Source organism: Streptomyces sp. NPDC059534 (assembly GCF_042743475.1).
Lineage (GTDB): Bacteria > Actinomycetota > Actinomycetes > Streptomycetales > Streptomycetaceae > Streptomyces.
The window spans coordinates 1-104,990 of sequence record NZ_JBHWAQ010000030.1; the positions used below are offsets into that span (position 1 = coordinate 1).

108 protein-coding genes, 1 tRNA gene, 1 rRNA gene and 2 pseudogenes are annotated in these 104,990 nt (G+C 71.7%); 57 read left to right on the top strand and 55 right to left on the bottom strand.

From position 1 onward, the window contains the following. Positions 1-237: pseudogene (locus ACFVZH_RS29570) on the bottom strand (heme-binding protein); the annotation flags it as partial. Positions 238-511: 274 nt separating this feature from the next. On the opposite strand from ACFVZH_RS29570, the gene ACFVZH_RS29575 reads away from it, so the two are divergent. The 4 genes from ACFVZH_RS29575 to ACFVZH_RS29590 all read left to right on the top strand — a co-directional run bounded on the left by ACFVZH_RS29575 (position 512) and on the right by ACFVZH_RS29590 (position 4,227). Beyond that, on the top strand, positions 512-1,624 hold the full coding sequence (locus ACFVZH_RS29575) for a sensor histidine kinase (protein WP_384902186.1): 1,113 nt from the start codon (positions 512-514) through the stop codon (positions 1,622-1,624). Next, positions 1,624-2,244 carry a response regulator transcription factor gene (locus tag ACFVZH_RS29580; RefSeq protein WP_015035223.1) on the top strand — a complete coding sequence of 207 codons (621 nt, stop codon included), beginning with the start codon at positions 1,624-1,626 and terminating at the stop codon, positions 2,242-2,244. The genes ACFVZH_RS29575 and ACFVZH_RS29580 overlap by 1 nt, the downstream gene beginning before the upstream one ends. 94 nt (positions 2,245-2,338) lie before the next feature. Further along, positions 2,339-3,544: an FAD-dependent monooxygenase gene (locus ACFVZH_RS29585; RefSeq protein WP_384902008.1), complete on the top strand. Its 1,206-nt coding sequence runs from the start codon at positions 2,339-2,341 to the stop codon at positions 3,542-3,544. A gap of 182 nt (positions 3,545-3,726) precedes the next feature. Beyond that, positions 3,727-4,227, top strand: a complete 501-nt coding sequence (locus ACFVZH_RS29590; protein WP_384902009.1) for a hypothetical protein — start codon at positions 3,727-3,729, stop codon at positions 4,225-4,227. Positions 4,228-4,333: 106 nt separating this feature from the next. Here the strand turns inward: ACFVZH_RS29590 and ACFVZH_RS29595 are convergent, their stop codons facing one another. After that, positions 4,334-5,002 (bottom strand): pentapeptide repeat-containing protein, encoded by a 669-nt coding sequence (locus tag ACFVZH_RS29595; protein WP_384902011.1) that lies wholly within the window; start codon positions 5,000-5,002, stop codon positions 4,334-4,336. A 98-nt stretch (positions 5,003-5,100) separates the two neighbouring features. On the opposite strand from ACFVZH_RS29595, the gene ACFVZH_RS29600 reads away from it, so the two are divergent. Both ACFVZH_RS29600 and ACFVZH_RS29605 read left to right on the top strand, forming a co-directional pair. Continuing rightward, positions 5,101-6,327 carry an NAD(P)-binding protein gene (locus tag ACFVZH_RS29600; RefSeq protein ID WP_384902012.1) on the top strand — a complete coding sequence of 409 codons (1,227 nt, stop codon included), beginning with the start codon at positions 5,101-5,103 and terminating at the stop codon, positions 6,325-6,327. A gap of 58 nt (positions 6,328-6,385) precedes the next feature. Continuing rightward, positions 6,386-7,390, top strand: a complete 1,005-nt coding sequence (locus tag ACFVZH_RS29605; protein ID WP_384902013.1) for a zinc-binding dehydrogenase — start codon at positions 6,386-6,388, stop codon at positions 7,388-7,390. A 132-nt stretch (positions 7,391-7,522) separates the two neighbouring features. Here the strand turns inward: ACFVZH_RS29605 and ACFVZH_RS29610 are convergent, their stop codons facing one another. From ACFVZH_RS29610 to ACFVZH_RS29620, 3 genes are read right to left on the bottom strand one after another with little or no spacing between them, the layout of a single operon-like run. Further along, entirely contained in the window at positions 7,523-7,858 is a 336-nt protein-coding gene (locus tag ACFVZH_RS29610) for a hypothetical protein (protein WP_384902015.1), read from the bottom strand. Between the two features lie 9 nt (positions 7,859-7,867). After that, a complete protein-coding gene (locus ACFVZH_RS29615) occupies positions 7,868-8,347 on the bottom strand; it encodes a GNAT family N-acetyltransferase (protein ID WP_384902016.1) in 480 nt (159 codons plus the stop codon). Between the two features lie 18 nt (positions 8,348-8,365). Next, entirely contained in the window at positions 8,366-9,265 is a 900-nt protein-coding gene (locus ACFVZH_RS29620; RefSeq protein ID WP_384902188.1) for an aminoglycoside phosphotransferase family protein, read from the bottom strand. 555 nt (positions 9,266-9,820) lie between these two features. On the opposite strand from ACFVZH_RS29620, the gene ACFVZH_RS29625 reads away from it, so the two are divergent. Continuing rightward, entirely contained in the window at positions 9,821-11,209 is a 1,389-nt protein-coding gene (locus ACFVZH_RS29625; RefSeq protein WP_384902018.1) for an NAD(P)/FAD-dependent oxidoreductase, read from the top strand. Positions 11,210-11,344: 135 nt separating this feature from the next. On the opposite strand, the gene ACFVZH_RS29630 is transcribed toward ACFVZH_RS29625, so the two are convergent. The 3 genes from ACFVZH_RS29630 to ACFVZH_RS29640 form a co-directional block, all read right to left on the bottom strand. After that, positions 11,345-11,797 carry a hypothetical protein gene (locus tag ACFVZH_RS29630; protein WP_384902020.1) on the bottom strand — a complete coding sequence of 151 codons (453 nt, stop codon included), beginning with the start codon at positions 11,795-11,797 and terminating at the stop codon, positions 11,345-11,347. A gap of 773 nt (positions 11,798-12,570) precedes the next feature. Further along, entirely contained in the window at positions 12,571-12,924 is a 354-nt protein-coding gene (locus ACFVZH_RS29635) for a hypothetical protein (RefSeq protein ID WP_384902022.1), read from the bottom strand. A gap of 596 nt (positions 12,925-13,520) precedes the next feature. Beyond that, entirely contained in the window at positions 13,521-13,754 is a 234-nt protein-coding gene (locus ACFVZH_RS29640; protein ID WP_384902023.1) for an HAD family hydrolase, read from the bottom strand. Positions 13,755-14,025: 271 nt separating this feature from the next. Here ACFVZH_RS29640 and ACFVZH_RS29645 point away from each other — a divergent pair. Further along, positions 14,026-14,474 (top strand): annotated as a pseudogene (locus ACFVZH_RS29645) (tyrosine-type recombinase/integrase); the annotation flags it as partial. Positions 14,475-14,550: 76 nt separating this feature from the next. Here ACFVZH_RS29645 and ACFVZH_RS29650 read toward each other — a convergent pair. After that, a tRNA-Thr gene (locus ACFVZH_RS29650) sits at positions 14,551-14,627 on the bottom strand. A 182-nt stretch (positions 14,628-14,809) separates the two neighbouring features. Between ACFVZH_RS29650 and ACFVZH_RS29655 the strand changes: the two genes are divergently transcribed. The 3 genes from ACFVZH_RS29655 (at position 14,810) to ACFVZH_RS29665 (ending at position 17,312) form a co-directional block, all read left to right on the top strand. Next, positions 14,810-15,907: an ABC transporter ATP-binding protein gene (locus tag ACFVZH_RS29655; protein WP_384902025.1), complete on the top strand. Its 1,098-nt coding sequence runs from the start codon at positions 14,810-14,812 to the stop codon at positions 15,905-15,907. 207 nt (positions 15,908-16,114) lie between these two features. Then, a complete protein-coding gene (locus tag ACFVZH_RS29660; RefSeq protein ID WP_384902027.1) occupies positions 16,115-16,525 on the top strand; it encodes a hypothetical protein in 411 nt (136 codons plus the stop codon). Positions 16,526-16,595: 70 nt separating this feature from the next. Then, positions 16,596-17,312 carry an NDP-sugar synthase gene (locus ACFVZH_RS29665; protein WP_384902029.1) on the top strand — a complete coding sequence of 239 codons (717 nt, stop codon included), beginning with the start codon at positions 16,596-16,598 and terminating at the stop codon, positions 17,310-17,312. 158 nt (positions 17,313-17,470) lie between these two features. Here the strand turns inward: ACFVZH_RS29665 and ACFVZH_RS29670 are convergent, their stop codons facing one another. From ACFVZH_RS29670 to ACFVZH_RS29695, 6 genes are all read right to left on the bottom strand, one after another. Then, a complete protein-coding gene (locus ACFVZH_RS29670; RefSeq protein WP_384902032.1) occupies positions 17,471-19,075 on the bottom strand; it encodes a DoxX family membrane protein in 1,605 nt (534 codons plus the stop codon). Between the two features lie 105 nt (positions 19,076-19,180). Then, complete coding sequence (rlmB, locus tag ACFVZH_RS29675) at positions 19,181-20,137, bottom strand: 23S rRNA (guanosine(2251)-2'-O)-methyltransferase RlmB (protein ID WP_384902034.1); 957 nt, start codon at positions 20,135-20,137, stop codon at positions 19,181-19,183. Positions 20,138-20,217: 80 nt separating this feature from the next. Continuing rightward, positions 20,218-21,618, bottom strand: a complete 1,401-nt coding sequence (gene cysS / locus ACFVZH_RS29680; protein ID WP_384902035.1) for a cysteine--tRNA ligase — start codon at positions 21,616-21,618, stop codon at positions 20,218-20,220. Between the two features lie 190 nt (positions 21,619-21,808). Next, a complete protein-coding gene (ispF, locus tag ACFVZH_RS29685) occupies positions 21,809-22,309 on the bottom strand; it encodes a 2-C-methyl-D-erythritol 2,4-cyclodiphosphate synthase (RefSeq protein ID WP_384902037.1) in 501 nt (166 codons plus the stop codon). Next, the gene (gene ispD / locus ACFVZH_RS29690) at positions 22,299-23,048 is read right to left on the bottom strand and encodes a 2-C-methyl-D-erythritol 4-phosphate cytidylyltransferase (RefSeq protein ID WP_384902040.1); all 750 of its coding nucleotides are present in this window, start codon (positions 23,046-23,048) and stop codon (positions 22,299-22,301) included. Before ispD ends, ispF begins: the two co-directional genes overlap by 11 nt. A 367-nt stretch (positions 23,049-23,415) precedes the next feature. Further along, complete coding sequence (locus tag ACFVZH_RS29695; protein WP_003953493.1) at positions 23,416-23,898, bottom strand: CarD family transcriptional regulator; 483 nt, start codon at positions 23,896-23,898, stop codon at positions 23,416-23,418. Positions 23,899-24,583: 685 nt separating this feature from the next. Here ACFVZH_RS29695 and ACFVZH_RS29700 point away from each other — a divergent pair. Continuing rightward, positions 24,584-25,228: a DUF461 domain-containing protein gene (locus tag ACFVZH_RS29700; RefSeq protein ID WP_384902042.1), complete on the top strand. Its 645-nt coding sequence runs from the start codon at positions 24,584-24,586 to the stop codon at positions 25,226-25,228. Positions 25,229-25,445: 217 nt separating this feature from the next. Here the strand turns inward: ACFVZH_RS29700 and ACFVZH_RS29705 are convergent, their stop codons facing one another. Together ACFVZH_RS29705 and ACFVZH_RS29710 are read right to left on the bottom strand one after the other, a co-directional pair. Next, complete coding sequence (locus ACFVZH_RS29705) at positions 25,446-26,126, bottom strand: response regulator transcription factor (protein ID WP_017242433.1); 681 nt, start codon at positions 26,124-26,126, stop codon at positions 25,446-25,448. Further along, on the bottom strand, positions 26,123-27,352 hold the full coding sequence (locus ACFVZH_RS29710; protein ID WP_384902044.1) for a sensor histidine kinase: 1,230 nt from the start codon (positions 27,350-27,352) through the stop codon (positions 26,123-26,125). The genes ACFVZH_RS29705 and ACFVZH_RS29710 overlap by 4 nt, the downstream gene beginning before the upstream one ends. Before the next feature lie 264 nt (positions 27,353-27,616). Between ACFVZH_RS29710 and phoU the strand changes: the two genes are divergently transcribed. Further along, positions 27,617-28,297: a phosphate signaling complex protein PhoU gene (gene phoU, locus ACFVZH_RS29715; RefSeq protein ID WP_367824702.1), complete on the top strand. Its 681-nt coding sequence runs from the start codon at positions 27,617-27,619 to the stop codon at positions 28,295-28,297. A gap of 204 nt (positions 28,298-28,501) precedes the next feature. After that, positions 28,502-28,654, top strand: a complete 153-nt coding sequence (locus ACFVZH_RS29720; RefSeq protein WP_366307891.1) for a hypothetical protein — start codon at positions 28,502-28,504, stop codon at positions 28,652-28,654. 45 nt (positions 28,655-28,699) lie between these two features. On the opposite strand, the gene ACFVZH_RS29725 is transcribed toward ACFVZH_RS29720, so the two are convergent. Both ACFVZH_RS29725 and ACFVZH_RS29730 read right to left on the bottom strand, forming a co-directional pair. After that, on the bottom strand, positions 28,700-29,275 hold the full coding sequence (locus ACFVZH_RS29725) for a GNAT family N-acetyltransferase (RefSeq protein WP_384902046.1): 576 nt from the start codon (positions 29,273-29,275) through the stop codon (positions 28,700-28,702). Between the two features lie 209 nt (positions 29,276-29,484). After that, positions 29,485-30,156: a hypothetical protein gene (locus tag ACFVZH_RS29730; RefSeq protein ID WP_384902048.1), complete on the bottom strand. Its 672-nt coding sequence runs from the start codon at positions 30,154-30,156 to the stop codon at positions 29,485-29,487. 289 nt (positions 30,157-30,445) lie between these two features. Here ACFVZH_RS29730 and ACFVZH_RS29735 point away from each other — a divergent pair, with 289 nt between their 5' ends. Then, positions 30,446-31,174 carry a hypothetical protein gene (locus tag ACFVZH_RS29735; protein WP_384902050.1) on the top strand — a complete coding sequence of 243 codons (729 nt, stop codon included), beginning with the start codon at positions 30,446-30,448 and terminating at the stop codon, positions 31,172-31,174. Positions 31,175-31,289: 115 nt separating this feature from the next. Here ACFVZH_RS29735 and ACFVZH_RS29740 read toward each other — a convergent pair whose 3' ends face one another. Then, positions 31,290-32,051 (bottom strand): phosphoglyceromutase, encoded by a 762-nt coding sequence (locus ACFVZH_RS29740; protein WP_384902051.1) that lies wholly within the window; start codon positions 32,049-32,051, stop codon positions 31,290-31,292. Positions 32,052-32,176: 125 nt separating this feature from the next. Here ACFVZH_RS29740 and ACFVZH_RS29745 point away from each other — a divergent pair, with 125 nt between their 5' ends. Next, positions 32,177-33,520 (top strand): MDR family MFS transporter, encoded by a 1,344-nt coding sequence (locus ACFVZH_RS29745; protein WP_384902053.1) that lies wholly within the window; start codon positions 32,177-32,179, stop codon positions 33,518-33,520. Between the two features lie 22 nt (positions 33,521-33,542). Here ACFVZH_RS29745 and ACFVZH_RS29750 read toward each other — a convergent pair whose 3' ends face one another. Further along, a complete protein-coding gene (locus ACFVZH_RS29750) occupies positions 33,543-34,457 on the bottom strand; it encodes an MBL fold metallo-hydrolase (RefSeq protein WP_384902055.1) in 915 nt (304 codons plus the stop codon). Between the two features lie 103 nt (positions 34,458-34,560). Between ACFVZH_RS29750 and ACFVZH_RS29755 the strand changes: the two genes are divergently transcribed. Continuing rightward, positions 34,561-35,490 (top strand): AraC family transcriptional regulator, encoded by a 930-nt coding sequence (locus ACFVZH_RS29755; protein WP_384902057.1) that lies wholly within the window; start codon positions 34,561-34,563, stop codon positions 35,488-35,490. 3 nt (positions 35,491-35,493) lie between these two features. Here the strand turns inward: ACFVZH_RS29755 and ACFVZH_RS29760 are convergent, their stop codons facing one another. The 3 genes from ACFVZH_RS29760 to mshA form a co-directional block, all read right to left on the bottom strand. Beyond that, a complete protein-coding gene (locus tag ACFVZH_RS29760) occupies positions 35,494-37,152 on the bottom strand; it encodes a glycosyl hydrolase family 28-related protein (RefSeq protein ID WP_384902059.1) in 1,659 nt (552 codons plus the stop codon). A gap of 100 nt (positions 37,153-37,252) precedes the next feature. Further along, positions 37,253-37,771, bottom strand: a complete 519-nt coding sequence (locus ACFVZH_RS29765; protein ID WP_384902061.1) for a YbjN domain-containing protein — start codon at positions 37,769-37,771, stop codon at positions 37,253-37,255. Beyond that, positions 37,764-39,131 (bottom strand): D-inositol-3-phosphate glycosyltransferase, encoded by a 1,368-nt coding sequence (mshA, locus tag ACFVZH_RS29770; RefSeq protein ID WP_384902063.1) that lies wholly within the window; start codon positions 39,129-39,131, stop codon positions 37,764-37,766. The genes ACFVZH_RS29765 and mshA overlap by 8 nt, the downstream gene beginning before the upstream one ends. Before the next feature lie 409 nt (positions 39,132-39,540). Here mshA and ACFVZH_RS29775 point away from each other — a divergent pair, with 409 nt between their 5' ends. The 3 genes from ACFVZH_RS29775 (at position 39,541) to ACFVZH_RS29785 (ending at position 43,488) form a co-directional block, all read left to right on the top strand. Next, on the top strand, positions 39,541-40,335 hold the full coding sequence (locus ACFVZH_RS29775; RefSeq protein ID WP_384902065.1) for a class I SAM-dependent methyltransferase: 795 nt from the start codon (positions 39,541-39,543) through the stop codon (positions 40,333-40,335). A gap of 334 nt (positions 40,336-40,669) precedes the next feature. Next, entirely contained in the window at positions 40,670-41,719 is a 1,050-nt protein-coding gene (locus tag ACFVZH_RS29780) for an NlpC/P60 family protein (RefSeq protein WP_384902067.1), read from the top strand. Positions 41,720-42,252: 533 nt separating this feature from the next. Continuing rightward, entirely contained in the window at positions 42,253-43,488 is a 1,236-nt protein-coding gene (locus tag ACFVZH_RS29785; RefSeq protein ID WP_384902069.1) for a PP2C family protein-serine/threonine phosphatase, read from the top strand. A 37-nt stretch (positions 43,489-43,525) separates the two neighbouring features. On the opposite strand, the gene ACFVZH_RS29790 is transcribed toward ACFVZH_RS29785, so the two are convergent. The 3 genes from ACFVZH_RS29790 to ACFVZH_RS29800 all read right to left on the bottom strand — a co-directional run bounded on the left by ACFVZH_RS29790 (position 43,526) and on the right by ACFVZH_RS29800 (position 45,045). Next, positions 43,526-43,870, bottom strand: coding sequence for a DUF2516 family protein (locus ACFVZH_RS29790; protein ID WP_026058798.1), 345 nt, complete (start codon positions 43,868-43,870; stop codon positions 43,526-43,528). Between the two features lie 92 nt (positions 43,871-43,962). Next, the gene (locus ACFVZH_RS29795) at positions 43,963-44,568 is read right to left on the bottom strand and encodes a hypothetical protein (protein ID WP_384902071.1); all 606 of its coding nucleotides are present in this window, start codon (positions 44,566-44,568) and stop codon (positions 43,963-43,965) included. A 27-nt stretch (positions 44,569-44,595) separates the two neighbouring features. Beyond that, the gene (locus ACFVZH_RS29800) at positions 44,596-45,045 is read right to left on the bottom strand and encodes a helix-turn-helix domain-containing protein (protein WP_384902073.1); all 450 of its coding nucleotides are present in this window, start codon (positions 45,043-45,045) and stop codon (positions 44,596-44,598) included. Positions 45,046-45,183: 138 nt separating this feature from the next. Between ACFVZH_RS29800 and ACFVZH_RS29805 the strand changes: the two genes are divergently transcribed. Then, on the top strand, positions 45,184-46,104 hold the full coding sequence (locus ACFVZH_RS29805; protein WP_384902074.1) for a hypothetical protein: 921 nt from the start codon (positions 45,184-45,186) through the stop codon (positions 46,102-46,104). On the opposite strand, the gene ACFVZH_RS29810 is transcribed toward ACFVZH_RS29805, so the two are convergent. Next, positions 46,091-48,253, bottom strand: coding sequence for a DNA methyltransferase (locus tag ACFVZH_RS29810; protein WP_384902076.1), 2,163 nt, complete (start codon positions 48,251-48,253; stop codon positions 46,091-46,093). The two genes, ACFVZH_RS29805 and ACFVZH_RS29810, sit on opposite strands and share 14 nt — an antisense overlap. A 150-nt stretch (positions 48,254-48,403) precedes the next feature. Here ACFVZH_RS29810 and ACFVZH_RS29815 point away from each other — a divergent pair, with 150 nt between their 5' ends. Together ACFVZH_RS29815 and ACFVZH_RS29820 are read left to right on the top strand one after the other, a co-directional pair. Next, positions 48,404-48,850 carry a helix-turn-helix transcriptional regulator gene (locus ACFVZH_RS29815; RefSeq protein WP_384902189.1) on the top strand — a complete coding sequence of 149 codons (447 nt, stop codon included), beginning with the start codon at positions 48,404-48,406 and terminating at the stop codon, positions 48,848-48,850. 10 nt (positions 48,851-48,860) lie between these two features. Then, positions 48,861-49,277, top strand: a complete 417-nt coding sequence (locus ACFVZH_RS29820) for a VOC family protein (protein WP_384902078.1) — start codon at positions 48,861-48,863, stop codon at positions 49,275-49,277. A 31-nt stretch (positions 49,278-49,308) separates the two neighbouring features. Here the strand turns inward: ACFVZH_RS29820 and ACFVZH_RS29825 are convergent, their stop codons facing one another. Beyond that, positions 49,309-49,881, bottom strand: a complete 573-nt coding sequence (locus ACFVZH_RS29825; RefSeq protein ID WP_384902080.1) for a hypothetical protein — start codon at positions 49,879-49,881, stop codon at positions 49,309-49,311. A gap of 83 nt (positions 49,882-49,964) precedes the next feature. Between ACFVZH_RS29825 and ACFVZH_RS29830 the strand changes: the two genes are divergently transcribed. From ACFVZH_RS29830 to ACFVZH_RS29840, 3 genes are all read left to right on the top strand, one after another. Next, positions 49,965-50,450 carry a MarR family winged helix-turn-helix transcriptional regulator gene (locus ACFVZH_RS29830; protein ID WP_384902082.1) on the top strand — a complete coding sequence of 162 codons (486 nt, stop codon included), beginning with the start codon at positions 49,965-49,967 and terminating at the stop codon, positions 50,448-50,450. Between the two features lie 179 nt (positions 50,451-50,629). Further along, the gene (locus ACFVZH_RS29835; RefSeq protein ID WP_384902084.1) at positions 50,630-52,114 is read left to right on the top strand and encodes an MFS transporter; all 1,485 of its coding nucleotides are present in this window, start codon (positions 50,630-50,632) and stop codon (positions 52,112-52,114) included. Beyond that, positions 52,111-53,064 (top strand): helix-turn-helix transcriptional regulator, encoded by a 954-nt coding sequence (locus ACFVZH_RS29840; RefSeq protein ID WP_384902086.1) that lies wholly within the window; start codon positions 52,111-52,113, stop codon positions 53,062-53,064. Before ACFVZH_RS29835 ends, ACFVZH_RS29840 begins: the two co-directional genes overlap by 4 nt. 7 nt (positions 53,065-53,071) lie before the next feature. On the opposite strand, the gene ACFVZH_RS29845 is transcribed toward ACFVZH_RS29840, so the two are convergent. Both ACFVZH_RS29845 and ACFVZH_RS29850 read right to left on the bottom strand, forming a co-directional pair. Next, positions 53,072-54,316 (bottom strand): GNAT family N-acetyltransferase, encoded by a 1,245-nt coding sequence (locus ACFVZH_RS29845; RefSeq protein ID WP_384902087.1) that lies wholly within the window; start codon positions 54,314-54,316, stop codon positions 53,072-53,074. 64 nt (positions 54,317-54,380) lie between these two features. After that, positions 54,381-55,001, bottom strand: a complete 621-nt coding sequence (locus ACFVZH_RS29850; protein WP_384902089.1) for an ABC transporter substrate-binding protein — start codon at positions 54,999-55,001, stop codon at positions 54,381-54,383. A gap of 139 nt (positions 55,002-55,140) precedes the next feature. On the opposite strand from ACFVZH_RS29850, the gene dtd reads away from it, so the two are divergent. Next, the gene (dtd, locus tag ACFVZH_RS29855; RefSeq protein WP_384902091.1) at positions 55,141-55,566 is read left to right on the top strand and encodes a D-aminoacyl-tRNA deacylase; all 426 of its coding nucleotides are present in this window, start codon (positions 55,141-55,143) and stop codon (positions 55,564-55,566) included. A 71-nt stretch (positions 55,567-55,637) separates the two neighbouring features. Here dtd and ACFVZH_RS29860 read toward each other — a convergent pair whose 3' ends face one another. From ACFVZH_RS29860 to ACFVZH_RS29885, 6 genes are all read right to left on the bottom strand, one after another. Next, the gene (locus ACFVZH_RS29860; protein ID WP_384902093.1) at positions 55,638-56,618 is read right to left on the bottom strand and encodes a YgfZ/GcvT domain-containing protein; all 981 of its coding nucleotides are present in this window, start codon (positions 56,616-56,618) and stop codon (positions 55,638-55,640) included. Positions 56,619-56,628: 10 nt separating this feature from the next. Continuing rightward, on the bottom strand, positions 56,629-57,066 hold the full coding sequence (locus ACFVZH_RS29865) for a Fur family transcriptional regulator (protein ID WP_384902094.1): 438 nt from the start codon (positions 57,064-57,066) through the stop codon (positions 56,629-56,631). Positions 57,067-57,105: 39 nt separating this feature from the next. Further along, positions 57,106-57,678 carry an FABP family protein gene (locus tag ACFVZH_RS29870; RefSeq protein ID WP_384902095.1) on the bottom strand — a complete coding sequence of 191 codons (573 nt, stop codon included), beginning with the start codon at positions 57,676-57,678 and terminating at the stop codon, positions 57,106-57,108. A 238-nt stretch (positions 57,679-57,916) separates the two neighbouring features. Continuing rightward, complete coding sequence (locus ACFVZH_RS29875) at positions 57,917-58,882, bottom strand: hypothetical protein (protein WP_384902096.1); 966 nt, start codon at positions 58,880-58,882, stop codon at positions 57,917-57,919. Continuing rightward, a complete protein-coding gene (locus ACFVZH_RS29880; protein ID WP_384902098.1) occupies positions 58,879-59,670 on the bottom strand; it encodes a hypothetical protein in 792 nt (263 codons plus the stop codon). The genes ACFVZH_RS29875 and ACFVZH_RS29880 overlap by 4 nt, the downstream gene beginning before the upstream one ends. Before the next feature lie 17 nt (positions 59,671-59,687). Continuing rightward, positions 59,688-60,515 (bottom strand): hypothetical protein, encoded by an 828-nt coding sequence (locus tag ACFVZH_RS29885; RefSeq protein WP_384902100.1) that lies wholly within the window; start codon positions 60,513-60,515, stop codon positions 59,688-59,690. 102 nt (positions 60,516-60,617) lie between these two features. Between ACFVZH_RS29885 and ACFVZH_RS29890 the strand changes: the two genes are divergently transcribed. Next, positions 60,618-60,980, top strand: coding sequence for a DsrE family protein (locus ACFVZH_RS29890; RefSeq protein ID WP_384902102.1), 363 nt, complete (start codon positions 60,618-60,620; stop codon positions 60,978-60,980). A 43-nt stretch (positions 60,981-61,023) separates the two neighbouring features. Here ACFVZH_RS29890 and ACFVZH_RS29895 read toward each other — a convergent pair whose 3' ends face one another. The 8 genes from ACFVZH_RS29895 to ACFVZH_RS29930 form a co-directional block, all read right to left on the bottom strand. After that, the gene (locus tag ACFVZH_RS29895) at positions 61,024-61,287 is read right to left on the bottom strand and encodes a DUF3099 domain-containing protein (RefSeq protein WP_384902103.1); all 264 of its coding nucleotides are present in this window, start codon (positions 61,285-61,287) and stop codon (positions 61,024-61,026) included. Between the two features lie 118 nt (positions 61,288-61,405). Continuing rightward, positions 61,406-61,693, bottom strand: coding sequence for a DUF1416 domain-containing protein (locus ACFVZH_RS29900; protein ID WP_017242395.1), 288 nt, complete (start codon positions 61,691-61,693; stop codon positions 61,406-61,408). 52 nt (positions 61,694-61,745) lie between these two features. Then, on the bottom strand, positions 61,746-62,591 hold the full coding sequence (locus ACFVZH_RS29905) for a sulfurtransferase (protein WP_384902105.1): 846 nt from the start codon (positions 62,589-62,591) through the stop codon (positions 61,746-61,748). Between the two features lie 167 nt (positions 62,592-62,758). Next, entirely contained in the window at positions 62,759-62,839 is an 81-nt protein-coding gene (locus ACFVZH_RS29910) for a putative leader peptide (RefSeq protein ID WP_350497993.1), read from the bottom strand. A 195-nt stretch (positions 62,840-63,034) separates the two neighbouring features. After that, a complete protein-coding gene (locus tag ACFVZH_RS29915) occupies positions 63,035-63,724 on the bottom strand; it encodes a DUF2993 domain-containing protein (RefSeq protein ID WP_384902107.1) in 690 nt (229 codons plus the stop codon). A 167-nt stretch (positions 63,725-63,891) separates the two neighbouring features. Then, positions 63,892-65,187 (bottom strand): hypothetical protein, encoded by a 1,296-nt coding sequence (locus ACFVZH_RS29920; protein ID WP_384902109.1) that lies wholly within the window; start codon positions 65,185-65,187, stop codon positions 63,892-63,894. Further along, positions 65,123-65,377 carry a MoaD/ThiS family protein gene (locus ACFVZH_RS29925; RefSeq protein ID WP_384902111.1) on the bottom strand — a complete coding sequence of 85 codons (255 nt, stop codon included), beginning with the start codon at positions 65,375-65,377 and terminating at the stop codon, positions 65,123-65,125. Before ACFVZH_RS29925 ends, ACFVZH_RS29920 begins: the two co-directional genes overlap by 65 nt. Positions 65,378-65,422: 45 nt before the next feature. After that, a complete protein-coding gene (locus ACFVZH_RS29930) occupies positions 65,423-66,256 on the bottom strand; it encodes an alpha/beta hydrolase (RefSeq protein ID WP_384902113.1) in 834 nt (277 codons plus the stop codon). 216 nt (positions 66,257-66,472) lie between these two features. On the opposite strand from ACFVZH_RS29930, the gene ACFVZH_RS29935 reads away from it, so the two are divergent. From ACFVZH_RS29935 to ACFVZH_RS29955, 5 genes are all read left to right on the top strand, one after another. Continuing rightward, positions 66,473-67,300 carry a response regulator transcription factor gene (locus ACFVZH_RS29935; RefSeq protein ID WP_384902115.1) on the top strand — a complete coding sequence of 276 codons (828 nt, stop codon included), beginning with the start codon at positions 66,473-66,475 and terminating at the stop codon, positions 67,298-67,300. Positions 67,301-67,324: 24 nt separating this feature from the next. Beyond that, positions 67,325-68,350, top strand: a complete 1,026-nt coding sequence (locus ACFVZH_RS29940) for a LacI family DNA-binding transcriptional regulator (RefSeq protein ID WP_384902117.1) — start codon at positions 67,325-67,327, stop codon at positions 68,348-68,350. Between the two features lie 137 nt (positions 68,351-68,487). After that, entirely contained in the window at positions 68,488-69,561 is a 1,074-nt protein-coding gene (locus ACFVZH_RS29945) for a S1C family serine protease (RefSeq protein ID WP_384902119.1), read from the top strand. A gap of 32 nt (positions 69,562-69,593) precedes the next feature. Then, positions 69,594-70,322 carry a response regulator transcription factor gene (locus tag ACFVZH_RS29950; RefSeq protein WP_384902121.1) on the top strand — a complete coding sequence of 243 codons (729 nt, stop codon included), beginning with the start codon at positions 69,594-69,596 and terminating at the stop codon, positions 70,320-70,322. Beyond that, positions 70,319-71,773 carry a sensor histidine kinase gene (locus ACFVZH_RS29955; protein WP_384902123.1) on the top strand — a complete coding sequence of 485 codons (1,455 nt, stop codon included), beginning with the start codon at positions 70,319-70,321 and terminating at the stop codon, positions 71,771-71,773. Before ACFVZH_RS29950 ends, ACFVZH_RS29955 begins: the two co-directional genes overlap by 4 nt. Here the strand turns inward: ACFVZH_RS29955 and ACFVZH_RS29960 are convergent. Beyond that, on the bottom strand, positions 71,738-72,592 hold the full coding sequence (locus tag ACFVZH_RS29960) for a phosphatidylinositol-specific phospholipase C (RefSeq protein ID WP_384902125.1): 855 nt from the start codon (positions 72,590-72,592) through the stop codon (positions 71,738-71,740). The two genes, ACFVZH_RS29955 and ACFVZH_RS29960, sit on opposite strands and share 36 nt — an antisense overlap. Positions 72,593-72,723: 131 nt before the next feature. Next, positions 72,724-74,547: a bifunctional metallophosphatase/5'-nucleotidase gene (locus ACFVZH_RS29965; protein WP_384902128.1), complete on the bottom strand. Its 1,824-nt coding sequence runs from the start codon at positions 74,545-74,547 to the stop codon at positions 72,724-72,726. A gap of 151 nt (positions 74,548-74,698) precedes the next feature. On the opposite strand from ACFVZH_RS29965, the gene mshD reads away from it, so the two are divergent. The 11 genes from mshD (at position 74,699) to pstB (ending at position 86,433) form a co-directional block, all read left to right on the top strand. After that, positions 74,699-75,625: a mycothiol synthase gene (mshD, locus tag ACFVZH_RS29970; protein ID WP_384902130.1), complete on the top strand. Its 927-nt coding sequence runs from the start codon at positions 74,699-74,701 to the stop codon at positions 75,623-75,625. 88 nt (positions 75,626-75,713) lie between these two features. Next, positions 75,714-76,106, top strand: coding sequence for a GntR family transcriptional regulator (locus ACFVZH_RS29975; RefSeq protein WP_384902133.1), 393 nt, complete (start codon positions 75,714-75,716; stop codon positions 76,104-76,106). Further along, positions 76,103-76,942 carry an ABC transporter ATP-binding protein gene (locus ACFVZH_RS29980; protein WP_384902135.1) on the top strand — a complete coding sequence of 280 codons (840 nt, stop codon included), beginning with the start codon at positions 76,103-76,105 and terminating at the stop codon, positions 76,940-76,942. Before ACFVZH_RS29975 ends, ACFVZH_RS29980 begins: the two co-directional genes overlap by 4 nt. Then, positions 76,939-77,922: an ABC transporter permease gene (locus ACFVZH_RS29985; protein ID WP_384902137.1), complete on the top strand. Its 984-nt coding sequence runs from the start codon at positions 76,939-76,941 to the stop codon at positions 77,920-77,922. Before ACFVZH_RS29980 ends, ACFVZH_RS29985 begins: the two co-directional genes overlap by 4 nt. A gap of 211 nt (positions 77,923-78,133) precedes the next feature. Then, positions 78,134-80,377: an RNA degradosome polyphosphate kinase gene (locus ACFVZH_RS29990; protein WP_384902139.1), complete on the top strand. Its 2,244-nt coding sequence runs from the start codon at positions 78,134-78,136 to the stop codon at positions 80,375-80,377. Beyond that, the gene (locus tag ACFVZH_RS29995) at positions 80,364-81,353 is read left to right on the top strand and encodes a CHAD domain-containing protein (protein ID WP_384902141.1); all 990 of its coding nucleotides are present in this window, start codon (positions 80,364-80,366) and stop codon (positions 81,351-81,353) included. The genes ACFVZH_RS29990 and ACFVZH_RS29995 overlap by 14 nt, the downstream gene beginning before the upstream one ends. Beyond that, complete coding sequence (locus ACFVZH_RS30000) at positions 81,350-81,772, top strand: NUDIX hydrolase (protein ID WP_384902142.1); 423 nt, start codon at positions 81,350-81,352, stop codon at positions 81,770-81,772. Before ACFVZH_RS29995 ends, ACFVZH_RS30000 begins: the two co-directional genes overlap by 4 nt. 564 nt (positions 81,773-82,336) lie before the next feature. Continuing rightward, entirely contained in the window at positions 82,337-83,479 is a 1,143-nt protein-coding gene (pstS, locus tag ACFVZH_RS30005) for a phosphate ABC transporter substrate-binding protein PstS (protein WP_384902144.1), read from the top strand. A gap of 108 nt (positions 83,480-83,587) precedes the next feature. Beyond that, positions 83,588-84,562: a phosphate ABC transporter permease subunit PstC gene (gene pstC, locus ACFVZH_RS30010; RefSeq protein WP_384902146.1), complete on the top strand. Its 975-nt coding sequence runs from the start codon at positions 83,588-83,590 to the stop codon at positions 84,560-84,562. Further along, positions 84,559-85,632: a phosphate ABC transporter permease PstA gene (pstA, locus tag ACFVZH_RS30015; RefSeq protein WP_384902148.1), complete on the top strand. Its 1,074-nt coding sequence runs from the start codon at positions 84,559-84,561 to the stop codon at positions 85,630-85,632. Before pstC ends, pstA begins: the two co-directional genes overlap by 4 nt. A gap of 24 nt (positions 85,633-85,656) precedes the next feature. After that, positions 85,657-86,433: a phosphate ABC transporter ATP-binding protein PstB gene (gene pstB / locus ACFVZH_RS30020; RefSeq protein ID WP_384902150.1), complete on the top strand. Its 777-nt coding sequence runs from the start codon at positions 85,657-85,659 to the stop codon at positions 86,431-86,433. A 151-nt stretch (positions 86,434-86,584) separates the two neighbouring features. On the opposite strand, the gene ACFVZH_RS30025 is transcribed toward pstB, so the two are convergent. Both ACFVZH_RS30025 and ACFVZH_RS30030 read right to left on the bottom strand, forming a co-directional pair. After that, positions 86,585-87,583 (bottom strand): anion permease, encoded by a 999-nt coding sequence (locus ACFVZH_RS30025; RefSeq protein WP_384902152.1) that lies wholly within the window; start codon positions 87,581-87,583, stop codon positions 86,585-86,587. 6 nt (positions 87,584-87,589) lie between these two features. Then, positions 87,590-88,210: a DUF47 domain-containing protein gene (locus ACFVZH_RS30030; protein ID WP_015035093.1), complete on the bottom strand. Its 621-nt coding sequence runs from the start codon at positions 88,208-88,210 to the stop codon at positions 87,590-87,592. 193 nt (positions 88,211-88,403) lie between these two features. Here ACFVZH_RS30030 and ACFVZH_RS30035 point away from each other — a divergent pair, with 193 nt between their 5' ends. Beyond that, entirely contained in the window at positions 88,404-88,760 is a 357-nt protein-coding gene (locus ACFVZH_RS30035) for a metal-sensitive transcriptional regulator (RefSeq protein ID WP_384902154.1), read from the top strand. A 25-nt stretch (positions 88,761-88,785) separates the two neighbouring features. Here the strand turns inward: ACFVZH_RS30035 and ACFVZH_RS30040 are convergent, their stop codons facing one another. Together ACFVZH_RS30040 and ACFVZH_RS30045 are read right to left on the bottom strand one after the other, a co-directional pair. Further along, positions 88,786-88,971: a hypothetical protein gene (locus ACFVZH_RS30040; protein ID WP_384902156.1), complete on the bottom strand. Its 186-nt coding sequence runs from the start codon at positions 88,969-88,971 to the stop codon at positions 88,786-88,788. Between the two features lie 107 nt (positions 88,972-89,078). Further along, positions 89,079-89,921, bottom strand: a complete 843-nt coding sequence (locus ACFVZH_RS30045; RefSeq protein ID WP_384902158.1) for a hypothetical protein — start codon at positions 89,919-89,921, stop codon at positions 89,079-89,081. 130 nt (positions 89,922-90,051) lie between these two features. Here ACFVZH_RS30045 and ACFVZH_RS30050 point away from each other — a divergent pair, with 130 nt between their 5' ends. Further along, a complete protein-coding gene (locus tag ACFVZH_RS30050) occupies positions 90,052-90,225 on the top strand; it encodes a hypothetical protein (RefSeq protein WP_384902160.1) in 174 nt (57 codons plus the stop codon). A gap of 125 nt (positions 90,226-90,350) precedes the next feature. Here the strand turns inward: ACFVZH_RS30050 and ACFVZH_RS30055 are convergent, their stop codons facing one another. Both ACFVZH_RS30055 and ACFVZH_RS30060 read right to left on the bottom strand, forming a co-directional pair. Continuing rightward, positions 90,351-91,076: a phosphatase PAP2 family protein gene (locus ACFVZH_RS30055; RefSeq protein WP_384902162.1), complete on the bottom strand. Its 726-nt coding sequence runs from the start codon at positions 91,074-91,076 to the stop codon at positions 90,351-90,353. A gap of 234 nt (positions 91,077-91,310) precedes the next feature. Beyond that, positions 91,311-92,339, bottom strand: a complete 1,029-nt coding sequence (locus tag ACFVZH_RS30060; protein ID WP_384902164.1) for an NlpC/P60 family protein — start codon at positions 92,337-92,339, stop codon at positions 91,311-91,313. A 229-nt stretch (positions 92,340-92,568) separates the two neighbouring features. Between ACFVZH_RS30060 and ACFVZH_RS30065 the strand changes: the two genes are divergently transcribed. From ACFVZH_RS30065 to ACFVZH_RS30095, 7 genes are all read left to right on the top strand, one after another. After that, on the top strand, positions 92,569-93,150 hold the full coding sequence (locus tag ACFVZH_RS30065) for a TetR/AcrR family transcriptional regulator (RefSeq protein WP_384902166.1): 582 nt from the start codon (positions 92,569-92,571) through the stop codon (positions 93,148-93,150). 258 nt (positions 93,151-93,408) lie between these two features. Then, positions 93,409-93,717 (top strand): hypothetical protein, encoded by a 309-nt coding sequence (locus ACFVZH_RS30070; RefSeq protein WP_024757447.1) that lies wholly within the window; start codon positions 93,409-93,411, stop codon positions 93,715-93,717. Positions 93,718-93,826: 109 nt separating this feature from the next. Further along, on the top strand, positions 93,827-94,666 hold the full coding sequence (locus ACFVZH_RS30075) for a hypothetical protein (RefSeq protein WP_384902168.1): 840 nt from the start codon (positions 93,827-93,829) through the stop codon (positions 94,664-94,666). Then, on the top strand, positions 94,656-95,972 hold the full coding sequence (locus ACFVZH_RS30080) for a hypothetical protein (protein WP_384902170.1): 1,317 nt from the start codon (positions 94,656-94,658) through the stop codon (positions 95,970-95,972). The genes ACFVZH_RS30075 and ACFVZH_RS30080 overlap by 11 nt, the downstream gene beginning before the upstream one ends. After that, positions 95,969-97,522, top strand: a complete 1,554-nt coding sequence (locus ACFVZH_RS30085) for an SCO6880 family protein (RefSeq protein ID WP_384902172.1) — start codon at positions 95,969-95,971, stop codon at positions 97,520-97,522. Before ACFVZH_RS30080 ends, ACFVZH_RS30085 begins: the two co-directional genes overlap by 4 nt. 20 nt (positions 97,523-97,542) lie before the next feature. Further along, positions 97,543-98,943: an ATP-binding protein gene (locus ACFVZH_RS30090; protein ID WP_384902174.1), complete on the top strand. Its 1,401-nt coding sequence runs from the start codon at positions 97,543-97,545 to the stop codon at positions 98,941-98,943. Beyond that, positions 98,944-100,494, top strand: coding sequence for a type VI secretion protein (locus tag ACFVZH_RS30095; protein WP_384902176.1), 1,551 nt, complete (start codon positions 98,944-98,946; stop codon positions 100,492-100,494). Between the two features lie 9 nt (positions 100,495-100,503). Here the strand turns inward: ACFVZH_RS30095 and ACFVZH_RS30100 are convergent, their stop codons facing one another. After that, positions 100,504-101,067: a GNAT family N-acetyltransferase gene (locus ACFVZH_RS30100; RefSeq protein ID WP_384902178.1), complete on the bottom strand. Its 564-nt coding sequence runs from the start codon at positions 101,065-101,067 to the stop codon at positions 100,504-100,506. A gap of 129 nt (positions 101,068-101,196) precedes the next feature. Here ACFVZH_RS30100 and ACFVZH_RS30105 point away from each other — a divergent pair, with 129 nt between their 5' ends. Genes ACFVZH_RS30105 through ACFVZH_RS30120 form a run of 4 tightly spaced genes read left to right on the top strand, consistent with a single transcriptional unit; the run spans position 101,197 to position 104,804 of the window. Further along, positions 101,197-102,099, top strand: coding sequence for an ATP-binding cassette domain-containing protein (locus ACFVZH_RS30105; protein WP_384902180.1), 903 nt, complete (start codon positions 101,197-101,199; stop codon positions 102,097-102,099). Continuing rightward, positions 102,096-102,875: an ABC transporter permease gene (locus tag ACFVZH_RS30110; RefSeq protein ID WP_384902181.1), complete on the top strand. Its 780-nt coding sequence runs from the start codon at positions 102,096-102,098 to the stop codon at positions 102,873-102,875. The genes ACFVZH_RS30105 and ACFVZH_RS30110 overlap by 4 nt, the downstream gene beginning before the upstream one ends. 13 nt (positions 102,876-102,888) lie before the next feature. Next, positions 102,889-104,136, top strand: a complete 1,248-nt coding sequence (locus ACFVZH_RS30115; RefSeq protein WP_384902183.1) for a sensor histidine kinase — start codon at positions 102,889-102,891, stop codon at positions 104,134-104,136. Continuing rightward, entirely contained in the window at positions 104,133-104,804 is a 672-nt protein-coding gene (locus ACFVZH_RS30120; RefSeq protein WP_384902184.1) for a response regulator, read from the top strand. The genes ACFVZH_RS30115 and ACFVZH_RS30120 overlap by 4 nt, the downstream gene beginning before the upstream one ends. 95 nt (positions 104,805-104,899) lie before the next feature. Here the strand turns inward: ACFVZH_RS30120 and rrf are convergent. Next, positions 104,900-104,990, bottom strand: a 5S ribosomal RNA gene (rrf, locus tag ACFVZH_RS30125); the annotation flags it as partial.

Consider the following 104,990-nt stretch of genomic DNA (forward strand, 5'->3'; position numbering starts at 1 on the left):
GACGGCGACGGAGACGCGCTGGTTCTCCTTCTCCGCGGCGTCCAGGGTCGCCTGCGCGGCCTTCGTCGCGGCCTCGATCGTCAGGTGCGTCGACTGCTGGAGGTTGCCGTTGCCGGCGTCGGCCGTGATCGCGGCGGGGACGGCCGCGGCCGGGGCGGAGGCGTTCGCGGAGACGGCGCCGAACGTACCGGCGGCGATGACGGCGGCGGCGGTGGCACCGAAGAGGATCTTCTTCATGAGGGACTCCGTGAGGTGAGGCGCTGCGGGGAAGGCGTTCGTTCGCTCTGTCATCCATCCTGTGGCCGCACCCCGGGCCCGCCGGTCCACGTACCGGCTGCCCTCCTCGCGCACACTGGAGGACGGCCGGGTCAGCCGATCGGCTGATGCCCCCGTGACCCCTACGGGCCACCATGGACAGAAACCCCCAGGTCAGGGGCGGTAGGGAGGTGCGAAGGTGACACGGCCGACGGAGCAGGACCAGGACCCCGACACCCGATGGCTGGCGCGGGTCATGCACATCGCCTTCTTCCTCCTGCTCGGCGCCTCGCTCGCCCGCTTCCTGCTGCGCCACCCCTGGGAGGACCGCAGCCCCTGGATCATCGCGCTCTCCGGCGCCCTCGCCTCCCTCTACCTCCTCGGCCCGGTCGTCGGCACCCGGGCGGCCCCCCGCCGGATCGCCTGGCTGGGCACCGTCGTCGCCGTCTGGATCGTCCTCGTCGTCCTCGCGCCCAGCTTCGCCTGGTGCGCGGTGCCGCTCTTCTACACGGGCCTGCGGACCCTCCCGGCGCGAGCCGCGCTCGGCCTGGTCACCCTGCTGACCGCCTTCGTGGTCTTCGCCCAGGTGCAGCTCGCGCACGGCGGCTGGGACCCGAACCTGATCGTCGCCCCGCCGGCCGTCGCCGCCATCGCGACCGGCGTGTTCGTGTACTCCGACCGGCAGGCGGCGCGGCAGCGGGCCCTCATCGCCGACCTGATCCGCACCCGGCGCGAACTGGCCGCCATCGAACGCCGGGAAGGGACGCTCGCGGAGCGGCAGCGGCTGTCGATGGAGATCCACGACACCCTGGCGCAGGGCCTGTCCAGCCAGCAGATGCTGCTCCAGGCCGCGGACCGCACCTGGGACAGCGACGCGGCGACGGCCCGCCGCCATGTCCGTACCGCCGAGGCGATCGCGGAACGGAACCTCGCCGAGGCACGGCGCTTCGTCCACGACCTGGCGCCCGCCGACCTCGCCGAGGGCGGCGGCCTCGAAGCGGCGCTGCGCGGCGTGGCCACCCGCGAGTCGGCGGCCTTCCGGGTCGACGGGATCGCGGTGCCGCTGCCCGAGCGGGTGCAGTCGGCGCTGCTGCGGATCGCCCAGGGCGCCCTCGCCAACATCCGCGAGCACGCCGGCGCCGAATCCGCCGCCCTGACCCTCACCTACCTCGACGACCAGGTCGTCCTCGACATCGCCGACGACGGCCACGGCTTCGACCCCGCCGACACCCCCGGCGGCGTCCGCGGCCACGGCCTGCCCGCCATGCGCGTCCGCGCCCAGCAGCTCGGCGGCACCCTCACCGTCGAATCCACCCCGGGCGAGGGCACGGTGCTCTCCGCCGCCATCCCCCTGACCCTGGAGCCCTGATGTCCGTCCGCATCCTGCTCTGCGACGACCACGTCGTCGTCCGTGCCGGGCTGCTCGCCCTGCTCGGCAGCACCCCCGACATCGAGGTCGTCGGCGAGGCCGGCAGCGGCGAGGAGGCCGTGGCGATGGCGGCCAAGCTGAAGCCGGACGTCGTCCTGATGGACCTCCAGCTCGGCGCGGGCATCGACGGCGTCGAGGCGACCCGCCGGATCGCGCCCACCGGCGTCCACGTCCTCGTCCTCACCACCTACGACACCGACGCCGACATCACCCGCGCGATCGAGGCCGGCGCGACCGGCTACCTCCTGAAGGCCGAGCGGCCCGAGGAGCTCTTCGCCGCCATCCACTCCGCCGCGCAGGGCCGCACCGCGCTGTCCCCGCCGGTCGCCAGCCGCGTCATGGACCGGATGCGGGGCGCCGCCGGGCCGAGCCTCACCGATCGGGAGCGCGACATCCTCGGGCAGCTCGGCCGGGGGCTCGGCAACCGCGAGATCGCCCGCGCCCTCTTCATCAGCGAGGCCACCGTCAAGACCCACCTGGGCCGCATCTACGCCAAGCTCGGCGTCGACACCCGCGCGGGCGCCGTGGCGGTCGCCAAGGAGCGCCGCCTGCTGCCGTAGAGGGCCCGCCCACTGCTACTGTGCGTTGCCATTCGACCGCACGGCGTCATGCCGCGGTCGACGGTACCCGGCACTCAGTCCCAGTGGAGCGCACGTGAAGCTCGCGATCGTCGGCGGCGGCCCCGCCGGCCTCTACCTCTCGATCCTGCTGAAGCGGCAGGACCCGTCCCACGAGATCGCCGTCCACGAACGGAACCCCGAGGGCTCCACGTACGGCTGGGGCGTCACCTACTGGGCCGGGCTCCTCGACAAGCTGCGGGCGGGCGACCCCGAGTCCGCCCAGGCCGTCGCCGAGGCGTCCGTGACCTGGACCGACGGGGTCGCGATCGTCCGCGACGAGCGGACGATCCACCGGGGCGACGCCGGCTTCGGCATCGGGCGGCGACGGATGCTCGGGCTCCTCGCCGACCGCGCCCGGGAGCTCGGCGTACGGGTCGGGTTCGAGCAGGACATCACCGGCCCGGACGCGCCCGAACTCGCCGGTGCCGACCTGGTCGTCGCCGCCGACGGCGTCAACAGCGTGCTCCGCGAGGCACACGCCGACCGCTTCGGCCCCACGGTCGTCAGCGGCCGCAACCACTACATCTGGCTCGGCACCACCAAGGTCTTCGACTCCTTCAGCTTCGCCTTCAAGGAGACCGAGCACGGCTGGATCTGGTGCTACGCCTACGGGTTCAGCGGCGAGCGCTCCACCTGCGTCGTCGAATGCTCCCCGGAGACCTGGAAGGGCCTCGGCCTCGACACGCGCGGCGAGGCCGACAGCCTCGGCCTCCTGGAGAAGCTCTTCCACGACCTCCTCGACGGTCACGAGCTGATCGGCCGCGACCGGGCCGACGCCGCCGCCCAGTGGCTCACCTTCCGCACCCTCACCAACCGCGTCTGGCACCACGGAAACCTCGTCCTCCTCGGCGACGCCGCCCACACCACCCACTACTCGATCGGCGCCGGCACCACGCTGGCCCTGGAGGACGCCCTCGCCCTCGCGGACGCCCTGCGCGGCCACACCGACCTGGACGCCGCCCTCACGACGTACGGCAAGCGGCGCCGCGCCGAACTCGTCTCCGCCCAGAGCGCCGCCCGCTACAGCGCCCAGTGGTACGAGAACCTCCCCCGCTACATGGCCCTGGAGCCGGCCCGGATGTTCGCCCTCCTCGGCCAGCGCCACTCGCCGCTCCTCCCCCACATCCCCCCGCAGCTCTACTACCGCATCGACCGCGCCGCCGAGCAGCTGGAGGCCCTCCGCCGCCTCAAGCGCTGGCTCGGCCCCCGCGTCGCCCGCGCGGTCCACGGCCGCCGCTGAACCACCCCGGGGCCCGCCCGGGTCCGGCCGGTGCGCGCGGACTGGTCCCGGCGGTCCTCGCGTACACGGCCGGGTGCGCGCGACTGGTCCCGGCGGTCCTCGCGAACGTGGTCGTTGCGCGGGGTGGGTCCCGGCGGTCCTCGCGTACGTGGCCGGTGCGGCGCCGTGACACCATCGGTCCCGTGCTCGACATCGGCTACTCCCTCTCGCGTCGCTTCCCCGACCCGCCGCAGACCGACTACCGCCGCGCGGACGTCCACTCCCTGCGCCACGACCTCTTCTGCGGGGACGTCTACCTCGCCGACACGGAGGCGGACCGCGAGGTGTCCACAGCCTGGGGATGGGTGCCGGTCCTCGACTTCGCCTGGGCGCTCTGCGACATCGTCGAGCAGCTCGACCAGGACCCGCGCGGCAGCCGCGCCGCCCAGCCGCAGTACGCGGAGCTCGACTTCACCGAGTCCTCGGACCGGATGCTGTTCGAGCGCCGCTTCGGCTGGGTGGACGTCGAGGCCGACTGGATGCCCGGCGACGAGCCGCCGGTCACCTTCAACCACGCCGAACTGCGCCGCGAGGCACGCGACTTCCTGCACGACCTGATCGCCGACCTCACCGACATGCACGAGGGCCTCGACGACAACCCGGCCGTCTGGTCCCTCCAGGCCCGCTTCCCCCGCGTGTCCTAGCCCGTGCCCACCCGCCGGGAAGGCGGGCGCACGGGACGGCGCCCTCGGCGGCGCCCGCACCGGAAACCCTGCCCTCCCCCTGTGGTGGGCCCCCGGCGGCGGGGTGTCAGTCCTCCACCCGCACCCCCAGCTGCGCCGCGAGCACCGGCGCCAGGTCGAGGAGCTGGGCCGTCGACACGACGGCCCCGGCCAGCGACTCCACCCCGCGCGCGATCTCCAGACGCTGCACCCCCCGCAGGTCCACTTCCTTCAGCCGCGCCCCGGAGAAGTCCACCCCCGTCAGCACGCAGTCCACGAACTCGACCCGCTCCAGGACCGCGCCCCCGAAGTCCGGCTCGCTCAGCACGCACCCCTCGAAGACGACGTCCTTCAGCTTCGCGGACCGCAGGTTCAGGTAGTCGCTCTTCCCGCCCCGCACCACCACCCGCTCCAGCACCGCCCCGTGCAGCTGCGCCCCGCCGAGCCGCGCGTCCACCACCTCCACGTCCCGCAGCTGCGCCCCGCCGAGGTCCGTGCCCACCCCCCGCACCCCGGTCAGCAGCGAGTCGAGGAACCGCGCCCCCGACAGCCTCGCCCCGTCGAGCCCGCACTCCCGCAGCGCGCAGTCCAGGAACCGCGCGCCCTCGCCCGACTGCCCGGTCAGGTCGAGCCCGGCCAGTTCGAGCCCGTCGTAGTCCCCGTCCGGCTCCAGACCGCCCCCGTACTGCTCCAGCGGAGGCAGCCGCACCTCCGGCCGCCGCGCCCCCGCCACCTTCTTCTTCCGAGTCGTCGCCATGACCCCATGGTGATGTACGCCACTGACAACGCCTCCGATGTCACGAACGCGGACCCGCCCCGCGTCCCCCGTACGAGACCGACACGAGGGAGACGGACATGCGGAAGCTCACGATCATCGGCGGCGGCTTCGCCGGACTGGCCGCGGCCATCACCGCCGCCGAGGCCGGCACCAAGGTGACGCTGCACGAGGCGCACCGGACGCTCGGCGGCCGGGCGCGTACCGCCGAAGGCCCGTACCGCACCAACGAGGGCCCGCACGCGATCTACAACGGCGGCCCCCACTGGACCTGGCTCAAGCAGCGCGGCCTCCTCGGCCCGCTCGCCCCGCTGCCGACCTCCGAGGCCCTCCGGTTCCGCTTCCACCGGGACGGCGCCCTGCGCCGCGTCCCGCCGCTCGACCTGCTGCGCCAGTCCCTCCGCGCCGCCGAACAGGCCCCCGTCGACGTCGACTTCCACACCTGGGCCACCGGCATCGCGGGCGAGCGGGCCGCCCGGGCCGCCGCCGCGTACAGCGCGGTCGCGCTCTACCACCACGACCCCGGCTCCCTCTCGGCCCGCTTCGTCCAGGAGCGGCTGCACCGGGCCGCCTCCCTGCCGCCCGAGGCGAACTTCATCCGCGGCGGCTGGGGCGAGCTGATCGACCGGATGGCCGCGCGCGCGTGGGAGATGGGCGTACGCGTCGAGACCTCGTCGCGCGTCGACACCCTGCCGCTCGGCGACGGCCCGGTGATCGTGGCCACCGCCCTGCCCGCCGCCGCCCGGCTCCTCGGCGATCCGTCGCTGACCTGGGAGAGCGGCCGTACGGTCCTCTTCGACCTGGCGCTGCGCACCCGCAAGGGCGACCCGTTCGTGGTCTCCGACCTGGACGCGCCGGGCTGGATCGAGCGGTTCACCGCTCAGGACCCCTCGCTCGCCCCCGCCGGGCAGCAGCTGATCCAGGCCCAGCTGCCCATCGGCCCCGGCGAGTCCAAGGCGGACGGCGTCGCGCACGCCGAGCGCCTGCTCGACCTCGGCTTCCCCGGCTGGCGCGAGCGCGTCGTATGGCGGCGCGAGGCCGTCTCCCAGGGGCGTACGGGAGCGGTGGACCGGCCCGGCACCACCTGGCGCGACCGGCCGGCCGTCGACCGGGGCGACGGCGTCTACCTGGTCGGCGACCAGGTGGCGGCGCCCGGCGTGCTCGCCGAGGTGTCGTTCACCAGCGCGGTCGAGGCCGTCTCGCTCGCCCTGCGCGCCGACCGCCTCGACCACGCGGGCCACTCCGGCCACTCCGAACGCCTTGACCGCCCTGACCGCCCTGACCGCCTTGACCTCAAGCGCGCTTGAGGTCGGAGGCTGTACCCGTCAAGCGCTCACGCGCTCGTACGACGACAGGGGAACCGTCATGCACGCCATCCGCCTCCACGCCTTCGGCCCCGCCGAGAACCTCACCTACGAGGAGACCCCCGACCCCGTGCCGGGCGCCGGCCAGGTCCGTATCCGGGTCACGGCGGCCGGCGTGCACCTCCTGGACGCCGCGCTCCGCGGGGGAGCGCGCGGCCCCTTCCCGACCCCCACCGAACTCCCCACCGTCCCCGGCCGTGAGGTCGCCGGCACCGTCGACGCCCTCGGCGAGGGCACCGACCCGTCCTGGCTCGGCAAGCGGGTCGTCGCCCACCTCGGCATGAACCCCGGCGGCTACGCCGAACTCGCCGTCACCGACGCCGCCCGCCTCCACGCCCTGCCCGACCACCTCGGCGACGCGGAGGCCGTCGCCATGGTCGGCACCGGCCGCACCACCCTCGGCATCCTGCAGTTCACCACGCTCGGCCCCGACTCGGTCGCCGTCGTCCCCGCCGCCGCGGGCGGCATCGGCACCCTGCTCGTCCAGTACGCCAAGAACGCCGGCGCCACCGTCATCGGCCTCGCCGGCGGCCCCGCGAAGGTCGCGCTCGTCCGGGAGAACGGCGCCGACCTGGCCGTCGACTACACGAAGCCCGAATGGCCGGAGGAGGTCCGCGCCTACCTCGACTCCCTGGGCCGGCAGGCCACCGTCGTCTTCGACTCGGTCGGCGGCGACACCGGCCGCACCGCCGTCGGCCTCCTCGGCAAGGGCGGACAGCATCTCGTCTTCGGCTGGTCCGGCACCGGCATCCACGACGCCGCGCCCCTCACCTTCACCCCGGAGGAACTCGCCGCCCGGGGCATCACCTCGGAGTCCGTCCTCGGTCCCGTCATGGTCCGCAAGGCGGGCGGCGACCTCCGCGTCCTCGAACTCGCCGCCCTCGAAGCCGCGACCACCGGCACCCTCCGCCCGGCCGTCCACCGCTTCCCCCTCGCGGACGCGGCGGGGGCCCACCGCGCCCTGGAGAACCGGGGCACGACGGGCAAGGTGGTCCTGGTCCCGTAAGGGACGACCGACCGGGCCCGGGTCAGGTCCGGGCCTCGGACGGGGAGGCGAGGCCCGGCGCGGACCGACGAGACCCGGCGAGGACCGACGAGGCCCGGGGGACGGGTCGGTCAGGACCAGGGGACGGGACGGTCAGACCCCGACGACATCCCAGGAGTGCGCCTTGAACTCCTTCAGGAAGTCCGGGTGGTCCTCCCACATCCGGGCCACCGACCGCAGCACGTCCCAGTTGTGCTCCAGGGCCTGGTCGACGATCTGCCGCAGCTCCGGCGCCGTCTCCCGCTTCTCCACGAGGCCGTTGACGGCCGCCGCGGCCTGCACGGTGTACCGCGTGGCGCGCAGGGCCCGGGAGGTGTCGTCCATGCCGAACCCGTGGTCACTGCCGTTCGCCGGGTCGAAGAGCGGCGTCAGCCGCGCCTCGATGAAGGCCGTGATCCGCTGGAACCGCTGCTCGATGTCCGTATCCATGCGTTCTTCCTACACCCTCGCCCCACCGAGCTCCGCCAGCGCCCCGTCCGTCAGGCGGTAGACCGTCCACTCGTCCTGCGGGCGGGCGCCCAGGGACTCGTAGAAGTCGATCGACGGCTTGTTCCAGTTGAGGACCGACCACTCCAGCCGCCCGTAGCCGCGATCGACGCAGATGCGGGCCAGCTCGCGCAGCAGGGCCTTGCCGTGGCCGCCGCCCCGGACCTCCGGACGGACGTACAGGTCCTCCAGGTAGATGCCGTGGACGCCGCGCCACGTCGAGAAGTTGAGGAACCAGAGCGCGAAGCCGGCGACCTCGCCGGACTCGGTCTCCGCGATGTGCGCGAAGGCCGCGGGGTGCTCGCCGAAAAGGGCCTCGTGGATCTGTTCCACGGTCGCGTGGACCTGGTCGAGTTCCTTCTCGTACTCGGCGAGGTCGCGGACCATGGCGTAGATGACAGGGACGTCGGCAGGCGTGGCTGTACGGATCATGGGACCAGCCTGCCCGGATCAGGCCCTCCTGGCCAGCAGGATTCGGGCCAGCGCCACCTGCTCGGCGTCCAGCTCCGGCTCACCGTCCTCGACGTCCCACAGCCCGTTCTGCAGCACCCGGCCCAGCGTCCACGCCACCGCGCGCCCCCGGTCCCCCACCACTTCGGCCAGCAGGTCGAACCGCCACAGAGCCTCCGCCGGATCGGGATCGAAACGGTCGGTCAGCGCCGGCAGCAGCTCGAACCCGGGATCCCCCGCCAGCGGCTTCGGATCGATCGCCAGCCACGGCTCCCGCCCGCCGGGACCGCCCGCCAGGACGTTCCCCAGGTGCAGGTCCCAGTGGAGCAGCCGGTCCCCCGGCTCCCCCGCCACCTCCCTCACCGCCGCCGCGCAGTCCCGCAGCACCTCCGCATCCGCCGCGCCGAGCCGCGCCACCGCCGCCGGCACCTGCGTCAGCATCGCGGCCGCGATGTCCCCGAGCCGCCGCATCCCCTCCGGCGCGGGCACCGCCACCAGCCGGGCCAGCAGCCCCGCCACGATCCGCAGCGCCTCCCGGGTGTCGACCGCCGAGGACAGCGGCCGGGCCTCGTCGAGCCGCTCCAGAAGCATCGTCCCGCTCCCGGCGTCGTGGTCGAGCAGGCGCACCGCCCCCGCCCCGTCCCACACCCGCAGAGCGACCGGCTCGCCCTCGCTCTCCTCGTCGAGGAGCTGCATCTTCAGCGCCGCCCGCGTCCCGTCCGCGACCCGCTCCACCGGCAGGACCAGCGACGCCACCCCGTACATCGAGGGCCCCGTCACCCGCAGCCCCCACCGCCCGAGGAACTCCGCCGCCGTCCCGGGCAACCCGGCGACGAAGGCCCGCCCCGCCTCACCGTTGTACTTGGCCTGCGAACGCGCGAGCTCTTCGGGCACGCGAATGCCCTCGCCTACGTGCGCGCTCTCGGGTACGTGCGTGTCCTCGGGTACGTACGTCACACCCCGACCCTAGGGGAGGGAAGCAAGGTCCGAACGCCTGCTCCACGCGACGCCACGGCGGCCTCCTCGGCGTCGTACGACGCGCCCCTCCCGTCAAGGCCGCCCTGTCCACGGAGACCGTGTGCGGGGCCTTCGCCTCACCGACGACGATCTCCGTACCGTCCACGATCTCCGTACCGTCCACGGCCGCCGGAAGCGTCCCGAGGACGCCGGCGTGCCCGGCGGGCGCCACCGTCACCGCGGCCGCGACAGACGGCCCGCCGGCCGAACACCCCACCGCCGCAAGGCTGATGAGTCCGGCCGAGAGCGTCGCGACGATCATGCGCCGGGTCCCGCCCACGGGCAGGGGAGAGTCCTTCCGGAACAACGAAATCCGCACCGAGTCGGCACCCTCGAACCCAAGCCGGTCACCACCCCGGAACCGCCGCCGAAGGACCCGTATCCAGCGGCCCAAGGCCCGGGTAACGTCCCGCCCACGCACCCGGAAGAGGGATAGACATGAGCACGGTCAACGGCGGCATTTCGTTCTGGTTCGCGCAGGAGGGCACCCCCGCGCCCCGCGAACCGCTCCCCGGAGACACCACGGCCGACGTCTGCATCGTCGGCGGCGGCTACACCGGCCTGTGGACCGCCTACTACCTGAAGAAGGCCGTCCCCTTCCTCAACATCACCGTCCTCGAAGCCAAGTTCTGCGGCTACGGAGCCTCAGGCCGCAACGGCGGCTGGCTCTACAACGGCATCGCCGGCCGCGACCGCTACGCCGGACTCCACGGACACGACGCCGCCGTCCGCCTCCAGCAGGCCATGAACGCCACCGTCACCGAGGTCCTCGACGTCTGCGAGACCGAGAAGATCGACGCCGACCAGCACCGCGGCGGCGTCCTCGAAGTCGCCCTCTCCCCCGCGCAGCTCGTCCGCCTCAAGGAGTTCCACGCCACCGAGACCGCCTTCGGCGAGACCGACCGCGAGCTGTACGGGGCGCGCGAGACCGCCGAACGCATCCGCGTCACCGGAGCCGTCGCCTCCTCCTGGAGCCCGCACGGCGCCCGCCTCCACCCGGTCAAACTGGTCACCGGCCTCGCCGCCGCCGTCGAGGCGCTCGGCGTCACCATCCACGAGTCGACCCCCGTCACCGAGATCAAGCCGAAGCACGCCGTCACCCCGTACGGCACCGTCCGCGCGCCCTACATCCTGCGCTGCACGGAGGGCTTCACCGCCTCCCTCGCCGGCCAGCGCCGCACCTGGCTCCCGATGAACTCCTCGATGATCGCCACCGAGCCCCTCAGCGACGCCCAGTGGGACGCCCTCGGCTGGGCCGGCGGCGAAGCCCTCGGCGACATGGCCCACGCCTACATGTACGCCCAGCGCACCGCCGACGGCCGCATCGCCCTCGGCGGCCGCGGCGTCCCCTACCGCTACGGCTCCAAGACCGACAACGACGGCCGCACCCAGCCCCAGACCATCGAGGCCCTCCGCGAGATCCTCGTCCGCTTCTTCCCCCAGCTCGCCGGCGTGGGGATCGACCACGCCTGGTCCGGCGTCCTCGGCGTCCCCCGCGACTGGTGCGCCACCGTCACCCTCGACCGCTCCACCGGCCTCGGCTGGGCCGGCGGCTACGTCGGCTCCGGCGTCGCCACCGCCAACCTCGCCGCCCGCACCCTCCGCGACCTCATCCAGCAGGACTCCGGCCAATCCGGCCCCACCGACCTCACGTCCCTCCCCTGGGTCAACCACAAGGTCCGCAAGTGGGAACCCGAACCCCTCCGCTGGCTCGCCGTCCACGCCATGTACACCGCCCTCCGCACCGCCGACCACCGCGAATCCACCGCCCCGACCACCGCCACCGACAAGATCGCCGTCCTCGCCAACCACCTCAGCGGCCGCTGACCCCCGCCCGCCCGCAAGCGCCACCCCGGAGCGAGACGCGACAAGGGCCGGCCTCAGGGGAGATCTCCCCCGAGCCGGCCCTTCGCGTGAATCCCCCTGCCGGGTTCGAACCCGACGCCCGCCGCTTCCACCGGATCAAGGACTCGGTTCGCCGCCAGAACCACTCGGCCCGTCGTCCTTCCGGCTGAACTCGTCCGCACACCCCCCGGAAGCAGCGTCCCCGGTGAAGCAGGCGACGAAGGAACTCGGGGAGCCGTAGAAGGCAAGCTCCATGCCCTCGCAGTCCACCCCGTCGAAGGTGACCTCCCCATACGTCCCGGCGAGGGACACACTCCCCTCCTGCCGGTCGGCGATCCCGGAGCACTCGGCGCCGATCGCCGCCTTGTCCAAACCCTTGGCCGTGAACGTGCCGTCGTCCTTGAACTCCACCGTCCTCCCGGCAAAGTCCGACCACACCCCCTCCAGCTGATCCACGCTGTCCACCTCGACCGGATAGACGGAGCAGGCAGCCACCAGGAACATCACCCCACACCCCAGCACAACCCCCACCCCCGCCCGTCGCATCCCCCAAAGCCGTTCGACACCCACGACCCTCCCCTCGCGTCTCCCACATGCCCGGTAGCAACGCCCCAAGAAAGCGTCACCCCCCACCTTGAACGCGTTCAACTCCCACTGTCAACGAGACCGACTCGCACCCCGCAACCACCCGGGCGGCACCCCCACGCCCACACAAAAGGGCCGGCACCGGGGAAACGCCCCTGCGCCGGCCCTCCGCCTTGAGCCCCCTGTCGGGTTCGAACCCCCCGCCCCCGCTTCACAAGAGCGGGGGCCCGATCATGGGCCTGACCTGCGTGGTTCTGGTGTTGACCGATCCACTTCGCGGGCTCCCTGGACGCCTGTCGTTCTCCGTGAGTCCCCGCAGGATCTGGCACGGATGCGGCACGGCGACCTCTTCGTCCCGAAGCAACTCGGGGTAGGGCCCTGCCTTGGCCTGGCATGCCTCTCACCTACGTGGATGGTCCGCAGGCGTTCGCGCTCGTTCGCCGCTGTTCGTCGGCGTTGTCACGCAGTTAGACACTCAGCGCGCAACGGCCAATCACGGGACAGGGCGGTTGTCAGTGCAGGCATCTATGGTCTCAAGCGCGCGGTCGGCTTCCGGGGGTTCCAGCTCTGAAAGGAATGGTTGCATCCCCGGCCTGTCTGGGGGTGGCCCGGAGACTCGTCCGGGACCTAACCGACGGCCGGGCTTCGTCGATGGCCAGGAGATCACCTGCCAGCGTCGGCCGCGCACCACTCCTTGCCTGGGCACGGCGAACATACGCGTTCCAGCCGGCACAGTCAGGGCGTTGCAGGAAGTGATGCTAAGCGGCAAGTTCGGGGGAGTGCGGCGATGCAAGCAACTCGCTCTCGCCTGGTTGTGCAGGGATGGCAACGGTGTCCCGAGCAGCCCGTGCGAAGTCGCGTTGCGCTTGCCAACGGGCGCGTGACGCTGCGATCAATTCTTCCTTCGAATCAGGGTGTCGATGGAACTTGCCAGCCTTCGCACCTTCGGCCATTAGAGCATTCGCGGCCTGGTCTGCCAGGTCGGCCACCTCGGCTGGCCCTTCGATGGTCACCAGCGCCAGAAGTGGCCACAGCTCCGCCAGTCTCTCATCAGCTTGTGTAGCGGCGTTGAGGTAAGCCTCCTCGGAGACTCGAGCTTCCGGCTTGACCATCGCGCCTATCGCGTGCGCAGTCCGTACTGCCTGATTTATGAACTGTACGTACGCTTCCTTGCGTGTTGTGCGGTATTGGTCTCACCTGGCCTCACCTCGCTCCTTGTTCGTCAACCTCTCTTGGTGCCTGAACTGGTGACGATTAGTTAGCAAACTGAGCCAACTGGTGATGCCAGCGCCGGCAAGCGTTGACAACGCAGTGATCAGTGCAATCGAAGCTGCATCGCTCATAAGTCCATTCTGCTTTGGGGTACTGAACGTTAGGTGCTGAATGGCTCCATCGCCCGACATCGGCCACCCCAACTCCCATCCCAACAACCCACGGCCGGCACCCGCGCACGGCGCCCCTCCATCCCGGAGTTTGAGCGCCCCCGCCGGAGGCATCGTCCTAAGCCGCACCCGCGTACCGCCTCGGCCGGATCGTGGGTTCGTCACCCATCGACCCGAGCTGTCAGGCGTGCGGACGGCGGCCGGGCTGGAGCGGGGCGGCAGGCAGGAGCGCAGGCCCGGGCAACGGGCCGCGCGCGCCGCGCCGCGCGCGGCGGGTGCCTTGATGAGGTAGAGAAATCTGTAACAGCTCCCTCGCTGCCCCACGGCTACGCCGTGGTGAGTGCGTCCGCGATGGCCTGCATGTCCTCGGTGACGACGTCGGCCTGCGTCTCGGCGAACTGGTCTGCCTTGTGGGGCTTGTTGGCATAACCGATCACCGTTACTCCGACTGCGTGGGCCGCCTGGATGTCTGTGAGCGAGTCGCCGATCAGGGTGCAGCTCGTGAAGTCGATGTGCATCTGCTCGGCTGCCGTGATGAGCGGGAACGGGTTCGGCTTCATCAGGTGCGGCTACTCCGAGGGTCGACCCACGATCTTCGTGACGTACTCCTCCAGGCTGTGGAGCTTCAGGAAGGCCCGTACGCACTCAGCTGAGTCGTTGCTCACCACCGCCACGCCTCGACCGACCGAACGCGCCGCCTAGTGTGCTTCCGCGGCTCCTCGCGTCGGCTGGCCCGCCACTGCGACGGCTCGGACCTCAGCGGCCGTGAGAGCCTGCTCGATCTTCTGGCCCAGCTCGGTATCGGCCTCGTGCGCGATGCGCAGTACTTAGCGCCGCCGGGGATTGCTCTACAACGACGAGACCAAGGGGCGTCGCTCCCGCGCGATCCCGCCATGTACCTGGCTCCCCTGCGCTGGCATCGGATGCGTCAGAAGGCGACGTACGAAGCGGCCGGTACGGAGTGGTCGGCCACGGGCTACGTCTTCTCGACCCGCACTGGTCGTCCCGTCGAGCCCCGCAACGTCCACCGCTCGTTCGTCCGGGTCAGCGAGACCGCCGGCCTTCGGCCCATCCGGCTCCACGACGCCCGGCATGGCTGTGCCACGCTCCTCACGGCGGCCGGCGTCGCGCCCCGCGTCGTGATGGAGATCCTCGGGCACAGTCAGATCAGCCTGACCATGGACGTGTACACCCACGTCGTCCAGGACACGCAGCGCGAGGCCATCAGCCACATGGACCGGCTCCTCCAGCGACGGAAGCCCAGGCCCGGCCGCCCCTGACCGCTTCCGTTGATGTCACCCGGAGATGTCGAAGACCCCCAACCATGATCGGTTGGGGGTCTTCGACGTTCCTACCTGGAGCCCCCTGTCGGGTTCGAACCGACGACCCCCGCTTTACAAGAGCGGTGCTCTGGCCAGCTGAGCTAAGGAGGCAGCGAGTGCAGTGTAACCAACGGCGCACGGACGGCGGCCGGAAATCTCAGGACCTCTGGACTGCTGACAGATCGGGCATTGCCAGGTAGCGTCACGGGGAGTTCACCCAGGTGGACTAGACCTCCATCCTTCCTTTACTCGGATCGTCCGGCACGTTCCTGCCGGTGAAGGGACACATCACCATGGCTTCTGTCACTTTCGACAAGGCGACCCGGGTGTACCCCGGTGCCACCAAGCCCTCCGTCGACCAGCTGGACATCGAGATCGCCGACGGCGAGTTCCTCGTGCTGGTCGGACCGTCCGGCTGTGGCAAGTCGACGTCGCTGCGCATGCTCGCGGGCCTCGAGGACGTGAACGCGGGCGCGATCCGCATCGGTGACCGCGACGTGACGCACCTGCCGCCGAAGGACCGGGACATCGCGATGGTGTTCCAGAACTACGCGCTGTACCCGCACATGACGGTGGCCGACAACATGGGCTTCGCGCTCAAGATCGCCGGCGTGAACAAGTCGGAGATCCGCGCGAAGGTCGAAGAGGCCGCGAAGATCCTCGACCTGACCGAGTACCTGGACCGGAAGCCGAAGGCGCTCTCCGGTGGTCAGCGTCAGCGTGTCGCGATGGGCCGCGCCATCGTGCGTGAGCCGCAGGTCTTCCTCATGGACGAGCCGCTGTCGAACCTCGACGCGAAGCTCCGTGTGTCGACCCGTACGCAGATCGCCGGTCTGCAGCGCCGTCTGGGCATCACGACGGTCTACGTCACGCACGACCAGACCGAGGCGCTCACCATGGGCGACCGGGTCGCCGTGCTGAAGGACGGTCTGCTCCAGCAGGTCGACTCCCCGCGGAACATGTACGACCGCCCCGCCAACCTCTTCGTCGCCGGCTTCATCGGCTCCCCGGCCATGAACCTGATCGAGGTCCCGATCACCGACGGCGGCGTGATGTTCGGCAACAGCGTCGTCCCCGTCTCCCGTGACGCCATCGCCGCCGCGGCGGCCAACGGCGACACGACGGTCACGGTCGGCGTCCGCCCCGAGCACTTCGACGTGCAGGGCCCGGCCGGCAAGGACGGCCTGGCCGTCACGGTCAACGTGGTCGAGGAGCTCGGCTCGGACGGCTTCGTGTACGGCTCCACCCGCGTCGGCGGCGAGGACAAGGACCTGGTCGTCCGCGTCGGCGGCCGTGACGTCCCCTCCAAGGGCACCACGCTGCACGTCGTGCCGCGCGCCGCCGAGCTGCACGTCTTCTCGACGTCCACGGGCGCGCGCCTCAGCGACTGACACTCGCTCCGAGTACTGCCGTACGGCCCCGCATCTGTCGCAGATGCGGGGCCGTCCGTTTAAACGGGCGTACCCCTGAAAACCCCGGCATTCAGGGCCCGCCTCGGGGGCCCGCGTCAACACGGGATTCGAAAAGACGCCTCGAACCATCCCTCGCGAGAGTGACTAAATGTCGCCATATCACTACCGGCCGCTACGCTCGCCTCCGTGACGCACACTGCCCGCCGAATCGGCCGCTCTCTCGCCCTCGTCCTGCCCGTCGTCCTGGTGCTCTCGGGAACGCTCGCGGTGTCCGCCGTTCCGTGGGCGGGCCAGGACTCCGGAACCCAGCTGACGGCCTCCTCCTCGGAGGTCTCCGTCCGGGCCAAGTCCCGTGCCCCGCAGGACATTCTGCGCGACCAGCTCCTCGCCGAGCTTCAGGAGAAGGACCCCGGCACGGCCCTCACGCACCTCCAGCGCGAGGTGGAGAACCGGCCGTCGCTCGCCAAGCACTGCTTCTCGATCGCCCGCGCCCTCGGCCGCGCCGCCGTGGAGCACTACGGCCCCTCCCGCGCCCAGTCCTTCTCCCGCCCGGTCTGCGACACCTCGTACGCGACCGGCGTCATGCGCGCGAGCTGAGCGCCGTCGCGTGTCCGGCCGTCGCGCGTCCGGCGGCCGGGCGTACGGGGCGGCGCCTATCGTTCCCCGTATGCACACCACTCCGACGCAGGCCGTGGTCCTGGCGGGCGGCCAGGGCTCACGGCTCCGCCCGTACACCGACGACCGCCCCAAGCCGATGGTCGAGATCCCGGGTACCGGGACCCCGATCATCGGCCATCAGCTTTCCTGGCTGGCCGCCGAGGGCGTGACCGACGCCGTCGTCTCCTGCGGCCATCTCGCCGAGGTGCTCCAGGAGTGGCTGGAGACCGCCGACCTGCCGCTCAAGGTGACGACGGTCGTCGAGTCCGAGCCGCTGGGCCGCGGTGGCGGTCTGAAGTACGCCGCCGCGCATCTGCCCGCCCCGGACCAGCCCTGGTACGCCACGAACGGCGACATCTGGACCCGTTTCTCGCTGCGCGAGATGGCCGCCTTCCACACGGAGCGGGACGCGGTCGCGACGCTGGCCCTGGCCCGTCCGCGGATTCCGTGGGGCGCGGTCGAGACCGACACCTTCGGGCACATCACCGACTTCGTCGAGGCGCCGCCGTCGCCGTTCCTGATCAACGCGGGCGTGTACGTCTTCTCCGCGGCGTTCACGGAGCTTCTCCCGGACCTCGGCGACCACGAGCGGACCACGTTCCCCCGTCTCGCCCGTGAGCGCCGGCTGGCGGGCTTCCCGCTGCCCCAGGGTGCGTACTGGAGGGCCATCGACACCGCCAAGGACCTGACGGAGGCCGCCAAGGAGCTGGCCGCGCAGCGGGGCTGACAGCGGCCCGCGTACGACCTGGCAGCGGCTCGCGTACGGCCTGACAGCGGCCCGCGCACGAACAGGGCATATGGGCAGGGCGTACGAACAGGCCATATGGGAAGGGCGGCACCGCGTGGATCGCGGTGCCGCCCTTCCGTGTCCGTACGGACGTGGTGTCAGCCCAGGAGGCCGCCGATCGGGTTCCGGGCCCCGCCGGAGGTGGAGCCGCTCTCGGTCGGGGTGCTGCCGCCGGTGGAGCCGCCGGAGCCGCCGCTCGACGAGCCGCCGGTGCTGCTCGGGCTGTCGCTGGTGGAGGGCGGGGGCGCGGGCTTGGACTGGGTGGGCTTACGGCTGCTGCCGCCGTTGCCGCTGCCGCTGGTCGCGGTGGGGCTCTGCGTCCGGGTGGACTGGCGGGTGGTCTCGCTGGGCCGGGCGGCCTCCTGCGTCTCCTCGCGCTCCGCGGGGGCCTTGGTGGTCTCGGCGGGCCTGGGCGCGGTGGAGGCGCTCTTGGAGGGGGCGCGGCGCTGCGGCTCGGTGGGGAGCGGCTGACCGGGGAGGTGGTTGATCGGGTCGTCGTGGGGGCCGGGGACGGTGACCATCTCGGTGGAGCGGACGGCGCCGCCGAGGACGGAGCCGATCAGGAGGGTGAGGCCGACGACGACGGAGGCGACGAGGGTGCTGCGGCGGATGACGCGGCGGCGGAGGTCCCAGAGGTCGGCGCGGGGGCCTAGGGTGCGCCAGGCTTCTCCGGCGATGCGGCCGTCCAGGGAGTAGACGGGGGCGCCGGCGATGATCAGCGGGGACCAGGCGGCCAGGTAGATGATGTCGGCGGAGTCGTAGACCGGGACGGTCTTCCAGCTGACGGTCAGCAGGAGCGCGGCGGAGAGCAGGGCGCCGATGACGGCGGCCACGCGCTGCCAGAGTCCGAGGACGGTGAGGACGCCGACGACGACCTGGAGGAAGGCGACGGTGAGTCCGGCGCCGACGGGGTGCTGGAGGGCGAAGTCGCGGAGGGGTTCGGCGAGGGCCCAGGGGTGGAGGGAGTTGAGCCACTTCACCATGGAGCCGCGCTCGCCGCCGTCGAAGTAGACGGGGTCGCAGAGCTTGCCCATGCCGGCGTAGATGGAGATGAAGCCGAGGAACACGCGGAGCGGGAGGAGCACGACGCCGAGGTTCATCCGGCGGCCGGGGTAGTACGCGTGCCGGACGCTGTCCTGCCCGTGGCGCTGGGCGGCGCGGGCGTGCGGCGTGTCGTCGTACGACTCGGCGGTCTCGGGCCGGAGCTCGTACACGTCGTCGTAGGCGCCCTCGGCGCGACGCATCGGCGGCAGCAGTGGCGCGGATTCGGCGGGCACCATGGGGGTGGGCATGGTGGTGTCGATGCGCGGGATGGCCTGCGTGTCGGAGGCGTCGTGGCCGGAGTGACCGGGGTGGCCGGAGTGGCCGGAGTGACCGGGGTGACCGCCGTGACCGCCGACCGGTTCGAGCGTGGAGACGGACGACTCGCGGACGGCCTGGAGGAGGCCGGTGGCGCCCGGCGCGGACTTCCCGGTCCACACGACGGGGCGGCGGCGCGGGCCGCCCGCTCCGGCGGCGCCGGCTCCGGCGAGGGCGGCGGTGCGGGCGCCGGAGCCGAAGCCGGGCTGCGGGGCCGGCGCGAGCCGCACACGGAAGCTGGCGTGGTTCACGATCACCTGGGCGGGATCGGAATCCACCTTGACCATGCTCAGCGCGGGCTGATCGTCGAACCCCGGCCGGGGCGTTCTGGTGTCCACACTCATCTAACCGAGTGATCTGGGTTTAGGACACTGCCTTGACAGCTCGCAAATGTCCGAGGCCCGTCAAGATCACGCCACGGCCGGGGCCGGGGTACTCCAGGTGCGAGGTCAGCGCATGCGGCGGCGGGCGGCCTCGTAGAGCACGACACCGGCGGCGACACCGGCGTTGAGGGACTCGGCACCGCCCGGCATCGGGATGCGGACGCGGAAGTCGCAGGTCTCGCCGACCAGGCGGGACAGGCCCTTGCCCTCGGAGCCGACGACGATGACGACCGGGCCGCCCAGCTCCTCCAGCTCGTGGACGTCGCGGTCGCCGTCGGCGGCGAGGCCGACGACCGTGACACCGGCCTTCTGGTACTGCTCCAGGCAGCGCGTCAGGTTGGTGGCGCGGGCGACCGGGGTACGGGCGGCGGTGCCGGCCGAGGTCTTCCAGGCACCGGCGGTCATGCCGGCGGCGCGCCGCTCGGGGACGACGACGCCGTGGCCGCCGAAGGCGGCGACGGAGCGGACGACGGCGCCGAGGTTACGCGGGTCGGTGATGCCGTCGAGGGCGACGATCAGCGGGTCCTCGTGGTGGTCGTACGCCGCCGCGGCGAGGTCCTCGGGGTGCGCGTACTCGTACGGCGGGACCTGGAGGACGAGACCCTGGTGGTTGAGGCCGTTCGTCATCCGGTCGAGCTCGGGGCGCGGCGCCTCCATGATGTTGATGTTGCCGCGGCCGGTGGCGAGGTTCAGGGCCTCGCGCACGCGCTCGTCGTTGTCGATGAACTGCTGCACGTACAGGGTCGTGGCGGGCACGCCGTCGCGCAGGGCCTCGAAGACCGGGTTGCGGCCGACGACCATCTCGGACAGGCCCTTGCCGCCGCGGCGGGCGACGGGCTTGCGCTTGGCCGCGTTCCGGGCGATCGCGTTGGTGACGCGGAACGCCTTGTGGCCCTTGCGGTCCTCGGCCTTGGGCGTCGGACCCTTGCCTTCGAGGCCCTTGCGCCGCTGGCCACCGCTGCCGACCGTCGCACCCTTCTTGTTGGACGTGCGACGGTTCCTGCGCTGGCTGTTCCCGGCCATGACTACCTGTTTCCTTTGATGCCTGCGTACACAAGTCTGTAACTGAAGTGTGCCGCCCGGTGGCCCGAGCGGCACGTCTTCTAACGGTTGCCCAGCGTCCAGCGGGGGCCGTCGGGGCTGTCCTCGATGGCGAGGCCGGACTGGTTGAGCTGATCGCGGATCGCGTCCGCGGTCCCCCAGTCCTTGCGCTCACGCGCCGACTCGCGCTGCTGGAGCACGAGCCGTACGAGGGTGTCGACGACGCCGTGGAGCTCCTCGCCTCCACCGGTCTCCTCGGCCCAGTGCGGGTCGAGCGGGTCCAGGCCGAGGACGCCGAGCATGGCGCGGACCTCGGCGAGGCGGGCGATGGCCTCGTCCTTGTCGTCCGCCGCGAGGGCGCTGTTGCCCTGGCGCACGGTGGTGTGGATGATCGCGAGCGCGTGCGGCACGCCCAGGTCGTCGTCCATGGCCTCGGCGAAGGCCGGCGGCACCTCGGCGGCGGGGGCGACGGGCGTCCCGGCCTTCTCGGTGGCGCGCTGCACGAAGCCCTCGATGCGGGCGAACGCCGACTCGGCCTCGCGCAGGGCCTCCTCGCTGTACTCGATCATCGACCGGTAGTGCGGGGTGCCCAGGTAGTAGCGCAGGACGATGGGGCGCCAGTTCTTCACCATCTCGGACACCAGCACGCTGTTGCCGAGCGACTTCGACATCTTCTCGCCGCTCATGGTGACCCAGGCGTTGTGCACCCAGTAGTGCGCGAACTCGTCGCCGAACGCCTTGGCCTGGGCGATCTCGTTCTCGTGGTGCGGGAAGATCAGATCGAGGCCGCCGCCGTGGATGTCGAAGGCGGAGCCCAGGTACTTGTGCGCCATGGCCGAGCACTCCAGGTGCCAGCCGGGACGGCCGCGGCCCCACGGGGTCTCCCAGTCGGGCTCGCCGGGCTTGGTCGACTTCCACATGGCGAAGTCGCGCGGGTCGCGCTTGCCGGTGATGCCGTCCTCGGTGGGCTGGCGGAGGTCGTCGATGTCCTGGTTGGACAGCTCCAGGTAGCCCGGGAAGGAGCGCACGTCGAAGTAGACGCTGCCGTCGGCCTCGTAGGCGTGGCCGCGCTCGATGAGGCCGCGCATCATCTCGATCATCTCGGGGACGTGGCCGGTGGCGCGGGGCTCGTACGTCGGCGGGAGGCAGCCGAGCGCCTCGTAACCGGCGTTGAACGCGCGCTCGTTCTCGTAGCCGATGGACCACCAGGGGCGGCCCTGCTCGACGCCCTTCTTGATGATCTTGTCGTCGATGTCGGTGACGTTGCGGATGAACGTGACGTCGTAGCCGCGGTACGCGAACCAGCGGCGCATGATGTCGAAGTTCAGCCCCGAACGGATGTGGCCGATGTGCGGGGCCGCCTGGACGGTGGCACCACAGAGGTAGATCGAGACGCAGCCCGGTGTGAGCGGGGTGAAGTCACGGATCTGCCGGGCGCTGGTGTCGTACAGGCGAATGGTCACCACTCCAGGGTAGTGGGCGTGTGGTAGTGCCCCGCGACCTGTTCCCGATCGCCGATGACGTTTTTCACCGGTACCGGTGGCAAACGGGCATCGGACCGGCGGCAAACCGCCACCGGTACCGACGATTCACGGCCACCGGCACCTCCGGCCGGCGGCCACCGGCACCGACGACGGTGGGCGGACCCGGTGGCTAGCGGCCCCGCACCGGGTACACCAGGGCGGTCGCGAGCGCCGCGAGGCCCTCGGCGCGGCCGGTGAGACCGAGCCCGTCGGTGGTGGTGCCGGAGACGGAGACGGGTGCGCCGGCCGCCGCGCTCAGGGCCTTCTGCGCCTCGTCACGACGCTTGCCGATCTTGGGGCGGACGCCGACGACCTGGACGGCGATGTTGCCGATCTCGTACCCCTCGGCGCGGACGATCCGGGCGGCCTCGGCGAGGAGGGTGACGCCGGAGGCGCCTGACCACTCCGGGCGGGAGGTCCCGAAGTGGGCGCCGAGGTCGCCGACGCCGGCGGCGGAGAAGAGCGCGTCGCAGGCGGCGTGGGCGGCGACGTCACCGTCCGAGTGCCCGGCGAGTCCGTACTCCTCGCCCTCCCAGAGCAGGCCGGCGCACCACAGTTCGCGGCCCTTCTCGAAGGCGTGCACGTCGGTGCCGATGCCGGTACGGGGAAGGATCATCGGTTCAGAAGCCATCGTTGGCCCTCCTGCGGGCGAGTACGGCCTCGGCGAGGACGAGGTCGAGGGGGCGGGTCACCTTGAATGCCTCTTCGTGGCCGGGGACGACGACGACGGGCGCGCCGAGCCGCTCGACCATACCGGCGTCGTCGGTGGCGCCCTCGCCGCTGAGGGCGATGGTGGCGTGGGCGTCGACCAGCGTGTCGCGGTCGAAGCCCTGCGGGGTCTGGACGGCGCGGAGGCGGGCGCGGACCGGGGTGGCGACGACCTGCTCGGGGTCGCCGGGCTTCTCGGCCGGCTCGACCTCCTTGACGGTGTCGGCGACGGGCAGCGCCGGAACGACGGCGACGGCCCCGCCCAGGACGGCCTCGATGACGGCGTCCACGGTATCGACGGGGACGAGGGGGCGGGCGGCGTCGTGGACGAGGACGGTGGTGATGCCCTCGGGGAGCGCCTGGAGGCCGAGGTGCACGGACTCCTGGCGGGTGTCGCCGCCGGGCACGACGAGGTAGTCGGTGCGCTCGGGCAGGGCGTGGGCGTCGAGGAGGTTCTTGACCTCTGCGGCGCCGTCGGAGGGGGCGACCACGACGACCAGCGAGACCGCGCGGGAGGCGGCCATCGCGCGGACGGCGTGGATGAGCATGGGGGTGCCGTTCAGCGCGCGCAGCGCCTTCGGGGCGCCCGGGCCGAGGCGTACGCCCCGTCCGGCCGCCGGGATCACCACAGCGGTACGAGAAGGACGCGCTTCGTCTGACATCGGTTGCACTCCGGCAGGTTTGTTTCCGCGGCCGACATGGGTATGGCCTCACCGTGCCGGACGCTCCGCCTTGACCGGGCCCTTTCCGTGACGACGGTCGAGGCGTTCGCCCGCACACAGAGGTTCGGACGTAACAGGGGGTGCGGGTTCTCCATCTCAGCGGTGCACACACGTGTCCGGTCCGTGTGCGTACGGCCGCGCGTACGCTCCGCATGCGTACGCGAACATGCCGCAGCGCCCGACGACGGCACTGTGTGGATCACAGCACGCCAGCGGGCGCCGCGGCATCGCTTCACTTGGTAGCGCGCTCGGACACAGTCGTCGGACCCGGTCGTGAGACCTGGTCCTCAGACGTGGACCGGCACACTCAGGACGCGAGGACCTCGTCGAGGAGAGCCTCGGCCTTGTCCTCGTTCGTGTTCTCCGCGAGGGCGAGCTCGCTCACCAGGATCTGTCGAGCCTTCGCAAGCATGCGCTTCTCACCTGCGGAAAGCCCGCGCTCGCGCTCGCGCCGCCACAGGTCGCGAACTACCTCGGCGACCTTGATGACATCGCCGGAGGCGAGCTTCTCGAGATTTGCCTTGTAGCGACGAGACCAGTTCGTCGGCTCTTCGGCGTACGGCGCACGCAGCACCTCGAAGACCCGGTCCAGCCCATCCTGACCGACCACATCGCGGACACCGACGAACTCCGCGTTGTCCGCGGGCACGCGGACAGTCAGGTCGCCCTGCGCGACCTTGAGCACCAAGTAGGTCTTGTCCACGCCTTTGATCTGGCGAGTTTCGATGGCCTCGATCAGCGCGGCCCCGTGATGGGGATAGACCACGGTGTCGCCAACCTTGAACGTCATGTGACAGGTACCCCTTCCGTGGCTATCCAGGGTAACACGGATACGGCTTCTTCTGAATGGCGTTTTCGCAGGTCAGGGCATATCTCGGGGCTTGACAACAGCGACACGATCGTGCTGCGGAGGGCTTCCGGAAGGCGGTATTCGCAGGTCGGAGCGGCTGCGCGGACAGAGAGAAACGCGCACGTTACACCTACCCGAGATCCCTCGAGGCAGGCTCGATGTCCCGATTTGTCGGGTTCGGAGTGGCGTTCTTCGCGTACTCCGTTCGAGGATCGTCCACCCGTACGGATGCATCCGGGAGGGATTCCGTAATTGATCAGCCGACACGGCTCCGGGATTTCCCGGAGGGGCGACTCCGGGGAATGCGCGGAGTCCCTCGAATTGATCAAGGCGGATATGTGAACAACAGGTCAATGGGTCGTGATCCGGCCATGGAGGCCGGTGGCCGGGACCGGCCGCGGAGCCGCCGTCGGGAGCGCCGCGAAGGGCCGCGGACGGCCACGGAACCGCCGCCGGGAGCGCCGCGAAGGGCCCGGACCGGAGGCGGCCGGTGACGACCGTGTCCGGTTAGGGGCGGGTCGGGTGCGGGACGGAGAGTGCGGCTCGGTAACCTAAGCGCGCTGACACACCTTTAGTTGTTCCTTAGTTCCCAAGCCCGTCCGTACGTCTAGGAGATGCCGCCGCCGTGAGCCGCAGCCTTCGACGCGGCGCCCTCGCCGCCACCGCCATCGTGTTCTCCATCGCCGCGTTGTCCGCCTGTGGCGCGGGCAACGACGCGCAGACGCTGGAAGTGCGGCCGGACAACGCCGCCGTCACCGTGGACGACGTCAAGATCCAGAACGCCCTGGTGATCACCCAGCCCGAGCTCGGCGTCAAGGGCCCGGCCGTGGTCTCGGCCACCGTCTTCAACAACGGCAACCTGCCGCAGACCATCGACTCGATCACCCTGCCGGGCACGCTCGGGACCGTGAAGCTGAAGGCGGCCGAGGGCGCTGGCCCGATCGTCGTCCCGGCGCTCGGCTCCGTCGTCATCGGCGGCGAGGGCAACGCCTCCGCCGTGGTCGAGAACGGCCTCGCGGAAGCCCGCAACGGCAACGCCCAGAAGGTCGTCTTCAAGCTGAGCAAGACCGGCGACGTGAGCCTGAGCGCCTTCGTCGTCCCGGCGGCCGGCTACTTCAAGGACTTCGGCCCGAGCATCGTCCCGGCTCCCCCGGCGGCCACGCCGAGCGCCACGGCGTCCGCCTCCGGCGAGGCCGAGCACGCCGCCGAGGGCGAGGGCGAGCACGGCACCGAGCCCTCGGGCGAGGCGAGCCACACGGCCGGTCACTGACCGCGCGCGTACGCGTGAGAAGGGGCGCCCCCCGGCCGGGGGGCGCCCCTTCTCACGTACAAGCGCCGTCCGCTTCACCTACGAGGGCCGTCCACCGCTCTCACGTACGAAGGCCGTGCACAGCTCCCGTACGAGCGCTGTGCACGGCTCTCCGTACGAGGGCCGCCCACGGCTCTCCCGTACGAGGGCCGTCCACGGGCTCCCGTACGAGGGCCGTCTACGGCTCGAACTTGTAGCCGAGGCCGCGGACCGTGACCAGGTAGCGCGGGGCGCCCGGGTCCGGCTCGATCTTCGCCCGCAGGCGCTTCACGTGGACGTCGAGGGTCTTGGTGTCGCCGACGTAGTCCGCGCCCCAGACCCGGTCGATGAGCTGCATACGGGTCAGCACACGGCCCGCGTTGCGCAGCAGCATCTCCAGGAGGTCGAACTCCTTCAGCGGCAGGTCGACCTTGCCGCCCGAGACCGTCACCACGTGGCGGTCGACGTCCATACGGACCGGGCCGGCCTCCAGGGCCGCCGGGGTGACCTCCTCCGGCTCGCCGCGGCGCCGGAGCACCGCGCGGATGCGGGCGACCAGCTCCCGCGAGGAGAAGGGCTTCGTCACGTAGTCGTCGGCTCCTATCTCCAGGCCGACGACCTTGTCGATCTCGCTGTCCTTGGCGGTCACCATGATGACCGGGACGTTCGAGCGGCCGCGCAGCTGGCGGCACACCTCGGTACCGGGAAGACCCGGAAGCATCAGGTCGAGGAGGACGAGGTCGGCTCCGTTGCGCTCGAACTCGTCGAGGCCGTCGGGCCCGGTCGCCGCGACGGCGACCTCGAAGCCTTCCTTGCGGAGCATGTACGACAGGGCGTCGCTGAAGGATTCCTCATCCTCGACGACGAGCACTCGGGTCACGGAAGGACCTCCGGGGCGGGGAGCGGTTCGGTCATGAGATCGGGGGTGGGGGCCGGGTCCGGCCGGCGGTCCCGTGCGGCGCCCGCCTCGGGCAGCCGCAGGGTGAAGGTGGAGCCCTGACCCTCGGTGCTCCAGACGGTGACCTCCCCGCCGTGCGAGGCGGCCACGTGCTTCACGATGGCCAGGCCGAGCCCCGTGCCGCCGGTGGCGCGGGAGCGGGCCGGGTCGACACGGTAGAAGCGCTCGAAGACGCGCTCCTTGTCCTTGTCGGGGATGCCGATGCCCTGGTCGGTGACGGCTATCTCGATCAGGTCGCCGCCGGGAGCGGCGATCTTGCGGGCCGCGATGCCGACGCGGGTGTGGGCGGGTGAGTAGTTGACGGCGTTCTCGACGAGGTTGCCGAGGGCGGCGGCGAGCTGGCCGCGGCTGCCCCAGACCCGCAGGTCGGCGGTGCCTCCGGACGCCATGGTGATCTGCTTGGTGGTGGCCGTGTGCCGGGAGCGGTCGACCGCCTCGGCGACGAGCTCGTCCACGGACACCGGCTCGGAGTCCTCCAGCGGGTCGTCGTTCTGCACGCGGGAGAGGTCGATGAGCTCCTGTACGAGGTTGGTGAGGCGGGTCGCCTCGATCTGCATGCGGCCGGCGAAGCGGGTGACCGCCTCGGGGTCGTCCGAGGCGTCCATGACCGCCTCGGAGAGCAGCGAGAGCGCGCCCGTCGGGGTCTTGAGCTCATGGCTCACGTTGGCGACGAAGTCGCGCCGTACCGCTTCGATGCGGCGGGCCTCGGTGAGGTCCTCGACCAGCAGCAGTACGAGCCGCGAACCCAGCGGGGCGACCCGGGCGGAGACGGCCAGGGCCTCGCCGCGTCCGGTGCCGCGCCGGGCGAGATCCAGTTCGACCTGCCGTATCTCTCCGTCGCGTCGGGTGTCGCGGGCCATGCTGAGCATGGGCTCCACGGCCAGCTTCCCGCCCCGGACCAGGCCGAGCGCGTACGCCGCCGAGCTGGCCTTCACCACGGAGTCGCTCTCGTCGAGGACCACCGCGGAGGAGCGCAGCACGGACAGCACGGTGTCGACGCCGGGCGGGAGCACGGCGTCGGTGTGCAGAGAGGTACGGGTGGGTCGCGCCTGGTCGCGTTCGCTCCAGCGGAACGCCAGCATGGCGATCACGCCGGTGCACACGCCGGCGATCGCGGCCAATGCGGCGACCGCCGCGTTCACGTCCATGCCCTCAAGGTTATGCGGCGTGACGGACACTCTCCCAGCCGTCCGAGTGGCTGCTCGAACAGTCGTCGCCCAGAGTTCACCCTGGAGACGGGGGTGGTTCATTTGCCCCGGCCGCCGTGGTGGCGTGCGTCGCCCAGAGTTCACCTCGGGGAAAGTGCCGGTTCATGTCAGGTGTCGGAACCGGACGCGTAGGGGGCCGAACGTGGCAGCGTGGGGGTCCGAGCCCCACCCGGACCCCGGAGCATTGCGTAGAGAGGGACATCCATGCGGGACGCGTACCACGAGGAACTCGACTCGATCGGCGAGAGCCTGGTCGAGATGGCCCGACTCGTCGGGTCGGCGATCGGGCGCGCCACGACGGCCATGCTCGACGCGGATCTGAAGCTCGCGGAGAGCGTGATCGCGGCCGACCAGAAGGTCGACGACCTCCAGCACGACCTGGAGGCGCGGGCGATAGCCCTGCTCGCCCGCCAGCAGCCGGTGGCGACCGATCTGCGGATCGTGGTGACCTCGCTGCGGATGAGCGCCGACCTTGAGCGCTCGGGCGACCTGGCCCAGCACGTGGCCAAGCTGGCGCGCCTGCGGTTCCCCGACACGGCGGTGCCGCGGGACCTGCACGCGACCATCCTCGAGATGGGGCAGCTGGCGCAGCGCCTGATGGCGAAGGCCGCCGAGGTCATCATCACCAAGGACGTCGACCTGGCGCTCCAGCTGGAGCAGGACGACGACGAGATGGACCTGCTGCACCGCACGCTCTTCCAGCACCTGATGGACGACCGCTGGAAGCACGGCATCGAGACCGCCGTCGACGTGACGCTGCTCGGCCGCTACTACGAGCGTTTCGCGGACCACGCCGTGTCGGTCGCCAAGCGCGTCGTCTACCTGGTCACGGGCGAGCACGCGGACGAGCTCCAGGCGGCGGACTCGCCGGTCGAGGGCGCGTAGGCGCCAGCGGGGGGCTTGGTCGTCCGGGGGGGCTGGCCGTCGGGGGCCTGGCCGTCGGGGGGCGTGCGGCCGGGTGAGGGCGTGCGACGCCACCGGTGGGGGCGCGTGGACGGCGTACGCGACCCCGGTGCGCCGTTGATGCGCCCGGCCGGGTGGGCATGCACAGGGGAGAGACGATCCGCGTCTCGCAAGGGAGGGATCCCCATGGCCGATTCGCCCATCACCACCGACTCGTCGCCCGAGGCACCGCGCGAGGCGGTGTTCCTGCCCGTGCTCGGCGCCTGCGGCTGCGGCTCGGGCTGCGGCTGCGGCTGCCAGTCGGGCTCGCCGTGCCAGTGCGGGGGCTGCTCGGGCTGACCGGTGAGGGGCGGGGTGCGGCGACCGCACCCCGCCCCGCTCCGCTCACCCGATGTCGAGCACGCCGACGGTCTGACCGCCGCTGACCTCGCCGGTCGTACGGAAGCCCAGCCGGCGGTAGAACTCGCCCGGCCCGTCCTCGCCCGGCTCCCAGGTCACGTACAACCGCTGCTCCCCGTGCCGGCGCAGCTCCTCCCGCACGGCGTCGACGGCGAAGCGTCCGTACCCCTTGCCCTGTCCGTCGGCGGTGATGTTGAGACGCCAGAGGCCGCTGCGGCGGTCGGCGGGGTCCTTCTTCTCGTCCCACGGGATGTCGAGGAACGCCATCAGGAAGCCGACGAGCTCGTCGCCGTCGAAGACCAGCCGCGGCCATGCCTTCTCCCCGAAGGCGTACGCCTCCGCGAGAGAGCGCACGACGGGAGAGACGTTCCGCTCCTGATGGGGGTGCACGCGCAGGGCGAGAGCCGCGTCGACGTTGGCGGGGGTGACCCGCTCCAGACGGAGGGAACGACCCGTGTCGGACAGGCTGCTGCCGGACACGGTGGTGCCGGACACGGTGGTGTCCGACGGGCCGGTGTCCGACGGGCTGGTGGGAGAGGGGCTCGTGCCGGGCGTACTCATGCGCTGGACGGTAACGATTCCCCGCGATCACCGCCCGCGATTATCGGACCGGGACGGGCTTCCGGGCGGTCGGGCGGTCCCGGAAGCCCGTCCCGTCGGGCGCGGGCTACGGCTGGAGGAGGATCACCGAGCGCAGCTTCAGCCGGTCACCGGCCGGGCGGCCGTGGGGCGCAGGGTCCAGGAGTCGCCCGTGGCCCGGCGCGGCCGCCCTACGGGGTGAAGACCTCCTCCAGGCGGTGAATCGCCCCGTCGTCCCCCGTCTCGTACCGGAAGACCAGTCCGGAGTCCGGGTGCGCGTTCACCCAGTCGATCAGCTCCTGCACGCCGATCCGCTGGTTCTCGGTGCTCTCCACGATCGGGTTCGTCACCGTGACGTACGCGGCCTGGTCCAGGGCCCAGCGGCTCTCCTCGCCCGTGACGACGAACGGCGCACCATCGGTGTCCTTCTCCCCGCACCCCCACGCCCCGTGCTGCAGGACGAGGTTCACCTTCCCGGTGCTGCCGTCGAGCTCCTCGATCCGGTAGAGCGCGATCTCGTCGGGATCCACCTCGTCCGGCCCGGGCGGCCCGTCGACACAGCCCGCCCCCGGCGCCCCCGGCTTCTTCACGGCAGGCTTCGGAGCAGGCTTCTTCGCGGCGGGCTTCGTCGTGGTGGGCTTCTTCGTGGTGGGCTTCGTCGTGGCCGGCTCGGCCGTCGGCCCCCCGGTCGGCTCCTCCGTCGGCCCCGCGCCCGGCTCACCGGTGGGCTCGACGGTGGCCGTGGCCGTGGCACGGTCGCCCGGCCCACCGGCCCCCTCCGCGTCCCCGTCCCCCTGACAGCCCGTCAACACCGCCGCCAGCGCGACGGCCACGACGACAGGTCTGAAGCGATCCACGTTCATCCGGCACTCCCCCACTCCGGGCAGCCCCAACCGGCCGCACCCCGCTCCGGAACGTAGCAACGCCGCCTCCCCCCTCCCACCCCCCGCACCCCGATGTCACAGACCCGGGACACCGTCAGCACACCCCGCGGACAGCGAACGGCCCCCGCCCGCCGGTCATCGGCAGACGGGAGGACCACAGGCATGCCGCACGAACCCAGGAGTGGAGAAGCACCTCCAGGGGCGGTCTACGCCCCTTTCGGGCTAGCTCCGAACGGCCTGCCTTCCGGCGCGACCGTAGCGTGGTGCCATGAGCTGGGTCCCCAGGCTGGGCGCGGGCCGCGAGAACGAGCCGGCGACGGCGGAACCGGACTTGGCCCAGGCCAGGGTCGGCAAGCGCCTGGACGACGTCGCCAAGATCCTGACCGGCGCCTTGGTGGCCGTCGCGGGGATCATGACCACCCTCGGCTTGACGAGCGATGTGGTCTTCGTCGCCCTCAACAACGAGTCCTGGCCCATCTACGTCGCCTCCCTGTGCGCGATCCTGGCCATCGCGTGCAGCGTCGTGGCCCTGCTCCTCCACCCCACGCGCCGGGGCAACGTCTGGAAGACCGTGGTCCTGGTACTGGGGGTGATCTTCTATATGACGGCCTTGAGCGTGGCCGTCGTCGGCGCCGCCGAGGCGGCGGGCGGTAACGGGCGCCCCAGCGTCACCCAGGTGATCGTCGAGGGGCACAGACCCGATCTGAAGCTGTACTTCGACGTCCACGCGGACGGTGTCGACAGGTGGGCCACCATCGACGTGTACGTCGCCGGCGTGAACGAGAACGGAGACCCGGTGGTCGCGGACGAAAGCCTCTACGAGGGCACCCTTCGCCCCAACGACAAGGGCGAGGTCGACCAGCGCGTCAGCGTGCCCGTCACGGTTCCGCAGAACGCCTGGGGCATCCAGATCACCGCACTCACCGCGGGCGGCGACCCGACCTGCGACGTCCGTTCCTCGCGTGGCCCCACCTGCGTGACCCTCCAGCTGCCATAGCCCGGTCCACGGTGGACGCAGGCGCCGGGATGCGGTCCACCCCACCGAAGGGCGGAAACGAGAAAACGCCCCTGCCCTGCACCATGAGCGCAGGTCAGGGGCATGATCACTATTCCTACTTCTTCTTGCCCTGGTTCTTGACGGCTTCGATGGCCGCGGCGGCGGCGTCGGGGTCGAGGTAGGTGCCGCCGGGGTTGAGGGGCTTGAAGTTCTCGTCGAGCTCGTAGGCGAGGGGGATGCCGGTGGGGATGTTGAGGCCGGCGATGTCGGCGTCGGAGATGCCGTCGAGGTGCTTGACGAGGGCGCGGAGGCTGTTGCCGTGCGCGGCGACGAGGACGGTGCGGCCGGCGAGGAGGTCCGGGACGATCGAGTCGTACCAGTAGGGCAGCATGCGCTCGACGACGTCCTTGAGGCACTCGGTCCGCGGGCGCAGCTCCGGCGGGATCGTCGCGTAGCGGGCGTCGTGGGCCTGCGAGTACTCGCTCTCGTCGGAGAGCGCCGGCGGCGGGGTGTCGTACGAGCGGCGCCACAGCATGAACTGCTCCTCGCCGAACTCGGCGAGGGTCTGGGCCTTGTCCTTGCCCTGGAGGGCGCCGTAGTGGCGCTCGTTCAGACGCCAGGAGCGGTTGACCGGGATCCAGTGGCGGTCGGCCGACTCGAGGGCGAGCTGCGCGGTGCGGATGGCGCGCTTCTGGAGGGAGGTGTGCAGCACGTCGGGGAGCAGGCCGGCGTCCTTGAGCAGCTCGCCGCCGCGCGTCGCCTCCTTCTCGCCCTTCGCGGTGAGGTTCACGTCCACCCATCCGGTGAACAGGTTCTTCTCGTTCCACTCGCTCTCGCCGTGGCGGAGGAGGATCAGCTTGTACGGTGCGTCGGCCATGCGTACGAGCCTAATAGACCGCTGACGATTGACGCGCGTCGTCAATTGGCTGGCGTCCGACCCCTGAGATGCGTAAGTTACGGGAGCCAGGAGCAGGGCTTACGTACAGCAGGGGGCCGCAACACATGTCCATCGATTCGCTCAGACGATCGGCCCGGACGACGGTCTCCGGTCTCCCCCAGGGCTTCTGGTGGCTGTGGCTGTCGACCTTGGTCAACAGGACCGGGGCCTTCGTCCTGACGTTCCTCTCCCTGTATCTGACGGTCGAGCTCGGACACTCCGCGTGGTTCGCCGGACTCGTCGTGGCCCTGCACGGTCTCGGCGGCGTCGCCGGCTCGCCGCTGGGCGGCGCGCTCACCGACCGCTGGGGCCGGCGCCCCACCATGGTCACGATGCACCTGGCGGCCGCCGCCTGCGCCGCCGCCCTCGCCGTCGTCACGAACGCCTGGGCGATCGCCGCCGTCGTCCTGCTGATGGGCGTCGCCATGCAGGCCGTCCGGCCGCCCATCAACGCCACCATCGCCGACATGGTCCCGGCCCATGACGTGCGCCGGGCGTACTCCCTCAACTACTGGGCCCTCAACCTCGGCTTCGCCATCGCCTCCATCGCGGGCGGCGCCGCGGCCTTCCTCGGCTACCGCACCCTCTTCGTCGTCGACGCCGTCGCCACCGTCCTGTGCGCCGTGATCGTCTTCCTCCGCCTGCCGGAGACCCGCCCCGAGGCCCGCCTCGACCACCAGGGCGAGCCGGTCGTCGAGGCGAAGGTCAGCATGCTCACCGTGCTGCGGGACGCTCCCTTCCGCACTCTCGTCCTGCTCAACCTCTTCGTCTGCCTCGTCTTCACCGCCCCGTGGATCGGTCTGCCGCTGACCATGGCCGGGCAGGGCCTCTCCCCTTCCTCGTACGGCTTCGTCATCGCCGTCAACGGCATCGTGATCGTCGGTTTCCAGCTGCTCGTCAACAAGCTGACCGACAAGCGCTCCCCGGTCCTCCTGCTGAGCCTCTCCTCGCTCCTCTTCGCCGTCGGCACCGGCGCCACCGCGCTCGCCGGCTCGTCCGTCGCCTTCGCCGCGACCGTGGTCGTCTGGACCGTCGGCGAGATGATCCACGTCCCGACGAACGCCGCCGCCACCGCCAGGCTCGCTCCGGAGCACGCCCGGGGCCGCTACCAGGGCGTGATGGGCATGTCCTGGGCCGTCGCCGGTTTCGTCGCCCCGATCGGGGCGGGCCTGATCGTCGACGGCCCCGGCCCCGACGTCCTGTGGGCGGTGACGGCCGCCATCGGCGTCCTCGCCGCCGTCGGGTACTACACCCGGCTGCGGAAGGCGCTGGCCGAGGGCACCACCGAGGCCGGGGTCGAGACGAAGGCCGAGGCCGGGTTCGAGGGCGCCACCGAGACCGCGGCCGGAGCCCCCGCTCCCGTCGTCGCCAAGGCCGAGGGCTCCGGTTCGTCCGCCGTCGGCGCGTGACCCGGCGCCCCTCGCGGGCGCCTCACTCCCCGGCGTAGGCCGCCCATCCGGCGAGGGCGAAACCCGTCCCGGCCCTGCGGACCTCGGTGGCGCCGGCCCCGCCGAAGTGGGCGGGGACGACCAGCTCCCGGGTGTCGGCGGCCCGTTCGAGGACGCGGCGGCGGCTGGCGGCCGCGCGGCGGGGGTCGAGGCAGAAGCAGCTGGCGTGGGCGGGGTCGAGGATCTGGACGGGGCTGTGGAGGAGGTCGCCGACGAAGACCGCGCGGTCGGTGCCCGAGGCGAGCCGCAGGACGGCGGAGCCGGGGGTGTGACCGGGCGCGGACTCCAGGACGAGGTGGTCGTCGATGCGGTGGGTCCCCTCCCAGAGGTCGACGAGGCCGGCCCGGTGCACGGGCGCGACGCTGTCCTCGTAGACGAGCCGGTCCTCCTCGTGGCGGCCGCCGCCGTAGTCGTTGCGCGGGCCGAAGTGGAAGTCGTCGGCGGCCGGGACGAGGTAGCGGGCGTGGGGGAAGGTGGGGACCCACTCCCCGTCGGCGTCCCGGGTGTTCCAGCCGACGTGGTCGGCGTGCAGATGGGTGTTGACGACGACGTCGACGTCCTCGGGGCGGATGCCGGCCCGCTCCAGCCGGCCGAGGAAGCCGTCGCGCCGCCGGTGGAACAGGGGCGAGTGGGGGCGCTCGCGCCCGTCGCCCACCCCGGTGTCGACCAGGACGGTCCGGCCCCCGCTCCGCAGCACCCAGCTCTGCAGCGCCACGACCGCACTGTCGCCGTCCGGCGCCCAGTGGTCCGGCGCGAGCCATTCCTCGTTGTCCTTCCACACCTCGGCCGCGGCGTCCGGGACGAGGCCGCGGGCGGGGACGAACGGCCCCTGCCATTCGACGATCCGGATGATCTCGACGTCTCCCAGGACGATGCTCTGTGCGCTCTCGTTCGTCATGCGGTCGAGCCTAGGAAGAGGTATCGAGCGGCTCAATACTCAAAAGGCTCTTCCAGATACGCATAAGGCTCACTGCTGATGCGGTGTCGGATACGTTGACTCCATGGACGTGGTGAGCGACGCGATCTCGACCGTCCGCACCGGGCAGCCCTCCTCCGAACGGGTACGGGTGGGCGGACGCTGGTGCGCGCGGCTCGACCCGTACGAGGGCGCCGGTTTCCACGTCGTCCTGAAGGGCGGCTGCTGGCTGCTGCCCGACGGCGGCGAGCCGGTCGTGCTCGGCGCCGGGGACGCGGTCCTGCTCCCGCACGGCACCGGACACGTCATCGCGGACGCGCCCGCCGACGCGGCGACGGTGGCGCGGGCGGTGCCGTTCGGCCGGTGGGCCGACGCGACCGTGCCGCGCCCGCCCCTGCCCGCCGCCGGCGAGCGCGAGGTGGAGATGCTCTGCGGCAAGTACCGGCTCGACCGCAGCCATGTGCATCCGCTCCTGGCGGAGCTCCCGCCGCTCGTCCACCTCCCGAGTCGCGTCGGCAGCCACCCCGAACTCCGCGCCGCCATCGACCTGCTGGGCGGGGAACTGGACGCGCGCGGGCCCGGCTCCTGCCTCGCGCTCCCCAGCCTGCTCGATCTGCTGCTCGTCTACATGGTCCGTTCCTGGATGGCCGAGAGCAGGTCCGGCGCCTGGCCGACGGTCCTGGGCGACCCGGTGACCGCCGCCGCGCTGCGCGCCCTGCACACCGATCCCGCCGCGCCGTGGACCATCGACCGGCTGGCGGCCGAGGCGGGTGTCTCCCGGCCCACGCTGGCCCGCCGTTTCACCGCCCTGGTCGGCCGGCCCCCGATGGCGTACCTGACGTGGTGGCGGCTGACCAGGGCCGCCACGATGCTCCGGGACACCCGGGACCCGCTGGCGGCCGTCGCCCGCGAGGTCGGCTACAGCACGCCGTACGCCCTCTCGCACGCCTTCCGCCGGGAGTTCGGCACCACCCCGGGCCAGTACCGGGCGACGGCGGGCGCCCTCCGGCCGTGACCGTCAGCGGTTGCCGAGGGCCCGCTGCGCCTCGTACAGGTTGCGGGGGCGGACCGTGCCCGGGGCGCCGTACGCCTCCACGCGCGCGTGGAGCTCGCCGGTGAAGTCCGGGACGTCGGTCTGGTCGAACTCGCGGACCTCGCTGATGCCGACGGTCGCGCTGTACGGCGCGATGGTGTCGATCTTGACGAGGCCCGCGCGGCCGTTGGTGACGGTCACGTTCCAGTGGACGAAGCGGGCCCCGTAGAGCGGCCCGGCGGAGGCGTCGCCGCCGTGCCGGCCGTTGTTCTCGACGGTGATCTCGGTCCGTACGTTCGCGAAGGGCATGCCCCGGTGGGTGTCGAAGGTGCCCATCTCCATGACCCCGCGCGACCAGACGTTGTGGCTGGAGAGGCCCTCGACGTTGATGCCGTGGAGCTGGGTGCCGGCCGGGGCGGGGACGGTGCGGGCCGCGATGCGGAAGTCCTCGACCAGGTTGTCGTGCGCGCCCTCCCGGCAGAAGTACGGGTGGTGGGAGCCGCGCCCCTCCACGCGTGTGCGGCGCAGGGTGCAGGCGGAGGCGGCGACGAGCCCGAAGCCGTTGTCGACGTGGCGGACGACCACGTCCTCCGCCCAGCAGTCGTACGCGCACTGGAAGACCACCCCGTTGTGGCCCTTGTCGAGCAGGTGCGGCGACTGCGGCGTCTCCACCGCCGCCAGGGTCAGGCCCACGACCCCCGAGTCCGTGAGCGGGACGACCCCGGAGACGAGCCGGGGGTCCCACTCGGGGCGGAGGTCGAGGGGCAGGGGCCGTTCGAGGGTCACGGTCCGGCCCCGCACGGCGGTGATCCGTACGGGCCACTCGTAGGGGACGTAGCTGGTCAGCTTGGTCTTGTCGGCCCAGCCGTACGCCTCCGGGCCCGGGCCGCCGCCCGCCATGTGGGCCAGCAGGGTGTGCGCGGGGTCGTCGGCGAGGCGGAGGAGGACGAGACCGCCGCGCCGGAGGGCCGAGGGGTCCTCGACGGTCACCTCGCGGTCGCCCCGGCGGGCCGGGCGGAGGGCGGTGAGCGTGGTCCACTCGTCGCGGCGGTTGCCGGTCCAGCCCTCGAAGGGCCAGGCCCGGTCGCGTATCGCGGTGACGAGGGAGGCGTGCCGGGCGTGCGGGGAGAGCCAGACGAGGCCGCCGGCCCAGGACCAGGAGGACTTGTCGCCGCCGTAGCGGGAGCCGTACGGGCCGATCAGCTCGGTGAGGTTCCGGGTCGCGAGCAGGGTCGTGCGGCCGGACCCCGCGCCGCGCAGGACGACCCCGCTGTGGCCGATCCGGAGGTAGTCGTCGATCCGGTACGTCCCGGGTGGCAGCAGTACGGTTCCGCCGCCGCGCTCCCCCGCCTCGGCGAGGGCCCGGTTGATCGCGGGGGCCGAGTCGGCGGAGCCGTCGGGGGTGGCGCCGTGGGCGAGGACGTTCGCCGTGACCCGGGGGCGGGGCAGCCGGCGGGCGCCCGCGTGGGCGCCGGCCCGGCCCACGTAGGGGATCTGCGGGTGGGTGCGGGGGGCGGCTTCGAACTCCCGCCAGAGCGCGGCGGGGCGGGCGGGTGGGGTGAACGCGGTGGTGCCGAGGCCCGCCGTCGCGGCTCCCGCCACCGCCACCGCGCCGCCGACGAACTGCCTTCTGCCGAGTGCCATGATCGACCCTGAACCTTTCACGTATATGAACGGTGTTCAGATCTGCGCAGGGCGCGAGCATGCCAGCAGAAGGGCCTTGCGGTGAAGGGGTCGGGAGGGGTCAGTTACCGGTCTTCGCGACCAGGTTCTTGAACGCGTCGAGATTGCGGGTCGACTCGCCGCGCGAGACCCGCCACGCGTACTCACGCCGGATCGCCGACGCGAAACCCAGCTCCAGAAGGGTGTTGAAGTCGCCGTCCGCCGCCTCCAGGACGGAGCCGAGCAGCCGGTCAAGCTCCTCGGGCGTGACGGCGGCCAGCGGCAGCTTGCCGGCGAGATAGACGTCGCCGAGCGCGTCCACCGCGTAACTCACCCCGTACAGCTTGAGGTTGCGCTCCAGGAGCCAGCGGTGGACGCCCGCCTCGTTCTCGTCGGGGTGCCGGATGACGAAGGCGTTGAGGGAGAGCGAGTGGCGGCCGGCGCGCAGCGACAGGGTGGTGAACAGCTTGCGCGTGCCCGGGAGTTTGACGACGTACGAGCCGGGCTCGGGGGACTCCCACTCCAGCTCCGCGTCGTCGAAGGTGGACTCGATGATCCGCCGCACGTCCCCGACCGGGTTCTTGACCTCGTCCTCAGCCATGGTGGGAGCGTACGCGACGGCGGTTCTCGCGCAGCCGATGGTCGTGCATGGCGGCCGTGTACACGTCCGCCGTGCCCGAGGCCGCCGTGTCCCAGCCGAACGACCCGGCGTGCAGGGCCGCCGCCGCACCCATCCGGGCCGACAGCTCCGGGTCCGCCACGAACCGGCCGAGCGCGCGGGCGTAGTCCGCCGGGTCGTGACCCGGGACCAGGAAACCGGTCGTCTCGTCCCGCACCGCGACGGGCAGACCGCCGACCGCCGCCGCGACGACCGGCGTGCCGGCCGCCTGCGCCTCGATGGCGACCAGGCCGAAGGACTCGCTGTACGAGGGCATGACGAGGACGCTGGCCGCGCGGAACCAGTCCGCCAGCCGGTCCTGCCCCACCGGCGGGTGGAAGCGCACGATGTCCGCGATGCCGAGCCGGGCGGCCAGCTTCTGCAGCCCCTCCGGCTTCGCGAGGCCGCTGCCGCTCGGGCCGCCGACCACCGGGACGACCATGCGGGTGCGCAGCGACGGGTCCCGCTCCACGAGCTGGGCGGCCGCGCGCAGCAGGATGTCCGGGGCCTTCAGCGGCTGTATCCGGCCCGCGAAGACCGGGATGAAGGCGTCCTGCGGCAGCCCGAGCCGGGCGCGGGCGGCGGCGCGGCCGTCGGCGGGGCGGAAGTGGTCGAGGTTCACGCCCGGGTGGACGACCGCGATCTTGCCGGGGTCGGCCTCGTAGAAACGGGAGAGCTCGTCGGCCTCCTCGGCCGTGTTGGCGATCAGCCGGTCGGCGGCGGAGACGATCTGGGTCTCGCCGATGACCCGGGCCGCGGGCTCGGGGGTGTCGCCCTCGGCGAGCGCCGCGTTCTTGACCTTCGCCATGGTGTGCATGGCGTGGACGAGCGGCACGCCCCAGCGTTCGGCGGCGAGCCAGCCGACGTGGCCGGAGAGCCAGTAGTGGGAGTGGACCAGGTCGTAGTGGCCGGGGCGGTGGCCCGCCCACGCCTGCATCACGCCGTGCGTGAAGGCGCAGAGCTGGGCCGGCAGCTCCTCCTTGGCCAGACCCTCGTACGGACCGGCGTCGACATGCCGCACCAGGACGCCGGGGGTGAGCTCGACGACCGGCGGGAGGCCGCCGGTGGTGGCCCGGGTGAAGATCTCCACCTCGATGTCGATGGCGGCGAGGCGCCTGGCCAGCTCGACGATGTAGACGTTCATGCCGCCCGCGTCGCCGGTGCCGGGCTGGTGCAGCGGCGAGGTGTGGACGCTGAGCATGGCCACCCGTCGCGGGGTGCGGTTCCGGCCGGGGAGCCGGAGCCTGGCCGGCGCCGGGTGCCGGTGCCGGGTACCGGTGAACCGGGACACGTACTGGCTCACGTCGGCGGTCCTTCCGCTCGGGGGGGCCTCGGGGGCCGCTCGGGGCAGGCTGAGGACACGGAGCGTCCTCCAGCCGCCACAACACCGGAATGCCCCCTTTCATTTCCGTCGGCGACGGCGCTTTGCCAATTCGTTGCCGGGCGGGGCCCCGCACCCGCCCGGCAACCGCCCTCCGCCCCCGGCCGGGACGGCCGTCCGCCCTCGCCCGGGACGGCCGTCCGCCCCCGGCCTGGCCGACCGTCCACCCCCGCCCCCGTACCGCCCGGGGCCCTGTCCCCGTACGCCCGGGACCGCCACCCCGTCCCCCGTACCGACCGGGACAGCCGTCGCCGTAACCCCCGGCGCGTACTCCCCCTCGGCGCCGTACTCCCCGCACGGCCCCCTCCCCCGCACGCCGTACGCTCATGGCATGGCCCCGCGCACCACCCGCCCCGTCGGCACACCGACCCGCGGGACCACCAATCCCAACCGTCTGCGCCGCATGGACCGCTGGATCGCCGCCGTCCACGGCCCCGCCCTGCGCCGCTCCGCCGAGCCGCCCGTCGCCGTCGACCTCGGGTACGGCGCCGCCCCGTGGACCGCCGTCGAGCTCCTGGCCCGGCTGCGCACGGCCGAGCCCCGCACCCGGCTGTACGGCATCGAGATCGAACCGGCCCGGGTCGAGGCGGCGAAGCCGTACGAGCACGAGGGCCTCTCCTTCGTGCACGGCGGCTTCGAGGTGCCGGTGCCCGGCCGGGTCTCCCTGATCCGGGCGGCGAACGTGCTGCGCCAGTACGACGAGGAGCAGGTCGCGGCCGTGTGGGCGAGGCTCTGCGGGCGGCTGGCGCCCGGCGGGCTGCTCGTCGAGGGCACCTGCGACGAGATCGGGCGCCGGCACGTGTGGGTGGCGCTCGACGCGCACGGGCCCCGCACGGTGACCTTCGCGACCCGGCTGGGCTCGCTGGTACGCCCCTCGGACCTGGCGGAACGGCTGCCGAAGGCGCTCATCCACCGGAACGTGCCGGGCGAGCCGGTGCACGCCTTCCTGCGGGACTTCGACCGGGCGTGGGCCGCCGCCGCCCCGTACGCCTCGCTGGGCGCACGGCAGCGCTGGATCCGCTCCGTCCGCGACCTGGCCGCGGACTGGCCGCTCGCGGACGGGCAGCGGCGGTGGCGCCAGGGCGAGGTGACGGTGCGGTGGGAGGCGCTGGCTCCGCGGACCTGAGGGTGCGGCGGGGGGCACCGGCACCCCGGGCCTGAGGGTGCGGCGGGAGGCGCCGATACCCCGAACATGAGGGTGCGGCGGGGGCGCAGGAATCCGGACCTGAGGGTGCGGCGGGAGACGCAGGAACCCGGCGCCTGAGGGCATTCGGTCCAACTCCCGCTGAATTTCCGGTGCGGAGGGAACGCCACGTGCGTATCGCTCGTCCCTCGTGGGGGGAACAGGCCCGACAGGCCCCGGTTTCCCCTGTTGCTTTCCGGTTTCGCATGGCACTATCGCCAAGGTCACCGACAAGTTACTGACGGTAAATCAGATTTGGTCGTTCGAGGGGGAGCTCGTGTACCGACGCCGCCACGCCACTGCCGCGATCACCGTGATCTGCGCCCTGACCGTGCTGGCCTCGCCCGCGCTCACCCTTCAGGCGTCCGCCGCGCCGCTCCCGCCTCCGCCGCCGAAGAAGAGCCTGGAGGAGGTGCGCAAGGAGATAGACGCCCTGTACCGGCAGGCCGCCGTCGCCACCGACGCGTACAACCTCGCGGAGGAGAAGACCAAGGAGCAGTCCGCCGAGATCGTCGAGGTCGCCCGGATGATCGTGGCCGGCCGCGCGAGGATCGAGGCCCTCAAGGCCAGGGCCGGTGCCGCCGCCCGCGCCCAGTACCGCAACGGCGGGCTCCCGGACGGCGCACAGCTCGTCCTCACCAATGACCCGCAGCTCTTCCTCGACACCGCCGGCCGGCTCAAGGCCGGAGCGAAGGCCACCACGGACCTCCTGGGCGAAATGAACCGCACCCAGGCCCAGTTGGACGTCTACGCCAAGGACGCCGGCACGAACTGGACCAAGCTGGAGGCGAACCGCGTCCGGCAGGCCAAGGCGAAGAAGGAGATCACCGACAAGATCGCCGCGGCCAAGAAGCTGGAGTCCGAGCTCGCCGCCGAGGAGCGGGAGCGGCTGCGGCGGCTGGAGGAGCTGGCGCAGTACCGCGCCCAGACGACCTGGCTCGGCACCGGCGTCCTCGCCGGCCTGAAGGCCGGGACGACGCCCGAGGCCCGGAAGGCCGTCGAGTTCGCGACGGCCCAGATCGGCAAGCCGTACGAGTGGGGCGCCGAGGGCCCGAGCACCTTCGACTGCTCCGGGCTCACCCAGAGCGCCTGGGGCGCGGCCGGCCTCGGCATCCCGCGCACCTCGCAGGAGCAGTGGCGGCTCCTCCCGCGCGTGGACATCAAGGACATGCGGCCGGGCGACCTCATCGTCTACTTCAAGGACGCGAGCCACATCGGCATGTACGTCGGGAACGGGGCGATCGTCCACGCGCCGCGCCCCGGGCGGAACGTGACCATCGCGGGGGCCGGCTCCATGGAGATCCTGGGCGTCGTCCGCCCGACGTGACGGGGTCCACCCGCCCGACGTGACGGGGTCCACCCGCCGGAGGTGACGGGGCCTCCCGCCCGACGTGACGGGGTCCACCCCTCCGACGTGACCGGCCACCCGCCGGACGTGACGGGGCCGCCGGCCCGCCCTGGCGGAAACCGCCCGCCCGACCTGACGGAAGCCACCCGCTCCCTGCGGCAGGGGCGCCGGCCCGACGTGACGGAGTCCCCGCGGCGCCCCGCGGCGGGCGGGCCCGGGGTGGCGTGACGTTTCTCATTGCCCACGGGGCCTTCCGAGCGGCCCGCGGGGGCAAGTACCTCCCCTTCCGCGGCATATGCCAACGACGCCGCGGCCGCTCACACGCTGATCACCATTCCGCTGCGCACCGCCCTACCGCTAGGGTCCGGGACGGGCGGGACGCCACCCGGCGCCCTGCGCACCCTCGGGGGGAGGGAAGGAAACCCGGACCGATGCCCGTATCGCTACCGCGTCAGAGAATCGTCTCTGCAGCTGCGGGACCAGGCGAGGCAACCCCTATGGACGCCACCGCTATGACAGGCACAGTCACCGCCACAGGCGCCGATCGCACCGAGCGCACCGATCTGACCCTCCTGGTCGTCGAGGACGACCCGGCGGGTGCCCTCGCCGTACCCGAACTGCTCGACGCGGCGGACGCCGCCGGCACCCGGGTCCGCATCCGTACCGCCCGCAACCTCACCGAGGCCGAGCGGCTCCTCACCGACGACGTCCACTGCGTCCTCGTCGACCTCTCCCTGCCCGGCCCCAGGGCCGCGGCCGGCGACGACCCGCTCGCACCCCTGCGCCACATCCTGCGCCTCGCCCCGCGCCACGCCGTCCTCGCCCTCGCGGCGTCGGCGGACGCGGAACTCGCGGCCGAGGCGGTCCGGGTCGGCGCCCAGGACCACCTCTTCCGCGAGGAGCTCGACGGCCGGCTGCTCAGCAGGGCCATCCGGTACGCGGTCGAGCGCAAGCGCGCCGACGCCGTGCAGGTGAAGCTGGCCGAGTCCCGCCTCCGCGCCCAGGAGAACGCCCGCCTGGAACGCGGACTGCTGCCCACCCCGCTCCTGGAGGGCTCCGACCTGCGGTTCGCGGCCCACTACCGGCCCGGCCGCTCCCGCGCGCTGCTCGGCGGCGACTTCTACGACGTCGTGCGCACGCCCGACGGCACCGTCCACGCCATGATCGGCGACGTCTGCGGGCACGGCCCCGACGAGGCCGCGCTCGGGGTCGAGCTGCGGATCGCCTGGCGGGCCCTGACCTTCGCGGGCCTGTGCGGCGACGAACTGCTCTCGACGATGCAGCAGGTCCTGGAGCACGAGCGGGAGAGCGAGGAGATCTTCGCGACCCTCTGCACCGTCGACATCGCGCCCGACGGGCGCCGGGCCGGCCTCTGCCTGGCCGGCCACCCGTCCCCCCTGATCGCCCGCCAGGGCAGGGTGGCCCGGCTGCTCCCGTACGAGGACGGCGGCCCGGCCCTCGGACTGCTGTCGCGTGCCCGCTGGCCGCGCCGCCAGGTGGAGCTGGGCGGGTCGTGGAGCCTCCTCATGTACACCGACGGCCTCATCGAGGGCCGCTCGGACGGCCCCGGCTCGCCCCGCCTCGGCCAGGACGGCATGGTCGCGATGATCAACCGGCAGCTGGCCTCGGGCCTGCGCGGCGAGGAGCTCCTGGAGGCGGCCGTCACGGAGGTCCGGTCGCTCAACGGCGGCGAGCTGACCGACGACGTCGCCGTCCTGGCCCTGGAAAGGGACAGGACCCGGGGTTAAGCCCCCGGGCCCTGTCGCGTCTTCCGTCGGCGGGCGGCTAGCGGCCGCCGTTGTAGGGGCCGTACGGCCCGTCGCTGCTGGAGCCGCCGCCCCGGCGGCCCCGGCCTCCGCCGGAGACCTGCGCGAGCGCGGGGCGCACGTCCACCATGAACACGATGGCGGCGATCAGCCCGGCGATCTGCAGGAACAGCATCGGCAGCAGCAGGTTCAGGACGAGGTTGATCCCCAGGATGATCAGCCAGAACTTCTTCGTCTGCTTCTCGGCTGCGCGGTAGGCGTCCTCGCGCGCCATCGCGGCGAAGACGAGCGCGGCGACGGCGAAGCCGGTGAAGACCAGGAAGATCACCAGGGAGAGTAGGGAGTCGAATCCCGCGCGCAACATGCTGAGCACCGCCTAGTGGAGATGTGGAGAGAGCGCCTCGCGGTCAAGGTACCCGGTACAACGCCCCGGGTACCCGTATTGGTGCCCGGCCCTTACTCCGTCTCGGCGGCGACCTTCTTGGCGGGGGCCTTGCGGGTGGTGGTCCGCTTGGCGGAAGTCTTCTTGGCCTCGGGCGCGGCGCCGGTCTCCGGCTCGGCGTCGGGGGCCTCGGTCCCGGCGCCCGGAGCCGCCGCGGCGGTCTCCGGCTCGGCCTTCGCCTCGGTGTCCGGCTCGACGACGACGGCGATCTCGACGATCTCCTCGGCGGCCTCGCCGCGCCACGCCTTGACGGCCTCCTCGCCGTGCGCGGCGACCTCCTCGTACTTCTCGCGCGCCTTCACGGCGTACTCGGCGGCGACGCCGACCCCGCGCAGGGCGAGGTCCTGGGCGGTCTCACCGAGCTTCTTGAAGTCCGTGTCGAGACCGCCGACGACCTCGGCGAGCTTCGACTGCACGGTGGCCTGGGCCCCCTTGGCCTGCGCGGACACCTTCTCCTGCACGGCCTTCGGGTCGGTCTTCCGTACGGCCTCGATGCGGGCGGGCGCCTCGGCGGCGAGCTGCTCGATCAGGCCGGGAACCTTCTTGGCCTGCTGCGCGACGAGGTCGGCGGTGCCGGCGGCGAAGAAGAGAGGGGTACGCAGTTCGTCGATGATGGCCATGCTGGTGGTTCCTCCCGGTGTGACGTACTAGCTCGGAGTCGGTTCGGCATCGGGCGCGGCCGCTGCCGACGCGGCGGCCTTCTCGGCCTTCTCTGCGGCTGCCTTCTCGGCGGCCGCCGCCGCGGCGGCCTCGGCGGCGTTCTCCTTGCGGAACGAGTCGTAGATCTGGAGCAGCACCTGCTTCTGCCGCTCGTTGATCGAGGGATCGGCCAGGATGACGGCCCGCGTCTCCAGCTCCTCCCGCTCCTTCTCGTCGAGGATCCCCGCCCGCACATAGAGCGTCTCGGCGGAGATCCGCAGCGCCTTCGCGACCTGCTGGAGCACCTCGGCGCTGGGCTTCCGCAGCCCCCGCTCGATCTGGCTCAGGTACGGGTTCGACACCCCGGCCGCCTCGGCGAGCTGCCGCAGGGACAGCTGAGCAGTCCGCCGCTGCTCGCGGAGGTACTCACCGAGATTGCCGACGTTGAGCGATGCCATGCTCCGAACCCTGCCAGCTCCTGCTAACTATTGCAAGCACATGCTTGCAATAGTGTCATCGAGTCGCGCCCACGGCCGTGTGCGGCATCCCGATCATCACCCTGCGGTGCGGCGCACCCGTGTGCTACCTCTGGCGCCATGAGCTCTGACGCGAACGACCGGGTCCGCCCCGGAGACCTGCCGGCCATGGCCTTCACGATCCTCTCGGAGGCGTTCTTCGATGATCGGGGACGTTCGGTTCCCTTCCGGCTGCGCGACAAGCGGAACACCCAGGACGACCCGTTCGACGAGTACGTCACCGATCTGCTCCGCGAGCGGTTGCCGCAGGAGGTGCTCGTCCTCCGGGCGGACAAACCCCTGGTCAGCCCTGACGCTGTCATCGCGAGACCCGAGGAGTACGAGCTCCTGAAGGCAGGCGGGGTCGACTACGACCCCAGAGCGATCTTCGGCCTCGAGGTGAAGAAGGTCGACCTTGGCAGGAATGGGAAGCCCGCCCGTTCCACAGGTCTGGACTACAACAGCACCCCACCCTGCGCGACCGTGCGTGTGTACGCCGAGGACGGCAACGAAATCCGCATCCCCGGCTTCTACCTGTTCGTCGCTCTCGAAGGAAGCGAGGAGGGCGGCGCGGTCCGCGTGCATTCGATGGCCCTGGTGGCCGGAGCCGTCCTGAACAAAGACGTAGATCTCTACGACCGCGTCACAGGAAGGCGGAGCAAGCAGATCGGACTCGGGACCTACGGTGACGGAGCAAACCGGGTGCGACCGATGCTGCTCTTCTCCAACCCGCTCGGCTGGGAATGGACACTCGGCGCGGCAACCCTCATCAGCGAGCGCAGCGACCTCGCAAAGGATCAACCCCTCACCCATGTACGCGACATGACCCGAACCATCTCGCCAGGGGTCGTTGAACTCTTCCATTGCTACCGGCTCGCCAAGCTGTCGCCCCCGGTCGAGGAGACCGCCCACGACCCCTTCCCGCAGCCGGCGAAGCGAAAGGAGGAGACAGCTCAGCGGGGCCGGTTCGAAATCGACCTGCGCACACTCACGCTCGATTAGAGCGCACGCCGAGGGCGGCGGCAGCTGCCGTGACCGCCTCTCCGGCCTTCGCCATCAGCTCGTCAACAGACAGCGAGTTGCCGGGAACGGTGTGCAGCGCGAGGACAGAGCCCCTCACCACGGATTCGACGTCCGCGTACCCGACCTTGACGCCGCCCTCCTGGCACTCACGCAGCGCGATGACGGCACGCTCCCTCACCGCTTCGACCGAACGCCCCTCGGGCCCGATGTGTCCGATCAGCCGGCACACCACGATCGAATCCAGGTTCGACGGGTCGGCGGCGCTTGACTTGATGGTGCTCGTGCTCATTTCCGCCTTGACGGGCTGCACAGCGGTAATGACCAGCCCGGCGTTCTCCAATGCCCTGACCAGCTCAACCCATCCCGCGATGCGAGCCTGATGGAAAGTGAACGCGAGCAGACCGTTCGGCTTGAGGAGTCGGGCACACTCCTTCCATACAGCGGCAAGGGCATGGCCGAACTCGGCGGGATCCGCGGATTGAACTTCCTCTGCATGGCGTGTGGTGACGGCGTCTGCCGGATAGCCATCGAACGGGCGGAGCTGCCGGAGCCACGCGTGGAAGAAGTCGGCGAGTTCGCTGTAGTGGACATTGTCCATGAACGGCGGGTCGGTGATGACCATGTCCACTGACGCATCCGGGAGATCAAAGGATGCCGATGACCCACTGTGGACGTACGCACTCGTGCGCCCCTGCTCGAAGGACTCAGCGTCACCGATTTCCAGCGAAAGGGACTGCGAAAGTCCGAAGACGCGCTCCGCTTTATCGCCCACAGGCACGAGGTCATGCGGAGCGCGCTTGTACTCCCAGGCACGGATGATGCGAGACTGATAAAGCGTCGAGAAGGCGCCGGAGGATGCGGGAGTACCCCAGGGATGCGCTTCGAGCGGAGTCCGTTCGGGCTTTAGGGCATGGTGGGAGAACATGTGCCGGACGGCACCGGTTCCTTCCCCCTTGAACGAACAGAAGAGGTTATTGAATTCCAGTACGCCGGAAAAGAGCGCGGCCAGGGCCTCGCGTTCCGGTCCGGGATCAAGGTCGCGGATAGCCTTGCCGAGCAACCCAAGACTGTAGAGCTGGCGAGCGTTGAAGAACTGGCGCCACTCGCGATAATTCCAACGGATCGCCTGCCGGGTGTTGTACCCGTCGTCCAGCGCACCGGTCGGCAGTACGAGGTCCTCGCCTCGTTCCTCCAGCAGCTTCTCGGCCGTCGCGTAAAGCTCGAGGTCGAAATCGTCGACAGGTTCGTACTGCCGCGATCCGTCCGCGGCAAGCACTTGCTTCGCGTACATGCGGAGCCGCGGAGGCCGCTCCCCCAAAGCGTCGATGACCTTAGCCGTGTGGCCCTGAGCGCACGTCATGGTCGCGCGGTTGACCGGGCCGGCGAGGTCCGATACCTGGCTGCAGGCAGGACATGTCAACTGCTTGTCTTTGACTACATCGACGATGGCGATGGCGTGACAGTGCGGGCATGTCGCCTTGCTTGCCGGATATTTCTTCGGATAGGCGTGCTGAGCGAAGACGTACCGGCTGAACAGCTCTACGGGCGGCGCGTCGGGAGAGCATTGGGGACACTGGGCGAGGGCGACCCAGAAGTAGTAGAGGACGGGCCGACCACGCTCGTCCCTGTGCAACTGGTCGATTTCAGAGCGGACCTGAGACTCCACCCGCTTGAACGCATGGTCCAGTCGAGCACGATCCCAAGGAGCCAGCGCCTGCCGCTGAACCAGCGTCGCCACCGGGTTGATGTCCCTGCCGATCACTCGTGCACCGAGCTTTGCCGCCTCGGCCAGCGTCGTCCCGGAGCCGGCAAAGGGATCGCAGACAGTAAGACCATCGAGCCGAAGCGCATTGCTGTAGCACTCGACGGCATCCTGTTCGTCCTGGGCGACAGCTGCGGCCAGGATCCCGCGGAAGACGGAGCCAAGCCGCTGCGCCCACCACTTGTGCGTGTGCGTGGCCGGCCGGTGCACCTCCTTGCGCCAGGACTCCCGCTCGGCCGCGGCCGACACGACCCCGGCAGGGAAAGCCGTCTCCAGCGCTGCCACCGCGGGGATCGAGTTCCGAACGATCGACCTCGGGCCGTCTTCCTTGGCGCTGAAGATGCCGTCCTGCTCGAAGACCGTCATTCGTACCTCCAGGTTCCGTTCAAGTATCCCCGGACCCCGGGGCCCGTCCGTGCGCCACCCGTACGCGTCACAGGCCGTCCGGCGGCACCGTGCGATGCTGGTGGAGTGATCCTTGAGGACCTGGTTCGGCTGCGGCGTGCGCGGGACACGATGGACCGTGAGTACGCGTCGCCCCTGGACGTCCCGGCGCTGGCCAAGGGCGCCCTGATGTCGACCGGGCACTTCACGCGCAGCTTCCGCGCCGCGTACGGCGAGACACCGTACAGCTATCTGATGACCCGCAGGGTGGAACGGGCGAAGGCGCTGCTGCGGCGGGGCGACCTGAGCGTGACGGAGGTCTGCTTCGCGGTCGGGTGCACCTCGCTCGGGTCGTTCAGCTCGCGCTTCACCGAGCTGGTCGGCGAGACCCCGAGCGCCTACCGGGCCCGCCGCCACGAGACGGGCGCCGTGATCCCGGCGTGCGTCGCCAAGATCCTCACCCGTCCGGCCCGGCACCGCGCACCCGCCGGGAACGGCGAGCCGGCCGGACATCGAGATTCGGCCGGACATCGAGAACCGGTCAGGATCAAAGAAGCGGAATCCACCGCCGCGTTTTAGCGTCGACGTCATGAACGTCAAACTCTCGCAGTGCTTCATCGCCGTCGACGACCACGACAAGTCGCTCGCCTTCTACCGCGACGCCCTCGGCCTGGAGGTCCGCAACGACGTCGGGTTCGAAGGCATGCGCTGGGTCACGGTCGGCTCCCCCGACCAGCCGGACGTCGAGATCGTCCTCGAACCCCCGCTCGCCGACCCCAACGCCTCCCCCGCCGACCGCCAGGCCGTCGCCGAACTGCTGGCCAAGGGCATGCTGCGCGGCGTGATCTTCGCGACCGACGACGTCGACACCACCTTCGAGAACATCCGCGCCGCCGGCGGCGAGGTCCTCCAGGAGCCCGTCGACCAGCCCTACGGCGTCCGCGACTGCGCCTTCCGCGACCCCTCCGGCAACATGGTCCGCTTCACCCAGCCCCGCAAGTCCTGACCCCCGGGCCCCGCACGGCCTTCTCCGGCGCTCACCGCACCCACGCGGCGAGCGCCGCGAAGTCCTCGCTCCCGAGCCCCCGCCGGGCATCCACCCGGTGCAGGAGCGCCTCCCCGGCGTGGTGCGCGGCGACCCAGGCCCGGTCCGCCGCCCCGATCTCGTCGTCCACCCAGGCGAACGGCCGCCCCGCGGCCCACGCCACCAGAGCCGGGGCCTTCCAGTGCACCCCCGGCGCCCCGGGGCCGTCCGTCCAGGGCACGACCGGCAGCTCGGGCAGCCCGAGGCGGGGCGCGACCCAGGCGTTCGCGTCCGCCTCCCAGGTGGTCGCCCACACGAGTGCGTACGGCAGCGCCGCGAGCCGCGGCCCCTGCGCGGGATCGAGCCGCGCGAGGAGCGGACTCACCGACGCGGGCGGCGCCGGCGGGAAGGTCGGGTACGCCGGGTCGGCGCCGTCGCGCGTGCCGAACGGGATCAGCGGCCCGTCCACGTCCAGGAAGAGCAGTGCCCGCGGGGCGTCGACTCCCGGGCCGCCGCCGGCCCCCTTCCCCTCGTACGCCTGTGCCGTCTCGTACGCCTGTGGGGTCTCGTACGCGTGGGGCGTCATGCCTCCATCCTCGCCGCCTGCCCGCGCCGCTCGTCCGCTTCTCGATAATCCGCGACGGATCGAATCTCGTTACCCTGGCAGGCATGACCGCCATGGCGCCCACCCCGACCGAGCCCGACCTCTCCTACCTCCTCGACCACACCAGTCACGTCCTGCGGACGCGGATGGCGGCGGAGCTGGGGGAGATCGGACTGACCGCGCGCATGCACTGCGTACTCGTGCACGCGCTGGAGGAGGAGCGGACGCAGGCGCAGCTAGCGGAGATCGGGGACATGGACAAGACCACGATGGTGGTGACGGTCGACGCGCTGGAGAAGGCGGGGCTGGCCGAGCGGCGGCCGTCCAGCACGGACCGGCGGGCGCGGATCATCGCCGTGACGGAGGAGGGGGCGAAGGTGGCGCAGCAGAGCCGCCGGATCGTCGACGGCGTGCACGAGAGCGCCCTCGGCTCGCTGCCCGAGGAGGAGCGGGCGGTCCTCGTCCGGGCGCTGAACCGCCTGGCGACCGGGCACCTGGAGACCCCCGTCGAGAGCCCGCGGCCCGCCCGCCGGGCACGGCAGCGCGGCTGAGGCCGACGCGAGGGCGCCACGCCGGCCACACCAGCCACACCAGCCGCACCGCCCGCACCAAAAAGAGCCCCCAGAGCCCCGGCACCCCCACGTCCCACAACTCCTCCCGTAAAAAATAGTCTGCAACAAAACCATCTGCTAACGTCTCTCTTGTTGCCTCCCCCGGACAGGAGAGACCCATGCCCACGCCTGCCAGCACCCGCATCTCCACCGCCACCGCCACCGTCCCCACCCCCGCCCGCACCTCGCGCGGGCTCGCCCTCGGCGTCCTCGCCACCGGCATGCTGATGACGATCCTCGACGGCAGCATCGTCACGGTCGCGATGCCCGCGATCCAGAGCGACCTCGGCTTCACGCCGGTCGGCCTCAGCTGGGTGGTGAACGCCTACCTCATCGCGTTCGGCGCGCTGCTCCTCCTCGCCGGCCGCCTCGGCGACCTGATCGGCCGCAAGCGGATGTTCCTCGCGGGCACCGGGATCTTCACCGCCGCCTCGCTCCTCGCCGGAGTCGCCGCCGACCCCGGCGTCCTCATCGCCGCCCGCTTCCTCCAGGGCGTCGGCAGCGCGATGTCCTCGGCGGTCGGCCTCGGCATCCTCGTCACGCTGTTCACGGCACCCCGCGAACGCGCCAGGGCCATCGCGGTGTTCAGCTTCACCGGCGCCGCGGGCGCCTCCATCGGACAGGTCCTGGGCGGCGTCCTCACCGACGCCCTCACCTGGAACTGGATCTTCTTCATCAACCTGCCGATCGGCCTCGCGACCCTCCTCGTCGCCGTCCGCGCGCTCCCCGGCGACCGCGGCACCGGCCTGAGGGCCGGCGGCGGCGCCGACGTCATCGGCGCGCTGCTCGTCACCTCCGGCCTGACGACCGGCATCTACGCGGTCGTCAGGATCGAGGAGTACGGGGCCGGTTCGGCGCACACCCTCGGCCTCGGCGGCCTCGCCCTCGCCCTGCTGGCCGGCTTCCTCGTCCGCCAGGCGAAGACGGCGAACCCGCTCATGCCCCTGCGGATCCTCCGCTCGCGCAGCGTCGCCGGCGCGAACGCCGTCCAGATGCTGATGGTCGCCGCGCTCTTCTCCTTCCAGATCCTCGTCGCGCTCTACCTGCAGAAGGTCCTCGGCTACGGAGCAGCCGAGACCGGCCTCGCGATGCTGCCCGCGGCCGCCGTCATCGGCGTCGTCTCCCTCGGCGTCTCGGCCCGCCTCATCGCCCGCTTCGGCGAGCGGACCGTCCTGCTCACCGGCCTCCTGCTGCTCGTCGGCGTCCTCGGCCTGCTGGCCCGCGTCCCCGTCCACGCCTCCTACGCCACCGACCTGCTGCCCGTGATGCTGCTGGCCGCCGGCTTCGGGCTGGCGCTCCCGGCCCTCACCTCGCTCGCCATGTCGGGCGCCGAGGAGGCCGACGCGGGCCTCGCCTCCGGCCTGTTCAACACCACGCAGCAGATCGGCATGGCCCTCGGCGTCGCGGTCCTCTCCACCCTGGCCGCCGGCCGCACCGAGTCCCTCACCGAGGCCGGCCGCCCCGCCGCCGAAGCCCTCACCGGCGGCTACCACCTCGCCTTCGCCGTCGGCGCCGGACTCCTGCTGGCCGCCCTGGCCCTCGCCTTCACCGTCCTGCGCCGCCGCCCCGACCACGCGCCGGAGTCCCCGACAATGGCGGCATGAGAGCCGACCGACTCGTCGCCGCCCTGCTCTTCCTCCAGACCCGGCAGCGGGTCACCGCCGCCGAACTCGCCGCCGAACTGGACGTGTCCGAACGGACCGCCCGCCGGGACCTCGAAGCGCTCGCGAGCGCCGGGGTCCCGGTCTATTCGCAGGCCGGCCAGGGCGGCGGCTGGTCGCTCGTCGGCGGCGCCCGCACCGACCTCACCGGCCTGACGGCCCCCGAGATCCGCGAGCTGTTCCTCCTGACCGGTCCCGACGCCGGCGCGAGCCCGCAGACCAGGACCGCCCTGCGCAAACTCGTCCGGGCCCTCCCCTCACCCCTCCGGGAAGGCGCCGAGGCCGCCGCCCGCGCCGGGATCTCCGACGGCACGGACTGGACGGGGACGGAGACGGAAGAGGCCCGGCTCGCCCCGCTCCAGCGTGCGGTGGTCGAGGCCAGGGAGGTCAGGATCGGGTACGCCCGGCCCGGCCGGGACCCGCACGAACGGACCGTCCGGCCGCTCGGGATCGCCGCGAAGGCCGGGGTCCGCTACCTCGTCGCCGACACCGACCGGGGCCTGCGCACCTTCCGCGTCGGCCGCGTCACCTCCGTCACCGAGACCGGCGCCCCCGTCGTACGGCCCGAGGGTTTCGACCTCGCCGCCGTCTGGCGCACGCTGGCCGCCCGCATGGAGGACCGGCTGGTCGCCGCGACGGTACGGGGACGGGTCGCCCCCGGCACCGAACCGGTCCTGGAGGGCCTGCTGGGCGGGCGGATACGGTACGGCGAACGCACCCCGGACGGCTGGACGGCCATCGAGGCCGACGGCCCCTCCCCCGAGGTGGTCGCCGCCCGGCTCGCCGGTCTCGGCGGCCGCGTGGAGCTCCACGACCCGCCCGAGGCACGCACCGCCCTCGCCCGTATCGGCGCCGAACTCACCGCGCTGTACGGGCGACCGGCCGCGCCGTGACCCGGGGTCAGAAGATGTCGGGCGAGAACGGCCGCAGCGGCGTACGGAACAGCAGGCCCGCGCGGGCCGCGGCGCCCGCCGTCGACTCCTCGACGCGCCCGAGCCGGGCCAGCCGTACCGCCGACTCGTCACCGAACGCGAGCGTGGCCAACTCCGCCACGTCGAAGGCGAGATCGGCCGACGCGGAGGTACGGACGCACGACACGCCCGCCGGCGACGCGTCCAGCCGGAACCGCCCGCCGGCCAGGCCGTCGGCGTCCCGCACCTCCAGGACGAGGCCGTCCTCCACCGGATACGTCCGGCTCTCCAGGACCCGGACGGCGTCCAGGGCCCGGACCCACAGCATGTCCGCGTACGTCAGCGTCGTCGCCGCGCGCGGGTCCGGCAGCAGCAGCGGCAGCGGGTCGTCCGGCGCCCGGTGGCCGGAGCGGACCGTGGCGATCCAGTCGATCGAGCAGAGGTAGTGCCACAGGGCGCGCTCGGCGGCCGGGGTGACCGCGATCAGGTCCCGTACCGTCGCCGTGTTCACCGGCTGCTTGGCGTCGTTCCACTTGTCGTCGGCGGTGTACGCGACGTACCCCTCGACCTCGCCGGACTCCGCCCGGTACATCGCGTAGTACGGCTCCCGCCACGGCTCGCTCTGATGGCCGAGGCCGGTGCCGATCTCCCAGCCGCGCGTATCGCGGTTCGTCACCCCGGCGCGGACGCCCGCGAGCCGCCGGTGCACCTCGGGGCCGGTCTTGCGGATCTCGTCGCCGTCCGTCAGATCGATCCGGCCGCCGTCCTCCGGGCGGCCCGAGCGGCGCGGATCGAGACCGGTCCGGCCCACGTCCACGCTCCACTCGGCGGTCCAGCTGGCCGGGCCGAAGCCGTACCGCCCGTAGATCGGGTACTCGGCGGCGATCAGGGTCGCGATCGCGTCCCCGCGCTCCTTCGCGGCGGCGAGGTCCTCGGCCATCATCCGGCTGAGGAGCCCGCGCCTGCGGTGCGTCGGCGAGACGGTGACCTGGGTGATCGCGTCGGCCGTGAGACTGCCGCCGCCGACCGTGCTGACCTCCTGCCGGAACGACCGGAAGGTGGCGACGATCCGGTCCCGGTCGAAGGCCCCGAGCGTCCGCCCGAGGTCCGCGTGCGCGAGCCGGTCCGCGACCTCCGCGTCCGACACGACCGGCGTCCGCAGGAACCCGGTGCGCAGGGCCCGCTGCCAGTCGGGGAACTCGGACTCCGTCACCGTGCGTACGTCGACACTCATCCTCCGACCCTACGCACGGCCCCGGCGCGCCCGCACCCCGGTTTTCCCCGCCGGAAAGCGGGGCTCAGGCCAGCAGGTCGTCGACCTGGGCCTCGCCGTCCCGGTAGCGGCGGGCGATCTCCGCGCTGCAGTCGTCGGCCGTCCGCTGGAGGTGCTGGCGGCGGCGCGAGACCTGCTGTTCGTACCCGGCGAGCCGGCCCATCGCCGCGTGCAGCTCGTCGTCCGTCCGGGCCGTCAGGTCCGACAGCTCGACCTCCGACAGCATCTCGGCCGCGAGCCGGCGGTACTCCTCGCCGCGCGGCGTCGACAGCGTCACGTGCCGGGCCGAGCTGCGGTGCCGCGACGGCACGTCCGCGAGGATCTCGGAGAGCCGGTCGAGGACCGGGGACTCCGGGTCGGTCCGCCGTGCCAGCTCGGCCCGCAGGATGTCGATCCGGCCCTGGAGCATCCGCCGTACGTAACTCAGGTCGGCCTCGTCGCTCTGCGCCTCCCGGCGCAGCGTGCGCAGCTCGGGCAGCCGCAGCGCCCCGAGGTCCGGCTGTGTCCGGTCCGGCAGGGCGGGCTCGGCGGTCCGCTGCACGGGTGGGCGCGTCACGGGGCCTCCGCCCGGTCCTCCGCCCGGGGTTCCGGAGCGGATCAGCGGTACGGGGCCGGACGGCGTCGGCCCGGTGCCAGGTGCACTCATGAGAATCGTCCCCTCGACCGGTGCGGAGCCGCACCGCCTCCCCCGCATGGTGCCACTCCTGCACGCGCGCGTGCAGGCGCTCTGCACCTGTTCGGCCCCTCGTCCCGCGGGCCGGGGGTCGCTCGGTAGGTTGGTGCGCATGCGAGCAGTGGTGCAGAGGGTCGACGGCGCGAGTGTCGTCGTCGCAGGGGAGACCGTCGGTGAGATCACCGGCGAGGGGCTGTGTGTGCTGGTCGGGGTGACCCACGACGACACCCCGGAGAAGGCCGCCCAATTGGCCAGAAAGCTCTGGTCCGTCCGGGTACTCGACGGCGAGAAGTCGTGCTCCGACGTGAACGCGCCGCTCCTCGTCATCTCCCAGTTCACGCTCTACGGAGACGCCCGGAAGGGCCGCCGCCCCACCTGGAACGCGGCCGCGCCCGGCCCCGTCGCCGAACCCCTCGTCGACGAGGTGGTCGCCCGGCTGCGGGAACTGGGCGCGCACGTGGAGACGGGCCGCTTCGGAGCGGACATGCGCGTCTCGCTCACGAACCACGGCCCGTTCACGGTGCTGATCGACGTGTGACCCCCGGGCCCCACGCCGACCTGCGACTACGGCTACGGCTACGGCTCTACAGCCCTACAAGCCCTACGGCTCTACGGCTCTACGACGGTCTCCTGGGCCGCCGCCGTCGTCCCGGCGATCAGCGGGGCGTCCACCGGCACGTTGCGCTTCACCAGGGCCAGGGCGATCGGCCCGAGCTCGTGGTGGCGGACGGCGGTCGTCACGAAGCCGAGCTGCCGGCCCTCCTCGCCGTCGGCCGCGAGCCGGAGCGGCGTGCCGTGCGACGGCAGCAGCACGTCGCTGCCGTCCAGGTGCAGGAAGACCAGGCGGCGCGGCGGCTTCCCCAGGTTCTGCACCCGGGCGACGGTCTCCTGGCCCCGGTAGCAGCCCTTCTGGAGGTGGACGGCGCTGCCGATCAGGCCGACCTCGTGCGGAATGGTCCGGTGATCGGTCTCGAAGCCCAGCCGGGGCCGGTGCGCCTCGACCCGCAGCGCCTCGTACGCGAGGATGCCGGCGGCCGGCCCGTGCGAGGCCGCGAAGGACTCCAGGTCGGCGCGGGGCAGGAACAGGTCCCGGCCGTGCGGGGTCTCCCGTACGACGACGCCCTCGGGCACCTCGGCGATGGAACCGGCCGGGAGGTGGACGACCGCGATGTCGTCCGTACGGTCGGCGACCTCCACCCGGTAGAAGAACTTCATCGACTCCAGGTACGCGACGAGCTCCTCCCGCGTCCCCGGCTCGACGTGCGCCCACACCGTCTCGCCGTCGTCGACGAGGTACAGGGCGTGCTCGATGTGCCCGTTCGCGGACAGGATCAGCGCCTCGGTGGCCCGCCCGACCGGCAGGTCGGTCATGAACTGGGTGACCAGCAGGTGCAGCCAGCTCAGCCGGTCGGCACCGGTGACGGCGATGACACCGCGGTGGGAGAGGTCGACGAAGCCGCCGCCTTCGGCGAGGGCGCGCTGCTCGCGGAACAGGTCGCCGTAGTGCGCGGCGACACCTTCGTCGCGGCCTTCGGCGGCGACGGCTCCGGGCAGGGACAGCAGAGGGCTGGTCGTTGAAGGTCGCTGCATGACAGCAAGCCTACGACTCCGCGTCCGCGGCCTTCCGGGCGCAGTCCGCGCACCTGCCGAAGATCGCGAAGTGCTTCATGTCCGTCTCGAACCCGAAGGTCGCGCGGAGCTTCCCGGTGAACTCGGCGGCCACCTCCACGTCCGCCTCGATCACCTCGGAGCAGTCCCGGCAGACCAGGTGGAGATGGTGGTGCCGGTCGGCGAGGTGGTACGTCGGAGCCCCGTGCCCCAGATGGGCGTGGCTCACCAGCCCGAGCTCCTCCAGGAGCTCCAGGGTCCGGTAGACGGTCGAGATGTTCACCCCGGACGCGGTCCTGCGGACCTCGACGAGGATGTCGTCGGGCGTCGCGTGTTCCAGCGCGTCGACGGCCTCCAGGACAAGCTGACGCTGCGGCGTCAGCCGATAGCCGCGCTGCCGCAGATCGCTCTTCCAGTCGGTGCTCACCACGCCCCCAGTGTAGGAGGGCGCGGCGCGCACCCCCAGTGTCTAGCGGAAGAACGCGATGCCGTCGTCCGGCATGTCGGGCAGGTTGCGGGCCATCTCCGCGACCTCCTCCGGCGTGACGACCTTCTTCAGGTGGGCCGACATGTACGGCCGGAGCGGGACCTCGGGGGTCGCCTTCTCGCCCACCCACATGAGGTCGCTCTTCACGTAGCCGTAGAGCCGCTTGCCGCCGCTGTACGGGCCCGAGGCCGCGGTCCGGGCGACGGCGTCCGTCACCAGGTCGATCTGCGGCTTCTGGTCGGCGAGCTCGCCGTACCAGATCTCGACGATGCCCTGGTCACGGACCATGACGATCTCGACCTTGCGGTCCTTGTCGATCCGCCAGTAGCCGCTCTCGCTCTCCAGCGGACGGACCTTGTTGCCGTCGTTGTCCAGGACCCACGCGTGGGACGTGTACTCCAGGAAGTCCCGGCCGTCGTGGCTGAACGTCACGGACTGGCCGAAGTTGCACTTCTCGGCGCCGGGGAAGTCGGAGACACCCGCGCCCTCCCACGTGCCGAGCAGGAACGCGAGGGGGACGAGGTCCGGGTTGAGGTCGGACGGGATCTCGATCATGAGCAGCTCTGGCGTTCTCTAGAAGTGGTTGGCGAGAAGGGTTATCGCTGGCCCTGGTACAGCTTCTTCACGGCCAGCCCGGTGAAGGCGAGCACGCCCACGCAGACCAGGACCAGCAGAGCTTCGAAGAAAACGATCACAGGGTGCTCCTCGACTGAGCAGTGAAGGCGGAACGGGCCGGACCCCAGCTTAGTGGCCTGGGATCCGGCCCACTCGGTGAGGTGGGTCTCGCCGGCGATCAGCCCAGCAGCTGGGTCTGGAGGGCGACGGTCTGCTGGAACGGGACGGTCAGCGCCTCGCCCTTGCGGGACTGGGTGACCAGCGCGAGCGTGTCACCGGCCTGGACGTACACCCACCGGGTCTGCTCCGGGCCGTAGGGCTTCTGCTCCTTGAAGGCGTACACGGAGGTGTACGGCACCCGGATGTCGGTCGTGGCGTCGTCCAGCTCCGCGTCCTCCACTCCGGCCGGCAGCTTGCCGCCGACCGTGCCGGCGCCCAGGACGTCGTCCTTGAACGTCTCCGAGAACCCGACCGAGTTGAACTGCAGCAGGTATACGCGGGTGGAGGTGCCGTCCGGCATCGTCCAGCCGCGGGCGGCGATGTGCCGCAGGGCCGAGTCGGCGACGGCTTCCCTCACCTCGCCCCGGACGTCGGCGTCGAGCTCCGCGAGATAGGTGTCGAGGCCGACCCAGCCGCCGTTCAGCTTCGGGTCGGTCCTGGCACCCGTGGGGGCGGGCAGCAGAAGTCCGCGCAGGTCCGCGTGGTGGACCTCGCCGTCGTTGCCGCCCGTGTAGGGGCGCTGGACGCCTTCCGGCAGGGCCGGAAGGGCGATCTTCGGGTAGTCCCAGCGGCCGTCGTGCTCGGTTTCCAGACCGGGTACGTCCGTGCGCTCCATGGCGGTGATCCCCAGCGCGGCGCCGGTCCCGACGCCGCCGCACACGAGGACGGCGGTGGTCCACCGGGCGATGCCCCACCACAGCCGCCGCCGGGACTTCTTCGGGGCGGTGCCGACGACGACGGACGCCTCGGCCGCCACGACGGGCTCCTCGGCGTCGACGGCGGGTACCTCGGCCGCCATGACGGACGCGTCGGCCTCGACGGCGGACGCCTCGGCCTCGACGGCCTGCGTCCCGGCCTCGGCGGGCGGGGTCTCGTCGGCGGGCGAGGCGGTCTCGCCGGGCGCGGTCTCGCTGTGCGTGGTCATACGTACTCCCCCGGGGACTCGATGTGGTCGAGCTGCTGCTTCAGCAGGTCCGCCACGGCGGCCCTGTCGAGCGGCTTGGCTCCGGACGCGGAGACCGAGACGAGGACCTCGGAGTCGTACGCCACGCAGATCACGCCGTCCAGCTGCTCGGCCCGCTCCTTCTTGCTCAGCGACTTGTCCTCGGGCAGCAGGCTGCAGGTCGCGTTCCTGTGGTCGGGCACCTTCGGTCCCTTGGGGAGCTCCAGGAACTCCATGACCTTCGTCCGCAGCTTGTACATGCTCTTGATCTGCTTCTTGTCCTTCATCCGCGTGATGTGGACGTAGACGACACGGCCGGTGCTCGTGTCCTCGAAGGAGCGGACCGCGATCCCCTTGATGCCGAGGCGGTCGACCTCCTTCTCGTACTCGCGCCGCTTCTTGCCGGTGAGGCCCTTGCCCTCCTGCTTCATGAGGGCGGCGGCCTCCTTCTCGCCGAGCTCGCCGTCGTTCCCGTACAGCTCCAGGTCCGGGCCGAGCTCGTAGCCGAACGGCACCGGCAGCAGCAGCTTGCTCAGGGGCGTCGTGGCCTTGCCGCGCTCGACGCCGTCGGCCGGGTCCGCGTCGTTCACGGTCGTGCGGGGCACGGCCCACACGTCGGTCGGTGCCGTGCGGTCCGCGGCGGAGACGGTGACGGCGGTGTACGTGACGCCGCCGCCGATCGCGCCGAGGACGAGCACGGCGGGCAGGACGATGCCGAGCAGCACACGGCGCGGGCCGCGCTTCCTCGGCGCGACGGCCTCGTCGGTCACGGTGTTCCGGTCCTCACTCACAGGCGCCCCAGCTGTCGCTCGGCCAGCGAACGGATGTCGTTCTTGGAGATCTTCTTGGTGTCGACGACGAAGATCTCCACCGCGATGTCGCCGCGGTGGAAATAGGCCCTGGCCTCGTAGAAGTCCAGGTAGCCGGCCTTCCGCTCCACGGGGAAGAGGTAGTAGCGGCCGTTCGTGGAGCCCTTGAGCGGGTCGCCCTCGTTGTCGGCGTACCTCTTCTCGGGCATGTAGTCCTGCTGGTCCTCGGTGTGGTCGCGCGCACCGAGCCCGTCGTTCGAGCGGTACTGGACGAGCCGGATCTCGGTGGCCCGGTACTTCCCCGTCATCCAGGACGTCGTGACGACGCGCCGGATGCCGTTCTCCAGCTGGTAGCTCAGCGCCGTGCCGGGCTCGTTGAACTCGGCGGCGAACTCGGGCACGGACATCCAGCCGTCGCCGGCGGCGAAGTCCGCCTTCTTCGCCCCCGCCGGCTTCGGCAGCAGCAGCTTCCGCAGGTCGCCGTCCGTCTTCACCCGGCGGTCCTCCGCCGCCGAGAGCGGCTCGGGCTCCTGCCCCTTGGGGAGCGGCTTCGGATGGACGAGGTCCGGCTGGTTCAGCGCGGGCAGCGGGGTCGGTTCGCGGTCGGCCTGGATGCCGTAGCCCACGGCCGTGCCGCCGACGAGCCCCAGGACGGCGGCGACCGCGATCAGTCCGACGGTACGCAGGACCCGGCGGCGCGGGCGCGCGGCGGGCGGATTCGCGACCGGAGGTGCTGCTTCCGGAGCGGGTTCACGCTCGGGTGGCGACGCTGTTCCCTGGTTTGGGATGGTTTCTTCGTTGCTCAAGAGTCCCCCCACGAGACCTGAAGCGCGGATTCCGTCCCCGCGCACCCAGCTGACACGCGAGGGGCGCATGAGGTTGCAGGGGGGCGCATTACAGTTCGGCATATGGCGAAGAAGCTCGTGATCAAGGTGACCGCAGGGGCCGACGCCCCGGAACGCTGCTCGCAGGCATTCACGGTGGCCGCCGTCGCCGTCGCGAGCGGGGTGGAGGTCTCGCTCTGGCTGACGGGCGAGTCGTCGTGGTTCGCGCTGCCGGGCCGGGCGGCGGAGTTCGAGCTTCCGCACGCCGCGCCGCTGCCGGACCTGATCGAGTCGATCCTGGCGGCGGGGCGGGTCACGCTCTGCACCCAGTGCGCCGCCCGCAGGGAGATCACCGAGCAGGACGTCCTCGACGGCGTCCGCATCGCCGGCGCGCAGGTCTTCGTCCAGGAGGCGATGGCCGACGGGACGCAGGCGCTCGTCTACTGACCGGGCGCGGGTCTGCTGACCGGGCGGGCGCGCGTCTGCCGGCTCAGCGCTCGCGGCGCTTCTTGCCGTCGAGCTCGTCCCACCACTCGTCGGACTTCGGATCCCCCGACGGATCGTCCCACCAGCGGTCCTCGGGGCCCCGCCGGTTGGCGACCATGGCGGCGACGGGCGGGATGACCATGGCGACGACGCACATGCCGATGGCCACGGGCATCGAGAAGAGGCGCACGACGGCCCAGGCGCCCACGAAGAGGACCAGGCAGGCACCCATCATCCAGAAGTAGACGTGCCGACGCCGTGCGTACACACCTCAAGCGTACGGCCGGAGGCCGTACGCGGACAGACCGGAGGGCCGTGCCTCTAGTCCTGGAAATGGCGTCCAACCCCCCAGGAGGCACGGCCCTCCGGCCGTTCGGAGTCGCGGATCAGACCGCGATGGCGACCTCGGCCAGGCCACCCTTCTGGGCGACGACCTGACGGTCGGCGGTGCCGCCGGGGACCAGGGCGCGGACGGTCCAGGTGCCCTCGGCCGCGTAGAAGCGGAACTGTCCGGTGGCGGAGGTCGGGACCTCGGCCGTGAACTCGCCGGTCGAGTCCAGGAGGCGGACGTAACCGGTGACGGGCTCGCCGTCCTTGGTCACGAAGCCCTGGATGGTGGTCTCACCGGGCTTGATCGTCGAGGCGTCGGGGCCGCCGGGCTGCGCTCCACACATGATGTTCTGTCCTTACGGTCGAGGGGTCCGGAGGGGAGGAGGGTCCGGGGTCTTACTTGTTGGCGCCGAGCTCGATCGGCACGCCGACGAGGGAGCCGTACTCGGTCCACGAGCCGTCGTAGTTCTTGACGTTCGTGACCTCGAGCAGCTCGTGCAGGACGAACCAGGTCAGCGCGGAGCGCTCACCGATGCGGCAGTAGGCGATGGTGTCCTTCGCCAGATCGACCTGCTCGGCCTCGTAGAGGGCCTTGAGCTCGTCGTCCGACTTGAAGGTGCCGTCGTCGTTGGCGTTCTTCGACCACGGGATGTTGCGGGCGCTCGGCACGTGGCCGGGGCGCTGCGACTGCTCCTGCGGGAGGTGCGCCGGGGCGAGCAGCTTGCCGGAGAACTCGTCGGGCGAGCGGACGTCGACCAGGTTCTGGGCGCCGATCGCGGCCACGACGTCGTCGCGGAAGGCGCGGATCGAGGAGTCCTGGGCCTTGGCCTTGTACTCGGTGGCCGGGCGGGCCGGGATCTCGGAGCCGTCGACCAGGTCGCGGGAGTCGAGCTCCCACTTCTTGCGGCCGCCGTCGAGGAGCTTGACGTCCTGGTGGCCGTAGAGCTTGAAGTACCAGTAGGCGTAGGAGGCGAACCAGTTGTTGTTGCCGCCGTAGAGGACGACCGTGGTGTCGTTGCCGATGCCCTTGGCCGAGAGGAGCTTCTCGAAGCCCTCCTGGTCGATGAAGTCGCGGCGGACCGGGTCCTGGAGGTCCTGCGTCCAGTCGATCCGGACGGCGTTGCGGATGTGGTTCTTCTCGTAGGCCGAGGTGTCCTCGTCGACCTCGACGAGAGCGACCTGCGGGTTGTCGAGGTTGGCCTCGACCCAGTCCGCGTCGACCAGTACGTCGCTGCGAGCCATGTTGTTCTCCTCCGGGGCAGTGTGCGGCGGTGTGGTGCGGGTGGTGCGGGGTGTGATGCGGTACGCGTCGTCGCGTGCGTACGGACAGCAGACGTGCGTACGGCTTGCACAGGGCGGCCCTGACCTCGGTGGGAGGGCCTGAGGAATACGGGAGTGGCGAGTCCCGCTCAGACGGAGCGACAGAGCATGGCGGCGACGCGGCACAGGTCCACTGCCCGCCGCTTCGTGAGATCCGCCTGTCGCTTCATGCCCTCGATCGTAGGGACGGACAGGCGGCCGTGTCACCGGCGTGTCGTATTTTGAGACGCGATCGTCCGAGATGCGAGACGTGATCACCGCGCGGAGGGGCTCCGGACGCCTCCGTACCCAGGTGTCCGCTTCTCCATCTGCGGATCGGACAGCGGTGTCTCAGTATGTGACCCGAGGGGTGCTCGGGAGGGCATTCAGCCCGCCAGGACGACGTCCTTGCCGGTCACGGTCACGGCCAGGCCGTCGGGGCGGGGCTCGACCTTCTCCACCCTCATGCCGGCGATCATGCCGATCGGGCGCTCGAAGTCGGTGCGCGCGCGGACCAGTTCCTCGACGCCCGGGATGCCTTCACCGGGCACCTCGTCGGCGCGGACGCGGATCGTGCCGCCGTCCACGACGGTCACCGTGGAGACGACCGTGCGGGTCAGGGTGCGGCCCAGGATCTTCACGCCGCCGGTCACCTTCACCTTGCCGTTGCCGCCGTAGGCGACGGTGGCGTCCTGGTCGGCCGCGGCGGCGGTGAGGTCCGCGTACGAGATGAGGGCGGTACCGGACGCCGAGCCCGCCTTCGCGCCCGCCCAGTCGCCGGTGACGGTCACGTCCCGCAGGACGGCGGTCAGTTCGCCGACCCGGATGCGCTTGGAGCCCGCCGTCGCCTGGACGCCGGTCGCCTTCACGTCGACCTCGTCGAACCGCTTGTCGGCGACCTGGGTGAGGAAGGGGAAGCCCTTGATGTCGATGTCGATCGACTCGCTGTCCGCGGCCGACAGCTTCACCCGGCTCGACGCCTCCGACTCGGCGTAGGCCACGGCCAGCCGGTCGATCCCCACGAGGACCCCGCCCAGCACCACGGCCAGGATCAACAGAATCCGCAGTGCTCGCATGGGATGTGGGTCCCCCCGGTAGGAAGTCCTCGGCTGGAAGGTCTTCGGATGGAAAGTCTTCGGGTCCGGAAAGCGGCGTGGAAAGTCCTCGGCCCCCCGACACGAAGATCGACGTGTCAGGGGGCCGGTTGGTTCCCGGGGCCGGGCGGGCCCGGCCGGGACCGGGCTCAGACCAGGGCGCGGCCGAGCAGGTAGACGGCGGGCGCGGCGGCCGCCAGCGGCAGCGCGACACCGGCGGTCATGTGGACGAACCGGGACGGGTAGTCGTAGCTCGCCACCCGCAGCCCGATGAGCGCGCAGACCCCGGCGCCGAGGCCGAGCAGCGCCCCGGAGGCGCCCAGGTCCGTGAAGCCGCCGGCCGCGACGCCGGCGCCCGCCGCCGCGAGCAGCGCGGCGACCAGGGAGACCGGGCCGGGCAGCGGGAGCGCCCGGGCGAGGACGGCGGCGGCGACCGCGACCCCGCCGACGACGACCGCGTCGGGGTCGGCGCCGAGGTGCCCGGTGGCGACGACGGTCAGCGCGGCGGACGCGATGGTGGCCATCAGGCCGTACATCCGCTCGTCCGGGTCGGCGTGGCTGCGGAGCTGGAGCACGAGGCAGAGCAGCACCCAGACGCCGAGCGTGCCCAGGATCGCGGCGGCCGCGTGCTCCCGGCCGGTGGCGAGGAGGGCGGCGTCGGCGACGAGCCCGCCCGCGAACGCGAGGGCGATGCCCTGGCGGGCCGGCCACATGCCGTTGAGCCGGAACCAGCCGGCGGCGGTCAGGCCCTGGAGCAGGACCAGCGGGACGAGCAGCCCGTACGAGCCGAGCGCGGCCCCGCCGGCGAGCAGCAGGCCGAGGACGGCGGTCAGGGCGGCCGGCTGCATGCCGGGCTCGATGACCGGCGACCGGCCTTCGGCGCGGGCCCGCTGGGCGTCGGTGATCCGGGTGTTCCCGGAGGTGGTGGGCGAGGAGTACCCGGGTCCCGCCGCGTCCGCCCCCGGGGCGGGCACGGAGACCGGCGCCGCGGCGGGCACCGGGGCCGGGTCCTGGAACAGGGCCGGGGCCGGGGCCTGGACAGGGGCCGGGTCCTGGAGCGGGGCCGCCGTCTGCTGCGGACCGGCGTAGTGGCCGCCCTGGTCGCCGTACGACGGGTACTGCTCGTACGCCTGCCGGTACGCCGGATCCTGCGCCCCGTAGGTCACCGGGGCCTGGGCCTGCGCGGCCTGGGCCTGGGCGGCCTGGGCCTGGGCGGCCTGCTCGGCCTGGACCTGCTCGTACGAGAGGGCCGGCTGGTACTGGGTGTCCCAGGTCTGGCCCTCCCACGTCTGCGTGACGTCGGGACCCTGCTGCTGCCCGTTCGCGTACGGGTCGTACTGCTGCCCGCCGTAGTACTGGTCGTTGCTCATGTCGTGGGGTTCACCCTCCTGCGAACGGGGGGAGCACCTCGACCGTGCCGCCCTCGGCAAGCCGTACCGTCTCATGGCTCCGGGTCCCGACGGGGTCGCCGTCGACCAGGAAGGAGCACCGCCGGAGGACCTGCGCCAGCTCGCCCGGGTGCTTCGCACGGACCGCGTCCAGCGCCTCCGCCAGATGCTCGGCCGTGTACGGCTCCTCGGCGACCCCGGCGGCGGCCTTGGCCGCGGCCCAGTAGCGGATGGTTCCCGCTGCCATAGCGGCGCTCCCTTCGTTCGTGTGCGCGCCGCCCCCCATCATGGGCTATGCGCGTGTGAGCCAGTCCCCGAGGCGGGCGAGCAGCTCCTCGCCCGCCGCGTTCTCGGCGTGGCCCATCCCCCGCTCCACCCAGAGCTCCGCGTCACCGGCGGCGGCCAGCGTGCGCGGATGGTCGAGCGGGAAGTACGCGTCCCGGTCGCCGTGCACGATCAGCAGCGGGGTCGGCGCGATCAGCGGCACCGCGGCCACCGGCGAGAGCGGCACGGGGTCCCAGGCGCGCCGCTCGATCCGGGTGCGGAGCCCGTAGCGGCCGACCAGCCGGCCCGCCGGCCGGGTGACGACCCAGTGGACGCGGCGCATCGGGGCCGTCCCCCGGTAGTACCAGCGGGCGGGTGCGGAGACCGAGGCGACCGCGTCGGCGCTCGCCTCCGTGCCCCGCTCCAGGGCCGCGTGGCGCAGGACGACGGACCCGCCCATGGAGAAGCCGACCGTCGCCACGCGCGCGTGGCCGAGCTCACGGGCCCAGCGGACGGCGGCGGACAGGTCGAGGACCTCGCGGTCGCCGACCGTGGAGCGGCCGCCGGAGCCGCCGTGCCCGCGGAAGGAGAAGGTCACGACGGACGCGCCGCGCTCCACGAGGACGCGGGCGGCGCGCCGGACGGCGGGCCGGTCGGCCGACCCCGTGAAGCCGTGGGCGACGACCACCGCCGTACCGGTGACGGCCGAATCGGTGACACTTGCTCCGGAGGGTTCGTAAACCGCCTCGATCCGGACACCGTCATCGGTACGCAGCATCGCGCGCCGGGGCATCCGGTGATGGACGGAAGTGAGCCAGGGAACATCCACGATGTGAAATCGGCCCTCTTCCTCGGAACTCATGTGGGCTATTCTGCTTGCCAGAGGATCCGGGCAACGCAGCCCCCGGGTCCTTTTGTGTTTTCCGACCGTTGTAACGGATGGATGAACAAAAGCTCTCAGGGTGCGAGAGCCGCACGTGAGCACACATAGACGTCCTCGCAGGGACCGAGGAGGAACCGACGTCATGGACGAGCGAACGACGCACGACCGACCGACGACCAGGGCAGGTGCGGCGCGATGAGTTCTCTGCTGCTCCTGACCAACGCCCTCCAGCCGTCGACCGAGGTGCTGCCCGCACTCGGCCTGCTGCTGCACAACGTCCGGGTCGCCCCGGCCGAGGGCCCCGCCCTCGTGGACACCCCCGGCGCGGACGTGATCCTCGTCGACGGGCGGCGCGACCTCCCGCAGGTCCGTTCGCTCTGCCAGCTGCTCCGCTCCACCGGGCCCGGCTGTCCGCTGATCCTCGTCGTCACGGAGGGCGGTCTCGCGGCCGTCACCGCCGACTGGGGCATCGACGACGTCCTCCTCGACACCGCGGGCCCCGCCGAGGTCGAGGCGCGCCTCCGGCTCGCGATGGGCCGCCAGCAGATCGTCTCCGACGACTCCCCGATGGAGATCCGCAACGGCGACCTGTCGGTCGACGAGGCGACGTACAGCGCGAAACTCAAGGGCCGGGTCCTGGACCTGACCTTCAAGGAGTTCGAGCTCCTCAAGTACCTGGCCCAGCACCCGGGCCGGGTCTTCACGCGCGCCCAGCTCCTCCAGGAGGTGTGGGGATACGACTACTTCGGCGGCACCCGGACGGTCGACGTCCACGTGCGGCGGCTGCGAGCCAAGCTCGGCCCGGAGCACGAGTCGCTGATCGGCACCGTCCGTAACGTCGGCTACCGCTTCGTCACCCCGGAGAAGGTGGAGCGGGCCGCCGAGGAGGCCCGCGCCAAGGAAGGGGCCCGTACGGCCGCCTCGGCCGCCTCGGCCGCCTCCGTCAAGGACGCCACGGCCGATGTCACCCTCTCGGGGGACAGGAACGTGGCGGATGCCACAGTGCGACCTGCCGGTAGGTAGGTCACCCCGCGTAGACTGCCGCGCGTGGCCAAGGTGACGAGGGATGACGTAGCTCGACTTGCGGGTACTTCGACCGCGGTCGTGAGTTACGTCATCAACAACGGACCCAGGCCGGTCGCCCCGGCCACGCGCGAGCGTGTCCTCGCCGCCATCAAGGAGCTGGGGTACCGCCCCGACCGGGTGGCCCAGGCGATGGCCTCGCGGCGCACCGATCTCATAGGCATGATCGTCCCGGACGCGCGCCAGCCGTTCTTCGCCGAGATGGCGCACGCGGTCGAGCAGGCCGCCGCCGAGCGCGGGAAGATGGTGCTGGTCGGCAACTCCGACTACCGGACCGAGCGCGAGGTCCACTACCTGCGCGCCTTCCTCGGGATGCGGGTCTCCGGTCTGATCCTGGTCAGCCAGGGCATGAGCGAGCAGGCCGCGAGCGAGATCGAGGCATGGGACGCCCGCGTGGTGCTGCTGCACGAGCGGCCCGAGGCGATCGACGACGTGGCCGTCGTCACCGACGACATCATCGGCGCCCAGGCCGCCACCCGGCACCTGCTGGATCACGGCTACCCCTACGTGGCCTGCATGGGCGGCATCCCGAACACCCCGGCCGTCGGCGACCCGGTCGCCGACCACGAGGAGGGCTGGCGGCGGGCCATGCTGGAGGCGGGCCACTCGGTCGAGGGCCGGCTCTTCCAGGCCCCGTACAACCGCTACGACGCGTACCAGGTGGCCCTCAAGCTGCTCGCGGGCCCGGACCGGCCGCCGGCCATCTTCTGCTCCACCGACGACCAGGCGTTCGGTGTGCTGCGGGCGGCGCGCGAGCTGCGCATCGAGGTGCCGTCCGAGCTGGCGGTCGCGGGCTTCGACGACGTGAAGGAGGCGGGGCTCACCGACCCGCCGCTGACCACGGTCGCCTCGGACCGGCCGGCCATGGCACGGGCCGCCGTCGACCTGGTCCTGGACGACTCGCTCCGGGTGGCGGGCTCGCGCCGCGAGCGCGTGACGGTCTTCCCGTCGTCGCTGGTCGTCCGCCGCTCCTGCGGCTGCGGCGGCTGAGCGCCCCACCCCTCGGGCGCCCCACCCCTCGGGCGCCCTCCTCCGGGAGGGCTCTTTATATCGGGCATACAGGGTTCTGTCGGGCTTCTCAGCCGCTCCTCAGACGGCTCTCATGAACAACTCCGAGAGTCATAGCCATGACGGACTTCCAGGAGCAGCAGCCACAGCAGCCCTACTACCCACCGAGGCCGCCGTACGACCCGGCTGAGCCGATCACCACCGAGCCGGGCACCACGGTCTGGCCGTCCGGCGGGCACGTGCCGCCCCCGGTGGGACCGCCCGTCACCGCGGCGCCCGCCGGCGCCCCCGCTCCCGGCCCCGGCGCGCGCCGCCGCGCCAAGCGCGGGGTCGGCCTCATGGCGGCCGTGGCCATCGCCGCCGCCGCGATCGGCGGCGGCACGGCGACGCTCGTCCAGCAGCTCACCTCCGACAACCCCGCCACCGCCTCCTCCGCGGTCAACGGCACCAACGTCTCCGCGAGCAGCACGGGCACGGTGGCCGGGGTCGCGGCGGCCGTCTCCCCCTCGATCGTCGAGATCTCGGCGGCCTCGAACGCGGGCAAGTCCACCGGCTCGGGCGTGATCATCACCTCCGACGGCGAGATCGTCACCAACAACCACGTGATCTCCGGCGCCTCCTCGATCAGCGTGCAGCTCAGCGACGGCAAGACCTACGAGGCCACGGTCGTCGGCACGGACCCCGACAAGGACCTCGCGCTGATCAAGCTGAACGGCGCGTCGGGCCTGAAGACGGCGAAGCTCGGCGACTCCTCCAAGGTGAGGGTCGGCGACGAGGTCGTGGCGATCGGCTCCCCCGAGGGCCTGACCGGGACCGTCACCAGCGGCATCGTCTCCGCCCTCGACCGGGACGTGACCGTCGCCAAGGACGAGGGCCAGGACCAGCAGCAGGAGCAGCAGTACGACCCGCGGCAGGGCTGGCCTTTCGAGTTCGGCGGGCAGCAGTTCAACGGCGACACCGGCTCGTCGAAGACGACGTACAAGGCGCTCCAGACCGACGCCTCGCTGAACCCGGGGAATTCCGGCGGCGCGCTGATCAATATGAACGGCGAGATCATCGGAATCAATTCGGCCATGTATTCGCCCAGTTCTTCGAGCGGTTCGACCGCCGGAAGTGTCGGCCTCGGATTCGCCATCCCGGTCGACACCGTCAAGGCCGACCTCGACAGCCTGCGCGCGGGCGGCGGCAGCTGAACGGCGAACGGACGACATGCGACGCTGAGGCCATGACGGGACAGCAGAACGAAGCCGAGCGCATCCTCATCGTCGACGACGAGCCCGCCGTCCGGGAGGCCCTGCGCCGCAGCCTCGCCTTCGAGGGGTACGGGACACAGGTCGCCGTCGACGGTCTCGACGCGCTCGGCCTGATGGAGCCGTACGCCCCCGACCTCGTCGTCCTCGACGTCCAGATGCCCCGCATGGACGGGCTGACCGCGGCCCGCCGCATCCGGGCCTCCGGCTCGACGGTGCCGATCCTCATGCTGACCGCCCGCGACACCGTCGGCGACCGGGTCACCGGACTCGACGCGGGCGCGGACGACTACCTGGTCAAGCCGTTCGAGCTGGACGAGCTGTTCGCCCGGATCCGGGCGCTGCTCCGGCGCAGCTCGTACGCCTCGGCCGCGTCGGCCGACCCGGCCGAGAACGACGTGCTGGCCTTCGAGGACCTGCGGATGGACCTGGCCACCCGCGAGGTGACCCGGGGCGGGCGGACCGTCGAGCTGACCCGCACCGAGTTCACGCTCCTGGAGATGTTCCTGGCGCACCCGCGGCAGGTGCTGACCCGGGAGCAGATCCTCAAGGCCGTGTGGGGCTTCGACTTCGAGCCCAGTTCGAACTCCCTGGACGTGTACGTGATGTATCTGCGGCGCAAGACCGAGGCCGGCGGCGAGCCGCGCCTCGTGCACACGGTGCGGGGCGTGGGCTACGCGCTGCGCGGAGGAGGCGGGGAGTGACCGGTCATCCGGCGAGGCGTCCGAGCGCGTTCCGCCCCCTGGCGTGGTTCCGCTCGCGGCCGCTGCGGTCGCGGCTCGCGCTGCTGACCGCGGTCGCGGTGGCGCTCGCGGTGGCGGCCGTGTCGCTGGCCTGCTGGTTCGTGACGCGGGCGCAGCTGGAGGCGGAGATGGACGCCTCGCTGCGCAGCACCCGGCTTGACCCGAACGGGGTGCAGAGCCTGCTCGTCCTGTGCCGTCAGGGCACGACGCCGCCGCCGGTCGCCGGGTCGTACACCGTGCAGGTCATCCTCGCCAACGGGAGCGTCTGCACCTCCGGCAAGGCCGCGATCCCCGCCGGGCCCGGCGACCTCGCGGTGGCGCGGGGGCAGCTCGAGTACGCCCTGCACACCGTCAAGGACGACGCCGGACGGGAGATGCGGGTCTACACCTACCCGCAGGAGGGCCCGATCGGGCTCGCCGTCTCCGTCGCCCGGCCGCTGGAGGAGATCGACAACTCGATGTCCACCCTGCGCTGGGTCCTGCTCCTGGTCTCCGGGATCGGGGTGGTCGGCGCGGGCGCGGCCGGTCTGTGGGTGGCGCGGACCGGTCTGGAGCCGGTGAACCGGCTCACCGGGGCGGTCGAGCACGTGGCCGCGACCGAGGACCTGACCGTCCGCATCCCGGTGGAGGGCGAGGACGAGATCGCCCGGCTCTCCCGCTCCTTCAACGCCATGACGGCCGCCCTCGCGACCTCCCGCGACCGGCAGGCGCAGCTGATCGCGGACGCGGGCCACGAGCTGCGGACTCCCCTGACCTCGCTCCGCACCAACGTCGAGCTGCTCGCGCGCAGCGAGGAGACCGGCCGGGCGATCCCGCCGGACGACCGGCGGGCCCTGATGGCCTCGGTGAAGGCCCAGATGACGGAGCTGGCCGCGCTGATCGGCGACCTCCAGGAGCTGGCCCGGCCCGACACGGTGCGGCCCGGCCCGCTGGAGGTCGTACCGCTGCACGGCATCCTCCGCTCGGCCCTGGACCGGGCGCGGCTGCGCGGCCCGGAGCTGACCTTCGTCACGGAGCTGGCGCCCTGGTACGTACGGGCGGAGCCGGCGGCGCTGGAACGCGCCCTGGTCAACGTCCTGGACAACGCGGTGAAGTTCTCGCCGCCGCGCGGCGAGGTCGAGGTGTCCCTGATGCGGGGCGAGCTCATGGTCCGCGACCACGGCCCCGGCATCTCCGCCGACGAACTCCCGCACGTCTTCGACCGCTTCTGGCGCTCCCCGTCGGCCCGCAGCCTCCCCGGTTCGGGCCTGGGCCTCTCGATCGTGGCGCGTACGGTCCAGCAGGCCGGCGGCACGGTGTCGCTCTCCCCGGCGGCGGGCGGCGGCACCGTGGCGCTGGTCCGGCTGCCGGGGGCCCCGACCCCGCCGCCCGAGCTGTCAGTTGTGCCGGAGGAGGGCCTCGACGAGACCTGACCGGGTGTTCGGGAAGTCCATCGGGACGATCCCGAGCCCGGTCCGGCCGGCCGTCTCGGCGCCGTCGAGGAATCCGTGGACGCGCGGGTTCAGCCGGTCGGCGTTCCAGCGGGGCGGGAGCAGCGCGGCGGTCGACACGTAGTTGACGTAGAGCCGGCCGGGCTGGGCGGCGGCCTTGCGGAAGTGGGCCTCGATCTTCGGGTACTTGGCGCCGGGTTCGGCCATGTAGTCGTCCTGGATGTCGAACAGCGCGCCGTCGCCGTAGCGGACGCCGGGCAGTCCGCCGTTGTCCGCGAGCAGGACGACCCGGCCGCGGGCCTCGCCCAGGAGCGGCAGTCCGGCGCCGATCCGGAACAGGGAGCGCCAGCCGCGCCCGTCCAGGTAGTCGTCGAACACGCTCCGGAAGACGGCGTCGGACTCCTCCGAGTACTCCTGCTTGACCCGCATGAGGACGGTCTCGGAGGGGTGCGCGGCGAGGAAGGCCCGGCAGGCGACGAGGACGTCCCCGAACATCATGTTCTGGTACGAGGCTCCGTGGTGGATCGCGAAGGATCCGCCCGTCACACGGCAGCGGATGTCCAGGAACCGGATGCCGCTGTCCAGTTGCTGGGCGACGGTGCTGTTCTGGCATTCGGTCCAGGGGCCGCCGTAGCGGGCGCCGGAGTCGTGCGTCCCGGGGATGGTCAGCCGCTGCAGGGCCGTCCCGTCCCCGTGTCCGCCCATCCACGCGCGCGTGTCCACGGCCGCGGCCGGGGCCGCGCCGACCAGAAGCGCGGCGCCCGCGCCTGCCGCCCCCGCGAGAAATCGTCGTCGGTCCATGAGACCGCACTATGACAGGTACGCATCAGCAATCCCAGGGTGCGATCACGCCGGAATCGGCGGCCGGGCACGGACAAGGGGCGGCGGTCCGCCGAAGCGGTCCGCCGCCCCTCAGGGCCGATCCGGTGCTACTACTTCACGACCGTGATCCGGTCCGCGGCCGGCACCGGCAGCGGAGCGGCGGCCGTGGAGTTGGCGGCCAGGTAGGCGTTGAAGAGATCGAGGTCCGAGGCGCCGACCAGCTTGTTGGTGCCGGTGGCCAGGGCCGCGAAGCCGTCGCCGCCGCCCGCGAGGAACTCGTTCATCGCGACGCGGTAGGTCTTCGACGGGTCGATCGGCTCGCCGTTCAGCCTGACCGTGCCGTCGACGACGCGGTCCGCGCCCGTCTTGGTCATGTCGAGCGTGTAGGTCAGGCCCTTCGAGATCTGGAGGATCTTGACCGAGTTCAGGTTCGAGCCGCTGACCTGCTGCTTCAGCGCGGTGATCAGGTTCGCGCCCGTCAGGTCGACCACGTTCATCATGTTGGTGAAGGGCTGCACGGTGAAGGACTCGCCGTACGTCACGACGCCGTTGCCCTCGCTGCCGGAGGCCGCGTAGACCAGGTCGGCGCGGATACCGCCCGGGTTCATCAGGGCCAGCTGGGCGCCGCCCTTGTCCGCCGGGGCCAGGCCCTCCAGCTGCGCGTCGGCGATCAGGTCGCCGAGCGGCTTCTCGAACGCCGAGGAACCGCGGCCGTTGATGTCGGCGGCGATGAAGCCCTGCGGACGGTTCGCGATCGGGGCGGCCAGCGTGCGCCAGTCCTCGATCAGCTTCGTGACGTCCGCGGCCTTCGGCACGTCACGCGTGACGACGTGGTTGGCCGAGGCCACCGCCGTGCGCACGATGTCCTTGGTGGCGCGGTCGTACGTCAGCGTCGTGTCCGTGTACAGCTTGCCGAACGAGGACGCCGAGGTGACCAGACGCGGCTTGCCCGCCGGGTCCGGGATGGAGCACACGTACGCCTGGTGCGTGTGACCGGTGACCAGCGCGTCGACCTGCGGCGAGACGTTCTTGGCGATGTCGACGATCGCGCCCGAGACGCCCTCGCCGTCACCGTCGCCGTCACCGTCGCAGTTGTAGTTGTACGAGGCCGAGGCCGGCATGCCGCCCTCGTGGACCAGGGCGACGATGGACTTGACGCCCTTGCGCTCCAGGACCTTCGTGTACTTGTTGATCGTCTCGACCTCGTCGCCGAACTTCAGGCCCTTGACGCCCTCGGCCGTGACGACGTTCGGGGTGCCCTCCAGGGTCACGCCGATGAAGCCGATCCTGACGCCGTTCTTCTCCCAGATGAAGTACGGGTCGAGCAGCGGCTTGCCGGTCTTCTCCTTCGTCACGTTCGCCGCGAGGTACGGGAAGTCGGCGCCCTTGAACGTCTTGCCCTCGACGTAGCAGCCGGCGGTCGGGTGACAGCCGCCGTTCTGCATGCGGGCCAGCTCGACGGCACCCTCGTCGAACTCGTGGTTGCCCACCGAGGTGACGTCCAGGTCCAGCTTGTTGAGCGCCCCGACGGTCGGCTCGTCGTGGAAGAGACCGGACAGCAGCGGCGAGGCGCCGATCAGGTCGCCGGCCGCGGCCGTGATGGAGTAACGGTTCCCCTCACGCGCCTGACGCAGGTGCGTGGCCAGGTACTCGACGCCACCGGCGTCGATCTTCTCGGTGGTGCCGTCCTCCTTGGTCCGGGTGACCTGCCCGGACGAGCCGGCCGGCGGCTCCAGGTTGCCGTGGAGGTCGTTGAAGGACAGCAGCTGGACGTCGACCATCCGGCCCCAGCCCTTGCCGTGCCCGGCGGCGAACGAGTCACCGCTGGCCCCGGCCGACGGCATCGTGGCGACCAGCGCGCCGACCGTCGCGAGACCGGCCCCGGCGGCCAGAATCCGCCGTGCCGTCTTGTTCTTCCTCGGTGTCGCTGCCATCTCTCCCCTAGTCCCCTTGCCCCGATTCGCGGCGTTGATCTACTCCCCGTTGCGCGTGCAGCCTAGAGTCAACGCGCGTAGCGCAACAGGGGGTAGTTGGTTACAAGACAGTTGCCACTGGCCGACCAAGCATCGCCGTAGGCTCGTGTCCATGACTTCCGACACGGCGCCGGCCCTCGAACCGGGACGGCAGATCCACACGTATGACGAGCTCACGCCCGAGCAGATCCAGGACGTACTGGAGCTGCTGGAGGCCGCCGACCACGCCGACGGCATGCACGCCGTGTCCGAACAGGGGCGGCTGTACCTGCGGCACGGCAAGCGGGAGGGAGTGCGGCACTTCCTGCTCACGGTCGGCTCGCATCTCTACGGGTACGCGCAGCTGGAGGAGACCGACCCGATCGAGGCGCCGGCGGCGGAGCTGGTCGTGCATCCGTCCTACCGGGGGCGCGGCCACGGCAGGGCCCTCGGCACCGCGCTGCTGGCGGCGTCCGGCAAGCGGCTGCGCGTCTGGGCGCACGGCGGCAAGTCGGCGGCCCGGCACCTCGCCCAGGTCCTCGGCCTGACGCTCTTCCGCGAACTGCGGCAGCTGCGGCGCCCGCTGGTGCCGCTCGACATCGCGGAGCCGGTGCTGCCGGAGGGCGTCACCGTACGGACGTTCACGCCCGGCCGGGACGACACGGCATGGCTGGCCGTCAACGCCGCCGCGTTCGCGCACCACCCCGAGCAGGGCTCGCTCACCCAGCGGGACCTGGACGACCGGACGGCCGAGCCGTGGTTCGACCCGAAGGGCTTCTTCCTCGCGGAGAAGGACGGGCGGCTGATCGGCTTCCACTGGACGAAGACGCACGCCGAGGAGCAGCTCGGCGAGGTGTACGTCGTCGGCATCCTGCCGGAGGCCCAGGGCGGCGGCCTCGGCAAGGCGCTCACCGCGATCGGCCTGCGGCACCTCGCGGCGCAGGGGCTGCCGACGGCGATGCTGTACGTCGACGCGGACAACACGGCGGCGGTGACGGTGTACGAACGCCTCGGCTTCGCCACGCACGAGGTCGACCTGATGTACCGCACGGAGTCGTAAGACCCGTTGCCCAGGGGGCGGTTGACACCGCCCCCTTCTTTGCACCACCCTTTCACTACTTGATTAGTGAAAGGGTGGTGGAAGGATCGTGGTCGAGTACCGCATCGACCGGCGCAGCGGCGTCGCCACCTACCTCCAGATCGTCCAGCAGACGAAACAGGCCCTCCGGATGGGCCTCCTGGAACCAGGCGACCGACTGCCCACCGCACGCGAGGTCGTCGAAGCGACGGCCATCAACCCCAACACCGTCCTCAAGGCATACCGCGAGCTCGAACGCGAAGGACTCGTCGAAGCCCGCCGCGGCCTCGGCACCTTCGTCCGCGCCACCCTCGGCACCGCCGCCCCCGCCGACTCGCCCCTCAGGGCCGAGCTGACGGACTGGGCCCGCCGGGCGAGGGCCGCCGGACTCGAACGCGAGGACGTGGCCGCGCTCTTCACATCCGTACTGAAGGACCACTTCGAGGGGGAAGACCACCGATGACGAAGGACATCGCCCTGGAGGCAGAACTCCTGGGCAAGCGCTACGGGGGAAGAGGCCGCGGCTGGGCCCTGCGGGAGTGCGACCTCACACTCCCCGCCGGCCGGATCTGCGCCCTCGTCGGCCCCAACGGCGCAGGCAAGTCCACCCTCCTCGCCCTCGCGGCCGGCCTCCTGCGCCCCACCGAGGGCACCATCAAGGCCCCCGCACGCGAGCACGTGGCGTACGTCGCCCAGGACAAGCCCCTCCACCCCCGGCTCACCGTCGCCGACACCCTGCGCATGGGCCGCGAGCTCAACCCCGGCCGCTGGGACGAGGCCGCCGCCGGCCGGGTGATCGCCGGCGCGCTCGACCCGCACGCTCTCGTCCGCGACCTCTCCGGAGGCCAGCGCACCCGCGTCGCCCTCGCGCTCGCCCTCGGCAAACGGGCCGAACTGCTGCTCCTCGACGAGCCGATGGCCGACCTCGACCCGCTCGCCCGCCACCAGCTCATGGGCCTGCTCATGGCCGACGCCGCCGAACACGGCACCACCGTCGTCATGTCCTCGCACATCCTCACCGAGCTGGAGGGCGCCTGCGACCACCTCCTCCTGCTCCACGACGGCCGGATCCGCCTCGAAGGACCCGTCGACGACCTGCTCGCCGCCCACACCCTGCTCAGGGGCCCGGTCGCCGACCTCGCCCCGCACACGGTCGTGGAGTCCCGCACGACGGGCCGTCAGCTCACCGCCCTCGTCCGCCGCCAAGGCCCCGTCGAAGGCCCCTGGGAGACCTCGCAGCCCTCCCTCGAAGACCTCCTCCTCGCCCACCTCCGCACCCCCGAAGGAGCCCCGGCATGAGCGGCCTCGCACTGAAGGGCCCCTACTGGGTGACGGTCCGCCAGTACCGGCGGACCCTGTGGTTCGCGGGCGCGGCGGTGGCCGTGTCCCTCGCGGTCATCGGCGGACTGCGCGTCTGGGACGCCCAGACCCCCGACGTCCGCGTGGAGAACGGCTACCAGGTCCCCGCCGACGAGAACCGCGGCTACGAGATGCTGCGCCTGGCCACGGAGTACGGGGGCATGTACCTGCTCCTCGTACCGCTCCTCGTCGGCGCCTTCGTCGCGGGCCCGCTCGTCGCCCGCGAATTCGAGTCGGGGACGTACAAGCTCTCCCTCACCCAGTCGGTGAGCCCGGCGTCCTGGCTCCGCGCCAAGCTCGTCTCCGCGACCGCCGCCGCCTTCCTCACCCTGCTCGCCCTCATCGGCGTCTTCCGGATCGGCTGGGGCCGCGTCTCCGGCAGCTACTACCTCACCTGGGCCGACCGCGGCCCGTACGAGGCCACCGGCATCGTCCTCTTCGCGTACGTCCTCGCGGCCGTCGCCGTCGGCGCCCTCGTCGGCCAGCTGATCCGCCGCACCCTCGTCGCCATGGCGGCCACGGGCCTGGTCATGGGCATGGTCCTGCTGGCCATGGGCGCCTTCCGCTGGTCCATCCTCTCGGTGAAGACGGTCACCGGCGCGGCCGGCCCCACGCTCTGGACGCCGGGGAACAGCCTGGTGACGGACTCGGGGCTGCTCACCGCGTCCGGCGCCCGCTTCGACGAGTTCATCTGCTGGCAGGAGGCCGCGCGGACCCCGGGCGTGGACGCGACCGAGGGCATGTGGGGCAAGATCGAGGCCCAGTGCCAGGCCCGGCACGGGGTGACCGCCCAGTACGTGGACTTCCACCCCGAATCCCACTTCTGGCCCACCCAGCTCATCGAAACCGGCATCGTCCTCGCCCTCGCCGCGCTCGCCGCCTACGCCGCCTTCCGCGTCCTGCGGGCCCGGCACGCCTGACGGACACGCGTAGACGCCCAGGGGGCGGGGTCCCGGCAAGGGCCCCGCCCCCGATTCCCGAACGACATGTCGTCGTTACCGGCCATTCAGACGCGCTTGCGACGCTCACGCAATGAAGCGCTCCGTGTCCAGCCTCCCCAAAGGGAGACTTCCCGCACCCACGGCCCGCTCCGACGCGCCCGACCACCCCTTCGCGCGGAAGAATGGGGCCATGAGCAAGCAGCCTGCCGAGGTCCCGGTCCAGTCCTCCGCCAAGCCGTCCGCCCAGCCGTCGCCCGGCTCCATAGCCGCGCACCGCCCGCACGTCGTGAACGCGAACGGCAGCGCGGAACCGGCGCACGACCTGGACGCCGATCCCGACACCTTCGAGGACGACGGCCCGCTCGGCGACGCGCTGCCGCAGGGACGGTTCCTCGACCGGGAACGCAGCTGGCTCGCGTTCAACGAACGGGTGCTCGAACTCGCCGAGGACCCCACGACACCCCTCCTCGAACGGGCGAACTTCCTGGCGATCTTCGCCTCGAACCTGGACGAGTTCTTCATGGTCCGGGTCGCCGGCCTCAAGCGCCGCATCGCCACCGGTGTGGCCACCCGTTCGGCCTCCGGCCTCCAGCCCCGCGAGGTCCTCGACCTGATCTGGACGCGTTCACGCGAGCTCATGGCCCGGCACGCCGCCTGCTACCAGCAGGACGTGGCCCCGGCCCTGGCCGACGAGGGCATCCACCTGATCCGCTGGCCGGAGCTCACCGAGAAGGAACAGGCACGGCTCTTCACCCTGTTCCGCCAGCAGATCTTCCCGGTGCTGACCCCGCTGGCCGTGGACCCGGCACACCCCTTCCCCTACATCTCCGGCCTGAGCCTCAACCTCGCCGTCGTCGTCCGCAACCCCGTCAGCGGCCACCGCCACTTCGCGCGCGTGAAGGTGCCGCCACTGCTCTCCCGCTTCCTGGAGGCATCCCCCCAGCGGTACGTGCCGCTGGAGGATGTGATCGCGGCACACCTGGAGGAGCTCTTCCCCGGCATGGAGGTGCTCGCGCACCACATGTTCCGGGTGACGCGGAACGAGGACCTGGAAGTCGAGGAGGACGACGCGGAGAACCTGCTCCAGGCCCTGGAGAAGGAACTCATGCGGCGCCGCTTCGGACCGCCGGTGCGCCTGGAGGTCGAGGAGTCCATCGACCCGTACGTCCTGGACCTGCTCGTCCGCGAACTGAAGATCTCCGACGCGGAGGTCTACCCGCTGCCCGGCCCGCTGGACCTGACCGGACTCTTCGGGATCGCCGGACAGGACCGGCCCGAGCTGAAGTACCCGAAGTTCGTCGCGGGCACCCACCGCGACCTCGCCGAGGTCGAGTCCGCGTCCGCACCGGACATCTTCGCCGCGCTGCGCGAGCGGGACGTGCTCCTGCACCACCCGTACGACTCGTTCTCGACGTCCGTACAGGCATTCCTGGAACAGGCCGCCGCCGACCCGGACGTCCTCGCGATCAAGCAGACGCTGTACCGCACCTCCGGCGACTCCCCGATAGTGGACGCCCTCATCGACGCCGCCGAATCCGGCAAGCAGGTCCTCGTCCTCGTCGAGATCAAGGCCCGCTTCGACGAACAGGCCAACATCAAGTGGGCGCGCAAGCTGGAAGAAGCCGGCTGCCACGTCGTCTACGGCCTCGTCGGCCTCAAGACCCACTGCAAGCTGTCGCTCGTCGTACGCCAGGAGGGCGAGACCCTCCGCCGCTACTCGCACGTCGGCACCGGCAACTACCACCCGAAGACCGCCCGGCTCTACGAGGACCTCGGCCTGCTCACCGCCGACCCGCAGGTCGGCGCCGACCTCTCCGACCTGTTCAACCGGCTCTCCGGCTACTCCCGCCGCGAGACGTACCGGCGCCTGCTGACCGCACCCAAGTCGCTGCGGGACGGCCTGGTCTCCCGGATCACCAAGGAGATCGCCCACCACCGCGCCGGCCGGCCCGCGTACGTACGGATCAAGGTCAACTCGTTGGTCGACGAGGCCGTCATCGACGCCTGCTACCAGGCATCCCGGGCGGGAGTCCCCGTCGACATCTGGGTCCGCGGCATCTGCGCCGTACGGCCCGGGGTCGCCGGCCTCTCCGACAACATCCGGGTCCGCTCGATCCTCGGCCGCTTCCTGGAACACTCCCGGGTCTTCGCCTTCGGCAACGGCGGCGAACCCGAGGTCTGGTTCGGCAGCGCCGACATGATGCACCGCAACCTGGACCGCCGGATCGAAGCCCTCGTACGGGTCTCCGACCCGGCCCACCGGGCCGCCCTCACCCGGCTCCTGGAGACCGGGATGTCCGACACCACCTCCTCCTGGCACCTCGGCCCCGACGGGAACTGGACGCGGCACGCGACCGACCCCGAAGGCCGCCCGCTGCGGCACGTCCAGGAGATGCTCATCGACGCGCGGAGGCGCCGGCGTGCACAACCCTGACCACTCGCGGGACGTCACAGCGGGCGAGGTCCTCGCTCCCTACCTGCACGCCCGGGCCGCGGACTTCCTCCGCGGCCTGCGCCTGCACGGCGAGAGCGGCTCGGACACGGCCGGAGCGGAGGAGGCCGCCCGCACCCTGCGCAGCGCGGCCCGCCGGATCAGCGGCACCCTCCACACCTTCCGGCCCCTCCTCGACACCGCCTGGGCCGACCAGCTGCGCACCGAACTCGCCTGGCTCTCCGGGACCCTGGCCCTCGAACACTCCTGCACCTCCCGGCTCGTCCGACTGGTGGACGCCCTGTCCCGCCTGTCGAGCGCCGGCAGCGGGGGCCCCGTCCCCGCCGCCCGCGGCAGCGAGACGGCCGGACTCACCATGGGCGCCGCCCGCGCCGGCGCCCTCCTCGAACGGCAGCTGACCCTGGCCCGCACCCGCGCCCACTCGGCCGCCCTCCAGGCCCTCGGCTCCGCCCGCTTCCACGCCGTCGCCGACGCCGTCGCCCTCCTCGCCTCCGACGTGCCGCTCGGCCCCGTCGGCTCCGCCCCCGCCGTCGAAGTCCTCGACGGCCCCGCCGAGGTCGCCGAGCAGCGCCTCCAGGACGCGGTGGCCGCACTGCCCCTCACCCGGGCCGCCCACCCGTACAACGCCGAGGCCCTCGGTCTCGGCGCCGGCGAGACCCAGGACGCGCCCTGGCACCAGACCCGGCTCCTCCTGCGCCTCCACCGCTACGCCTCCGAGGCCCTGCACACCGGCGGTGAACCCGGCTCCGTCCTGTACGAGGCCGCCCGCGCCCTCGACCGGCACCGCGACGCCGCCGAAGCCGCCACCGCCGCCGCCACCGCGGCCCGCACCCCCCGCATCGCCCCCGCCACCGCGTACGCGCTCGGCGTCCTCCACGCCGACCAGCGCCACGACGTCGAAGCCGCCCGCTTCGCCTTCCAACGCGCCTGGCACACCACGACAGCCCCGGTCCCATGACCCAGCCCCCGCCCCCGCCCCCGCCCCCGATCCTCGCCGCCGGCTGCGTCCTGTGGCGCCCGGCACCCTCCGGCCACGGCATCGAGATCGCCCTCGTCCACCGGCCGAAATGGGACGACTGGTCGCACCCCAAGGGCAAGCGCAAACACGGCGAGTCGGCGGAGGCGTGCGCGCTGCGCGAGGTCCTCGAGGAGACGGGCCGCCACTGCGAGCTCGGCGCCCGTCTCCCCACCGCCCACTACACCGTCGACGGGCGCCCCAAGGAGGTCGCCTACTGGTCCGCGCGCGCCCTCTCCGGCACCTTCACCCCCAGCGCCGAGGTCGACGCCCTCCTCTGGCTCCCTCCCTCCGCCGCCCGCCCCCGCCTCACCCACCCCCGAGACCGCGCCCTCCTCGACACCGCCACCCCCAGCCCCTAGCCCCACCACGGGCCCCCACCACTGCGGGCCCCGCCTCCTTACGTTGTGGGCAACTGTTCCGCTGGGGCGGAACGGGTGGGCACAACCCCACGACGGCGCCGCACCCGGGGCACAGGCCCAGGCACCGAATACCTAGGCCCGGCAACGGGGCGCCGTCCCGTGTGCCCACCCGTCCCGCCCAGCGGGACGATTGCCCACACGGAGGTGGTGCGGCAGGCCCGGCAAGGGGCCTCGGGGCCGGCGGTCGCGCGGGGGTGCGCCCGGCAAAGGGCCACGGAGCGGGGGGCCCGGCAAGGGGCCGCGGGGCGAAGCCCGGACCGCGGCGGCCCCGCGCCGCGGAGGGTCCGGGATGCCGCCCGCCCAAGGGCCCCGCACCCGGGCTTACGGCACGGTTCACTTCCCGTTCACCCTCTTCCGTCGACCGCTTCACCTGTTCTGCCTAATTTCGGCCTTACACGGTGCACGGAGCACAGCGATGCACCCACCAAACCGACACACGCCGCCGTAGAACCGTTCAGGACATTCGGTCCGCGACAAGGCGGCTTCTGGAAGGAACACCCGAAAGTGAAGCTTTCGCGCAAGAACGGGCTTCGCGCCTCCGCGATCGGTGCCCTCGTCGTCTCCGGTGCGCTCGTCCTCTCGGCGTGTGGGTCGGACAACAACACGGAGACCCCGACCAAGGACGGCGCCTCCAAGACCACCGCGGCCGCGTCGAACATCGCCTGTGACGGCGCCAAGGGCCAGCTCCTGGCCGCCGGCTCCAGCGCGCAGAAGAACGCGATGGACCTGTGGGTCAAGAACTTCCAGGCCGCGTGCTCCGGCGTCGAGGTCAACTACCAGGCCATCGGCTCCGGCGGCGGTATCACCAAGTTCAACCAGGGCCAGGTCACCTTCGCCGGCTCCGACTCCGCCCTCAAGGACGAAGAGGTCGCCGAGTCGCAGAAGATCTGCAAGGGCGGCAAGGGCGTCAACCTGCCGATGGTCGGCGGCCCCATCGCCATCGGCTACAAGCTGGACGGCGTGGACAACCTGGTCCTGGACGCCTCCACCCTCGCCAAGATCTTCGACACGAAGATCACCAAGTGGAACGACCCGGCGATCGCCAAGCTGAACCCGGGCGCCAAGCTTCCCGACACCACGATCCAGGCGTTCCACCGCTCGGACGAGTCGGGCACCACCCAGAACCTGGGCAAGTACCTCTCGGCCACCGCGAAGGCGGACTGGAAGTACGACCCGAAGACGAAGTCGTGGCCCGCCCCCGGTGGCCAGGCCGCCAACGGCTCGTCCCAGGTCGCCACCGCGGTCAAGGACGCCGAGGGCTCCATCGGCTACTTCGAGCTGTCCTACGCGACCGCGAACAAGATCTCCACGGTCAGCATCAACACGGGTGCCGCCGCTCCGGTCGCCGCCACCGCGGAGAACGCCTCGAAGGCCATCGCCGCCGCCAAGGTCAAGGGCACCGGCAGCGACCTGGCCCTCTCCCTCGACTACACGACCAAGGCCGAGGGCGCCTACCCGCTCACCCTGGTCACGTACGAGATCGCCTGCGACAAGGGCAACAAGGCGGAGACCCTGCCGACCCTGAAGGCGTTCCTCACCTACACCGCCAGCGAGGAGGGCCAGAAGGTCCTCACCGACGCCGGCTACGCCCCGCTCCCGGCCGAGATCGCGGCCAAGGTCCGCGCGATCGTCCCGACCCTGTCCTGACCCCCGGCCGGGTCCGGTCCTCCCCCGGCGGGAGGGCCGGCCCGGCATCCGGTGCACCGCCGCCAGGAGCCCGTACATCCGTACCGGCCCCGCAGACCGGAGAAGCAGATGGCTACCAGCACACCCGACATACAGAGGAGCCGGCGCGCGAAGAACGCGTCCCGCCCCGGGGACCGCATCTTCAGCGGCCTGTCCCGAGGCTCCGGCATCACCCTCCTCGTGATCATGGCCGCGATCGCGGTCTTCCTCACCTACCGCGCCGTCCTCGCCATCTCGAAGGACAGCACCAACTTCTTCACCACCTTCGAGTGGAACCCGGCCGCCAACCCGCCGGCCTTCGGCATCGCCGTCCTCGCCTTCGGCACGATCGTCTCCTCGATCATCGCGATGCTCATCGCCGTACCGGTCGCGATCGGCATCGCGCTGTTCATCTCGCACTACGCCCCGCGCAGGATGGCCAAGCCGCTCGCGTACGTCGTCGACCTGCTCGCCGCCGTGCCCAGCATCATCTACGGCCTCTGGGGCGCGATCTTCCTCGTCCCGTACCTGGACGGCCTGAACCAGTGGCTCGACCAGTACATGGGCTGGACGTACATCTTCGACAAGTCCAGCGACGGCGTCGCCCGCAACCTCTTCACCGTGGGCATCCTGCTGGCGATCATGATCCTGCCGATCATCACCAACGTCACCCGTGAGGTCTTCCTCCAGGTCCCCCGGATGCACGAGGAGGCCGCGCTCGCCCTCGGCGCCACGCGCTGGGAGGTCATCCGCATGTCGGTGCTGCCCTTCGGCCGCTCCGGCATCATCTCTGCCTCCATGCTGGGCCTCGGCCGCGCACTCGGCGAGACCATGGCCGTCGCCGTGGTCCTCTCCCCCAGCTTCCTCATCTCGGGCCACCTGCTCGACCCGGGCGGCGGCACCTTCGCGCAGAACATCGCCGCCAAGTTCAACGAGGCCAACGAGTTCGGCCGGGACGCGCTGATCGCCTCCGGTCTCGTCCTCTTCGCCATCACCCTGCTGGTCAACGGCGCCGCCCGCTGGATCATCGGCCGCCGCAAGGAGTACTCGGGGGCCGCGGCATGAGCCACGCCATACAGGAACGTCCGGTCTCGGTGGCCCCGCGCCGCGGGTCCCTCTCCCACGCCCGGCTGCCCCGCTGGACCCCGGCCGCCGTCGCCGCCGGCTCGATCGCCGGAGGCATCGGCATCGGCCTCGCCGCGGGCTGGCACAGCAAGGTCCAGTGGGGCCTGACCGCCGCGCTGCTCTTCGTGGTCGTCACGTACGCCCTGACCACCAAGGTCGAGGGCAGCCGCCAGGCCAAGGACCGCGTCGCCACGAGCCTCATCTGGGTCTCCTTCGTCCTCGCCGTCGTCCCGCTGCTCTCCCTGGCGTGGGTCACGATCAGCAAGGGCATCGAGGTCCTCGACCCCTACTTCCTCAGCCACTCGATGAACGGCGTCCTGGACGCCGAGGCCGGCGGCGGCGTCTACCACGCGCTGCTCGGCACCATCGAGCAGGTCGGCATCGCGACCCTGATCGCCGCTCCGATCGGCCTGCTGACCGCCGTCTACCTCGTCGAGTACGGCGGCGGGAAGCTCGCCCACGCCGTCACCTTCTTCGTCGACGTCATGACGGGCATCCCGTCGATCGTCGCCGGCCTCTTCATCCTCGCCACCTGGAACCTGATGCTGGGCTTCGGCCCCTCCGGTTTCGCCGGCGCGATGGCCCTCGCCATCCTGATGATGCCGGTCGTGGTCCGCTCCACCGAGGAGATGCTCAAGCTCGTCCCGAACGAGCTCCGCGAGGCTTCCCTCGCCCTCGGCATCCCCAAGTGGCGCACCATCCTGAAGGTGGTCCTGCCCACCGCGATCGGCGGCATCACCACGGGCGTCATGCTCGCGATCGCCCGCATCACCGGTGAGACGGCCCCGGTCCTGCTCCTCGTGTTCGGTACGAAGCTCATCAACCCGAACCCCTTCGAAGGCGCGCAGTCCTCCCTGCCGCTCTACGTGTACGAGCAGTTCGCGGTCGGCACCGACGCCGCGATGGCCCGTGCGTGGGGTGCCGCGCTCGTCCTGATCGCCTTCGTCATGATCCTCAACCTGGTGGCCCGCGGCATCGCCCGCTGGAAGGCCCCGAAGACCGGCCGCTGACCGCGGCAATAGGAAGTGATTCACATGGCCAAGCGCATCGACGTCAGCGGCCTCTCCGCCTACTACGGCGCCCACAAGGCGATCGACGACATCTCGATGACCGTCGAGCCCCGCTCCGTGACGGCCTTCATCGGCCCGTCCGGCTGCGGCAAGTCCACCTTCCTGCGCACCCTGAACCGGATGCACGAGGTCACCCCCGGCGGCCGCGTCGAGGGCAAGGTGATGCTGGACGACGAGAACCTGTACGGCACGAACGTGGACCCGGTCGCCGTGCGCCGCACGGTCGGCATGGTCTTCCAGCGCCCCAACCCGTTCCCCACCATGTCGATCTTCGACAACGTGGCGGCGGGCCTGCGGCTCAACGGCAGCTACCGGAAGTCCCAGCTCGCCGACATCGTCGAGCGGTCCCTCAAGGGCGCCAACCTCTGGAACGAGGTCAAGGACCGCCTGAACAAGCCGGGCTCCGGCCTCTCCGGCGGCCAGCAGCAGCGCCTCTGCATCGCGCGGGCCATCGCCGTCGAGCCGGACGTCCTGCTCATGGACGAGCCGTGCTCGGCCCTCGACCCGATCTCGACCCTCGCCATCGAGGACCTGATCGGCGAGCTGAAGGAGCGCTTCACGATCGTCATCGTGACGCACAACATGCAGCAGGCCGCCCGCGTCTCGGACCGCACCGCCTTCTTCAACCTGGCGGCGGTCGGCCAGCCCGGCAAGCTCATAGAGCTGGACGACACCGAGCGCATCTTCTCCAACCCGAGCGTCCAGGCGACCGAGGACTACATCTCCGGCCGCTTCGGCTAGACCGCTCGCCCCAGAGCCGTCATACGGTGCTGCATGGCGGTGCCACCGTGATGACGAAGGGCCCGGCTCCCCCACAGGGGAGCCGGGCCCAACTATTTCCGTCCGGCCGGTCCGGTCGACGGGTCGTCCGTCAGCCGTCAGCCGTCAGCCGTCAGCCGAAGAACAGCTGCACCACGTAGTAGCTGACCGCGGCCACGATCGCCGCCGCCGGCATGGTGATGAACCAGCCCAGGATGATGTTCTTGGCGACGCCCCAGCGGACCGCGTTGACCCGCTTCGTCGCGCCGACGCCCATGATCGCGGAGGTGATGACGTGCGTGGTCGAGATCGGCGCGTGGAACAGGAACGCCGAGCCGAACATGATCGACGCACCGGTCGTCTCCGCCGCGAAACCCTGCGGCGGGTCGAGCTCGATGATCTTGCGGCCGAGGGTCCGCATGATGCGCCAGCCACCCGCGTACGTGCCGAGCGAGAGCATCACGGCACAGGCGATCTTCACCCACACCTGGATGTCGTCGCCGGACTCCTGCACATCGGCGATGACCAGGGCCATCACCACGATGCCCATGGTCTTCTGGGCGTCCTGCAGACCGTGGCCGAGCGCCATGCCGGCCGCCGACACCGTCTGCGCGATCCGGAAGCCGCGCTTGGCCTTGTGCGGGTTGGACTTGCGGAACATCCACATGATCGCGCACATCACCAGGTAGCCGACCACGAGACCGACGACCGGCGAGATGAACATCGGGATGACGACCTTGTCGAGCACCCCGCTCCAGATGACCTCCGTGCCACCGGCGAGCGCCGCGCCCACCATGCCGCCGAACAGGGCGTGCGAGGAGGACGACGGGAGACCGAAGTACCAGGTGACCAGGTTCCAGATGATCGCGCCGACCAGCGCGGCGAAGAGGATGCCCATCCCCTTGTCCCCGGTCGGGGTCTCGATCAGACCCTCACTGACCGTCTTGGCGACCCCGCTGCCCATGAAGGCGCCGGCGAGGTTCATGACCGCCGCCATCGCCAGGGCGGCCCGGGGGGTCAGTGCCCGGGTCGACACCGAGGTGGCGATGGCGTTGGCCGAGTCGTGGAAGCCGTTCGTATACGTGAAGCCGAGCGCGACACCGATGGTCACGATCAGAGCAAAGGTGTCCACGAAGCCTCAGGACTCCTTGACCGCGATGGTCTCCACCGTGTTGGCCACGTGCTCGAACGCGTCGGCCGCCTCTTCCAGCACGTCGACGATCTGCTTGAGCTTCAGCACCTCGATGGCGTCGTACTTGCCGTTGAAGAGCGTCGCGAGCAGCTTGCGGTGGATCTGGTCGGCCTGGTTCTCGAGCCGGTTGACCTCGATCCAGTACTCGGTGAGGTTGGCCATCGTCCGCAGGTTCGGCATGGCCTCGGCGGTCAGCTCGGCCGCCCGCGCCAGGACCTCGATCTGCTGCTCGACACCCTTGGGGAGTTCCTCGACGTTGTAGAGGACGACCAGGTCGACGGCCTCCTCCATGAAGTCCATGATGTCGTCGAGGGACGACGCGAGGTTGTAGATGTCCTCGCGGTCGAAGGGTGTGATGAAGGAGGAGTTCAGCTGGTGGAAGATCGCGTGGGTAGCGTCATCGCCGGCGTGCTCCGCTGCCCGCATCCGCTCCGCGATCTCGGCCCGGGCGGAAGGCTCCGCTCCGAGCAGTTCCATCAGGAGCTTGGAGCCCGTGACGATGTTGTCCGCGGACGCGGCAAACATGTCGTAGAAGCTCGTCTCCCTGGGGGTCAGGCGAAATCGCACGTGAGGTCCTCGGGGTGCTGGGTTTCGGTCAGGCTGATGCTAGGCGCATCATCCGGCCACGGCTAACCGGCGTCCTCTCAGTGTCGCCCATCAGGCACAGTGATCTGCACGGGCCCCCGCCCGGTTCGGCGGGGATCGGTACCATATACCCACGAGGGGTATACACCCCCTTTCTGGACAACGGGAGGACGCGATGACGACCACCGAGGCGGACCAGGTCACCCCCGACACCGTCGAGGCTGTCGAGCCGGCCGACCACGACCACGGCGTGCACGGCTACCACAAGCAGAAGGACGAGCACCTCAAGCGGCTGCGCCGGATCGAGGGCCAGATCCGCGGTCTGCAGCGGATGGTCGACGAGGACGTCTACTGCATCGACATACTCACCCAGGTGTCGGCGTCGACGAAGGCGCTCCAGTCCTTCGCCCTCCAGCTGCTGGAGGAGCACCTGCGGCACTGCGTCGCGGACGCGGCGGCGAAGGGCGGCGAGGGGATCGACGCCAAGGTCGAGGAGGCCACGAAGGCCATCGCCCGCATGATGCGCACCTGAGCCGGCCGGCGCCGGGGCCGTACCGTCAGAGGTCCTGTACGGCCCGTTCGGCCGCCACGCGCAGGACCTCGTCGATCCGGTCGGCGCTGAGCCGTTCCCCGTCCGCGGCCGAGGCCGCGATGATCAGCTCGCCGCACAGCTCGATCTCGGCGAGGGCGACGCAGTCCGGGTCTGCGGGCACGGTTGCTGTACCGGGCGGGGCCACGCGCATCCACCTCTTCCTGCCGGCGTCGGTCTCCCAGCGTAGGGACGGGGCCACGCACCGCGCATGACACGTCCGGACCATTTGCCGATGGTCCGCGCCTCCATCCGGCCGGGTCAGCCCTTGATCTTTCCGGCGTAGATGTGCCGCCGGTCCGGCAGCGTCACCTCGACGGCGACCCCGAAGCCGTACAGCAGCGTCGTCGACGCGACCGCGACCGTACGGCCCTGGTTGCTGAAGCTGAACTGGTGGCGGACCTTCCGCAGCCGCCCCTCCCCGTCCAGGTAGGCGTCGAACGGCACGGTGTCCTTGGCGAACCCTTTCGCCGCCGCGGCGAGCGCCCCGCGCAGCTGCGGTGAGGCCGCCCGGGCGGCGACGGCGATGTCGGCGATCCCCCGGTAGTGGCCGACTTTCACCCCTGCCAGCTCGACCTCGCCGACGTACGCGACCTCCCGGGCGCCCCGCAGCAGCTCGGCCGCCGCACCGGGATCGGTGGCCCCGCCCGTGACCAGGTTCCCGTCGTCGAGGGCGGTGGTGTCGACGCGGACCCACTTGTCCGCGGGCACTCCGGCCCCCCGGTTCTTCATGTAGAGCGCGCCGGGCGTGAGGAGCTCGGTGATCGGCCGGTGCTCGCTCGCGCCGGCCGCGTCCTTCGGCAGCACCACCTGGAGCCGGCCGGTGCGGCGCCGAAAGTCGTACCCGCCCTCGCCCCTGATGGTGACCCGGGTGCCGCCGGCGGCCATCTCCATCGAGGTGCTCGCCTTGGCGGTGCCGGCCCTCACCAGGGCGTCGGCCGCGCCCCGTACGGTCCGAGCGGGATCACCCGCGGGCTTCGGGTCCGCCGGGGCCGAACACCCGGAGACCGCCGCGGCCGAGGCGAGGGAGCCGACCAGGGCGGCGGTGACGGCGAACGTCCCGCTCCTGTGACCTCGTGGACGCCCGTACGGCTGCACCACCATCGCCTGCCAACCCCCAACGCCTCACCGCTGTTTGCCCGGGACCCGCCCTCCCCGGCCACGCGGGCGCGGGGAGCACCCGATGCGCATAACGACGGCCCGGGCAACCCGTCACGCGCAGTACGGTGGTCGCGTGCACGCGCAGTCCTCCCCCCACACGACGACCACGACGGAGCGCGGCTCGTTCGCGCTGGCACGGTGCAGCTGCGGCTGGGCCGGCCCGGCCCGCAGATCCCGTGACCGCGCCCGCACCGACGCCGCGGAGCACGCCCGTACGAACGACGACGAGGCCACGCACCGGGCCTAGCCCGCGGAGGCCGGAGCCGGACCGCGAGGCCGGAGTCGAGCAGGGGCAGGGCCGGAGCCGGGCAGGGGCCGATTTCCGGGCGGGGCCTGCGTCACAGCGGGGGCTGCGTAGGGCCAGGGCCTGCGTCAGGCCGCGAGGTCGTTCTGGCCGGTGCCGTTGGTGGCCTGGCCGCCGAGCCGGGGCTCGGGGATGCCGACCGCCTCGGGGCGGCGCGGGCCGTCGGCACGCCGGGAGCGGACGAGCCGGGCACCGGTGGCGGAGCGGCCGACGGCGGAGACGACCGGGGTGAGCAGGGCGAGCGCGAGCGGGGCGAGGAGCAGCGCCACCGCCGTACCGAGGGCGAAGCCGCCGATCACGTCGGTGGGGTAGTGGACACCCATGTAGACCCGGGCGAAGCCCTCCGCGAGAGCGAGACCGATGGCGGCGAGGCCGAACCTCCGGTGGGCGACGAAGAGGCCGACGCCGAGGGCCATCGCGAGGGTGGCGTGGTCGCTGACGAACGAGAAGTCGGTCTTCCCGTCGATCAGGACCTCCAGGCCCTGGTGGTCCTTGAAGGGCCGGGGGCGCTCGACGAAACCGCGGATGGGGATGTTGACCAGGAGGGCGATGCCGGCCGCCAGCGGGGCCCAGACCAGCCCGGCGACGGCCGTGACGGAGTCGGCGTGGGTACCGCGCCGCCGGATGCTCCACCAGCACCACAGCACGACGAGGACCATCGCCAGCACGATGCCGTACTCGCCGACGAACTCCATGACGCGGTCGAACCACGGCGGAGCGGCCTTCGCCAGTCCGTTGATGTCGTAGAGCAGGCCGACATCGGGGTTCGAACCGTCCGATGCGAGTACAGCCATCTGCTGTGACCCCTTGCTCTCGTGTCTGTCGTCCAACCCCCGCGGTCAGAGTGGTCGGATCGAGGAACGAACCGCCTGAGGCGCACGTTCCGCTCGCTCCGGTGGATCATGAGGACGTTACCGAAGAGTGACGGTTCTCCGCAGCTCAGGGCCAGTGCATGACGGAGAGTTCCGGCCATGTCCCATACGACCCGAAGGCGCCCGGAAGGGCGCCCGACGGTCCCTCTGACCCCGTTACGCCTGAGGGAGATGGGTCGGCAGCGCCGCCGCGCCCTCCGCGGTGACCCGGGTGGCGCCGAAGTAGTCCGGGGTGTCGATCCGGTCGAAGCGGATCACCGCCCCGGTGCGCGGCGCGTCGATCATGTACCCGCCGCCGACGTAGATGCCGACGTGCCGGATGGCCCGCGAGTTGGTCAGGTCGTCGGAGAAGAAGACCAGGTCCCCGGGGAGCAGCTCCTCGCGCGAGGGGTGCGGCCCGGCGTTGTACTGGTCGTTGGCGACGCGCGGCAGGCGAATGCCGACGTTCTCGTACGCGGCCTGGGTCAGCCCGGAGCAGTCGAACCGGCCGTTCTGCGCCGCCGTGCCGGTCCCGCCCCACAGGTACGGCGTGCCGAGCTTCCCCTGCGCGTAGTGGATCGCCCCCGCGGCCAGCCGGGAGGGGTCGACCCGCCCCACGGGCCGGGCGAAGCTCTTCTCCAGCGACCGGATGATGCGCACGTAGTTCCGGGTCTCGCTGATCGGCGGCACCCCGCCGTGCTTGATGACCCGGTACGCGCCCGCGTTGTACGCGGCCAGCATGTTGTTCGCCGGGTCCCCGGGCACGTCCTTCACATAGCCGGCGAGTTCGCAGTCGTACGAGGCCGCCGACGGGATCGCGTCCTTCGGGTCCCAGATGTCCCGGTCGCCGTCTCCGTCGCCGTCGACCCCGTGGCCGGCCCAGGTGCCGGGGATGAACTGGGCGATGCCCCGGGCGTCGGCGGAGGAGACGGCCCGCGGGTTCCAGCCGCTCTCCTGGTAGAGCTGGGCGGCGAGCAGGGCCGGATTGATGGCGGGGCAGAGATTGCCCCAGCGCTGCACGAGCCCCTGGTAGAGAGCGGGCACCGAACCCTTGGCGAGCGCCACGGTGCCGTTCGCCGAACTGCCCGCCCCGCCCGCGAGACCTGCCGCCGCCGAGTACGTACCGACGAAGAGCAGGGCGACGAAACTGAGACAGATCCCGAAGCCCCCGCCGGCCACCAGCCACGCCTTGCCAGCCCTACGCACCGTCAACCACCCTTCGGCTCATGGCAGTACGCCCCGGGAGCCCAGTCTAGGCGCCGAGAGCCCTCAAGGGGACGTTGCGCGACATCCCGGTCACGCGGCGCGCGCACCGGCCCGCCCAGGCGCCGGAACTCCGCCGAAAACCGCCGCGACGCGACGCCCCCGCGGGCGTTCAACCCGCGCCGACCGCTGGAACGAACGCTCTACACACCCCGCTGGCTACCCTCGCCCCATGCAGACCCGCAGCCCGCTCGGCACCCGCGAGCGCATCGTCGTCGCCGCCTCGCGCCTCATCCGGCGCCAGGGCTACGCCGGTACGGGCATCAAGCACATCGCCCGGGAGGCGGACGCCACCCTCGGCTCCGTCTACCACTTCTTCCCCGGCGGCAAGGAAGCCGTCGCCGTCGCCGCACTCGCGCACGGCCGCGAGGAGTTCGCCGCCCTCCTGCGCGCCGCACTCGACGGCGAGACCGACCCCGCCGCCGCCGTCGACGCCTGCGCGCGACTGCTCGCCCGCGAACTCCACGCCTCCGAGTGGACCGACGGCTGCCCCGTCACCGCCGCCGCCCTGGAGACCCTCGGCTCCGACAACCCCATCCAGCGGGCCTGCGCCGACGCCCTCTACTCCTGGCGCAACCTCGTCGCCGACAAACTCCTCGACTGCGGCCTTCCCGGCCCCGAGGCCCGCGACCTCGCCGCCACCGTCGTCCACACCCTCTCGGGCGCCCAGGCGACCGCCCAGGTCACCCGCAGCGAGGACCCCCTGATCCTGGCGGGCCGTCATCTCTCGCGCCTGGTCGGCTCGTACGCCTGACGCCGCCCCAAGAGTGCAACAACGACAATCATTGCCCGGAGTCACCCTCCGTGATACACAGAGTGACCATACGCTTCTTCGCATAGAAACCGGCCACACCACCGCAGGTCAAGACGGTCAGACCGGTCAAGTGTGCGGGGATCGGGTAAAGAGAGCCGTCAAGCCGTCACACGTGAGCGGTTTCATCAGCGAAGATAGGGTGATGACCCATGCCGTCCGGCAGGGGCAGATAACTACCCAACAGGGGCGGTGAGTTACATGTACCTGGCGGCCGAAAAGGGCGACATCACCACCATCATCGGTGGAATCGCCCCGAACTGGGGACCTTTCGGGAGCCTGGGCAACGAGGCCAAGGTGATGATCGAGGTCGTGATGGCCGTGGCCATCCTGCTCTGCCTCGGCATCGCCATCTGGGGAGCGGCCAAGCAGCGCATCGGCGCGACCGCGCTCCGCGACACGTTCAGCGCGGAACAGGGCAAGGGCCTCATCGTCGCCGGCCTGACCGGCGTCTTCATCATCGGATCACTCGGGACGCTGTTCACCATCGTGTACGGGATGGCCGTCTGATCTCCCGTCGGACTCCATCCACCTGAGGTCTGTTGATGTTGCGTTCCCTGATGCCCAGTCATGTTGCAGCACCGTCGTACCCGCGAACGAACGAGGGGGCGTACCCGGCATGAGTCCCGGCGACGAGCACGACAGCTTCGGCGGCGTGGGCGGCTCGGGCCAGACCCGGACCCGCCTGCCCGAGGGCAACAGCGGCGACGTCTACGGCGGCGCCCGCCGCCCCGTCCGCAGCTCCCGCTCCCTCATCACGGTCGTGGGCGTGGTGGTCGTCCTCGTCGCCGCCATCGCCTTCGCCAACCGCGGCGGCGGCGAACCCGCCGACGCCGCCGGCCCCCGCGCCGGCACCCCCGGCGACACCGCCCCCACCGCCGCCACCGGCGTCCGCCCCGTCTCCGGCAAGAACGGCCGAATCCCGACCGGCTACGCCCACGACGACCAGGGCGCCCAGAGCGCGGCGACGAATTACGCGGTGGCACTGGGGTCGGCGGAGATGTTCACCCCGTCGGAGCGGGGCGAGATCGTCCAGGCGGTCTACGCGCCCTCCGCCATCGCCGCGCGCGCGGGCGATCTCGACAAGGTGTACAGCGACAAGGACTTCCTCAGCCGGATCGGCCTCCAGGAGGACGGCACGGCCCCGCAAGGGCTGACGTTCATCTCCCGTGTCGTCCCCGTCGGTTCGAAGGTGGAGAACTACGCCGAGGACAAGGCGACGGTGTCGGTCTGGTACTCGTCCCTGTTCGGGCTCGCCGGTGAGGGTTCCAGAAACCCCGTCTCCGAAGCCTGGTACACGGGCTCGTACGAACTGCAGTGGGTCGGCGGCGACTGGAAGGTCACCGGCTTCAGCCAGAAGGACGGCCCGGTGCCCGTCGCCCGCGACCAGCGTGCTTCCACGTCCCAGGAGATGAGCGACGCCGTCGGCCAGTTCGGAGGCTTCACCTATGCCCGGTAAGCGCCTCTCCCCCGGCGTGCGGATCGCCGCAGCGCTCGGCGCGGCGCAGACGGCCGTCGTGCTGTTCGCCGGCCGTGCCCTCGCGGCGCCCACCCCTACCCCCAGCCCCACCCCCAGTGGGGACAACCCCTGCGACCTCATCCGCGGTCCCGCACGGGAGTACTGCGAGAACGGGCGCGGGGGCACCGGCGGAGCCGACAAGGCTCCGCTCACCGATCCCACCACCGCCCTGGACCCGCTGTCCTCGCTCGCCCGGGGCTGCGCGGAGGCCGCCGTCACGATCGTCGACAAGCTGTCGCTGGCGGTCAAGGAGACGGCCGACGTCGACTTCACGAACATGCAATTCCTGGGCCGGTACGCGATCGTGTTCGCCGCCGCGACCTTCCTGACGCTGCTGCTCTGGCTGCTCGCCGTCGCGAAGCGGGCGATCCGGGGCGTGCCGCTGAGCGTCGCGTTGTCGGAGGCCATCGGCTTCCTGTGGCTGACGGTGCTCGCCTCCGCGTTCACCCCGCTGATCCTCTACACCGTGGTGAACGCCACCGACGCCGTCACCGAGGTCATCGCCTCGGGGACCGGCCAGCAGACCGACGTCTTCTTCGGCAGCTTCAAGCAGGCCCTGCAGAAGGGCGACAGCATCGGTGGGGGCCCCATCATGCTGATCATCGTGTCGCTGGTGACCGTCCTCGCCGCCGGCGTGCTCTACCTGGAGCTGTTCCTCCGCGCGGTGATGCTGTACGTCGGCGCGCTCCTCGGTGTCGTCGTCTACTCGGGCCTCGTCGACAAGAACATGTGGGGCCATGTCCGCCGCTGGGCGGGCATCATGATCGCGGTGATCCTGGTGAAGCCGATCATCGTGATCGTGCTGGGACTGGCCGGGGCGCTGTCCTCGGGCACCGGCCCGGACTCGTTCTCGGCCGTCGTCTCCGGTCTCGCGATCATCCTGCTCGCCATCTTCGCCTCCGGGATGATCTACCGCTTCGTCCCGGGCTTCGGCGACGAGATCGCCGCCTCGCGCAACAACCGTCTCCACCGCGCGGGAGAGAACGCGGCCGCCGCCGTCATCTCCTCGCCCGCCTCCCTCGTCTCCCAGGGCATCAAGACGCACAGCACCCGCGACAGCGGCGGCGGCCAGGGCGGCGCCCAGGCAGCCCGCCCCGCCAACCCGATGTCGGGCGGCATGGCCGCCCACAGCAGCCGGGGCGGCAGCGGCGGCGGAGCGACACCCCCGCCCCCGCCGCGTAGCAGCAGTCCCACCGCGGGTACCCCGCACGGCAACCGCAAGAACTCTGGAGGTGCAGGGCGTTGACGACCCAGTCCCAGCCGGTCGCGCCCCGCCGTACGTATCTCGTCGGCCGTGCCCGGCCCAACGCGATCGTCGGCAAGAACCGCGAGACCGGCGAGATCGCCCTGATCATCGTCGGCGCCTTCCTCGGCATGATGAGCGGACTCCTCGTCCCCCTGCTCCCCCTGCGGATCGCGCTGCTCGCCGGCCTGCCGATGATCGCGATCGCGGCCGTGTACCTCCCGTACAAGCACCGCACGTTCTACAAGTGGTTCGAGATCAACCGCAGTTACAAGCGGATGCTGAAGCGCGGTACGGCCTACCGCTCCGTCGTCGTCGAGTCCGGCACCCGCCTGGACGGCCGCGAGGTCGAGGTCGGCCCGCCGCCCGGCATCGGCCGGATCGGCTGGCTCGCCGCCCCGTTCGGCCCGGACGAGATCGCCGTCCTGCTGCACGCCGACCGCCGTACGGTCACCGCCGCCATCGAGATCGAGGGCCCGGGCGTCGGCCTGCGCGACAGCGAGGACCAGGAGGCCCTGGTCGACCGCTTCGGGACGCTCCTGAAGCACGTCGCCAACGGCGACGGCTTCGTGACCCGCCTCCAGATGCTGGCCCGCACCCTCCCCGCCGACCCCGACGCGCACGCCAAGGACGTCGGCCAGCGCGGCGACCCGCACGCGCCCGCGTGGCTCATGGAGTCGTACGACCAGCTCCAGTCGATGGTCTCCACCTCCAGCGAGCAGCACCGCGCGTACCTCGTGGCCTGCATGCACTACACGCGCGAGCTCGCCGCCGAGGCCAACGCCATGGCCCGCGCGGCCCGGCACGCCTCCGGCGCCCGCAAGCTCGACCGGGACGCCGGCCTCGCCGTCGTCATGGCCCGCGAGCTCACCGACATCTGCGCCCGCCTCGCCGAGGCCGACATCCGCGTCCGCCAGCCCCTCGGCCAGTCCCGGCTGGCCTCCCTCGTGCACTCCATGTACGACCCGGACCACCCCATCGACCACATCCAGGCCATGACGAAGCGGAACGCCTGGCCGGCCGAACTCGACGCGATGGAACCGACGTACCTCCAGGCCAAGACCCGCGAGTCCTCCACCCGCGCCCCCTGGTGCCACGCCACGGCGTGGGTGAAGGAGTGGCCGATGACCCCGGTGGGCGTCAACTTCCTCGCCCCGCTGCTCGTCCACACCCCGGACGTGATCCGCACGGTCGCCGTGACCATGGACCTGGAGCCCACCGAGGTCGCGATCGAGCGGATGCTCACCGAGAAGACCAACGACGAGGCCGACGCCAGCCGCGCCGCCAAGATGAACCGCACGGTCGACCCGCGCGACATCGCCGCCCACGGCCGGCTCGACCAGCGGGGTGAAGATCTCGCCAGCGGCGCTGCCGGAGTGAACCTGGTCGGGTACATCACCGTGTCGTCGCGTTCACCCGAGGCACTCGCCCGGGACAAGCGCACGATCAGGGCCTCCGCCGGCAAGTCGTATCTGAAGCTGGAGTGGTGCGACCGCGAGCACCACCGGGCCTTTGTGAACACCTTGCCGTTCGCGACCGGCATCCGCCGCTAGGGCCGAAGGGGCACAGACCGATGCGAGATCCGCTGTCCGTCCTCACCGACGCCTTCACCTCCTTCGTCTTCGGGAAGGTGGAGACGACCCGCCTGCCCGTCCGCACCTCCACCGGCCAGGCCCAGGCCGTCTACCTGCCGACGGCCGCCCCCGGCCTCGGCGACTCCGGCGTCATCATCGGCCGCGAGGTCTACAGCGGGAAGGGCTACATCTACGACCCCTTCCAGCTGTACGGGCAGCAGCTCCCCGCCCCGCACTGGCTGGTCCTCGGCGAGTCCGGCAACGGCAAGTCGGCCCTGGAGAAGACGTACGTGCTCCGCCAGCTCCGCTTCCGGGACCGGCAGGTCGTGGTCCTGGACGCGCAGGGCGAGGACGGCGTCGGCGAATGGAACCTCATCGCGCAGGAGCTGGGGATAACTCCCATCCGGCTCGACCCGATGGTCGCCAACGACTCCGGCATCCGCCTCAACCCCCTCGACCCCTCGATCACCACGACCGGGCAGCTCGCCCTGCTCCGGACGATCATCGAGGTGGCGATGGGCCACGGCCTCGACGAGCGTTCCGGCTTCGCCCTGAAGGTCGCCCACGCCTACGTCATCGCGCACAAGACCGACCGGCAGCCGATCCTCACCGACATCGTCGAGCAGCTCCGCCACCCCAAGGCCGAGTCGGCGGAGGCGATGAACGTCGACATAGACGACGTGCGGGCCTGGGGCCTGGACGTCGCCCTCGTCCTCGACCGCCTCGTCGACGGCGACCTGCGGGGCATGTTCGACGGCCCGACGACCGTCGGCATCGACCTCGACGCGCCCCTGATCGTCTTCGACCTCTCCCACATCGACCGCAACTCCATCGCCATGCCGATCCTCATGGCGATCGTCGGCGTCTGGCTGGAGCACACCTGGATCCGCCCCGACCGGAAGAAGCGCATCTTCCTCGTCGAGGAGGCATGGCACATCATCAACAGCCCCTTCGTGGCCCAGCTGTTCCAGCGTCTGCTCAAGTTCGGCCGCCGTCTCGGCCTGAGCTTCGTCGCCGTCGTCCATCACCTCTCCGACGTCGTCGACGGAGCGGCGGCCAAGGAGGCCGCGGCGATCCTCAAGATGGCCTCCACCCGGACCATCTACGCCCAGAAGGCCGACGAGGCACGGAACACCGGCCGGGTCCTCGGCCTGCCACGCTGGGCGGTGGAGATCATCCCGACCCTCACCCCCGGCATCGCCGTCTGGGACGTCAACGGCAACGTGCAGGTGGTCAAGCACCTCATCACCGAACGAGAACGCCCGCTCGTCTACACCGACCGCGCCATGACGGAGGCGTCGGACCCCTCCGTCGACCCGGAACTGGAGTGGGAGACGGAGCAGCGCGCCATCCTCGTCGAGCAGCAGATGAACGGCTCCTCGCAGTCGACGGTGGCGTAGATGGAGACGGCACGGAAGGGAGGAGGGGTCTCCGACGGGCTGCTGCTCGGCCTCTTCGGGCTCCTCCTCTGCCTCACCGTCCTGGTGTGGACGGCGACCGGCCTCGCCGGCCTGTTCGCCCACGGCGCCTGGCCGCAGGGGGTCGCCTTCACGGGCACCCCCTCGGCCCTCCGCTCCCTCGCCACCGCCCCGACCGACCTCCCCGCGGCCTGGCCGGCCACCCCACCGGGACAGCTCTCGGGGTACGGGCTCTTCTGGGGCCTCCTCATCGGCGAGGCGATGATCCTCATGGTCCTCGCGGTCTTCGCCCTCGGCACCCTCGCCCGCTGGCGCGCCGTCCGCACGAACCGCAAGGCGGGCCGGTACGGCCACGCGGGAACACCCGGCCACGCGGGGCCTGTTCCGGCCCCCGCGACCACCCCCGCCCCGATACACGAGACCCCGCCCGCCCCGGTCCGCGAGCCCCAGCCCCATCCCGCGCCCGCGCCCGTACAGCAGACCCCGCAGGCCGCGGCGCCAGAGGCCCCGCCGGTCCCCGTACGGGAAACCCCGCCGGCCCCGGTCCCCACCCCCGCGCCGCCACGCGACCACCTCCCGGCCCCCGCCACACCCGCCGCACCCGTCACGCCCGTCCGCACGGTCTACGGCCCCCCGGCGGCCCGCCACCCCGCCGCGGTCCAGGCGATCCGGGACGCCGAGGGTCCCGTCCTGGTCGTCACGTCCGACCCCACCGTCTGGTCGTCGACGAAGGACGCGCGCGGCAAGCTCGGCCCGGTCCTCGTGCACGACACCGGGCACCTCTGCGACACCCCGGCCCGGCTCCACTGGTCGCCGTCGGAGCGGTGCGAGGACCCGGAGGTCGCCCAGGAACGGGCGACCGCCCTGCTGGCCCCCGTACGTCCGCACTCACGGCTGGACGCGGCCACCGCCGACACCGCCGAAACGCTCCTGCGCTGCTGGCTGCACGCCGCCGCCGTCGACGGCCGACCGTTCCGCCAGGTCCACCGCTGGGCGCAGGGCGCAGGCGCCCACGAACCCGTACGGATCCTCCGCAGCCACCCGAAGGCCGCCTCCGGCCACGCGGGACTCCTGGAGTCCGCCCTCACCGCGCACCCGGAAAGCCGCCGCCTGGCACAGGAACTGACGGCCCGTGCGTTCGCCGCGCTCTCCTCGGTCCACATCCGGGAAGCGTGCACCCCGAATCGAACTGATTCGCTGGCACTCGCATCTTTCATCGCCGAAGGGGGCACCCTCTACGTGGTGGGCGAGGCGATCGAGGACCCCCGCACCCACCCCGGCGCGATGCCGCTCCTCACGGCCCTCGCCGCAAGCGTGGTCGAGCACGGCCGCCGCATGGCCGCACGGTCATCCGACGGTCGGCTCGACCCACCAATGACCCTCGTCCTCGACGACGTCGCCGCCGTGGCCCCGATCCCCCGCCTCCCGGAGCTCCTCGCCACCGGCCACACCCAGGGCCTCCCGACCCTGGCGCTGATGCGCTCCCCCGAGCAGGCCCGGTCGCGCTGGCCCGAGGACTCGCTCAGCCGCTGAGCGGCGGACCTATCCGGCCGGACGCAGCAGCTCGTACTCCAGCTCGTTCGCCTCCTCGCTGCCGTGCAGGGCGACCCGTGCACCGGTGTCCGCGAACCCGAGCCGCCGGTACGCCGCCTGGGCCCGGCCGTTCTCGGAGTGGACGTACAGCCGCACCCGCTCGGTCCGCTGCCCCGCCAGCGACCAGGACCACTCCGCGGCCGCCGCGAACAGGGCGTCGATCACGCCGGAGCCCCGCGCCTCGTCCCGGACGAACACCCCGACGACATGCGTCTGCTCGACCACGGGCACGTCCCCGAAGAACGTCTCCGCCTCGGCCCTCTCCACCAGCACCGACACGGTGCCCACCCACCGCCCGTCCGCCGCCTCCGCGACGAACTGGCGCACGCCACCGGGCCCGTCCTCCGAGGCCCCCACCGTCCGCTCCTGCCAGAAGGAGTCCGGCCGCGCGGCGGCGGCCTCGTACGTATCCAGGAACGCCAGGTGCGCGAGCGGGTCCCGCAGGGCGGACAGCCGGAGCTCCCGGGCCTGCTCCCACTCGTCGGCGCGAATGACACGAATATCGAAGTCCATGTACCGATCCTGACGACGGCGCACCCTCCCTGACAAGCCTTTTCCGTCGTACCCCGGTACTACGGCCGCGGCCCGGCTCCCACCCGCGGTCGGACGAACAGCCGCCGCCGTCTCCCTACCGTCGGAGACATGATCCGCGCAGAGAACCTCACCAAGCGGTACGGCGACACCACCGTCGTCCACGACCTCGGCTTCACGGTCCGCCCCGGCACCGTCACCGGCTTCCTCGGCCCCAACGGCGCCGGGAAGTCGACCACCCTCCGCATGATCCTCGGCCTCGACGCCCCGACCCGCGGCCATGTCACCGTCGACGGCCGCCCCTACGCCGGCCACCCGGCCCCCCTCACCCGCGTCGGCGCGCTCCTCGAAGCCCGCTCCGTGCACCCCGGCCGGACCGCGTACCACCACCTCATGGCCCTCGCCCACACCCACGGCATCCCCCGCGCGCGCGTGGACCGGGTCCTCGCCCTCACCGGCCTCGCCCAGGTCGCCCGCAAGCGCGTCAAGGGCTTCTCCCTCGGCATGGGCCAGCGCCTCGGCATCGCCGCCGCGCTCCTCGGCGACCCGGCGACCGTCGTCCTCGACGAGCCGGTCAACGGCCTCGATCCCGAGGGCGTCCGCTGGATCCGCACGCTCCTCAGGTCGCTCGCCGCCGAGGGCCGTACCGTCCTCGTCTCCTCCCACCTCATGAGCGAGATGGCCCTCACCGCCGACCACCTGATCGTCATCGGCAAGGGCCGCCTCCTCGCCGACACCACGGTCGACGAGCTCGTACGGTCCTCGGGCGGCACCTCCGTCAAGGTCGTCACCCCCGAACCCGACCGGCTGCGGAACCTGCTCCCCGGCGCCCGGATCACCGTCGAGGCCCCCGACACCCTCCTCGTCACCGGACCCGACGCCCCCGAGATCGGCCGCACCGCCGCCGCCCACGGCCTCCCCCTCCACGAACTGACCCCCAGGGCCCCCTCCCTGGAGCAGGCGTTCATGGCCCTCACCCACGACTCCGTCGAATACCAGGGAGCCCCCGCATGACCACCAGCCCCACCTCCCCCACCACTCCCTACGGCCTCACCACCGCACGCGTGCTGCGCTCGGAGTGGCACAAGCTGTGGACCGTCCGCTCCACCTGGGCCACCGCCCTCACGGCCGCCGCGCTCCTCCTCGGCGTCGGCATCCTCATGGGCGCCACCTACACCTCCGACGGCGGCGACTCCGACGTCGACACCGTCGTCCTCACCCTCTACGGCTCCCAGCTCGGCGGCATCGCCCTCGCCGTCCTCGGCATCCTCGTCACCGCCGGCGAGTACGCGACCGGCACGATCCGCGCCACCCTCACCGCCGTCCCCCGCCGCCTCCCCGTCCTCCACGCGAAGGCGGCCGTCTACACCGGCACCGTCTTCACGCTCTCGTTCCTCACCGCCCTGCTGACCTTCCTCACCGCCCAGGTCTTCCTCTCCGACACCGACCAGGCCGCCTCCCTCACCGACGACGGCGTCCTCGCCGCGATCGCCGGCAACGCCGCCGGCGTCACCCTCCTCGGCCTGGGCGCCGCCCTGCGCTCGGTCCCCGGCGCCATCGGCGCCTTCGTCGGCGGGGTCCTGATCGTCCCGGAGATCCTCGGGATGCTCCCGTACGAGGCGATGGACACGACCGTCCGCTACTTCCCCACCCAGGCCGCCGGCGCCCTCGGCTCCGCCACCCCGCTGCCCGGCGCGGCCTCCCCCGGCGCCGCCTTGCTCGCCCTGCTCCTGTGGGCGGCCGCCGCGCTCGCAGTCCCCGCACTGTTGCTCAAGCGCCGCGACGTATGAGGATGATGACGGAGTGACCACGGAGGAGACACCGCAGCCGGCCGACGCGACGGGCCTGAGCAGGCACGTCCAGCACCTGCTCACCGGGGTACGGGACTTCGACGCCCGCCGCCCCTGGCTCTGGGACGCCACGCTCACCGCCGTGTGGACCGTGGCGGCGCTCGTCGACGCGGCCGGCGGCTGGCGGACCACCGCCCGCGACCCGAGCGTCCCCGTGTGGCTCGTCGTCACCCTGAGCCTGGCCTTCGCCGTCCCGCTCTACTGGCGCCGCCGGCACCCCACGGCCGCCCTGGCGGTGATGGCCTGCGCGGCGCTCGTCAGCGAGGGCTCCGGGGCCTCCCTCCAGGCCGCGTACCTCCAGACGCTCCCGCTCTTCCACATCGCACTCGTCCGCCCGCCCCGCACCCTGCTCCGGTCCTTCGTCCTGCTCCCGCCGCCGCTCGTCGCGGGCGCGGTCCGCTTCCCCTCCGAGCCCTGGGACCAGCAGATCGTCCCCACCCTGTGGGCGTACGCGCTGGTCGCCCTCCTCGGCATCGCGGTCCGCTCCCGCCGGGACCACACCGCCGGCCTCGTGGACCGGGCCCGCCGCCTGGAGATCGAACGCGACCAGGAGGTCCGGCTGGCCGCCGCGGCCGAACGCACCCGCATCGCCCGCGAGATGCACGACATCATCGGCCACAACCTCTCGGTCATCACCGGCCTCGCCGACGGCGGCCGTTACGCGGCCACCAAGAACCCCGAGCGCGCCGCCCAGGCCCTCGACGCCATCGGGACGACCAGCCGCGAGGCCCTCGCCGAACTCCGCCGTCTCCTCGGCGTCCTACACGACGACGACCAGGAAGCGGCCCGCGACCCCCAGCCCACCCTGGCCGACCTCGACACCCTGATCACCGGCGTACGCAAGGCGGGCCTGCCCGTCCGGTTCGACGTCCGCGACGAACCCGGCGCCCAACCCCTGCCCCCCGGCGCCAAGCTGACGGTCTACCGGGTCGTCCAGGAAGCCCTGACGAACACCCTCAAGCACGCCGGCCCGGACGCGAAGGCCACCGTGCTCCTCACGTACACGCCCGCGGCCGTACGGACCGAGATCACGGACACCGGAAGGGCCGTCCCCGGCACGTCCGCCCCGACGTCGGGCCAGGGCCTCACCGGAATGCGCGAGCGCGCGGCGCTCTACGACGGCACACTCGCATGCGGCCCGCTGCCGACCGGCGGCTGGGCCGTCCGGCTCCGACTCCCCCTGGAGGACTCCCCCTCGTGACGACCGTTCTCATCGCCGACGACCAGCCGATGCAGCGCCTCGGCTTCCGCATGCTGCTGGAGAGCCAGGACGACATGACCGTCGTCGGCGAGGCGTCGAACGGCACCGAGGCGATCCGCCTGGTCGACCGCCACCACCCGGACGTCGTCCTGATGGACATCCGCATGCCCGGTCTCGACGGCATCGAGGCCACCCGCCGCATCCTCGCGACCGGCGCCCGCAGCCGCGTCCTGATCGTCACCACCTTCGACCTCGACGCGTACGCGTACGACGGCCTCCGCGCCGGCGCGAGCGGCTTCCTGGTCAAGGACGCCCAGCCCGAGGAACTTCTCGCCGGCATCCGCGCGGTCGCCGGCGGCGACGCCGTCGTCGCCCCCAGCCTGACCCGCCGCCTCCTGGACGCCTACATCCACCATCTCCCCCAGTCACCCGAGGAGGCCGCGCCCCGCGCCCGGGACCCCCGCCTCGCCGCCCTCACCGAGCGCGAACGCGAGATCCTCACCGTCATCGGCCAGGGCTGGACCAACACCGAGATCGCCGCACGCCTCCACCTCGCGGAATCCACCGTCAAATCCCACGTCGGCCACATCCTCGCCAAGACCGGTACCCGCGACCGCGTCCAGGCCGTGATCCTCGCCTACGACACCCAGCTGGTGAAGCCGGAATAGCCCCGGGCCACGACAGAGCGTCCCCGAAGGGGGAAACGGCCCCGGAACGCAGAAAAGCCCCGCACCATGAGGTGCGGGGCTTTCCCACAATGATTGTTCGGCGGCGTCCTACTCTCCCACAGGGTCCCCCCTGCAGTACCATCGGCGCTGAAAGGCTTAGCTTCCGGGTTCGGAATGTAACCGGGC

Coding starts and splice junctions, on each gene's coding strand:
- ACFVZH_RS29575 (WP_384902186.1), top strand. CDS start 512: ATGCACATCGCCTTCTTCCTCCTGCTCGGCGCCTCGCTCGCCCGCTTC.
- ACFVZH_RS29580 (WP_015035223.1), top strand. CDS start 1,624: ATGTCCGTCCGCATCCTGCTCTGCGACGACCACGTCGTCGTCCGTGCC.
- ACFVZH_RS29595 (WP_384902011.1), bottom strand. CDS start 5,002: ATGGCGACGACTCGGAAGAAGAAGGTGGCGGGGGCGCGGCGGCCGGAG.
- ACFVZH_RS29600 (WP_384902012.1), top strand. CDS start 5,101: ATGCGGAAGCTCACGATCATCGGCGGCGGCTTCGCCGGACTGGCCGCG.
- ACFVZH_RS29605 (WP_384902013.1), top strand. CDS start 6,386: ATGCACGCCATCCGCCTCCACGCCTTCGGCCCCGCCGAGAACCTCACC.
- ACFVZH_RS29610 (WP_384902015.1), bottom strand. CDS start 7,858: ATGGATACGGACATCGAGCAGCGGTTCCAGCGGATCACGGCCTTCATC.
- ACFVZH_RS29615 (WP_384902016.1), bottom strand. CDS start 8,347: ATGATCCGTACAGCCACGCCTGCCGACGTCCCTGTCATCTACGCCATG.
- ACFVZH_RS29625 (WP_384902018.1), top strand. CDS start 9,821: ATGAGCACGGTCAACGGCGGCATTTCGTTCTGGTTCGCGCAGGAGGGC.
- ACFVZH_RS29635 (WP_384902022.1), bottom strand. CDS start 12,924: ATGGTCAAGCCGGAAGCTCGAGTCTCCGAGGAGGCTTACCTCAACGCC.
- ACFVZH_RS29640 (WP_384902023.1), bottom strand. CDS start 13,754: ATGAAGCCGAACCCGTTCCCGCTCATCACGGCAGCCGAGCAGATGCAC.
- ACFVZH_RS29655 (WP_384902025.1), top strand. CDS start 14,810: ATGGCTTCTGTCACTTTCGACAAGGCGACCCGGGTGTACCCCGGTGCC.
- ACFVZH_RS29665 (WP_384902029.1), top strand. CDS start 16,596: ATGCACACCACTCCGACGCAGGCCGTGGTCCTGGCGGGCGGCCAGGGC.
- ACFVZH_RS29670 (WP_384902032.1), bottom strand. CDS start 19,075: ATGAGTGTGGACACCAGAACGCCCCGGCCGGGGTTCGACGATCAGCCC.
- rlmB (WP_384902034.1), bottom strand. CDS start 20,137: ATGGCCGGGAACAGCCAGCGCAGGAACCGTCGCACGTCCAACAAGAAG.
- ispF (WP_384902037.1), bottom strand. CDS start 22,309: ATGGCTTCTGAACCGATGATCCTTCCCCGTACCGGCATCGGCACCGAC.
- ispD (WP_384902040.1), bottom strand. CDS start 23,048: ATGTCAGACGAAGCGCGTCCTTCTCGTACCGCTGTGGTGATCCCGGCG.
- ACFVZH_RS29695 (WP_003953493.1), bottom strand. CDS start 23,898: ATGACGTTCAAGGTTGGCGACACCGTGGTCTATCCCCATCACGGGGCC.
- ACFVZH_RS29710 (WP_384902044.1), bottom strand. CDS start 27,352: ATGGACGTGAACGCGGCGGTCGCCGCATTGGCCGCGATCGCCGGCGTG.
- phoU (WP_367824702.1), top strand. CDS start 27,617: ATGCGGGACGCGTACCACGAGGAACTCGACTCGATCGGCGAGAGCCTG.
- ACFVZH_RS29720 (WP_366307891.1), top strand. CDS start 28,502: ATGGCCGATTCGCCCATCACCACCGACTCGTCGCCCGAGGCACCGCGC.
- ACFVZH_RS29725 (WP_384902046.1), bottom strand. CDS start 29,275: ATGAGTACGCCCGGCACGAGCCCCTCTCCCACCAGCCCGTCGGACACC.
- ACFVZH_RS29730 (WP_384902048.1), bottom strand. CDS start 30,156: ATGAACGTGGATCGCTTCAGACCTGTCGTCGTGGCCGTCGCGCTGGCG.
- ACFVZH_RS29735 (WP_384902050.1), top strand. CDS start 30,446: ATGAGCTGGGTCCCCAGGCTGGGCGCGGGCCGCGAGAACGAGCCGGCG.
- ACFVZH_RS29740 (WP_384902051.1), bottom strand. CDS start 32,051: ATGGCCGACGCACCGTACAAGCTGATCCTCCTCCGCCACGGCGAGAGC.
- ACFVZH_RS29745 (WP_384902053.1), top strand. CDS start 32,177: ATGTCCATCGATTCGCTCAGACGATCGGCCCGGACGACGGTCTCCGGT.
- ACFVZH_RS29750 (WP_384902055.1), bottom strand. CDS start 34,457: ATGACGAACGAGAGCGCACAGAGCATCGTCCTGGGAGACGTCGAGATC.
- ACFVZH_RS29755 (WP_384902057.1), top strand. CDS start 34,561: ATGGACGTGGTGAGCGACGCGATCTCGACCGTCCGCACCGGGCAGCCC.
- ACFVZH_RS29760 (WP_384902059.1), bottom strand. CDS start 37,152: ATGGCACTCGGCAGAAGGCAGTTCGTCGGCGGCGCGGTGGCGGTGGCG.
- ACFVZH_RS29765 (WP_384902061.1), bottom strand. CDS start 37,771: ATGGCTGAGGACGAGGTCAAGAACCCGGTCGGGGACGTGCGGCGGATC.
- ACFVZH_RS29775 (WP_384902065.1), top strand. CDS start 39,541: ATGGCCCCGCGCACCACCCGCCCCGTCGGCACACCGACCCGCGGGACC.
- ACFVZH_RS29785 (WP_384902069.1), top strand. CDS start 42,253: ATGACAGGCACAGTCACCGCCACAGGCGCCGATCGCACCGAGCGCACC.
- ACFVZH_RS29790 (WP_026058798.1), bottom strand. CDS start 43,870: ATGTTGCGCGCGGGATTCGACTCCCTACTCTCCCTGGTGATCTTCCTG.
- ACFVZH_RS29795 (WP_384902071.1), bottom strand. CDS start 44,568: ATGGCCATCATCGACGAACTGCGTACCCCTCTCTTCTTCGCCGCCGGC.
- ACFVZH_RS29800 (WP_384902073.1), bottom strand. CDS start 45,045: ATGGCATCGCTCAACGTCGGCAATCTCGGTGAGTACCTCCGCGAGCAG.
- ACFVZH_RS29805 (WP_384902074.1), top strand. CDS start 45,184: ATGAGCTCTGACGCGAACGACCGGGTCCGCCCCGGAGACCTGCCGGCC.
- ACFVZH_RS29810 (WP_384902076.1), bottom strand. CDS start 48,253: ATGACGGTCTTCGAGCAGGACGGCATCTTCAGCGCCAAGGAAGACGGC.
- ACFVZH_RS29815 (WP_384902189.1), top strand. CDS start 48,404: ATGGACCGTGAGTACGCGTCGCCCCTGGACGTCCCGGCGCTGGCCAAG.
- ACFVZH_RS29820 (WP_384902078.1), top strand. CDS start 48,861: ATGAACGTCAAACTCTCGCAGTGCTTCATCGCCGTCGACGACCACGAC.
- ACFVZH_RS29825 (WP_384902080.1), bottom strand. CDS start 49,881: ATGACGCCCCACGCGTACGAGACCCCACAGGCGTACGAGACGGCACAG.
- ACFVZH_RS29830 (WP_384902082.1), top strand. CDS start 49,965: ATGACCGCCATGGCGCCCACCCCGACCGAGCCCGACCTCTCCTACCTC.
- ACFVZH_RS29835 (WP_384902084.1), top strand. CDS start 50,630: ATGCCCACGCCTGCCAGCACCCGCATCTCCACCGCCACCGCCACCGTC.
- ACFVZH_RS29840 (WP_384902086.1), top strand. CDS start 52,111: ATGAGAGCCGACCGACTCGTCGCCGCCCTGCTCTTCCTCCAGACCCGG.
- ACFVZH_RS29845 (WP_384902087.1), bottom strand. CDS start 54,316: ATGAGTGTCGACGTACGCACGGTGACGGAGTCCGAGTTCCCCGACTGG.
- ACFVZH_RS29850 (WP_384902089.1), bottom strand. CDS start 55,001: ATGAGTGCACCTGGCACCGGGCCGACGCCGTCCGGCCCCGTACCGCTG.
- dtd (WP_384902091.1), top strand. CDS start 55,141: ATGCGAGCAGTGGTGCAGAGGGTCGACGGCGCGAGTGTCGTCGTCGCA.
- ACFVZH_RS29860 (WP_384902093.1), bottom strand. CDS start 56,618: ATGCAGCGACCTTCAACGACCAGCCCTCTGCTGTCCCTGCCCGGAGCC.
- ACFVZH_RS29870 (WP_384902095.1), bottom strand. CDS start 57,678: ATGATCGAGATCCCGTCCGACCTCAACCCGGACCTCGTCCCCCTCGCG.
- ACFVZH_RS29875 (WP_384902096.1), bottom strand. CDS start 58,882: ATGACCACGCACAGCGAGACCGCGCCCGGCGAGACCGCCTCGCCCGCC.
- ACFVZH_RS29890 (WP_384902102.1), top strand. CDS start 60,618: ATGGCGAAGAAGCTCGTGATCAAGGTGACCGCAGGGGCCGACGCCCCG.
- ACFVZH_RS29900 (WP_017242395.1), bottom strand. CDS start 61,693: ATGTGTGGAGCGCAGCCCGGCGGCCCCGACGCCTCGACGATCAAGCCC.
- ACFVZH_RS29905 (WP_384902105.1), bottom strand. CDS start 62,591: ATGGCTCGCAGCGACGTACTGGTCGACGCGGACTGGGTCGAGGCCAAC.
- ACFVZH_RS29910 (WP_350497993.1), bottom strand. CDS start 62,839: ATGAAGCGACAGGCGGATCTCACGAAGCGGCGGGCAGTGGACCTGTGC.
- ACFVZH_RS29915 (WP_384902107.1), bottom strand. CDS start 63,724: ATGCGAGCACTGCGGATTCTGTTGATCCTGGCCGTGGTGCTGGGCGGG.
- ACFVZH_RS29920 (WP_384902109.1), bottom strand. CDS start 65,187: ATGAGACGGTACGGCTTGCCGAGGGCGGCACGGTCGAGGTGCTCCCCC.
- ACFVZH_RS29925 (WP_384902111.1), bottom strand. CDS start 65,377: ATGGCAGCGGGAACCATCCGCTACTGGGCCGCGGCCAAGGCCGCCGCC.
- ACFVZH_RS29930 (WP_384902113.1), bottom strand. CDS start 66,256: ATGAGTTCCGAGGAAGAGGGCCGATTTCACATCGTGGATGTTCCCTGG.
- ACFVZH_RS29935 (WP_384902115.1), top strand. CDS start 66,473: ATGAGTTCTCTGCTGCTCCTGACCAACGCCCTCCAGCCGTCGACCGAG.
- ACFVZH_RS29945 (WP_384902119.1), top strand. CDS start 68,488: ATGACGGACTTCCAGGAGCAGCAGCCACAGCAGCCCTACTACCCACCG.
- ACFVZH_RS29950 (WP_384902121.1), top strand. CDS start 69,594: ATGACGGGACAGCAGAACGAAGCCGAGCGCATCCTCATCGTCGACGAC.
- ACFVZH_RS29960 (WP_384902125.1), bottom strand. CDS start 72,592: ATGGACCGACGACGATTTCTCGCGGGGGCGGCAGGCGCGGGCGCCGCG.
- ACFVZH_RS29965 (WP_384902128.1), bottom strand. CDS start 74,547: ATGGCAGCGACACCGAGGAAGAACAAGACGGCACGGCGGATTCTGGCC.
- mshD (WP_384902130.1), top strand. CDS start 74,699: ATGACTTCCGACACGGCGCCGGCCCTCGAACCGGGACGGCAGATCCAC.
- ACFVZH_RS29980 (WP_384902135.1), top strand. CDS start 76,103: ATGACGAAGGACATCGCCCTGGAGGCAGAACTCCTGGGCAAGCGCTAC.
- ACFVZH_RS29985 (WP_384902137.1), top strand. CDS start 76,939: ATGAGCGGCCTCGCACTGAAGGGCCCCTACTGGGTGACGGTCCGCCAG.
- ACFVZH_RS29990 (WP_384902139.1), top strand. CDS start 78,134: ATGAGCAAGCAGCCTGCCGAGGTCCCGGTCCAGTCCTCCGCCAAGCCG.
- ACFVZH_RS30000 (WP_384902142.1), top strand. CDS start 81,350: ATGACCCAGCCCCCGCCCCCGCCCCCGCCCCCGATCCTCGCCGCCGGC.
- pstC (WP_384902146.1), top strand. CDS start 83,588: ATGGCTACCAGCACACCCGACATACAGAGGAGCCGGCGCGCGAAGAAC.
- pstA (WP_384902148.1), top strand. CDS start 84,559: ATGAGCCACGCCATACAGGAACGTCCGGTCTCGGTGGCCCCGCGCCGC.
- pstB (WP_384902150.1), top strand. CDS start 85,657: ATGGCCAAGCGCATCGACGTCAGCGGCCTCTCCGCCTACTACGGCGCC.
- ACFVZH_RS30035 (WP_384902154.1), top strand. CDS start 88,404: ATGACGACCACCGAGGCGGACCAGGTCACCCCCGACACCGTCGAGGCT.
- ACFVZH_RS30040 (WP_384902156.1), bottom strand. CDS start 88,971: ATGCGCGTGGCCCCGCCCGGTACAGCAACCGTGCCCGCAGACCCGGAC.
- ACFVZH_RS30045 (WP_384902158.1), bottom strand. CDS start 89,921: ATGGTGGTGCAGCCGTACGGGCGTCCACGAGGTCACAGGAGCGGGACG.
- ACFVZH_RS30055 (WP_384902162.1), bottom strand. CDS start 91,076: ATGGCTGTACTCGCATCGGACGGTTCGAACCCCGATGTCGGCCTGCTC.
- ACFVZH_RS30065 (WP_384902166.1), top strand. CDS start 92,569: ATGCAGACCCGCAGCCCGCTCGGCACCCGCGAGCGCATCGTCGTCGCC.
- ACFVZH_RS30070 (WP_024757447.1), top strand. CDS start 93,409: ATGTACCTGGCGGCCGAAAAGGGCGACATCACCACCATCATCGGTGGA.
- ACFVZH_RS30075 (WP_384902168.1), top strand. CDS start 93,827: ATGAGTCCCGGCGACGAGCACGACAGCTTCGGCGGCGTGGGCGGCTCG.
- ACFVZH_RS30080 (WP_384902170.1), top strand. CDS start 94,656: ATGCCCGGTAAGCGCCTCTCCCCCGGCGTGCGGATCGCCGCAGCGCTC.
- ACFVZH_RS30090 (WP_384902174.1), top strand. CDS start 97,543: ATGCGAGATCCGCTGTCCGTCCTCACCGACGCCTTCACCTCCTTCGTC.
- ACFVZH_RS30095 (WP_384902176.1), top strand. CDS start 98,944: ATGGAGACGGCACGGAAGGGAGGAGGGGTCTCCGACGGGCTGCTGCTC.
- ACFVZH_RS30100 (WP_384902178.1), bottom strand. CDS start 101,067: ATGGACTTCGATATTCGTGTCATTCGCGCCGACGAGTGGGAGCAGGCC.
- ACFVZH_RS30105 (WP_384902180.1), top strand. CDS start 101,197: ATGATCCGCGCAGAGAACCTCACCAAGCGGTACGGCGACACCACCGTC.
- ACFVZH_RS30110 (WP_384902181.1), top strand. CDS start 102,096: ATGACCACCAGCCCCACCTCCCCCACCACTCCCTACGGCCTCACCACC.